106 protein-coding genes and 6 tRNA genes (2 of these 112 running past the window's edge) are annotated in these 115,343 nt (G+C 35.7%); 39 read left to right on the forward strand and 73 right to left on the reverse strand.

Annotated features, from left to right (window positions below; all coding sequences use genetic code 11):
• On the reverse strand, positions 1 to 223 hold the start of the coding sequence (locus IC610_RS07225) for an HD domain-containing protein (protein WP_191735885.1). 995 nt of this gene lie to the left of the window's left edge; only the first 223 of its 1,218 coding nucleotides appear in the window; it begins with the start codon at positions 221 to 223; its stop codon lies off the left edge, out of view.
• Positions 224 to 346: 123 nt separating this feature from the next.
• Between IC610_RS07225 and IC610_RS07230 the strand changes: the two genes are divergently transcribed.
• The 3 genes from IC610_RS07230 (at position 347) to IC610_RS07240 (ending at position 4,646) form a co-directional block, all read left to right on the forward strand.
• Positions 347 to 1,996 (forward strand): S41 family peptidase, encoded by a 1,650-nt coding sequence (locus IC610_RS07230; protein ID WP_191735886.1) that lies wholly within the window; start codon positions 347 to 349, stop codon positions 1,994 to 1,996.
• Between the two features lie 148 nt (positions 1,997 to 2,144).
• Positions 2,145 to 3,689, forward strand: coding sequence for a T9SS response regulator signal transducer PorX (gene porX, locus IC610_RS07235; protein WP_191735887.1), 1,545 nt, complete (start codon positions 2,145 to 2,147; stop codon positions 3,687 to 3,689).
• 192 nt (positions 3,690 to 3,881) lie between these two features.
• Positions 3,882 to 4,646, forward strand: coding sequence for an exodeoxyribonuclease III (locus IC610_RS07240; RefSeq protein WP_191735888.1), 765 nt, complete (start codon positions 3,882 to 3,884; stop codon positions 4,644 to 4,646).
• A gap of 125 nt (positions 4,647 to 4,771) precedes the next feature.
• Here the strand turns inward: IC610_RS07240 and IC610_RS07245 are convergent, their stop codons facing one another.
• The 8 genes from IC610_RS07245 to IC610_RS07280 all read right to left on the reverse strand — a co-directional run bounded on the left by IC610_RS07245 (position 4,772) and on the right by IC610_RS07280 (position 13,760).
• Positions 4,772 to 5,155 carry a septal ring lytic transglycosylase RlpA family protein gene (locus tag IC610_RS07245; RefSeq protein ID WP_056081742.1) on the reverse strand — a complete coding sequence of 128 codons (384 nt, stop codon included), beginning with the start codon at positions 5,153 to 5,155 and terminating at the stop codon, positions 4,772 to 4,774.
• 320 nt (positions 5,156 to 5,475) lie between these two features.
• Complete coding sequence (rimO, locus tag IC610_RS07250) at positions 5,476 to 6,777, reverse strand: 30S ribosomal protein S12 methylthiotransferase RimO (protein WP_191735889.1); 1,302 nt, start codon at positions 6,775 to 6,777, stop codon at positions 5,476 to 5,478.
• Positions 6,778 to 6,882: 105 nt separating this feature from the next.
• A complete protein-coding gene (gene rfbC, locus IC610_RS07255; RefSeq protein WP_191735890.1) occupies positions 6,883 to 7,428 on the reverse strand; it encodes a dTDP-4-dehydrorhamnose 3,5-epimerase in 546 nt (181 codons plus the stop codon).
• Positions 7,429 to 7,438: 10 nt separating this feature from the next.
• Positions 7,439 to 8,383, reverse strand: coding sequence for a sugar transferase (locus IC610_RS07260; RefSeq protein ID WP_191735891.1), 945 nt, complete (start codon positions 8,381 to 8,383; stop codon positions 7,439 to 7,441).
• Positions 8,380 to 9,441 carry a glycosyltransferase gene (locus IC610_RS07265; RefSeq protein ID WP_191735892.1) on the reverse strand — a complete coding sequence of 354 codons (1,062 nt, stop codon included), beginning with the start codon at positions 9,439 to 9,441 and terminating at the stop codon, positions 8,380 to 8,382. Before IC610_RS07265 ends, IC610_RS07260 begins: the two co-directional genes overlap by 4 nt.
• A 6-nt stretch (positions 9,442 to 9,447) precedes the next feature.
• Entirely contained in the window at positions 9,448 to 10,272 is an 825-nt protein-coding gene (locus tag IC610_RS07270) for a glycosyltransferase family 2 protein (RefSeq protein WP_191735894.1), read from the reverse strand.
• Positions 10,272 to 11,363 carry an EpsG family protein gene (locus IC610_RS07275; protein ID WP_191735896.1) on the reverse strand — a complete coding sequence of 364 codons (1,092 nt, stop codon included), beginning with the start codon at positions 11,361 to 11,363 and terminating at the stop codon, positions 10,272 to 10,274. Before IC610_RS07275 ends, IC610_RS07270 begins: the two co-directional genes overlap by 1 nt.
• 21 nt (positions 11,364 to 11,384) lie before the next feature.
• Complete coding sequence (locus tag IC610_RS07280) at positions 11,385 to 13,760, reverse strand: GumC family protein (RefSeq protein WP_191735898.1); 2,376 nt, start codon at positions 13,758 to 13,760, stop codon at positions 11,385 to 11,387.
• Positions 13,761 to 14,016: 256 nt separating this feature from the next.
• Here IC610_RS07280 and IC610_RS07285 point away from each other — a divergent pair, with 256 nt between their 5' ends.
• On the forward strand, positions 14,017 to 15,117 hold the full coding sequence (locus IC610_RS07285) for a glycosyltransferase (protein WP_191735900.1): 1,101 nt from the start codon (positions 14,017 to 14,019) through the stop codon (positions 15,115 to 15,117).
• Between the two features lie 5 nt (positions 15,118 to 15,122).
• Here IC610_RS07285 and IC610_RS07290 read toward each other — a convergent pair whose 3' ends face one another.
• Together IC610_RS07290 and IC610_RS07295 are read right to left on the reverse strand one after the other, a co-directional pair.
• The gene (locus IC610_RS07290) at positions 15,123 to 16,376 is read right to left on the reverse strand and encodes an O-antigen translocase (protein ID WP_191735902.1); all 1,254 of its coding nucleotides are present in this window, start codon (positions 16,374 to 16,376) and stop codon (positions 15,123 to 15,125) included.
• A gap of 110 nt (positions 16,377 to 16,486) precedes the next feature.
• Positions 16,487 to 17,041 carry a sugar transferase gene (locus tag IC610_RS07295; RefSeq protein ID WP_191736236.1) on the reverse strand — a complete coding sequence of 185 codons (555 nt, stop codon included), beginning with the start codon at positions 17,039 to 17,041 and terminating at the stop codon, positions 16,487 to 16,489.
• Positions 17,042 to 17,393: 352 nt separating this feature from the next.
• On the opposite strand from IC610_RS07295, the gene IC610_RS07300 reads away from it, so the two are divergent.
• A complete protein-coding gene (locus IC610_RS07300) occupies positions 17,394 to 18,239 on the forward strand; it encodes a prephenate dehydrogenase (RefSeq protein WP_191735904.1) in 846 nt (281 codons plus the stop codon).
• A gap of 70 nt (positions 18,240 to 18,309) precedes the next feature.
• Here the strand turns inward: IC610_RS07300 and IC610_RS07305 are convergent, their stop codons facing one another.
• Complete coding sequence (locus tag IC610_RS07305; RefSeq protein WP_191735906.1) at positions 18,310 to 18,978, reverse strand: hypothetical protein; 669 nt, start codon at positions 18,976 to 18,978, stop codon at positions 18,310 to 18,312.
• A 228-nt stretch (positions 18,979 to 19,206) separates the two neighbouring features.
• On the opposite strand from IC610_RS07305, the gene IC610_RS07310 reads away from it, so the two are divergent.
• Genes IC610_RS07310 through IC610_RS07320 form a run of 3 tightly spaced genes read left to right on the forward strand, consistent with a single transcriptional unit; the run spans position 19,207 to position 21,447 of the window.
• A complete protein-coding gene (locus IC610_RS07310; protein WP_191735908.1) occupies positions 19,207 to 19,473 on the forward strand; it encodes a DUF2089 family protein in 267 nt (88 codons plus the stop codon).
• 5 nt (positions 19,474 to 19,478) lie between these two features.
• Complete coding sequence (locus tag IC610_RS07315) at positions 19,479 to 20,048, forward strand: YIP1 family protein (protein ID WP_191735910.1); 570 nt, start codon at positions 19,479 to 19,481, stop codon at positions 20,046 to 20,048.
• Between the two features lie 7 nt (positions 20,049 to 20,055).
• On the forward strand, positions 20,056 to 21,447 hold the full coding sequence (locus tag IC610_RS07320) for a serine hydrolase domain-containing protein (protein ID WP_191735912.1): 1,392 nt from the start codon (positions 20,056 to 20,058) through the stop codon (positions 21,445 to 21,447).
• A gap of 123 nt (positions 21,448 to 21,570) precedes the next feature.
• Here the strand turns inward: IC610_RS07320 and IC610_RS07325 are convergent, their stop codons facing one another.
• From IC610_RS07325 to IC610_RS07355, 7 genes are all read right to left on the reverse strand, one after another.
• Complete coding sequence (locus IC610_RS07325) at positions 21,571 to 22,989, reverse strand: L-serine ammonia-lyase (RefSeq protein WP_191735913.1); 1,419 nt, start codon at positions 22,987 to 22,989, stop codon at positions 21,571 to 21,573.
• A 168-nt stretch (positions 22,990 to 23,157) separates the two neighbouring features.
• Complete coding sequence (locus IC610_RS07330; RefSeq protein ID WP_191735914.1) at positions 23,158 to 24,504, reverse strand: ammonium transporter; 1,347 nt, start codon at positions 24,502 to 24,504, stop codon at positions 23,158 to 23,160.
• A 93-nt stretch (positions 24,505 to 24,597) separates the two neighbouring features.
• Complete coding sequence (locus tag IC610_RS07335) at positions 24,598 to 25,239, reverse strand: alpha/beta hydrolase (protein WP_191735916.1); 642 nt, start codon at positions 25,237 to 25,239, stop codon at positions 24,598 to 24,600.
• A gap of 84 nt (positions 25,240 to 25,323) precedes the next feature.
• A complete protein-coding gene (locus IC610_RS07340) occupies positions 25,324 to 25,935 on the reverse strand; it encodes a YceI family protein (protein ID WP_056081784.1) in 612 nt (203 codons plus the stop codon).
• Between the two features lie 79 nt (positions 25,936 to 26,014).
• On the reverse strand, positions 26,015 to 26,581 hold the full coding sequence (locus tag IC610_RS07345) for a YceI family protein (RefSeq protein ID WP_191735918.1): 567 nt from the start codon (positions 26,579 to 26,581) through the stop codon (positions 26,015 to 26,017).
• A 142-nt stretch (positions 26,582 to 26,723) separates the two neighbouring features.
• Positions 26,724 to 27,773, reverse strand: a complete 1,050-nt coding sequence (locus IC610_RS07350; protein ID WP_191735920.1) for a glucokinase — start codon at positions 27,771 to 27,773, stop codon at positions 26,724 to 26,726.
• A gap of 112 nt (positions 27,774 to 27,885) precedes the next feature.
• Positions 27,886 to 28,449, reverse strand: coding sequence for a hypothetical protein (locus tag IC610_RS07355; protein WP_191735922.1), 564 nt, complete (start codon positions 28,447 to 28,449; stop codon positions 27,886 to 27,888).
• Between the two features lie 254 nt (positions 28,450 to 28,703).
• Here IC610_RS07355 and IC610_RS07360 point away from each other — a divergent pair, with 254 nt between their 5' ends.
• Positions 28,704 to 30,080 carry a DUF1800 domain-containing protein gene (locus IC610_RS07360; protein ID WP_191735924.1) on the forward strand — a complete coding sequence of 459 codons (1,377 nt, stop codon included), beginning with the start codon at positions 28,704 to 28,706 and terminating at the stop codon, positions 30,078 to 30,080.
• Between the two features lie 107 nt (positions 30,081 to 30,187).
• Entirely contained in the window at positions 30,188 to 31,375 is a 1,188-nt protein-coding gene (locus tag IC610_RS07365) for a DUF1501 domain-containing protein (protein ID WP_191735926.1), read from the forward strand.
• A gap of 36 nt (positions 31,376 to 31,411) precedes the next feature.
• Here the strand turns inward: IC610_RS07365 and IC610_RS07370 are convergent, their stop codons facing one another.
• Entirely contained in the window at positions 31,412 to 31,558 is a 147-nt protein-coding gene (locus tag IC610_RS07370) for a hypothetical protein (RefSeq protein ID WP_185113732.1), read from the reverse strand.
• A gap of 117 nt (positions 31,559 to 31,675) precedes the next feature.
• Between IC610_RS07370 and IC610_RS07375 the strand changes: the two genes are divergently transcribed.
• Positions 31,676 to 32,818 (forward strand): DEAD/DEAH box helicase, encoded by a 1,143-nt coding sequence (locus IC610_RS07375; RefSeq protein ID WP_191735928.1) that lies wholly within the window; start codon positions 31,676 to 31,678, stop codon positions 32,816 to 32,818.
• 4 nt (positions 32,819 to 32,822) lie between these two features.
• Here IC610_RS07375 and IC610_RS07380 read toward each other — a convergent pair whose 3' ends face one another.
• The 3 genes from IC610_RS07380 to IC610_RS07390 all read right to left on the reverse strand — a co-directional run bounded on the left by IC610_RS07380 (position 32,823) and on the right by IC610_RS07390 (position 34,884).
• Positions 32,823 to 33,842, reverse strand: coding sequence for a helix-turn-helix transcriptional regulator (locus tag IC610_RS07380; protein WP_191735931.1), 1,020 nt, complete (start codon positions 33,840 to 33,842; stop codon positions 32,823 to 32,825).
• A gap of 266 nt (positions 33,843 to 34,108) precedes the next feature.
• On the reverse strand, positions 34,109 to 34,441 hold the full coding sequence (locus IC610_RS07385) for a hypothetical protein (RefSeq protein WP_191735933.1): 333 nt from the start codon (positions 34,439 to 34,441) through the stop codon (positions 34,109 to 34,111).
• 110 nt (positions 34,442 to 34,551) lie between these two features.
• The gene (locus tag IC610_RS07390; protein ID WP_191735935.1) at positions 34,552 to 34,884 is read right to left on the reverse strand and encodes a HopJ type III effector protein; all 333 of its coding nucleotides are present in this window, start codon (positions 34,882 to 34,884) and stop codon (positions 34,552 to 34,554) included.
• Positions 34,885 to 35,466: 582 nt separating this feature from the next.
• Here IC610_RS07390 and IC610_RS07395 point away from each other — a divergent pair.
• Together IC610_RS07395 and IC610_RS07400 are read left to right on the forward strand one after the other, a co-directional pair.
• Positions 35,467 to 36,858, forward strand: coding sequence for an RtcB family protein (locus IC610_RS07395; protein ID WP_191735937.1), 1,392 nt, complete (start codon positions 35,467 to 35,469; stop codon positions 36,856 to 36,858).
• Positions 36,859 to 36,987: 129 nt separating this feature from the next.
• A complete protein-coding gene (locus tag IC610_RS07400) occupies positions 36,988 to 39,408 on the forward strand; it encodes a S8 family peptidase (RefSeq protein ID WP_191735939.1) in 2,421 nt (806 codons plus the stop codon).
• On the opposite strand, the gene IC610_RS07405 is transcribed toward IC610_RS07400, so the two are convergent.
• The gene (locus IC610_RS07405) at positions 39,405 to 40,430 is read right to left on the reverse strand and encodes an AAA family ATPase (protein WP_191735941.1); all 1,026 of its coding nucleotides are present in this window, start codon (positions 40,428 to 40,430) and stop codon (positions 39,405 to 39,407) included. The two genes, IC610_RS07400 and IC610_RS07405, sit on opposite strands and share 4 nt — an antisense overlap.
• A gap of 376 nt (positions 40,431 to 40,806) precedes the next feature.
• Here IC610_RS07405 and IC610_RS07410 point away from each other — a divergent pair, with 376 nt between their 5' ends.
• On the forward strand, positions 40,807 to 41,526 hold the full coding sequence (locus IC610_RS07410) for a hypothetical protein (protein ID WP_191735943.1): 720 nt from the start codon (positions 40,807 to 40,809) through the stop codon (positions 41,524 to 41,526).
• A 485-nt stretch (positions 41,527 to 42,011) separates the two neighbouring features.
• Here IC610_RS07410 and IC610_RS07415 read toward each other — a convergent pair whose 3' ends face one another.
• Positions 42,012 to 42,446 (reverse strand): cold-shock protein, encoded by a 435-nt coding sequence (locus tag IC610_RS07415; protein WP_056081845.1) that lies wholly within the window; start codon positions 42,444 to 42,446, stop codon positions 42,012 to 42,014.
• Positions 42,447 to 42,903: 457 nt separating this feature from the next.
• Between IC610_RS07415 and IC610_RS07420 the strand changes: the two genes are divergently transcribed.
• Entirely contained in the window at positions 42,904 to 43,311 is a 408-nt protein-coding gene (locus tag IC610_RS07420; RefSeq protein WP_191735945.1) for a 5-fold beta-flower protein, read from the forward strand.
• 151 nt (positions 43,312 to 43,462) lie between these two features.
• Here the strand turns inward: IC610_RS07420 and IC610_RS07425 are convergent, their stop codons facing one another.
• The 3 genes from IC610_RS07425 to rpsO form a co-directional block, all read right to left on the reverse strand.
• A complete protein-coding gene (locus IC610_RS07425) occupies positions 43,463 to 45,730 on the reverse strand; it encodes a polyribonucleotide nucleotidyltransferase (RefSeq protein ID WP_191735947.1) in 2,268 nt (755 codons plus the stop codon).
• A gap of 156 nt (positions 45,731 to 45,886) precedes the next feature.
• Positions 45,887 to 47,086 (reverse strand): acyloxyacyl hydrolase, encoded by a 1,200-nt coding sequence (locus IC610_RS07430; RefSeq protein ID WP_191735948.1) that lies wholly within the window; start codon positions 47,084 to 47,086, stop codon positions 45,887 to 45,889.
• A gap of 113 nt (positions 47,087 to 47,199) precedes the next feature.
• Positions 47,200 to 47,469, reverse strand: a complete 270-nt coding sequence (rpsO, locus tag IC610_RS07435) for a 30S ribosomal protein S15 (protein ID WP_056081861.1) — start codon at positions 47,467 to 47,469, stop codon at positions 47,200 to 47,202.
• 167 nt (positions 47,470 to 47,636) lie between these two features.
• On the opposite strand from rpsO, the gene IC610_RS07440 reads away from it, so the two are divergent.
• The 3 genes from IC610_RS07440 to IC610_RS07450 all read left to right on the forward strand — a co-directional run bounded on the left by IC610_RS07440 (position 47,637) and on the right by IC610_RS07450 (position 50,339).
• On the forward strand, positions 47,637 to 48,182 hold the full coding sequence (locus IC610_RS07440) for a pyruvate decarboxylase (RefSeq protein ID WP_191735950.1): 546 nt from the start codon (positions 47,637 to 47,639) through the stop codon (positions 48,180 to 48,182).
• Between the two features lie 82 nt (positions 48,183 to 48,264).
• The gene (mgtE, locus tag IC610_RS07445) at positions 48,265 to 49,587 is read left to right on the forward strand and encodes a magnesium transporter (RefSeq protein ID WP_056081866.1); all 1,323 of its coding nucleotides are present in this window, start codon (positions 48,265 to 48,267) and stop codon (positions 49,585 to 49,587) included.
• A 26-nt stretch (positions 49,588 to 49,613) separates the two neighbouring features.
• Positions 49,614 to 50,339, forward strand: coding sequence for an ABC transporter substrate-binding protein (locus tag IC610_RS07450; RefSeq protein WP_191735952.1), 726 nt, complete (start codon positions 49,614 to 49,616; stop codon positions 50,337 to 50,339).
• A 401-nt stretch (positions 50,340 to 50,740) separates the two neighbouring features.
• Here IC610_RS07450 and IC610_RS07455 read toward each other — a convergent pair whose 3' ends face one another.
• Positions 50,741 to 51,190, reverse strand: coding sequence for a GAF domain-containing protein (locus IC610_RS07455; RefSeq protein ID WP_056081872.1), 450 nt, complete (start codon positions 51,188 to 51,190; stop codon positions 50,741 to 50,743).
• Between the two features lie 11 nt (positions 51,191 to 51,201).
• Positions 51,202 to 52,629, reverse strand: coding sequence for a hypothetical protein (locus IC610_RS07460; RefSeq protein WP_056081874.1), 1,428 nt, complete (start codon positions 52,627 to 52,629; stop codon positions 51,202 to 51,204).
• 55 nt (positions 52,630 to 52,684) lie between these two features.
• On the opposite strand from IC610_RS07460, the gene IC610_RS07465 reads away from it, so the two are divergent.
• Both IC610_RS07465 and IC610_RS07470 read left to right on the forward strand, forming a co-directional pair.
• Positions 52,685 to 53,446 (forward strand): MBL fold metallo-hydrolase, encoded by a 762-nt coding sequence (locus IC610_RS07465; RefSeq protein ID WP_191735954.1) that lies wholly within the window; start codon positions 52,685 to 52,687, stop codon positions 53,444 to 53,446.
• 77 nt (positions 53,447 to 53,523) lie between these two features.
• Positions 53,524 to 53,603 (forward strand) — tRNA-Leu (locus IC610_RS07470).
• Positions 53,604 to 53,663: 60 nt separating this feature from the next.
• Here IC610_RS07470 and IC610_RS07475 read toward each other — a convergent pair.
• On the reverse strand, positions 53,664 to 54,170 hold the full coding sequence (locus IC610_RS07475; protein ID WP_228462860.1) for a metallophosphoesterase family protein: 507 nt from the start codon (positions 54,168 to 54,170) through the stop codon (positions 53,664 to 53,666).
• A 9-nt stretch (positions 54,171 to 54,179) separates the two neighbouring features.
• Positions 54,180 to 54,410, reverse strand: coding sequence for a metallophosphoesterase (locus tag IC610_RS19970; protein ID WP_228462861.1), 231 nt, complete (start codon positions 54,408 to 54,410; stop codon positions 54,180 to 54,182).
• A gap of 357 nt (positions 54,411 to 54,767) precedes the next feature.
• Between IC610_RS19970 and IC610_RS07480 the strand changes: the two genes are divergently transcribed.
• From IC610_RS07480 to metQ, 4 genes are all read left to right on the forward strand, one after another.
• Positions 54,768 to 55,766, forward strand: a complete 999-nt coding sequence (locus IC610_RS07480) for an EamA family transporter (protein WP_191735955.1) — start codon at positions 54,768 to 54,770, stop codon at positions 55,764 to 55,766.
• Between the two features lie 15 nt (positions 55,767 to 55,781).
• Positions 55,782 to 56,810 (forward strand): methionine ABC transporter ATP-binding protein, encoded by a 1,029-nt coding sequence (locus IC610_RS07485; protein WP_191735957.1) that lies wholly within the window; start codon positions 55,782 to 55,784, stop codon positions 56,808 to 56,810.
• Positions 56,803 to 57,459, forward strand: coding sequence for a methionine ABC transporter permease MetI (gene metI / locus IC610_RS07490; RefSeq protein ID WP_191735959.1), 657 nt, complete (start codon positions 56,803 to 56,805; stop codon positions 57,457 to 57,459). The genes IC610_RS07485 and metI overlap by 8 nt, the downstream gene beginning before the upstream one ends.
• Positions 57,460 to 57,696: 237 nt before the next feature.
• Positions 57,697 to 58,506 carry a methionine ABC transporter substrate-binding lipoprotein MetQ gene (gene metQ, locus IC610_RS07495; RefSeq protein WP_191735961.1) on the forward strand — a complete coding sequence of 270 codons (810 nt, stop codon included), beginning with the start codon at positions 57,697 to 57,699 and terminating at the stop codon, positions 58,504 to 58,506.
• An 83-nt stretch (positions 58,507 to 58,589) separates the two neighbouring features.
• Here metQ and IC610_RS07500 read toward each other — a convergent pair whose 3' ends face one another.
• Entirely contained in the window at positions 58,590 to 59,876 is a 1,287-nt protein-coding gene (locus tag IC610_RS07500; RefSeq protein ID WP_056081891.1) for an adenylosuccinate synthase, read from the reverse strand.
• Positions 59,877 to 60,033: 157 nt separating this feature from the next.
• Here IC610_RS07500 and IC610_RS07505 point away from each other — a divergent pair, with 157 nt between their 5' ends.
• The 5 genes from IC610_RS07505 (at position 60,034) to IC610_RS07525 (ending at position 64,589) form a co-directional block, all read left to right on the forward strand.
• Positions 60,034 to 61,197 carry a DUF4062 domain-containing protein gene (locus IC610_RS07505; RefSeq protein ID WP_191735963.1) on the forward strand — a complete coding sequence of 388 codons (1,164 nt, stop codon included), beginning with the start codon at positions 60,034 to 60,036 and terminating at the stop codon, positions 61,195 to 61,197.
• Positions 61,198 to 61,530: 333 nt separating this feature from the next.
• On the forward strand, positions 61,531 to 62,085 hold the full coding sequence (gene hpt, locus IC610_RS07510; RefSeq protein WP_191735965.1) for a hypoxanthine phosphoribosyltransferase: 555 nt from the start codon (positions 61,531 to 61,533) through the stop codon (positions 62,083 to 62,085).
• A 144-nt stretch (positions 62,086 to 62,229) separates the two neighbouring features.
• A complete protein-coding gene (locus tag IC610_RS07515; protein ID WP_191735967.1) occupies positions 62,230 to 62,808 on the forward strand; it encodes an adenylate kinase in 579 nt (192 codons plus the stop codon).
• A 71-nt stretch (positions 62,809 to 62,879) separates the two neighbouring features.
• A complete protein-coding gene (gene obgE / locus IC610_RS07520; RefSeq protein ID WP_191735969.1) occupies positions 62,880 to 63,863 on the forward strand; it encodes a GTPase ObgE in 984 nt (327 codons plus the stop codon).
• 81 nt (positions 63,864 to 63,944) lie between these two features.
• On the forward strand, positions 63,945 to 64,589 hold the full coding sequence (locus tag IC610_RS07525; protein WP_191735971.1) for a porin family protein: 645 nt from the start codon (positions 63,945 to 63,947) through the stop codon (positions 64,587 to 64,589).
• Between the two features lie 35 nt (positions 64,590 to 64,624).
• Here IC610_RS07525 and IC610_RS07530 read toward each other — a convergent pair whose 3' ends face one another.
• Positions 64,625 to 65,356, reverse strand: a complete 732-nt coding sequence (locus IC610_RS07530) for a class I SAM-dependent methyltransferase (protein WP_191735973.1) — start codon at positions 65,354 to 65,356, stop codon at positions 64,625 to 64,627.
• A 212-nt stretch (positions 65,357 to 65,568) separates the two neighbouring features.
• On the opposite strand from IC610_RS07530, the gene IC610_RS07535 reads away from it, so the two are divergent.
• Both IC610_RS07535 and IC610_RS07540 read left to right on the forward strand, forming a co-directional pair.
• Positions 65,569 to 66,057, forward strand: coding sequence for a DUF6438 domain-containing protein (locus IC610_RS07535; RefSeq protein WP_191735975.1), 489 nt, complete (start codon positions 65,569 to 65,571; stop codon positions 66,055 to 66,057).
• A 167-nt stretch (positions 66,058 to 66,224) separates the two neighbouring features.
• Entirely contained in the window at positions 66,225 to 67,487 is a 1,263-nt protein-coding gene (locus IC610_RS07540) for a DEAD/DEAH box helicase (RefSeq protein ID WP_191735977.1), read from the forward strand.
• A 13-nt stretch (positions 67,488 to 67,500) separates the two neighbouring features.
• On the opposite strand, the gene IC610_RS07545 is transcribed toward IC610_RS07540, so the two are convergent.
• The 8 genes from IC610_RS07545 to IC610_RS07580 all read right to left on the reverse strand — a co-directional run bounded on the left by IC610_RS07545 (position 67,501) and on the right by IC610_RS07580 (position 75,926).
• On the reverse strand, positions 67,501 to 68,556 hold the full coding sequence (locus tag IC610_RS07545) for an acyltransferase family protein (protein WP_191735979.1): 1,056 nt from the start codon (positions 68,554 to 68,556) through the stop codon (positions 67,501 to 67,503).
• A gap of 9 nt (positions 68,557 to 68,565) precedes the next feature.
• Positions 68,566 to 69,327, reverse strand: coding sequence for a TatD family hydrolase (locus tag IC610_RS07550; protein ID WP_191735981.1), 762 nt, complete (start codon positions 69,325 to 69,327; stop codon positions 68,566 to 68,568).
• Entirely contained in the window at positions 69,327 to 69,845 is a 519-nt protein-coding gene (locus IC610_RS07555; protein ID WP_191735983.1) for a DUF4269 domain-containing protein, read from the reverse strand. Before IC610_RS07555 ends, IC610_RS07550 begins: the two co-directional genes overlap by 1 nt.
• 20 nt (positions 69,846 to 69,865) lie before the next feature.
• Complete coding sequence (locus IC610_RS07560) at positions 69,866 to 70,822, reverse strand: GSCFA domain-containing protein (protein WP_191735985.1); 957 nt, start codon at positions 70,820 to 70,822, stop codon at positions 69,866 to 69,868.
• Between the two features lie 94 nt (positions 70,823 to 70,916).
• Positions 70,917 to 71,888: a polyprenyl synthetase family protein gene (locus IC610_RS07565; RefSeq protein ID WP_056081932.1), complete on the reverse strand. Its 972-nt coding sequence runs from the start codon at positions 71,886 to 71,888 to the stop codon at positions 70,917 to 70,919.
• 308 nt (positions 71,889 to 72,196) lie between these two features.
• A complete protein-coding gene (locus IC610_RS07570) occupies positions 72,197 to 73,336 on the reverse strand; it encodes an inorganic phosphate transporter (protein ID WP_191735987.1) in 1,140 nt (379 codons plus the stop codon).
• A gap of 16 nt (positions 73,337 to 73,352) precedes the next feature.
• Positions 73,353 to 73,991 (reverse strand): DUF47 domain-containing protein, encoded by a 639-nt coding sequence (locus tag IC610_RS07575; protein ID WP_056081940.1) that lies wholly within the window; start codon positions 73,989 to 73,991, stop codon positions 73,353 to 73,355.
• A gap of 231 nt (positions 73,992 to 74,222) precedes the next feature.
• Positions 74,223 to 75,926 (reverse strand): DEAD/DEAH box helicase, encoded by a 1,704-nt coding sequence (locus IC610_RS07580; protein ID WP_056081943.1) that lies wholly within the window; start codon positions 75,924 to 75,926, stop codon positions 74,223 to 74,225.
• A gap of 272 nt (positions 75,927 to 76,198) precedes the next feature.
• Between IC610_RS07580 and IC610_RS07585 the strand changes: the two genes are divergently transcribed.
• From IC610_RS07585 to IC610_RS07595, 3 genes are all read left to right on the forward strand, one after another.
• Positions 76,199 to 76,876, forward strand: coding sequence for a DUF2461 domain-containing protein (locus IC610_RS07585; protein WP_191735989.1), 678 nt, complete (start codon positions 76,199 to 76,201; stop codon positions 76,874 to 76,876).
• A gap of 104 nt (positions 76,877 to 76,980) precedes the next feature.
• Positions 76,981 to 77,775, forward strand: coding sequence for an FkbM family methyltransferase (locus tag IC610_RS07590; protein ID WP_191735991.1), 795 nt, complete (start codon positions 76,981 to 76,983; stop codon positions 77,773 to 77,775).
• A gap of 9 nt (positions 77,776 to 77,784) precedes the next feature.
• Positions 77,785 to 79,260 carry a lipopolysaccharide biosynthesis protein gene (locus tag IC610_RS07595; RefSeq protein WP_191735993.1) on the forward strand — a complete coding sequence of 492 codons (1,476 nt, stop codon included), beginning with the start codon at positions 77,785 to 77,787 and terminating at the stop codon, positions 79,258 to 79,260.
• On the opposite strand, the gene IC610_RS07600 is transcribed toward IC610_RS07595, so the two are convergent.
• The 3 genes from IC610_RS07600 to IC610_RS07610 all read right to left on the reverse strand — a co-directional run bounded on the left by IC610_RS07600 (position 79,253) and on the right by IC610_RS07610 (position 82,352).
• Complete coding sequence (locus IC610_RS07600) at positions 79,253 to 80,278, reverse strand: hypothetical protein (protein ID WP_191735995.1); 1,026 nt, start codon at positions 80,276 to 80,278, stop codon at positions 79,253 to 79,255. The two genes, IC610_RS07595 and IC610_RS07600, sit on opposite strands and share 8 nt — an antisense overlap.
• An 81-nt stretch (positions 80,279 to 80,359) precedes the next feature.
• Positions 80,360 to 81,214: a glycosyltransferase family 2 protein gene (locus tag IC610_RS07605; RefSeq protein WP_191735998.1), complete on the reverse strand. Its 855-nt coding sequence runs from the start codon at positions 81,212 to 81,214 to the stop codon at positions 80,360 to 80,362.
• A gap of 112 nt (positions 81,215 to 81,326) precedes the next feature.
• Entirely contained in the window at positions 81,327 to 82,352 is a 1,026-nt protein-coding gene (locus IC610_RS07610; RefSeq protein WP_191736000.1) for an N-acetylmuramoyl-L-alanine amidase, read from the reverse strand.
• 134 nt (positions 82,353 to 82,486) lie between these two features.
• Here IC610_RS07610 and IC610_RS07615 point away from each other — a divergent pair.
• The 3 genes from IC610_RS07615 to IC610_RS07625 all read left to right on the forward strand — a co-directional run bounded on the left by IC610_RS07615 (position 82,487) and on the right by IC610_RS07625 (position 82,768).
• Positions 82,487 to 82,573, forward strand: a tRNA-Ser gene (locus IC610_RS07615).
• Positions 82,574 to 82,587: 14 nt separating this feature from the next.
• Positions 82,588 to 82,662, forward strand: a tRNA-Pro gene (locus tag IC610_RS07620).
• Positions 82,663 to 82,694: 32 nt separating this feature from the next.
• Positions 82,695 to 82,768 (forward strand) — tRNA-Arg (locus IC610_RS07625).
• A gap of 61 nt (positions 82,769 to 82,829) precedes the next feature.
• Here IC610_RS07625 and IC610_RS07630 read toward each other — a convergent pair.
• The 19 genes from IC610_RS07630 to IC610_RS07720 form a co-directional block, all read right to left on the reverse strand.
• Positions 82,830 to 83,198 carry a hypothetical protein gene (locus tag IC610_RS07630; protein WP_191736002.1) on the reverse strand — a complete coding sequence of 123 codons (369 nt, stop codon included), beginning with the start codon at positions 83,196 to 83,198 and terminating at the stop codon, positions 82,830 to 82,832.
• Between the two features lie 70 nt (positions 83,199 to 83,268).
• The gene (locus IC610_RS07635) at positions 83,269 to 84,537 is read right to left on the reverse strand and encodes an ATP-binding protein (RefSeq protein WP_191736004.1); all 1,269 of its coding nucleotides are present in this window, start codon (positions 84,535 to 84,537) and stop codon (positions 83,269 to 83,271) included.
• Positions 84,521 to 86,665, reverse strand: coding sequence for an eCIS core domain-containing protein (locus tag IC610_RS07640; protein WP_191736006.1), 2,145 nt, complete (start codon positions 86,663 to 86,665; stop codon positions 84,521 to 84,523). The genes IC610_RS07635 and IC610_RS07640 overlap by 17 nt, the downstream gene beginning before the upstream one ends.
• A 36-nt stretch (positions 86,666 to 86,701) precedes the next feature.
• Positions 86,702 to 87,373 (reverse strand): chitosanase, encoded by a 672-nt coding sequence (locus tag IC610_RS07645; protein WP_191736008.1) that lies wholly within the window; start codon positions 87,371 to 87,373, stop codon positions 86,702 to 86,704.
• A gap of 16 nt (positions 87,374 to 87,389) precedes the next feature.
• Positions 87,390 to 88,211, reverse strand: coding sequence for a peptidoglycan-binding domain-containing protein (locus IC610_RS07650; protein ID WP_191736010.1), 822 nt, complete (start codon positions 88,209 to 88,211; stop codon positions 87,390 to 87,392).
• Positions 88,212 to 88,238: 27 nt separating this feature from the next.
• A complete protein-coding gene (locus IC610_RS07655; RefSeq protein ID WP_191736012.1) occupies positions 88,239 to 89,597 on the reverse strand; it encodes a contractile injection system tape measure protein in 1,359 nt (452 codons plus the stop codon).
• 4 nt (positions 89,598 to 89,601) lie between these two features.
• Positions 89,602 to 90,198: a hypothetical protein gene (locus IC610_RS07660; protein ID WP_191736014.1), complete on the reverse strand. Its 597-nt coding sequence runs from the start codon at positions 90,196 to 90,198 to the stop codon at positions 89,602 to 89,604.
• Between the two features lie 18 nt (positions 90,199 to 90,216).
• Positions 90,217 to 92,670 carry a hypothetical protein gene (locus IC610_RS07665; protein ID WP_191736016.1) on the reverse strand — a complete coding sequence of 818 codons (2,454 nt, stop codon included), beginning with the start codon at positions 92,668 to 92,670 and terminating at the stop codon, positions 90,217 to 90,219.
• Positions 92,671 to 92,680: 10 nt separating this feature from the next.
• Entirely contained in the window at positions 92,681 to 95,689 is a 3,009-nt protein-coding gene (locus tag IC610_RS07670; RefSeq protein ID WP_191736019.1) for a hypothetical protein, read from the reverse strand.
• A 10-nt stretch (positions 95,690 to 95,699) separates the two neighbouring features.
• The gene (locus IC610_RS07675; protein ID WP_191736021.1) at positions 95,700 to 98,831 is read right to left on the reverse strand and encodes a baseplate J/gp47 family protein; all 3,132 of its coding nucleotides are present in this window, start codon (positions 98,829 to 98,831) and stop codon (positions 95,700 to 95,702) included.
• Between the two features lie 9 nt (positions 98,832 to 98,840).
• The gene (locus IC610_RS07680) at positions 98,841 to 99,254 is read right to left on the reverse strand and encodes a GPW/gp25 family protein (RefSeq protein ID WP_191736023.1); all 414 of its coding nucleotides are present in this window, start codon (positions 99,252 to 99,254) and stop codon (positions 98,841 to 98,843) included.
• Positions 99,255 to 99,299: 45 nt separating this feature from the next.
• Complete coding sequence (locus tag IC610_RS07685; RefSeq protein ID WP_191736025.1) at positions 99,300 to 99,590, reverse strand: PAAR domain-containing protein; 291 nt, start codon at positions 99,588 to 99,590, stop codon at positions 99,300 to 99,302.
• 1 nt (position 99,591) lies between these two features.
• On the reverse strand, positions 99,592 to 101,271 hold the full coding sequence (locus IC610_RS07690) for a phage baseplate assembly protein V (protein WP_191736027.1): 1,680 nt from the start codon (positions 101,269 to 101,271) through the stop codon (positions 99,592 to 99,594).
• 7 nt (positions 101,272 to 101,278) lie between these two features.
• Positions 101,279 to 102,049 (reverse strand): CIS tube protein, encoded by a 771-nt coding sequence (locus tag IC610_RS07695; protein WP_191736028.1) that lies wholly within the window; start codon positions 102,047 to 102,049, stop codon positions 101,279 to 101,281.
• On the reverse strand, positions 102,046 to 102,225 hold the full coding sequence (locus IC610_RS07700; RefSeq protein ID WP_191736031.1) for a DUF5908 family protein: 180 nt from the start codon (positions 102,223 to 102,225) through the stop codon (positions 102,046 to 102,048). The genes IC610_RS07695 and IC610_RS07700 overlap by 4 nt, the downstream gene beginning before the upstream one ends.
• Before the next feature lie 3 nt (positions 102,226 to 102,228).
• Positions 102,229 to 102,687, reverse strand: coding sequence for a phage tail protein (locus IC610_RS07705; protein WP_191736033.1), 459 nt, complete (start codon positions 102,685 to 102,687; stop codon positions 102,229 to 102,231).
• A gap of 9 nt (positions 102,688 to 102,696) precedes the next feature.
• The gene (locus IC610_RS07710) at positions 102,697 to 103,134 is read right to left on the reverse strand and encodes a phage tail protein (protein ID WP_191736035.1); all 438 of its coding nucleotides are present in this window, start codon (positions 103,132 to 103,134) and stop codon (positions 102,697 to 102,699) included.
• Between the two features lie 27 nt (positions 103,135 to 103,161).
• Positions 103,162 to 105,090 (reverse strand): phage tail sheath family protein, encoded by a 1,929-nt coding sequence (locus IC610_RS07715; RefSeq protein ID WP_191736037.1) that lies wholly within the window; start codon positions 105,088 to 105,090, stop codon positions 103,162 to 103,164.
• Positions 105,091 to 105,111: 21 nt separating this feature from the next.
• Positions 105,112 to 105,777, reverse strand: a complete 666-nt coding sequence (locus tag IC610_RS07720; RefSeq protein WP_191736039.1) for a Pvc16 family protein — start codon at positions 105,775 to 105,777, stop codon at positions 105,112 to 105,114.
• A 403-nt stretch (positions 105,778 to 106,180) separates the two neighbouring features.
• Here IC610_RS07720 and IC610_RS07725 point away from each other — a divergent pair.
• Together IC610_RS07725 and IC610_RS07730 are read left to right on the forward strand one after the other, a co-directional pair.
• Positions 106,181 to 106,255 (forward strand) — tRNA-Pro (locus IC610_RS07725).
• Between the two features lie 32 nt (positions 106,256 to 106,287).
• A tRNA-Arg gene (locus IC610_RS07730) sits at positions 106,288 to 106,361 on the forward strand.
• Between the two features lie 446 nt (positions 106,362 to 106,807).
• On the opposite strand, the gene IC610_RS07735 is transcribed toward IC610_RS07730, so the two are convergent.
• The 9 genes in view from IC610_RS07735 to IC610_RS07775 are tightly spaced (at most 41 nt apart) and all read right to left on the reverse strand, a layout consistent with a single transcriptional unit that may run on beyond the window.
• Complete coding sequence (locus IC610_RS07735) at positions 106,808 to 107,701, reverse strand: NAD-dependent epimerase/dehydratase family protein (RefSeq protein ID WP_191736041.1); 894 nt, start codon at positions 107,699 to 107,701, stop codon at positions 106,808 to 106,810.
• Positions 107,698 to 108,909 (reverse strand): glycosyltransferase family 4 protein, encoded by a 1,212-nt coding sequence (locus IC610_RS07740; RefSeq protein WP_191736043.1) that lies wholly within the window; start codon positions 108,907 to 108,909, stop codon positions 107,698 to 107,700. Before IC610_RS07740 ends, IC610_RS07735 begins: the two co-directional genes overlap by 4 nt.
• Positions 108,909 to 109,769, reverse strand: coding sequence for a dTDP-4-dehydrorhamnose reductase family protein (locus IC610_RS07745; protein ID WP_191736045.1), 861 nt, complete (start codon positions 109,767 to 109,769; stop codon positions 108,909 to 108,911). Before IC610_RS07745 ends, IC610_RS07740 begins: the two co-directional genes overlap by 1 nt.
• Positions 109,754 to 110,875, reverse strand: coding sequence for a non-hydrolyzing UDP-N-acetylglucosamine 2-epimerase (gene wecB / locus IC610_RS07750; protein WP_191736047.1), 1,122 nt, complete (start codon positions 110,873 to 110,875; stop codon positions 109,754 to 109,756). Before wecB ends, IC610_RS07745 begins: the two co-directional genes overlap by 16 nt.
• 31 nt (positions 110,876 to 110,906) lie before the next feature.
• Positions 110,907 to 111,938, reverse strand: a complete 1,032-nt coding sequence (locus tag IC610_RS07755; protein ID WP_191736050.1) for a polysaccharide biosynthesis protein — start codon at positions 111,936 to 111,938, stop codon at positions 110,907 to 110,909.
• A 2-nt stretch (positions 111,939 to 111,940) separates the two neighbouring features.
• A complete protein-coding gene (locus tag IC610_RS07760) occupies positions 111,941 to 112,705 on the reverse strand; it encodes an AglZ/HisF2 family acetamidino modification protein (RefSeq protein WP_191736052.1) in 765 nt (254 codons plus the stop codon).
• A gap of 4 nt (positions 112,706 to 112,709) precedes the next feature.
• Positions 112,710 to 113,324, reverse strand: a complete 615-nt coding sequence (gene hisH / locus IC610_RS07765) for an imidazole glycerol phosphate synthase subunit HisH (RefSeq protein ID WP_191736053.1) — start codon at positions 113,322 to 113,324, stop codon at positions 112,710 to 112,712.
• Positions 113,321 to 114,457: an N-acetyl sugar amidotransferase gene (locus tag IC610_RS07770; RefSeq protein ID WP_191736055.1), complete on the reverse strand. Its 1,137-nt coding sequence runs from the start codon at positions 114,455 to 114,457 to the stop codon at positions 113,321 to 113,323. The genes hisH and IC610_RS07770 overlap by 4 nt, the downstream gene beginning before the upstream one ends.
• A 41-nt stretch (positions 114,458 to 114,498) precedes the next feature.
• A protein-coding gene (locus IC610_RS07775) for a glycosyltransferase (RefSeq protein ID WP_191736057.1) crosses the window boundary here: on the reverse strand, positions 114,499 to 115,343 show its 3' portion. The gene runs 163 nt beyond the window's last position; 845 of the gene's 1,008 nt are visible here — the last part of the coding sequence; its start codon lies beyond the right edge, outside the window; the stop codon is at positions 114,499 to 114,501.

Here is a 115,343-nt window from a genome sequence, read left to right on the forward strand (position 1 = left end):
TTAAAGTTTCCAAGGCAGTAAACATCAGATGCATTGCACCTAAAGCATGATGAAATCTTGTGTGTGTAGCTCCCGGAAATATTAAATTCAAAAGTCCCGTCTGCCCGATTCGTCTCAATCTCTGAAAATAAGGATGTTCTATAACATCAAAAAGAATTTCGTGGGGAATTTTTATAAAACCGTGAACGGGATCGTTGATGATTTTGAGCTTGTTGATGTTCATTTAGAAAGATGATTAATGCTACAAAATTAGATAAATTTAGTTTAACAGATTTTTAATTTTAATTGGGAAAAACTTTTGAAAATGTAAATCTACTTTTGAGGAATTAAAAAACTATTAATTGTAATGAAAAGATTTTTACTTCTTCTCGTGCTTGTTTTCGCAGGAACTCAACAAAATTTTGCTCAGGAAAAACTCTCAGAAACTCAAAAACTGGAAGCTTTGGCGAAAGTCTGGGGATTTTTGAAATATTATCATCCTGAAGTGGCTAAAGGCAGTTTTGACTGGGATAATGAACTGATCGAAAAGATCAACGCAGCTGAAAAAGCAGGTGACAAAGCTCAATTCAACAAAATGATTTCAGACTGGATTGACAGCCTGGGAAAAGTGGATGTCTGTAAAAAATGCAGCAAAAAAGATGATAAGAAATATTTCCTGAAAAATTTTGATTTAAGCTGGACAGATGACACCTGGATTTTCGACCAAAAAGTTATAGAAAAGTTAAATTTTATCGAGGAAAACAGAAACCAGGGAGATAACCACTACATCACAGTTGGCAGAAGTTCGGTGGCAAATTATAAGAATGAAAATACTTCGAATCCAGAATTTATATCCAAGGGAAACACCTTACTTGAACTTTTCAGATACTGGAATTTTGTAGAATATTTTTTTCCTTATAAATATCAAACCGACCAGAAATGGAGTGATGTTTTAACGGAAATGATTCCAAAATTTTCATCAGTAAAAAACACGCAGGAATTACACTTAAATGTCTTAGAACTTGTAACAAAAACAGATGACAGTCATTCTTATTTTTCAAGCAAGGAAACCAACTCTTTTTTCGGATTGAAAATGTTGCCGGTTCATTATAAATTTATTGACGGACAACTGATTATTGTTGAAATTGCCCGTGATTTTCATTCGCAGACACAGCTAAAGAAAAACGATATTATTTTAAAAATCAATAATCAAAAAGTTTCAGAGCTATTTAATCAGTCGAAAAAATATTTACCTGCATCCAACACATCTGTAAAAGAGCGGAATTTTGTTTATTATAAAATTCCTACCAGAAGCAATGATGAAAGTCTGAACGTACAGATTTTAAGAGACGGTAAAACAATTGATCTTGATGAAAAAACATATCCTTTTAACGATATCCGTTTTTCTCAAAACAAAAATAAACAGGAGTGGAAAATGCTTTCTGACCAAACAGCTTATGTTGATATGGGAATTCTTGAAAAAGACAATGTAGAAAAAATGTTTGCAGAAATTAAAGACAGCAAAGCCATTATTTTTGACATTAGAAATTATCCTAAGGGTACAATACCCAAAATATCATCCTATTTATTTACTAAAAGATTAGATGCAGTATCATTTACCTCTGCCAACTTTAATTATCCGGGAAAATATGATTATATGCAGACTGAAAAGTATGGACATAACAACAATTCATCTTACAAAGGAAAAATTGTCGTTTTAGTGAATGAAATCACACAAAGTCACGCAGAATACACAGCAATGATTCTTGATGCTTTAGAAAACACAACCATTATAGGATCGCAAACTTCCGGTGCAGACGGTAATATAAATGACTTTGAAATTCTTGGAAACCCAACTCGTTTTTCCTGCCTGGGCACTTTTTATCCGGACGGAACAGAAACTCAGAGAATCGGTATTGTTCCTGACATTATTATAAAACCAACAGGTGAAGGTATTAAAAATGATAAAGATGAAGTTCTGGAAAGGGCTTTAGAATTTATTGAGACCGGAAAATAAACTGAAAACTGGTATTTTCCGCTGTACTCATTTTATAAGAAATTGTGATAACTTTATGCAATTCTTAAGGATGTTTTGGCGTAATTTTGGGACTGATACCACAGTTCAAAAACTTTGAACTCTCAATTATAAACTTTGAATTTAATATATGTCAGATAAAATATTATGGATCGATGATGAAATAGATTTACTCAAACCTCATATCGTATTTTTAGAAAAAAAAGGCTACCAGGTGACGCCTGTAAACAATGTGAATGAGGCTTTGGAGCTGATGGATTCAGAGAAATTTGCGCTAACGCTTATTGACGAAAACATGCCGGGAATTTCCGGTCTGGAAGCAATTCCTATGATCAAGCTGAAAGACAGCAGTCTGAAAATCGTAATGGTAACCAAAAGTGAGGAAGAACACATCATGGAAGAAGCCATCGGATCGCAGATTGCAGATTATATTCTGAAACCTGTAAATCCGAATCAGATTTTGCTTTCTCTGAAGAAAAACCTTCAGGAGGATAATTTGGTAGAGCAAAAAACGATTTTACAGTATCAGCAGGAATTCAGAAATCTTTCGCTGGAACTTTCTTACCTGAGAACGTATCAGGACTGGGCGGAATACTATAAGAAAATCGTGAACTGGGAACTGAAATTTGATAAAGTTGCCGACAACGAATTTGCTGATTTGCTACAGTCTCAAAAAGAAGAAGCCAACATACAGTTTGCGAAATTTATCGAAAATAATTACGAAGACTGGTTGAACGACACCGAAAAACCGATGATGAGCCACACTTTATTTAAAGAAAAAGTGAAACCTGAGGTTGAAAAAGAAAAAGTACTTCTTCTGATGGTTGACAATTTGAGATATGACCAATGGAAAGTAATTGAACCTCTTTTTACTAAATTCTACAATAAAGTTTCGGAAGACTATTACTACAGCATTTTACCGACAGCGACTCAGTATGCGAGAAATTCATTTTTTGCAGGATTAATGCCTTCGGAAATTGAGAAAAGATTCCCGGATAAATGGTTTAATGATAATGAAGACGGTAATAAAAACGAGCACGAAAGAGAATTTCTGGAAGATCAAATGAAGAGAATTGGTTTGAGTTCAAAATCAATGAAATACCTGAAGATTTTGAATGCCGATTTTGAAAAGAAAATCTATGAAGATTTTAATCAGCATAAAAACAATGATCTATTGGTGATTGTGTACAACTTCATTGATATTCTATCACATGCAAAAACCGACAATCATATTGTGGATCAGTTAATCAGAGATGACAAAACTTTCAGATCTTTAACGTACAACTGGTTTGAAAATTCATCTTTAATTAAAATCATCAAACTGGCAGCCGAAAGTGGGTTTAAATTGGTGATTACAACAGATCACGGAACGGTTTATGTGAAAAAACCAAGCAGAGTTGTGGGCGACAGAGAAACGTCAACCAACATCAGATACAAAACCGGAAAGAGCCTAACCTATGAAAACAGTGATGTCTGGGCAGTTACGAATCCTGAAAAACTGTTTTTACCTAAAGGAAATTTAAGTTCGAAATATATTTTCGCGAAGAATAATATATTTTTAGCATATCCTAAAAATTACAATCACTTTGTAAATTATTACAAAGAAACATATCAGCACGGAGGAATTTCTCTGGAGGAATGTATTATTCCGATTAGTATTCTGGAGCCGAAATAGCGTATTACTGCTGGCTTTCGGCCGATTGCCTTTGGCTTATAATCTTGCGCAGATTTTACTTGAGTTTAGAAAATTTAATAATTAAAAATATTCAGGTCGGGGTGGAAAATAAAATTTTTCCGCCCCGACTTTTTTTGTGGATGCTGAAAGGCAAAATCGTTTTCCTTTTGTATTTTTGGAAAAAGAAAAATTTTGAGATTAATTACATACAACGTCAACGGCATCAGAGCCGCATTTACAAAGGATTTTTTAGGCTGGCTGAAAACAGCTGATCCGGATATCGTCTGTATTCAGGAAAGCAAAGCCGGAAACGATCAGATTGATATTGAAAGCCTTGAAAAGATTGGCTATAAAAGCTTCTGGCATTCAGCGCAGAAAAAAGGTTACAGCGGCGTGGGAATCGCATCTAAAACTCAACCGAAACATGTAGAATATGGTTGCGGAATTGAAAGCTATGACAATGAAGGCAGAGTGATAAGAGCCGATTTCGAAGATTTTTCTGTGATTTCAGTTTATGTTCCTTCCGCTTCAAATATTGAAAGGCTTGAATTTAAAATGCAGTTTTGTCACGATTTTTTGGCTTATATCAAAGAGCTTCGTAAAACTATTCCTAACCTCATTATTTCAGGTGATTTTAATATCTGTCATCACGCGATTGATATTCATAATCCGGTAGGTCTGAAGAACACTTCCGGCTTTCTGCCGATGGAAAGAGAGTGGATGACGGATTTTATTAACGAGTGCGAACTGATTGACAGTTTCAGGCAATTTAACAGTGAGCCCGACAATTATACGTGGTGGAGCTATCGACAGAACGCAAGAGCCAATAACAAAGGTTGGAGATTAGATTATAATTTTGCTTCATATCCGATGAAAGACAAACTTACCAGAGCCGTGATTTTAAAGGAAGCTGTGCATTCTGATCACTGCCCTGCGCTGTTAGAATTCAATATTTAAGATTTAAGATTCAAGGTTTAAAATTTAATATTCAAGGTTTAGATCTTAGATAATTAAACATGTCTCACAGACCATTCAATAAAAAAAGCCAGCTGAGTCAGCTGGCTTTACCTTTTTTTATGAGTCTATTCTTCTTCGACTTCTACAACTTCATATTCAATTGGAATTCTGCCGCTGGCAAGATTTCCGATTTCATCAAACGCTGCTTTAGAAAGGTCTAATGCTCTTGAAGAATGATAAGGACCTCTGTCGTTGATCTTTACAATTACTTCTTCTCCGTTGTTCAGATTGGTTACTTTTACCAAAGTTCCGAACGGAAGCGTTCTGTTTGCTGCGGTTAATTTGCTGTTATCAAATACTTCTCCGCTTGCTGTTTTTTTACCGTTAAATTTATCGTGGTAATACGACGCATAACTTGTTTTCTTTGCATCTGCAGTATTTTCCGTAAAAGAATAAACACCGAGAGCAGAAATCATCATTATGATTACAAGAATAAATCTTTTCATCATTTTGAAATTTTTTGGGTTAATGACTTGGCAAAAATAGAGTGCTGAAATAAAGTGACCTATTTTTTTTGTTAACAACTGTTAAAGAATCTAAAATGAAAAGTTAAATCAGGTCAAAAATCAACTCTTGAGAACGTTCGGAGCTAGATTGTTAAATTGAGTTAAAATTACGTTATAAATGTTAATTTAATTAACTGAGTATCGACAATAATCTTTAATACTAGCGAAAAATATGATTATTAATCAGTGTTTTAAGCTTTTTTGACCGTAAAAAAACCAATACTGAAAAGCATTGGTTTTGTATAATAAATTTTAATTTAATTCTAAACTAAATCTCCATAAAGGTCAAATTCTTCAGCTGAAGTAATTTTTACCTGAGCAAAATCCCCGATTGAAATGTATGTGTTTTCTGCAGAAACCAGAACGGTATTATCTACATCCGGAGAGTCAAATTCTGTTCTTCCAACGAAATAATTTCCTTCCTTACGGTCAAATACACATTTGAAAGTCATACCTATTTTCTCCTGATTTTTCTCCCATGAAATCTGCGACTGAAGTTCCATAATTTCTTCTACTCTCGCCTCCTTTACTTCCTGCGGAATATCATCTTCCAAAACATAAGCTCCTGTATTTTCTTCATGAGAATAAGTGAAACATCCTAAACGGTCGAATCTCTGCTCACGAACCCAAGATTTTAATTCCTGAAAAATTTCTTCAGTTTCTCCCGGATAACCTACGATTAAGGTAGTTCTGATCGCCATATCCGGCACTTTTTCTCTGAATTTGTCTAAAAGTGCATTGGTTTTTTCGTGGCTTGTCCCTCTTTTCATCGATTTCAAAAGCTCTGAATTGATGTGCTGTAAAGGAATATCGATGTAATTACAAACTTTAGGTTCTTCTCTGATGATATCCAAAACATCTTCTGGAAAACCGCTTGGAAATGCATAGTGAAGTCTGATCCATTCGATTCCTTCTACTTTCACGAGCTCTTTTAGAAGTTCGCCTAAAGCTCTCTTTTTGTAAATATCTAAACCGTAGTAAGTAAGATCCTGAGCGATAAGGATTAATTCTTTCGTACCTTTTTTGGCTAATTTTGAAGCTTCCAAAACCAGTTTTTCAATCGGTGTCGAAAGGTGTCCACCTCTCATCAACGGAATTGCACAAAACGAACAAGGTCTGTCGCAACCTTCTGAAATTTTAAGATATGCATAATGTTTTGGCGTTGTTGTTAATCTTTCTCCTACCAGCTCATGCTTGTAATCAGCTCCCAAATGCTTTAATAAAATCGGAAGATCTCTTGTCCCGAAATACTGGTCAACATCAGGAATTTCTCTGATCAGATCCGGCTTATATCTTTCTGAAAGGCAACCTGTAACAAAAACTTTTTCTACTTCGCCACGGTTTTTAGCTTCAACATAGTCTAAAATCGTGTTGATGGATTCTTCTTTAGCATTATCAATAAAACCACAAGTGTTGATTACCACAATGTCTCCACGGTCTTCATGTACCACTTCCTTTCCGTTTGCCTTAAGCTGACTCATCAGAACTTCTGAATCATAAACATTCTTGGAACACCCGAGAGTTACTACATTGATTTTTTTCTTACCTGTTGATTTTGTACGCATCTTTCTATTTTTCAGGGTGCAAAGATACAAAATTATAAAAAGCCCCAGCCATAAAAAGAAAACCACCTTAAAAAGATGGTTTTGAATATTTTATAAAAATAATAGTTAATAATTTTTTTCGCTGAATAACGGTGCAGTTTTGTCTTTCTCAGAAAGCACAGCTTCTTCAGTAGAAATTTTCCAGTCGATATCGAGTTCCGGATCGTCGAATTTTACGGCTCCTTCCGATTCTTTACTGTAAAAATTATCGCATTTGTATGAGAAAACTGCTGTTTCACTCAAAACAGAAAACCCATGACCAAAACCTCTCGGAACATATAACTGTAATTTATTTTCTGCCGTAAGCTCAATTCCGAACCATTTCCCGAAAGATGGCGAGTCTTCTCTCAAATCCACTGCAACATCCCAGACTTTTCCTTCAAGGCAGGAAACCAGTTTTGCCTGTGCGTGCTCGCCTTTCTGCAGATGCAGACCTCTTAAGACTCCGTAAGAAGACTTGGAAATATTGTCCTGTACAAAATGTCCGTTCATTCCTGTAAGCTCTTCAAATTTAGCCTCATTATATTTTTCAAAAAAATAACCGCGGTCATCTTCAAAAATGGTGGGTTCAATAATATAACAATCTTTAAGAGGCGTTTCTTTTATCTTCATTATGTTTAATTTAATGGCTGTTTAGTGTAAAAACAACTTTTATGGTTTTAAAAAATATTAAAAAATCTAATTTTAAATTGTAATTTTTGATGTAGTAGAGATCGTATTCAAGTTTTTTGAGATTTTCCTTTGGTGTTGCTTTTGGTAAATGCACCTGTGCCCAACCGCTGATTCCCGGTTTTACAAGATGTCTAAGGTCAAAATAAGCATTGTCCTTTATAGATTCTGTGACAAACTTTTCTCTTTCCGGTCTGGGGCCAATCAAACTCATGGAACCGTTGAGTACATTAAATATTTGTGGAAGCTCGTCTATTTTAGTTTTTCTGAGAAATTTTCCTACTTTTAAAAGACGATGATCATTTTTTGTGGTGAAAGTACCGTTGTGAAAGTTGGTCATTGTTCTCAGCTTAAAAATCTTAAACGGAACAGAATTTTTACCTACACGCACCTGAGAAAAGATAACATTTCCGGGAGAATTTACAAAAATCAATAAAGCACCAAACGCTATAAACGGCAAAGTTACTGGCAATAAAAGCAGACTGACAACGACGTCGAAAATACGCTTGAAGAAAATATCTTCTTCGTCTAAACCGATAGTGAAAACATTATCTGCAAGATATTCATTCGAAGAAAATTTAACTAATGGAATCCGTTTGCTAACAACTTCATAGAAATTTTGTGCATCATAAATCTTTACTCCTTTTATTTTAGATTCGATGATTTCGTTGGTCACTTTTTCGGAGATATGATTAACGTTTGTGGTGTCAATAATCACATTTTTGATTTTTAGTTTAACGATATAATCTGAAATGCTTCTGGTTTCAACATTGGTATCAAAAAAAATCACCTTATTGTCCTTCAGAAAATCTGTTTCTTTCATGATTTTGTAAGAAATGTCGCTGACGTTTACTATAAGATATCTTTTTGGAAAGTTGGTTAACTTAGAAACTTTCATTTTTTTGCTATAACAGAATACAATTCTTTATATTTATTATACATTACATCTACATTAAACTTGTCTTCAAATATATTTCTTGACTGTTCTGCAAATTTGTCATAAATATTTTGATTATTCAGCATAAAAGTAATGGTTTTTTGCATTTTGTGCAAATCATCATTCGCGGCAACTGCTCCGTTTCCGTCAATCAGTTCAGAAATGCCGCCCACATCTGATGCAACGATGGGTTTTGAAAAACACAATGCTTCTATCAGTGACATTGGAAGTCCCTCATAATTAGAAAATAACACAGCAATATCTGCATTTCTGTAATGCCTGAATGCATCTTTTTTCTCACCAAAAAGAATTACATTTTTCGGAATATTTTTTTCTGGAGTCTTATTGCCGATCCAAGCAAAAATCACATCTTGATCCAAAAATTTATCAGCAAGCTGACAGAAGATATCAAATCTTTTTGGAGGTGCCAGTCTAGCAATGCTTAATATTACTTTTGTATCCTCACTTTGTCTGAAATCTGCAAATAAATCTTCGTGTGTATCATCATTATCATGAGCAAAATCTTTTATTCCGTTTTGAATTTTGTGAATATTATTTACAATTCCTTCCGACTTCAGATTTTCAAGATCGTAATTACTCACTCCTACTATTGCCCTGCATCTCGATTTTAATATTTTCTCCAAAGGCAGAAACTTTCTGTAGCGGACTCTGATCGAATCGAAACCGTGAATAGTATAGATAATTTTTGATGAAGGAAAAACCAATCTGCCTAAAATCCCGATTTTTGAGGAATGAAGATGAACTACATCTGGTTTTAAACTTTTATAAATTGAATAAAGCTCTTTTAAAACAATAAAATCTGCTAAGCCTAATGAGTGTTTTAAACTTTTAATTTTAATCTGATAAACTTTCTCATGAAGCACATCCCACATTTCACCATGCTCTGAAGACGCTACAAAGACCTCATCGTTATCCTGTACAGATCTTTCTGTAAGGTTGATGACAACCGATTGTGCACCGCCAAGTTCGGCTAAAGTGATGACATGTAGAATTCTCATTCAGAATTATTCTCTGGGATTAATGTATTCGGTAAAATGCAGCTTCGGGAGTTTTACCTTATTTCGTTTTTCAATTAAAACGTATTCTTTTCCCAAAATATAGTACAACAAAAAAACAAAACTTGCCACAAAATACCGAAAGCAAAATTTTAAATAAACCCTGGAAAAAGGATTTTTTTTAATTAAGTAAATAATTCCAGGAAAACCCTGAAAATACTTTTTGTAATATTGGTTTCCTATTTCTCTGTAAAAAAAAAGCGGTTCGCCCATCGTTCTGAAAACATACTGACTTTTTGTGCGCATCCAAAGGTCTGAATCATCTACCCTCACAGCATTTTTGTCATAAGGATGATCTCTGAACCATAAAGTTTTTGCCATAACGGTGGGATGCATTACAGGACTTATATCTCCTAAAAAATTATTATCTACATTAAATCTTTTCCCTACAACATTCTCGTTTTCATCCATTGAATATAGATTGGTCGACAAGACATCAATTTCGGGATGATTTGAAAAAACAGCCAACTGTTTCTCAAGTTTTTGAGGATGCATGATATCATCATTATCCATTCTGCAAAGAAATTCTGTATTTACTTCATTTGCAATTTTGTTGAGACGTGTTGCAAGACCTAGGTTTTCACCATCAGCAAAAATTTTCACTCTGGAATCATGCGTATATTTTTGGGCAATTGCCATTGAAGAATCTTTGGAACCATCATCTACAAGCCACAATTCAAAATCATGAAAAGTCTGTGCAAGTACCGAAGTAATCGCTTTTTCCAAAAACCTTTCTGCATTGTAAACGGGTATTGCAACTGTAACTTTTGCCATTATTTTGGACTGTAATAGATTGAAAAGAAAACAAAAAGAAAGATCAGAAACGCAAGTGTTCCCATACTGAACTTTGCCGTTTTGTTAATACTGAACAAAGGTGCCAGCAAAAACGGAATCGTAATCCAGGACATCATTCCCCAACGGTCTGAAAACGGAATCTGAAACATCAGAAAAAATACCGAACTCATGACCATGTAGTATTTTAGCAAAATCTCGTAGCTTTCGTTTTCGTAATATAATATTTTAGCGTTAATAAAAGTAAAAATACCTAAGAATAATGTGCTAAATATAGCAAACTGAGTTTTAAAACCAACTTCATACCCCAGACCATTCTCATTATTGATGTAAAAATCTGCTCTCTGGCTGTCTACCAAAAAAAAGTAACTGAGCAAAGGCCCGAATGATAAAACACTTCCTCCAACAGCAGAAATAATCAGAACTAAAAAATATAAAGCATAATAATATGCTATTTTGAGCTTTTTAAAAAGGACTACGAGGCCGAAGACAAAAAGAACAATGATGGTTGTAATATGAAAACCTACCCCTAAAATTATGGGGATGATCCAGTACTTATATTTAGTTGGATTCTTAAAATACAGACTTACTGCCAAAAGAAAAAATACCAGCGAAACACCCTGACGTACAATGTTGATGCCTAATTGCTCAAAGAAATAAAAGCTTACAAAACTGAACGAAACCAAAAATATATTCAAATCAGTTCTTTTTGACAATACCAAAATTGAAGAAAAAATCAGTCCTGTAAAAATTAAACTCAGCACCAACAGAAAAATATGGTAATTATCTGTAAACTGGCTTACCACAACAATGAGCAAATCAAATACAAACTGAAAACCGAAATCTATTTTGTCGTGATATTCAAACTGTACTCTAACAATATCGGTGTCTGAACCCACATCCAGATTCCTCAGACCAAAAAGAAGGGCAACCACAAAAAACAATGCCAACGCAAAAACAGTTGAAATCGAATTGTAGTGTTTCTTTTTGATATCAACATACATGGAGAAAATAATCGCCACAACAGCAAAAACAAGGTAAATGGCGTAAAATTTCAGTTTAAACTCCTCCATCAGACTATAAAATCAAAAATATTATGACCGTCTGAACCACGATTTTACTGCACCAAAAAATCCGGTTTCTACATCATGATTATATCCATAACCCTTCTGATTTCCGTATCCGAAGTTCTGAGCTTTCACGTCATTGAGTACGATATTTACCTTATTGAGCTTGTTTTCATCAGCTGCATGATCTGCATATTCTATAAAACTCTTTTCCGTTTTTTCTGAACGCATAATGTAAAGGCTCACATCTGCAAGTTTTGCGATGATGTAGGTATCCGTAACAGGCATCAACGGTGCAGAATCAATCAGAATATAATCGTACAACTCCTTCGCGTTATCAATTAAAATCTTATATCTACCATTGTCTAAAAGTTCGACGGGATTGGGCGGAATAATTCCGGAATAAATAAAATCACAGTGCTCATTCATCTGACTCGGATGAATAATCTCCCTGATATCTGAAACTGTTCCGTACAGAAACTCTGTAAGTCCTTTGGCAGATTTCATTTCCGGCCTATACCTCTGCAATTGCGGATTTCTGATATCTGAACCAATCAGCAACACCTTTCTGCCTTTTTTAGCCAAACTCAAAGCGAGATTCATGGAAACCAGAGTTTTCCCTTCCCCTTTTACACTTGAAGTGATGAGGATAACATGATTTTTTTGGTCTAAAGGCAACTGAAGATTAATATTGGTAGCCAGAATTCTGAAAGATTCAGCCAGTTCCGAAACGTCATTCTGCTGAATTAGATTATTCTTTTGAGATTTAAGATGCGGAATTTCTGCCACGAAAGGAAGTGAGGTAAATTTTTCGATACTTTTCTTGTCGGAAATTTTCGTATTAAAAAAATTTCTGAGAAAAATAATTAAAAAGGGAATTCCGAAACCTAATAACAGAGCTGTGCCTAAAGAAATCATTTTTCGTGGTGCGACAGGCTTCTTCTTTTTATAGGCTACGTCTAAAACTCTTGCTTTATTGGAAGACATTGCAAGCATAATTGCTGTTTCTTCTCGCTTTTTCAGCAAAACAAGGTAAAGTTCTTCTTTAATCTGCTGTTGTCTTTCTATATTTCTGAAAAGACGCTCCTGAGCGGGCACTTTTCTCATCCCTGTATTCGATTTACCTTCCAAGGATGAAATACTGTTGATCATCGACTGAATGCTGGACCTGTTTTTATCCAGACTTTCTTTGATGGCGGTTCTCTGTTTCCTGATCTCGTCGTTCAGCGTTTTCACCATCGGATGTTCTGAGGTGGAGTTTTCCAGAAGTCTGTTTCGCTGCAAAACCAGTTGATTGTATGCAGAAATATTGCCTGAAGATTCAGAATCCTGATCTTCTCCAATCTTATTGGTAGGAAGTATTTCATTAAAACCTTTGCTGTTAATGTATCCGGAATACATATTATTAATTTCCAGCTGAGTATAAAGCTCCAGTTTTTTCTTTTCAGCTTCGGCATTGGTCTGCAGTTCCAAACCGGCCTGCGCACCGATATCGACAAGATCATTTGCAGTTTTGAAATCCTGTTTCTGCTTTTCCACATCACCAAGCTCGCGGGAGATCAGTGTAACACGGTCATCAATAAATTGTTTCGTCTTTTCAGATTCTGTATTTTTTTCATCGATGGCTTCAAGGTTGTACTGTACCACCAGAGTATTGAGAATATCTTTTGCTTTTGCAATATTGGGATGCTGCACGGATAGATCGATTACCGTTGCATCTTTATTGCTCAGTTTTACTTTTAAAAGTTCCTGTAATCCATCAATTAAGCTGACTTTATCTGTGTATGTAAAATATAACTGATTGACATTCAGGTTTTTTACCAAAACAGGATTGAATGATTCATTTTTCAGAAACATCAGATTAGCGTAAGGCAGACTAACCGTTTTATTAAACTGCGTTTTTAACGGAGCTGAAAACTCCTCTGAATTCAGCGTGATTTCATTTCCTTTGATGCTGATGTCAACCCGTTTTTTTGGAAGTTCTGAAAAAGGTTTTTCATTGATCACCTGAATTTTGACCGGCGATTCTGCTTTGTAAAGTTCTACATCGTGAAAATCTCCTTCTACGAAAACAGGGCACTGCAATGGCAATTCCTCAGCCAGCTGACCCAGCAGTTTTTTGGAAGCCAAAACCTCCATTTCGTTTTCAACGGTATTTGAGTTAAAACCGGATAAACCAGCCAATCCCTCCATTCCTGGAATAGCATCTGCCGGATTACCCGATTTTTTAGCATCTTTAATCAAAATTTTAGTGACAACTTCGTAGACGGGAGCTGTTTTTTTAATGTAAAAAAGAGCTAATAAAATCATCAGCAAAATACTGACAGCGAACCAATACCATTTTCGTTTGTACGGTTTTATAATTTCCAGCAAAGAGTCTTCTTTATTAAATTCAGTCTTCAAATTTTCCCCATTTATTTAGGTCAACGAATATAGAGATTTTGAGGGTAATATAAAAATGAGTCCAGGCGGAATTGTATTATGAGCAACATTTTAGAATATTTTTGCAATTCCATCAGAACTAAGCCACGTTTTAAATCAAATTCATAATTTATAAATTGAGAAAGAATTTTTGAACTTTAATAAAAATCAGAATCATTATATTTGTTCTTTGCGCATTAAAAAAATCCCACTAAAATTTAGCATCAGAACTTTGGTAATGAAAAGAATTCTTCACGTTGTAGGTAAAATGAATCGAGCCGGAGCAGAAACCATGATTATGAATATTTACAGAAATATTGATAAACAAAAAGTACAGTTTGATTTTCTTTATTTTACTCAGGAAAAAACTTCCTATGATGAAGAAATTATAAATTTAGGAGGACATATTTACAGACTGAATGGTTCAAATTTTATCTCAAATATTTTTCAATTAAGAAATCTGCTAAAAAGCGAGCCAAAAATCAAAGCCATTCATTGTCATACTGCACTCAGCAGTTCTGCTTACCTGTTTTCAGCATACATTTCGGGTGTGCGGCAAAGATTCATACATTCCCATAGTTCCAAAAGCAGGGATCAAAACAAATTCCTGTACACTATTTATGAGAAATCTGCAAAATGGCTGATCAATAAATACGCTACTGATTTTATCAGTTGTGGTAGACTTGCTTCAGAATATCTTTTCCCATATAAAGATGAATCGCAAATTTCTGTGATCAATAATGCAATTGATGTTGTAAAATTTGAGAGTAGTGCAAAGACTCATAAAAACTATCTGAGACAACAATATTCCCTTTCGGACAACTTTATTATTTTGCTTCAAATTGGAAGATTTTCATCCGTAAAAAATCATCAGTTTTCTGTACAGATTGCAAAACAATTATTGATCAACAGAGTATCTTTCAAAATATTTTTTGCAGGCATTGGTGAATTACAGAAAGAAGTTGAAGAAATGGTGAGATTGGAAGGGCTCGAAGATCATATTGTATTTTTAGGAGAACGTTCAGATATTGAAAATTTAATGGCTGGATCAGATATTATGCTGATGCCATCAATTCACGAAGGTTTTCCTATGGTTTTGGTAGAAGCACAGGCTTCAGGATTGCATTGTATTATTTCAGAAAATATATCGAAAGAAGTTGACCTCAATGTCGGTCTTTTGGAATTTAAAAAGCTGAATATTAATGATTGGGCAGTAAGTGTACAAAACTTTAAAAACTCAACAGAATTAAGCGACGGGGAACGTTTGGAAAGGATGATCAATCAAGGATTTGATATTAATCAATCTGCAGAAAAACTGCTGGAATTGTATGAGGCTTAAAATTATCAATCATTTCCTAATAAAGTTTTTCTGAAAGAGAAGACTAAGCTCACAAACAAAATTGCACAACTTATAAAAAAAGCAACCGAACTTCCCTCCAAGCCCATTAATCTTACAAAAAACACGCTCAAAATTACATAAGCCAATGCGGAAAATACTTCTGTAAAAATAAAGCCTTTCGTCATCACCTTCGAAATCATCAGATAAGAAAAAACCAACGACAGAACTTTAAAAAAATCTCCAGCCAGTTGCCAGAAAAACAAACTTTCCATGCTTGAAAAATCTTTGGTATACAGAATTTCTATGATGTAGAATCTTGTGAAATAAATGCCAGCACACATTGCCAGAAACAATGGAGCCAGAAATTTTAATCCTTCTAAAATTTCTTTTCTAATATCACTTTTACCATTTAAAGATGAAAGTTTTGGGAGAAAATAAGTTCCTAAAGTTATATTAATCATCAGAAGATAACCATCGGAAATTCTGATGAGTCCCTGCCAGATTCCCGCACTGTTGAGATCAATTTCTTTGGTGATAAAATTCCTGATGATAATCTGAGCCACAGGCATTGCTGAAGAACTCACCACCGCCATTACTGTAAAATGACTGAGGTTTTTTACAGTTTTAAAATCAGGTTTAAAAATTGATCTGCTGATGTTTTTGAAAATCCTTTTCCCGATCAAAAGTACCGCAACAAAAAACACCGCAAACTGCGTGATAACCAAAGCATACAAAGCACCTGAAATGTTGTAATAATAAATAAGCAAAATCGTCAGAAGCAGAGTGATTACACTACTGATTCCGTTGATGATGGTGAATTTTCTGATGTAACCCAAGCCGTTAAGAAACGCCAGCAGAATTGTGTTTAAAGAATAAAAAACAATACCTCCACCCAAAAGATAAATCACCGAAACATATTCCGTGCTGTGAAAAATACTTCTGCTCCAGTATTTTGCAAAAATTATCAGTCCTAAAAAAACTACCGCTGAACAGACCAGAGACACAAAAACTGAAGTATCATACAGAATTTTCGATTTCCTTCTGTCATTTTTAAATTCAGCGGTGTATTTTACAATTCCTGAAGTGACAGATCCGTTTGCCAGACTGAGTACAACTGCCATAAAATTGGTGAGTGAACCCACCAAAGCAACACCAGCCGGTCCGGAAAAAGAAGAAATGACTTTCGTTGCAACAAATCCTGCCGAAATTTTCACGAATGCCGTGATGCCCGAAAAAACTGTTGTACTCAGAAGTTTCATAGATAGATTCTATTGTTTTTAACGGTCATCCCGAATGGTCGGGACAGATTATAATATCGCCAGATCATCATTGGTATTTGCTGATTTTTTTTGCAGTGGCGATTTCATACTTATTTTCCGGATTTAAGATTAAAGAAAATTCCAAATGCTTTTAAAATAAGTTTCAGATCGTTTTTTAATGAGAGATTTCTGTAATATTCCAGATTCATTTTCACTTTATCCGGAAAAAGAACTTTATCATTGTATTCCAGAGGGTTTTTCTGCTGGGAAAGAATTCTGTCTTCGTTTTTATATTTAAATCCTGCTTCGCTGATTAGACCCGGTTTTAAATTTAAAACTTCACGGTCATCGCCTTCCAATGTATCGTAATATCCTTTGATATCTGGTCTTGGACCAATAAAAGACATTTCGCCTTTTAAAATATTAAACAATTGTGGAAGTTCATCCAGCTTGGTTCTCCGCATCCATTTTCCGAAAGAAGATTTCTGATGCGTGACAGAATGATACGTTTTAAATTTGTACACAGTAAACATATTCCCGAATCTCCCTACCCTTTCCTGAGTAAAAATCCCCGGAAAACCGGTATCTGCTGATGCCAGAATAAAAAGCACGAAAAAAAGCGGAAGAAAAACTACTGCGGCCACGAAAGAGATTCCGTAATCCATCACCGACTTCCAGACCGGATATTTTTTCACAAAGATGTTCTTATCGGGCAAAGATAACAAATTCTGTCATTGCGAGGAACTGCCTGTCCCGAGCCTTCGGGAAAGCAATCCGTTTAGACTATTTCGCTATTTCCAACAGATTGCTTCGCTTTGCTCGCAATGACTTTGACAGAAGCTTTGCATTCAGGTTTTTGCTCACTTAAAAAATTTTCAATACTTTAGCCTCATGAAAATAAACGCACAAAACTATTATTACTCATCTGAAAAGGTTTTCGGATAAGGATTTTGTGCTTCAGAAATAAGTAAAAACCCCGTCCGAAAGACGGGGTTTTTTGTTTTAAATAAATAAAATATGAAGATCAGCATTATAGGCGTAGGATTGATTGGAGGATCGATTGCTTTAAAATTAAAACAGAAAAACACCGCCGATTTCATTTACGGAATCGACAGCAATATAGATAATCTTGCAGATGCTTTACAGTTAAATATCATCAACGAAAAAGCAGATTTCAAAACAGGAATTGAGTCTGCAGACCTCATCATTATTGCTGTTCCCGTAGATTCAGCGGTGAAAATTCTGCCTCAGGTTTTAGATTTAATTTCAGACCATCAGACGGTGATGGATGTGGGTTCCACGAAATCAGGAATTGTAAAATCTGTGGAAAATCATCCTAAGAGATCGAGATTTGTGGCCTTTCACCCGATGTGGGGAACAGAAAATCACGGCCCGAAATCCGCAGTTGCCGCAAGTTTTTCAGGTAAAGCCGGTGTGATCTGTGACCGCGAAAAATCTGCAAAAGATGCACTGGAACTGGTAGAATCTGTTGTTCTGGATCTCGATATGCACATCATCCACATGTCTGCAGAAGATCACGATATTCATACGGCTTACATTTCTCATATTTCCCACATCACTTCCTACGCGCTGGCAAACACTGTTTTGGAAAAGGAAAAAGAGGAAGAAACTATTTTCCAGTTGGCAAGTTCAGGGTTCTCCAGCACCGTACGTCTGGCAAAATCCCATCCCGAAATGTGGCTTCCCATTTTTAAACAAAACAAAGAAAATGTTTTGGATGCTTTAAATGAACATATTTCTCAACTCAGAAAATTCAAATCTGCTCTGGAGAAAGATAATTTTGAATTTTTGGAAGAACTGATCACGAATGCCAATAAAATCAGAGGAATTTTAGACAAATAAGATACATAAAAGCGAAAGCTTCCACAGATGGGAGCTTTATATTGTCAACTAAATTATAATGAATTAAATTTTAAAATTTCATCATCAAACCCATTCCATTTCTGTTGTTCAGGGCATAAAAACTTGGCGTAAACTTTTTGGCATCTGCATTTTTATACTGATTGATGGCTGATTTCATTTGAGAATGACCTGTAAGTTTCAGTACAACACCCGCGCCTGCGCCTATTAAACCAATGATTAACGGCACCGGAGAACCTTTTGGCTCTTCGCCGTAAGCGTAGGTCTTGTTTGCCGAAGAAAGATTGGATATTCCACCAATGAAAAAAGCAGCTGCACCGCCAACTACCAAAGCAGTTCCTACGCTATTGATTGTTCTGCCGCTTTTGTACTGTGAATTGTTTTGCTGAAGAAGATATTGTTTGATTTCTTTTTTAGAACTCAGTTTTTGTACTTTATCACCATCTTTATTTTCCGGTAAACTGTAGGTATCTGCTTTTGCATTCAGAGAACCATCGATTTCCTTGATGCTTTTCACAGAATTGTCATACAGAAACTCCTGCTCATTATTATTTTTGTTAGTGTAAACCACCTTTCCATTTTCATACTTCAGATTTCTGTATTCAATGATTTCATCTGTTTTTGTGGTAATAATACCCTGACGCGAATTTTCGGGAATCGACACCTGTGAGTAAACCGATAATGACATTAAAAGTAGAGCTACAGAAATTATTTTTTTCATTTTTTAAAAGTTTTCCGCAAAAATATAGATTCCTTTTAATTATCCAAATTTTTATTCCTTTAAATGTGAATCGTTGCCATTTAATTCACGTTAAACCCTATTTCAAATCTGGTATCCATTTTCAAAGCAGTTTTCTATATAGTCAGATAAGCTTAATCAAAGTTTAACTTTATTAAAAAATATTTTAACTTTATTTAAATTAATATTATATTTGTGAAAATTAAGTCAATGAAACTTCCGATAATTTGTCCGAGTTGCGATCATACTCTGAATGTAAGCCAAATGAAATGTCCCGACTGTGGAACGAACGTAAACGGCGATTATGAGCTTCCCGTTTTTCTGAAACTCAGCAGGGACGAACAGGATTTTATAATGAATTTCTTTCTTTCCAGCGGAAGCATAAAAGAAATGGCAAAACAGGCCACTCTTTCATATCCCACAATGAGAAATAAGATGGACGACCTCATTCAAAAAATAGATCAATTAAAAAAATAAAAAATATGAACTGGAAAACTGTATTTAACCCATTTTTAAAGTTTGATGAAAAAAAACTTTTTATTACAGGCATTGTTTCCTCAATAATTATTTTTACAATCCTGTATTCGCTAAGATTCAGAACAGACAGCATATTTCATTATACTTATATTCAGTCGGTAGAGTCTTTAGGAGCTGTGATTCTTTCTACTATTGCAGTTTATGCGACTGCAATTGTTGTCTTCTTCATTTTCGGGAAAGCAATCAACAAAAAAACAAGAATAATCGATATTACCAACGCAGTTCTTATCTCACAAATCCCTGGTATTTTTGCGGCAGTTCCTAGTCAACTGAATTTTATACAGGATAGCGGAAAGCATTTTCTGGCAGGTTTGGAGTTAGGCTCGAAAATTGAACCTGTGGCCCTTATGACTGTTATCAGCTTCTCATTATATTCTCTCGCACTGTCAGCATACGGCATCACTCTTCTTTACAATGGTTTCAAAACTGCCACAAACCTGAAAGACTGGGTTTATATTGTAATTTTTGCCATTCTTCTGATTATCCTTGTTTTATTGGTGCAATTTTTAAACTAAAATAACGATGAAAATAAGATTTTTTTTTCTGCTCATTCATTTGGCCAGCATTTCACTATTGGCACAGCAGATCACCGGTTCGTGGAAGGGCGATTTGGAAGTTCAAGGAAACATACTTCCGTTAATAATTAATATTCAGAAGGACACAGACGGTTACAAATCCACTCTCGACAGCCCTTTACAGGGTGCGGAAGGAATTCCTCTGGAAAAAACTTTATTCGTCAACAATACATTGAGTTTTGAACAAACAGCAATGAATGCCAAATTCACAGGAACTCTGAAAGATTCTGAGATCACCGGTACTTTCAATCAAAACGGAATGACTTTACCTTTAAGATTAAAACCGTTCGACAAAACAAAAAATGAAGACAAAACACTTGAGATTCTGAAACTGTCCAATACCACTGAAAGTTTAAAAAAGATTAATGATTATATTTCATTTGTGGAGAAAAACAATGTTTTGGCGGGCGAAGTTTCGATCTTTAAAGAAGGGAAAGAAATCTACTCGAAGAATTTTGGTGAGAAAAACCTTCCCGATTTTAAAAACAGCAATCAGGTATTTCAGATTGGTTCCGTTTCCAAAACCATGACGGCGATTATAATTTTTAAACTGATAGAAAACAAACAGCTGAGTCTATCCGATCAACTTTCACAATTCTATCCACAAATTCCGGGTTCAGACAAGATTACTATTTCCCATCTTCTCAATCACAGTGCAGGATTAGGAGATTATGTACAGGGAAAAGACGATCCCAAATGGCTTGTAAAAAAGATCACAGATCAGCAGATTGTTGACAGAATTATTGATCAAGGCACGCTATTCGAACCGGGGAAAAATCAGCAGTATTCAAATTCCGGATATTACTTACTCACGAAGATTCTGGAAAAAGTTTCAAAAAAGTCCTACGCCGAAAATCTGAATGAATACATTATAAAACCTTTACAATTAAAGCAATTTTACACTGCAGGCAAAAAGCCGTCCAACGTTCATACATCATATTTTTATGACAAAAAATGGCTCCCGGTAACCGATTTTAATTTCAATAATATTGTGGGAGTCGGCGATATTGCGACGACTCCGTATAATTTAAATCTGATCATCAACGCAATTTTTGACCGCAAGATAGTTTCGGAAGAGTCGCTGAATTCGATTATGCCAGACACACAAAGATTCGGAAAGGGATTGGCAGTTGTTCCTTTTCACAGTAAAATTTTTGTAGGTCACAGTGGCGGAACTTACGGTACCAATTCTCTGATGATTTATAATGGCGAGGATGATATTTCTATCTCCTATTCCCTGAATGCAGACCGTATCGGCATTGCAGGTAATGAATTTGTGGTTGCCTTATTCAGTTTTCTGTACGGAGTTGACTATGAATTTCCGAAAATCAATAAATGAGTATTTTAAATAAAAAAGATGCGGATGTTCCACTTAAAACGTCCGCATCTTTTTACTAAAACGTCCGTATGTTTTGCGCAAAACATACGGACGTTTTTTTTTAGAACTCCAGTTAGTTGTATTTTAACATTCAGGAACATTCACGGCAATCGCCAATCCACCTTCAGAAGTTTCCTTAAAACGGTCATTCATCGACAACGCAGTTTCCCACATCGTCTGAATCACCTGATCTAAACTTACCTTGGCTTTTGTAGGATCACTTTCCAAAGCAATATTCGCTGCAGTGATGGCTTTTATGGCACCCATCGTATTTCTTTCGATACATGGAATCTGCACCAAACCTCTGATTGGGTCACAGGTTAAACCCAAATGATGCTCCATTGCAATTTCTGCTGCCATCAGGACCTGACCGACGCTTCCACCAAGAATTTCCGTTAAACCTGCCGCAGCCATCGCCGAAGAAACTCCAACTTCTGCCTGACAACCGCCCATTGCCGCAGAAATGGTCGCATTTTTCTTAAACAAAGTTCCGATTTCACCGGCTACCAGAATAAATCTTGCAATATCATCTTCAGTTTTAGCTTCTGTGAAAGCCTGCGAGTACATCAAAACTGCAGGAATTACGCCACTCGCTCCATTCGTGGGTGCAGTGATGATTCTGCCGAAACTTGCATTTTCCTCATTCACGGCAAGCGCAAAACAGGAAATCCATTTATTGATATTGGTGAAATTTTCTTCGGCGTCAACAACCTGCTGAAACCATTCGTCGATATTTCTGTACACCTTCTCGCCCAAAAGTTTGCGGTTGATTCCTGCTGCACGGCGCGTCACATTGAGACCTCCGGGAAGAATTCCTTCTTTGTTGACGCCTTTATAGACGCATTCTTTAATGTTTTTCCAGATATTTAAAGCTTCATCACGGGTTTCTTCCTGACTCCTCCAGCTTTCTTCATTGATTAAAATTAAATCTGAAATTTTATTAAATCCTAAATGCTCACAGTATTTCACAATATCCGAAGACTTGTGACAGGGATACAGCGTCCGAACACACTGCTTCTCAATAGAATTTTTCTCCTGACTCATGATGAAACCACCGCCTACGGAATAAAAATCCTGCATCAGTTCGGTGCCGTCTTCGAAAATAGCCCTGAAAATCATTCCGTTGGGATGATAATCGAGTGATTTAGACATATTTAAAACCAAATGATGTCCGTAAATGAAAGGAATTTCTTTTTCACCGCCCAGATTAATGATTTGAGATTCTTTGATTCTGTTGACTATCTCATCAATCTTCATGGTGTCTATGGTTTTAAAATCTTCTCCGTTTAAACCCAACATTCCGGCAATATCGGTTCCGTGGCCGATTCCTGTTTTGGCGAGTGATCCGAAAAATTCAAGAAAAACTTCTTTTACTTCAGCTACTGATCTTTCACGGTTTAAAATTCTGATAAACGCTGCAGCAGCATTCCAGGGACCCATTGTGTGCGAGCTGGAAGGTCCGATTCCCACTTTAATTATTTCAAATACAGATATTGACTCCATATATTTTTTTCAGTTTCATGAAAAGCAAATATACATTGAAAATATTTTAGATGGGAAGGAATTTGAGGTTAAGGTTGAGGCTTAGATTGAGATTAAGGCTAAGGTTAAGATAGAATCAAAAAAACAGCGGCCGGAAAAGACCACTGTTTAAGTTATATACCAAAAAAATTACCATTTTAAACTCTCACCATGCTGAGAACGGTCAAGACCCATTTCTTCTGATTCTTCTTTCACGCGGAGTGTAATCATCCGGTTTGTGATTTTATACAAAAGCAAAGACCCGAAAAATGTAAAGACCGAAACTAAAAGCAAAGCGATCATGTGATGGGCAAAAACGCCTATTCCACCATGCAGGAGACTTGCATTTTCGCCATGTGCAAAAATGGCGGTGAGAATCATTCCCATAATTCCGCCAACACCGTGGCAGGCAAAAACATCGAGCGTATCATCAATTCTCTTCAAAGCTTTCCAGTTGACCATTAAATTTGAAACGATTGCTGAAATAAAACCTATGAAAATACTTTCCTGAATAGAAACAAATCCACATCCCGGCGTAATGGCTACCAAACCAACCACTGCGCCGATACAAGCCCCCAAAGCGGAAACTGGCCGACAGTTTAAGCGGTCAAAAAAAATATACGTCATCATCGCTGAAGCTGATGCGATTGTAGTAGTTCCGAAAGCCACAGCCGCCGTTGCATTAGCCGATAGAGCCGAACCTGCATTAAAACCAAACCATCCAAACCACAACATTCCTGTTCCTAAGATCACATAAGGAATATTGGAAGGCTCATGATGAGGATTCTTACGGTTCCCCAAAACGATCGCTCCAGCAAGAGCAGCAAAACCGGCACTCATGTGAACGACTGTGCCGCCGGCAAAATCTTTAACTCCGAAGAATTTATTTAAAAGTCCCTCCGGATGCCAAACCATGTGACACAACGGAGTATAAATTAAAAGACTGAACAGAATCATAAAAAGCAGATAGGAAATAAACCGAACTCTTTCTGCAAACGAGCCGGTAATCAAAGCCGGAGTAATCACCGCAAATTTCATCTGAAACAGCGCAAAAAGAACAAAAGGAATCGTGGAAGCCATATCCTTGTGCGGATAAAGACTTACGTTGTTGAAAAACATATACGTAAAAGGATTTCCGATGATGCCATAATGTTCACCGTCTATCTCAAAACCGATGGAGTCACCAAATGACAGCGAAAAACCAACGACTATCCAAAGAATTGAAATTACACCCAGAGAAATAAAACTCTGCAGCATCGTGGAAATCACATTTTTTTTACCAACCATACCGCCGTAGAAAAAGGAAAGCCCGGGTGTCATTAAAAGTACCAGACCTGCAGCAGCGAGAATCCACGCGACGTCAGAACCTACCACTGCGGATTCACCTAAAAAATCTCCGGTATTGGGAGCTGTGAAATCAGGACGCCAGAAAAGTCCTCCGACTGCAACGAGTGAAATAATAATAAAGGAAACAATCCATTTTAAACCAACTTTCATACTAATTTTAATTTTACCCCTACAAAAATATAGATAATAAAATTAAAATTATATTATTTTTAAAGATAACCCCTAAAATTTTAGCGTAGGAACTTAAGTAAATATACTTTGCAAAAGCTGAGACACATCTTTATGCCGCGTTGCAGGAAAAAGATGCGTTCCGCCTTTGATAATATAATCTGGTTTTGAATTTTTAATTGGAAAAACGATATCTCTGTCACCTAAAATCTGAACAACATTGCTCTCGTGCTCAAATTTCCACTCTGTGATGCGCTGCATAGACCATTTAAGATAGTAGGGATCTGTAAATCTGAAATACTGTAGAACTTTCGGATTTTTAGGATCAAAGAACTTCCTGAAAACAGCATACGTTTCGAGAGTTTTCATATTAAAAAAACCTACAGGAAGATACTTCGGAATTCTGGTCAGCTGTCCTATTTTTATCAGCCTCGATTTTTCTTTATCTGATTTGATACTTCCAAGAATTACTGTTTTTACAGCCGACTTGAGTCTGTTGATTTCCTGTACCATAATTCCGCCGAAAGAATATCCCAGAAGATAAAACGGTTCGGTATCATCTACTTTTTCGGCCATCCGTTTTACATATTCACCAAAATCTTCATCCTGCTCAGGAACCAGCCAGTCAATAAAAACAACTTTATGCTGTGCAGGAAAAACCAGTTTCTCCAACACTTTATAATCTGCTCCGAGACCACTTACAACATAGATTTTCATACGTGGATTGTATTTACCGGCTAAAATAAAAAAAGGACGGCTTAATCTAAGCTGTCCTTTTTAATTTATAAGAATTTTAACCTTTTATCTTGGTCTTTCATTGTCTACTTTCACTGTGGAAAGCTTAAACTGAATTTCCATCTCATCCCTGATAAAATGATCTTTCAGAGAAGTCTGATAGAAAATTTTAAAATCTTTTCTGTTCAAAGCAAATTTTGAAGATTCAATTTCTACCGTAAACTGAGTAACGTGCGCATTTGCCGGGAAAGATATCGTTTTTCTGATTCCTTTAATCGTAATATCACCAACAATGGTAGAATTAAACTCTGCATTAGCAAGAGGAATAATTTTCTTCAAATGAAATTTCGCTGTCGGGAATTTTTTCACTTCAAAAAAGTTGGTTCCTTTAAGCTCATTTGTCAGTTTCACCTGATCCGGACCCGAAAGATCTGCCACTACGAGGCTTCTCATATCGATAACAAACTCACCGTCTACCAAAACTGTTTTATCGAAATTAAATTTTCCACTTTTCAGCTTCAGACTTCCAAAATGAGTTGTAGGTGCAGTTTTCACTACTTTGCTTCCCCACCATAAGATCTCAGAAGTGACAACTTTAGAAATTTTATCTCCTTTTTTCTGAGCAAAAACAAACGACATGCTGGCACACATCATAGCAAACAATAATAATCTTTTCATTCTTTTTTATTTACAATTCAACAAAAATAAAAAAAAGCACAGAACTTCTGCACTTTTCTCAATATTTTTTTAGATTAAATTACTTCGCACTTACTTTTACTGTCATATCAATTTCGTCATTGATAACAGAGTCTTTCATACCTGACTGATAAACGACATCAAATTTCTGTCTGTCGAAAGAAAATTTGTTTGATTCAATCGTAACTACACCATTTGCACTGGTAATTTTTGCAGGGAAAGAAATTGCGTTCGTTTTTCCTTTAACCGTAAGATTTCCGCCAACTACAGAAGGGTAAGCTGCGTCATTATTTTTCTTTACAGAAGTGATTTTAAAGCTTGCAGTTGGAAATTTTTCAACCTCAAAGAAGTCGCCGTTCTTTAAATGTCCGTTCAGTTTAGTCTGTCCTTCACCTGAAAGATCAGTTGCGTTGATGGATGTCATATCCAAAATGAAATTTCCTCCCACTACCTGATTTCCTTTCATCACGATGTCTCCTGATTTTACTTTAACTGTTCCGTCGTGCGAACTTGATTTAGATTTTACAACTTTATAACCCCACCAGTGAACATCTGAAGATACCACTTTTTTAGACTGTCCGAAAGCAAGACCGCTTGCCAAAACAGCAAGGAAGAATATTTTTTTCATGTTTAAATTTTAATAATTATTTTAATGCTGCAAATGTAAACAAGAGGTTTGACTTTCAGACTTACCATACGGTAAGTTATTGCAGATTTTTAATATGAATATTATCATAAAAAAACTCCGGCGCGATGCCGGAGTTTATATTTTAATCCTGATGATAAGCGGTGTAAAGCGCGACACCATTGATACTCGTACTGTTTGACTTTACGAGATAAATCGGGATATTCCTAAGCATGGCTTCCATTTTATCACTGATTTTAAATTTCTCGTAGAACTTGTCTTTATCAATATAGTTGCTGATCACCTGAGGAATATCTCCTGCGATTATTAAACCTCCGGTAGCTTTTAATTTTAATGTTAAACTGTTTGATTCTCTTGCCAAAAATTCAAGGAAAGTATCCAGAGCGATCTTGCAGATCATTATATCTTCTTCTGTTGCAGCTTTGTAAAGCACTTCAACGAAGTCGCCTTCATTTAACCTTTCGGAAAGTCCTTCCGGCTCCGGATGTCTTTTTACGTCTCTCAAAAATCTGTAGATATTGAACAGACCCGCTTTAGACAAAACGTTTTCCCAACTAACGATTCCGTAAAGATTATTTAAAAACTGATAAAACTCCACTTCAATTGTTGTACGCGGAGAGAATTCTGAGTGACCTCCTTCTGTTGCGAAAGGTCTTAAATACTTTCCGTCGAAGAAATAACCAGCCTCACCCAATCCGTTTCCAGGAGCGATAACGGCTACGTTTCCATTTTCTAGATGACCGCCTGAACGGATATCTTCAAGCTCAGAATCTTCTAAAAGACCAATGCCGTATGCAGCTGCTTCCTGATCATTAAGCATACACACTTCCTTAAATCCGAATTCGTTTTTAAATTCTTCCACATCAAGACTCCAGCCTAATCTTTCGGGATTACTTTTCCCGTTCAGTACAGGTCCCGGCACAGAGATTCCGAAACGGTCTATCTCTGTCAATGAATTTTCTGAAAAAAAATCCTGTACAATCGCATTGAGTGCAGGATAGTCTTTTGTAATGTATTTTTTCTGAATTTTAATATCCAGGCCTTCATGTCCCGAAACGTAGTAAGCAAGTACCGTTTCATCCTCACGAAGATTGGCTCCCAATATAGTCAAATTCTCATTTCTGGTATTTTTTACTCCCGGCAAATAGAGGGGAAATTTCGGATTTAAATTCATAATCACAAATTTTAGTAAATATAATAATTGTTTTGGTATTTCTAAAAGGATAAAAGAAAACCTTTTCAAAAATAAGAAAAGGCTTGTCTTTTAAATAGTTATTATCTGTAAATTAGTTTCCCAGTGGTATGTTGTAAGAAAATCCTGCTCCGATGCTTCCTACATTATAATCCTGTCCTGCAACATTTCCGTCGTTTCCGGTGAATACTTTCTGATATTGAAGGAAGAAATTCCAGTCTCTGTTGTGGTACCCGATTTCAGGTTTTAAATAGAAACCTCCGTCTGGCCTTACTGCCAAAGAATTGGTTGCAACATTATCATCACCTACCAAAAATCCGTAACCAAGGTCGGCTCCGAAGTAGAAACCAGTCTGTTTAGGATAAATTCTGATCAGTGCAGCCACTGGTACTACTCCAACATCGTTATTATTGTATCCGTTATTTTCTTTTCCGAAATAATGTGTATATCCAGTTGCGATACCCAGACCAAATCCAGGTGTAATTAAATTCTGGTAAGCAACATCTACTCCAACAGCCATAGAAGTATTGTCCTGTGGAACAGCAACACCTACAGTAGCTCCCACTTTAATCATGTTATTCATTGCCTTATCCTGTGCAGATACCAATCCGGCAGTCAGTACAGTTGCAGCGATCAGTGTTTGTTTCAACGTTTTCATAATAATGAATTTTTAAATTTTACTGGTGGTAAACTGTAAAAACTGTGCCAAAGAGAATTTTTGAATGTGAGAAGGTCTGTTTAAGGCTGAAAAACCGATGAATATCAATTGTTTAAAAAATTAAAATTTCTTTGCTATCTCCTGATGAAATGTTGAATCTAAAATATTAAAATAAAAACTTTAACCTTCCCTAACACATTGATGGTACAAATTTTTCTGCTTAAATACAGTCTCTTTTAAATCCTGAAATACTTATGAGTGATTTAAATTTCATAAATAATAAACATCTTCTGTGGCGGGCAGGCTTCGGCATCGGAATTTCTCAGGTTGCCGAAATACGGAAACTAAGACGTAAAGATTTACTCAAGGAGCTTTTCACTGAAGATTATTCTGAGACTATTGAATACACCACAGCAGATATTGAGCCCGTGGATTACGAAGCTTCAAAAGCAACCGCCGAAATGAGACATCAGATTCAGAAGGTTAATCAGAAGCAAAATCAGGAACTCAATTTGAATTTTCTTCAAAAAATGGTCAGTTCAAAGGCGCAGCTGCAGGAGAAAATGGCGTTTTTCTGGCATGGGCATTTCGCAACGAGAATCAACAATCCAAAATTTAATAAACATCAGCTGAACATTATCAGAAAAAATGCATTGGGTAATTTTAAAGATCTGCTTTTTGAAGTGAGCAAATCTCCGGCAATGCTGAACTTTCTGAACAATCAGCAAAACAAAAAAGGCCATCCCAACGAAAATTTCGCCCGCGAAGTCATGGAACTTTTCACGATGGGAATTGGAAATTACACCGAAACCGACATCCGTGAGGCCGCACGAGCATTTACCGGCTGGGGTTACGATAAACCTGGAAATTTTGTGGAAAGACCAAAACAGCATGACGACGGTACAAAAACTTTCCTCGGGAAAACGGGAAATTTTACCGGAGACGACGTTTTAAATATTATTTTAGAACAGAAAGCCTCAGCCAGATTTATCACCACCAAAATCTATAAATTTTTTGTGAATGAAAAAGCAGATCAGGATATCATTACCGGTCTGAGCGAAAATTTTTATCAGTCCGGGTACGATATTAAAAAGCTGATGACTGAGATTTTCAGCAGCGACTGGTTTTATGACCAAAAAAATATCGGCAACAGAATAAAATCTCCCACCGAACTGATGGTTGGAATGATGAGAATACTTCCGATGACCATTCAGAATCCTGAAAATCTTGTGGTTTATCAAAAACTTTTGGGGCAAACGCTTTTATCACCACCAAATGTTTCAGGCTGGCCAAGCGGAAAATCATGGATTGACAGTTCTACCCTGATGCTGAGACTGCAGATCCCACAAATATGGTCCGGACTGAGGCCATTGGACTTGTCACCCAAAGAAGATGACGATGTAGAAATGGGTATGAAATCACGGGAAGCCTTAAAGAAATCCTTCAAAACCCCCAATATCACCATTGATTGGGAAAAAGTTGAAAAAGTTTTCAGTAAAAAAGACTGTGAAGATTTTTTACTTTCAAAACCGGATCGGATGAATATGAATGCTGTACAGAATTTTTCAGACAAAAGCATTAAAATAAATATCATCAACCTCATGTCAACTCCGGAATATCAATTAATGTAGGGTGTTGGATGATGGATATTAGATGTTGGATGACGGATGAAAGAAAAAATCTCCACCTCAACCTTAACCTTAGCCTTAGCCTTAGCCTTAACCTAAATAAAAAAGTCATGATCATAAAAAGAAGAGAGTTTTTAAAGATAAGTTCATTGGCAGCCGCTTCGCTGCTGATGCCGAGTTTTCTGAAATCGATGACTCTGGATCATGCTTTGAATCCGGGTCAGAAAATACTCATCGTACTTCAGTTTACAGGCGGAAATGATGGTTTAAATACGGTAATTCCTACAAGAAACGATATCTATTTTAAAGAAAGAGGTGACATTTCCATTAAAGATTCCCTGGCTTTAAATGAGGAAACTGGAATCAATCCGGCGCTTTCTTATTTCAAAGAACTTCATGACAACGGTGAACTTTCAGTGTTAAACAATGTCGGTTATCCAGATCCCAACAAATCGCATTTCAGAAGCATGGACATCTGGCATTCTGCAAGTAAAAGCGATGAATTTCTGGAAACCGGCTGGCTCGGCAGATTTCTGGATGAGGAATGTTACAGTTGCGATCACCCCACTCAGGCTCTGGAAGTGGATCACATGCTTAGTTTAGCCCTGAAAGGCGACAACAACAAGGCTTTTGCCTTCAAAGATCCAAAAAGATTATACCAGACGAGTCAGGAAAAATATTTTAAATCACTGTACGACGACCATCATCACGATGATGAAACAGTTTCGTATTTATACCAGACTTTGGGCTCGACCATCAACAATGCAGAATATATTTTTGAGAAAAGTAAAGCTAAAAAGACTGACCAGACCTACCCCAATTCTCAGCTGGGAAAAGACTTCCGAACGGTAGCTTCTTTGATTAAATCTGACATCAATACTCAGGTGTATTACCTGTCAATAGGCAGTTTCGATACGCATGTGAATCAAAATGAAAGACAGCAGAAACTTTTCGGTGAAATTAACGAAGCCGTAAAATCTTTCGTTGCCGATATGAAAGCCAACGGAAAATTCAATGATATTTTACTGATAACTTTTTCAGAATTTGGACGCAGAGTTTCCCAGAATGCAAGTAAAGGCACCGATCACGGAACTGCAAATCAGATGTTTTTTATCAGCGGAGGATTAAAAAAGAAAGGAATTTTAAATCCGCTACCCGACCTTCAGAATCTGAACGAAGGCGATTTAATTTACACAGAAGATTTCAGAAAAGTTTACGCGACTGTTTTAAAAAACTGGCTGCAGGCAGATTCCTCAAAAGTTCTGGGCTGGAAAAATGGTGTTTATGACTTTATTTAAAATGAAAAAAGACTGCGAAATGCAGTCTCTTAATTTTTAACTGTGCCCAATCGGCTCCGGTGTTTGCGGTCTTGGCTTAGAAGCAGTTTTCTGATCTATTTTCTCCGACACTTTTTTAATGATAAATTCTATTACAATCGGTACCACAAGGGCAAGAGCGGCTTTTAAGATTCTTGATTTCATATTGTTTGATTTTCTTTAGCATTACAATTTCTTTGCCACTATTCTTCTTACCGATGCAAATTTCATGAATGCTGTTTACAATTTTCAATAGCTTATCTTTGCAGCAAATATCTATCTATGTCATTCGAATCTCTGGGATTATCACACAACATCATTAAATCTGTAAACAAACTGGGTTACCTGAAGCCGTTTCCAATTCAGGAGCAGGCTGTACCGGTCATTTTGCAGGGAAAAGATTTAATGGGAATTGCCCAGACCGGTTCAGGAAAAACCGCATGTTTTGTAATGCCTGTATTGGAAAAATTACAGAATGAAGACGTAAAAAAAGACAGAAATATTCAGGTTTTAATATTGGTTCCGACGCGTGAACTCGCCATTCAGATTGATGAAGTGTTCAGGGCATTTACAGAAAATCTGAAGCGTGAAGTCCGCACCATGGCGGTTTACGGCGGTGTTTCCATCAATCCGCAAATGAAAGGAATGTTTGGAGTGGAAGTTCTTATCGCAACGCCGGGACGTTTGCTGGATTTAATTGATCACAATGCACTGAGCATTTCCAGTATTAAACATTTAATCATCGACGAGGCCGATAAAATGTTTCAGCTTGGCTTTGGTGAGGAGATGAATAAACTTTTCGCCTTGATGCCTGTTGCAAAACAAACCACTTTGTTTTCAGCGACTTTAAATGATAAAGTTGAAGAAATGAAGAAGCGGTTATCTGCCAATCCGGTATTGATAGAAATTAAAAAAGAGGAAGTTGAAATTGAAAACATCGAGCAGCTCGCTTATCATGTTGCTCCCGAAAACAAAGGTCCATTCCTCCGTTACTTGATTAAAGAGAAAAAGGTTGAGAAAGCTCTGATTTTCGTTTCTTCCACAAGATCTGCCGACAATCTGGTTGAGAAACTGAAGAAAAATAAAATAAAAGCCGTTGCTATCCACAGTCAGAAATCTCAGGGTGCCAGACGGAATAATCTTGAGGAATTTAAAGTGAACGGAGCTCAGATTCTTGTGGCCACAGACCTAATCGGACGTGGAATTCACATCGAATCACTTCCCTGCGTCATCAATTACGAATTGCCAAGATCACCTCTGGATTACATTCACCGCATCGGAAGAACAGGTCGTGCCGGTGAAAAAGGAACAGCCATTAACATTCTTACAGATGATGAACTGCAGCATTTCAGAGTGATTCAGAAAAAAATGGGCAAAAAAGTAACGTTACAGAGAACAGAAGGCATCGACCTGCACGGATATTAAAAAACTATTCTGCTGTTTCATCCGGATTCGAATGGTAGTTTTTATAAGCTTTGCTGATGCTTTTGGAAATTCTCTGTTTTAATTTTCGGGGTGCCAGCACGGTCAGAAACTCCCCCATTCCCAGAATCATTCTTTCCAGCTCAAAATTCAGCTGCACACAGATTTTAAAAGTTGTCCCGTTTTCGTCTTCACTCACAATCTCCTGAGAATGATGAAACGGTTTGGTTTTCACGTAGGGTGCATGCTCGGAAGTGACCACAAAAATAACGTTCTGACCCCGCTGATTAGGAGAAACTGTTGCTCCGATAATTTCAGAAAAATACTGATCTGCATCAAGATCAATGTCGTGGTACGCAATTTTGTCTTCAACTATAATTTCTTCCATCCTGTCGAGCGCGAGATTCATCAGTTTCTGTTTGTGCCAGCACACCAAAAACCAACGGTTGTTATATTCCTTCAGCAGCTGTGGGTGAACAACATAATAATTGGATTCTCTGGCCCTGAAACTTTTATAACAGATTTTTAAAACCTTTTTATTTAAAATACTTTCATACAGAATGTCGATGTGCTCCAAACCCTTCAGATTTTCATTTTTATCTAAATGAATAATCGATTTCTGACTGGTAGAATGAATAGAATCTTCAAGTTTCTGAATCACGCCATTCATCTCCTTAAACATAGAAAAATCCTTAAACTGCTTTAAAATCTGCACCGCATTATTCATCGCCTTGAGATCATTTTCATTCACAGAAATCTCACGAATACTGTAATCAGGATCGCTGTATCGGTAATATCTCCTTTCATAAACCTCAATCGGCGCTTCATACCCGAACTTTTCACTCCGCATATTCTGCAGATCGAGCTGCACCGTCCGCTTACTCACAAAAGATTCTTTCCCTTCAAACTCAAACAGAGCTTCAGAACATTCGTCCATGAGATCTTCCAGCGTATATTTTTTATACTTATTCTTCAGACATTTATCTAAAGTTTTGTAACGGATAAGAGCGTTTTTATTGGATGACATGGTGTGAGGTTAAGGTTAAGGTTAAGGTTGAGGTTGAGGTTGAAAATAGATTTGAATTAAAGCTGAAGTTAAAATTACAATTAAGTTTAAAATTTAGATTAAAATAAAAGGCGTGACAATTCCCCTCCACTGGAAATCGAGGAACGAGATTCGCCGAATCATTTTAAAAATAAAAAATATTGAGGCACTGGTGGCGAAAAATCTCCGATTTTTTGACGGGGTGGTTATACTCGAATCATTCTACAAAATTATTTCCACACCATCCACTATTCCCACTCTTCCCCTGTAATCGTCGTGAAAAAAACATCCGTAGGATACGTTTCACCTTCATACACAAAGCTTTTCAAAAATGGATGTATTTCAACTTCATAATATTTCGAGCCATCCGGATAAATTCTGAACCTAATCTTCAAAACTTCTCCGTCAATCTCTTCAATAACATCAAGATTAAAAATTGTAATCACAGGAATAATTTCCTCACCCGTCACTGCGTTTTCCAGTCCGAAACCGTTAATCCATAATGACATTCTGAATTCATTTAAATCTGTAATAAGTTTAAAGTTCCCATTACAAACCATTTTTTTCTTTCTGTACTGCATTATTGGTTTTTTAGTTGACTCTGTGAAAAGATGCTAAATTTAAATCTACTTTCTTTTTTGTTATTCGCTCCTTTTGGCTTATGGTCTGTGAAAAGATGCTAAATTTAAATCTACTTTCTCTCCAACGCCTTCCCCTCAAAAGAAATCCCATCCCAGCCGTACTCAATAAAGTTTCTGATGTTCTGATGATCCGTTCCTTCAGGATTTTTTAAAACATCTTCCCTGTAAAAAGCGCCAAAAAGAGCAAGCGTATCTTCCTTCGGCAAATCATTTAGCTTTGCAAAACTGAACACTTTACACGATCCATTATTCTGCCCCGCCTCATTCACCGTATTTCCATTGGTGAATTTTGTCGGCGTAAAATCATAATGCTCATCAATAAAAGCAATCACATCATTAAACTGAATCTCCTCCGCCGATTTTTCTAACTGTTCGAATAACATATTTTTTATTTTTTAATATTATAATTAGTGAAACTTACAAAGTTATTTTTGTCACATTAGAATCCTGAAGTTAAATACTGTGAAAATATTTTAGATCACATCAGAAAAAAAATCAAAGATTTTTTTAAAACTTACATGGTGTTATATCCGTATAGTAGAAAATTAACAATTTCACCAAAAATTTAATAGTATTTCCCACCCATGTCATCCTGAGCCTGTCGAAGGAAGGGCTTGGCAAAGAAAAATTCTTTCAAATTTCATTACTGAACTTCTTGACATTCTTCGAAGCAAAGACACTTTTCAAATCTTTTTTGCTCTTATGACAAATTCTAATTACACCTTATAAAACACACCGCAAAACTTTTGTGACTTTTATGGTAAAAAATTATCAAAAAAAATCTTTGATTTTTAAAAACTCATGTGCTCTAAAAATATGCTCAATCATTTAAACTAAAAAACTCATGTGACTTATGTGTTAAAACTTTTGTGTTTAAAACATTTCAAAAATAATGAAAATAATTTCATCTACGCAAAAACATTGCGCAATTACCGAATTACTTTGCACTATCAAATAACAAACACATGAACACATTCAACACCATCAACGGAAACCACTTAATCGAATTAGGTTTCAGACCATCAAAATGGTTCAACGAAGCCATCCAGCATATTAATGAAAACCAACTTGGTGAAGAAGAGATGAAAATATATCTTGAACAGTTCAGAGCTCCGGATCCGATTCCTCTGCACGCTGAGCCGAAAGATTTTACCATCAACATCCGTCCTGAACATGAAAATGAAACCGACAATGTAGAAAAAGTCATCAACACGATGAAAGTGCTGATGAAAACGCCTACCCTAATCAGCGGAGCCATTATGCCCGATGCCTGCCCGACTGGTCCTGAAGGACATATTCCTGTTGGCGGAGTGGTCGTAGCAAAAAATGCCATTCATCCCGGATTTCACTCTGCAGATATCTGCTGTTCGGTGATGCTGACCGACTTCGGAAAGGCTGATCCCAAAGAAGTTTTGGATGCTGCCCATTCGATTACTCATTTCGGATACGGCGGTAGACCGAGAGGCGAACAGATGCCCGTGCCTAAGGAACTGATGGATGCTTTCAGAGAAAACTTCTTCTTAAATGACGAAAGACTCATCAGCATTGCCCGTTCGCACATGGGAACTCAGGGCGACGGAAACCATTTCCTTTTTGTAGGAACTTCCAAAAACACCGGAAACACAATGATGGTCACCCATCACGGTTCAAGAGCTCCGGGCGCCGCGCTGTACGATAAAGGGATGAAAGTGGCCAACCGTTTCAGAATGGAAATCTCCCCTGAAACCCTGAAAGAAAACGCATGGATTCCCTACGAAACCGAAGAAGGACAGTCCTATTGGGAAGCGTTGCAGCTGATCAGAGCATGGACAAAAGAAAATCACGAAGCCATTCATAATGCCGTGTTGGAGAAACTGAATACCGAAAAACAAAACAGATACTGGAACGAACATAACTTTGTATTCAGAGACGGAGATTTATTTTACCACGCAAAAGGAGCAACGCCTTTGGACGATAAATTTATGCCCGACATCACAGGACCAAGACTGATCCCGCTGAATATGGCAGAGCCTGTTTTAATCGTTCAGGGAAAAACCAATGAGAGAAACTTAGGTTTTGCACCCCACGGCGCCGGACGAAATTTCAGCAGAACCCAGCATAAAAAATCACTGGCCCACAAAACCATTGAAGAAGTTTTCGCTGAAGAAACCGCAGGTTTAGACATCCGTTTCTTCACGAACGACATCGACATCTCCGAGCTGCCAACCGCCTACAAAAGTGCCAAAAACGTAAGAGCCCAAATTGAAGAATACGGTCTGTGCGAAGTGCTGGATGAAGTGATGCCATATGGATGTATTATGGCTGGTGATGTGCAGAAGAATGCGCCGTGGAAGAGGAAGAAGAAGTTTAGAAAATAATTAGGAGATTACGGGGTGCCGTAATCTTTTTTCTTTTATTTTAAATATTTTTGAAATTCTAAAAATTAATGGGTCAAAATATCATTTTTAGACAAATAATATTTAAATTTCCAATAATAAACATAAACCATGAATAGACATATTTTTTTAAACAATGACAGATCTAGCCACCCAAAATTTAACAGACAGAGAAATGTAGGCGGCTCAAAAAAAAATGTAGAGGAAATTGAAGATAATGAGCCTAAAATAATTCAAGAATTTCAAAAGGAGAGACTAAGAGAATTTAATATATCATTTTATACTAAACAAAAAATAAGAAATAAAGCAAGAAGCATTGAGTTTGAACAATATATAGATTTAATTAAAATTAATTTTTACAATACTTTCAATTCTGATTTAAAACAAAAATTTTTATCAAAATATGGCTTGGCTCCTATTGAATATAAAGCATTTAATAAGACTGTAATTTTTGAAATTTATGATTTTGGTTTATTTGCAAATTTTAAAGAACATATAAAAAAAGTTGTTGATAGTCCTCATGGGACGTCATACAATAATAAAGATTATAATCTCTTAGCTTTAATTTATAAATTTGAATTCATTGACAGTAATGCAAGAATTTTTACTTACAACAAAAAGGGAGTTCTTCTAAATTTTATTGAGAACATAGATTCAAAATATGATATACAAAAGCATGCACTCTTTACTTTTCTAACAAATAATGAATTTAATTTTTCATATTCTGAAAGACACGAAAGTATTTTAGAAATTCAAGTAATTAAAAAAGAAGAAATTCAATTTATAGCTGATAATTTTGATATTGTAAGAGCAATCACAAGTTCTAGGACCCAGAAACTCAATCCTGGTTATAATGGTCCAATTAGAGATTATGAATTTGAAATTGATGTATTAGACAATATAACAACCGTAGGAATTATTGATACTGGAGTTGAAAAAATTCGACCGTTAAAATCTGTGATTTTAAATGAAAACATAGATCATACTGAGACTGGTGCATTTTGGGATGAAGTAGGACACGGAACTATGGTTGCAGGATTAACAGTTTTGGGAGATGACTTTTACAATATAATTAAAGACAGATACATAGCTAAAGCTAAAATTTTCGTCATAAAAGTTCTCCAGCAAGGCAATGATCCACTTGATATTCCAAGACTACTAAATGATATCAAATTTGCTAAAGACGAGTATGGAATTAGGATTTTTAATATGTCCTTAGTAATCCCTAATGCAAAAAAATATAATGAATCATTTAGTTCTTTTGCATTTGAACTTGATAAAATCGCATATGAGCAAGATGTATTAATTTTTATTTCAGTTGGTAATTTTAATTCAGATAGTTTAAAATCATTAGTAGATGACGAGTCTCATCCTGACCACGAATACCCAGACTTCTTTTATAAACTTGATTCAACTACAATTGTGCATACTTGCGAAGATACAAATATATGTGTCCCTTCTGAATCTTTAAATAATATTTCAATTGGAGCACTAGCAGGCAATTTTGAAAAAGATTATAATTCAGACATAACTCCAAATGAAATATATCCTGCTTACTATACTCGAAAATTTCATTATGACTATTCTCAAACAATCAATACTCAAGCTCTAAAGCAAAAGAATAAACATTTGAATAAACCAGATTTTGTATTCTTTGGGGGAGATCTATTTGATGAAAAATCAGGCTTAGAAATATTAAGATCTCCTTTAGCAACCAGTGATAAATTTTATGGAAGATCTTCAGGTACAAGTTTAGCAGCCCCACTAGTTACATCTTATGCTGCTGAAATCTTAAACGAATATCCTAATTTAAAAACTCAGACCGTTAAAGCCCTCTTAATCAATTCAGCAAAATATCCAAGTAAAAATGCCTTACCTCATTTCAAATATAAATCAGAATCTCTTTTGAAAAGTCTTATTGGTTTTGGTATCCCAAGAAAAGAAGCTCTTTTAATAAATGAAAATAATTCCATAACGTTTATTGTTGAAGATTCCATTAAAATAAATGAAATAATAAAAATACCGATTTTTCTTCCTGAATATTTAAAAAGAAGTGGGAATAAATTACAGTTTGACATTTCATTATGTTATAGCTTTATGCCAATAAAAGATAATCAGTTGGACTATTTACCGCTACACATCTCCTTTAATTTAATAAAAAACATAGAGGATATAACAATATTTGAGACAGCTAATCAAAGTGACTATTCAATTAAAAATAGTATATCTTGGAGCGAAGATCATTTTGGAATAGACAATCGACAATTTTCAAACAGCCAATTTATGTCATATAGAATTCAGCCTACTGACTTTAATATACTGAATGATATGACTTCAATTGTAGTTAGATGCTTAGCAAAAAACGAACATCTTGATTCATTGAACCACTCACATAATTTCTCATTAATAATCAAAATTACAGAAATATTATCTAATGAAAATACAGGAAATTTATATCTGGAAATGTTGGAGGTAAATGAATTTATCGAGATTCAAAACAATAACGACTTAGATTTGGAAGCAGAAAATTAAACCCCCATAGACTCTTTTTCAATATCAATTAATTTCTGCCATATTGATGTGTCAATTTTGGCAGAAATTATATTCTCTGGATTATTCATAGCAAACAAACTTCTCTTAATAGCTGTAACTAATGTTTTTTGAATACTGTAGTAAGATAATCCAATAGAATTTTTTATAACCTTATTAGCTTTTATTTTGCTATCAAATGAAAAATTACCATTTTTAAGAGTTAATATCACTAATTCCTTTATCTCTTTTTCTGTTGGTAAATTAAACCCTATAGAAAAATCAAATCTTCTAAGTAATGCCTCGTCCAACATTTCTTTTTGATTCGTAGCAGCAATAATAATACTATTTTGAGGTAGATAGTCAAATAATTGCAAGATAGTATTCACAACTCTTTTCATTTCACCATGATCTTGTGAATAGTCTCTAACTTTTCCTAAAGAATCAAATTCATCAATAAAAATAATACAGTCTTCAGAAGCTGCCTTTCTAAATATTTTAGATAAATTTTTACTTGTTTCTCCAAGTTTTGACGATACGATTGCACCTAAATTCACAACTACCATCATCTTATCTAATTCTCCTGCTACAACATATGATGCTAAAGTTTTACCACAACCAGAAGGTCCGTGCAATAATAATTTATTAGCAATAGGTAAGTCAAACTTTCTAAGTAATTCTGCTTTTTGATGTTCCTCAATAAAGTATTCTAAACTATTTATCACTGAATTATCGGCAACTATATTAGTAAGACGATAGCTAGAAGTTAATTTTTCCAATATTAATTCTCCTACTTCTCTATCCTCAATTCTGTTGAAATAAGATTCAGAACCAACTTTGGTCAGGGAATTATTCCTTTGCTGTTTAAGAGAATCTTTTAGAATTGATTGCAATTGTATAGCAAAGTTTAATTTCTTAGTATTTTTAGAATGCTCAATCAATTCGTTCAATACAGACATTAGTTTTTCTTGGTCGTTTTCAAGACCATATTTTGCTATATCTTTTATGTAATCGAATTGGCTCATTATATTTATAAATGCAAAAGTAAATTATTTAATCTAATCACAATTAATATTCCATATTAAACTTGACAAATTGTAATGTTACTTATAGAACTATTAAATTTCTAATTCAAAACAAATATGTAATTAATTTTCGTTATGATAAAAATTTAGATAACATTTACAGAAAGTTATATTATTCCATTTAACTAAATATACCGAATATAAAAATATTTACTGCAACAGCACTGCAGCCCCGAATCCTTTCGTGTGACTCTTTTTTACAACCAATCACTACCAATTTAACATAATCACCTCAAACCAAAAATATTTTAAACCAACATCCCCAAAATTCAAAATAATTTTTATATTTGAATTACAAATTTAAAACACAAATATTATGTCAAGTACTTCAGAAGTGGGGCACGCTAAAAATGTAGCGAACCTGCAAAAAATCACCCAACAAGTTTCTACCTACAGCCTGTACAATCCTCCCGTTGACAACATTTCGGTTGCCAGTCTTCAGGCTTTGTACACCGCTGCCAATGCAAAATTAACCGAGGTTGGTGACAAAAAAAACGCCAACAAAAACGCCATCGTTGCGCGTCAGTCGGCTTTTGAAGATTTAAAATCTACCTGTACGAGAATCATGAATCTCCTTGAGATTTTAGGCTTGCCACAAGGCACGCTGGATCAGGCAAAATCTTTAAACCGTTCCATTCAGGGCAGTTCAAAGAAAACCACTACTCTACCCGAAGACGGCAAAGAAGCTCCCAAATCATCATCCACTTCCCGCCAGTCTTTTACTCAGCAGGAAGACAATTTCGGACTGCTTGTTCAGTTACTGGGAACCATCCCAAACTACACGCCCAACGAGGAAGATTTAAAGTTAGCCAACCTCACCACCTACCACCAGTCGCTGGAGAGCGCCACAGAAACCGTCGACCAGACGGAAGCTCAGCTCAATACCAAAATGATCGAAAGAGACAAAATCCTTTATGATGAAGAAACCGGTCTTTACACTCTTGCCATGAACGTGAAAAAATATGTGAAAAGTCTCTACGGTGCTACATCACCCGAATACAATGACGTCTCCGCAATTAAATTCACAGAAAAATAAAAAAAGTCCAAGCAGGTGTATTGAGAAATATTTAATACTTCACTCGCAGCTTTCAAAATAACAATCTCACATCCTTGCAGAATATTCTGTAAGGATGTTTTTATATTCTCACTTCCCAAAGTCATATTCTTGCATCCCAAAACTATATTCTTGCATCCCAAAATTATATTCTCGCATCCCAAAACTATATTCTCGCATCCCAAAATTATATTCTTACATCCCAAAACTATATTCTTGCATCCCAAAATTATATTCTTGCATCCCAAAACTATATTCTCGCGTCCCAAAACAATATTCTCGCATCCCAAAACTATATTCTTACTTCCCAAAAGAATATTCTTGCATCCCAAAACTATATAGATACACCCAGAAAACACATTCGTTCATTCGTGGCTAATACTATTATGACAAAGCGGTGGCTTCTGTTAATTCCATAAAAAAAGAGCTTCAAAACTGAAGCTCTTTCTGTATGATAAATTGAAAGATTATTTCACGATTTTTATATCGATTGCTGAAAAACCTTTTGGCGATCTCTCTTTTTCGTAAGAAACTTTATTTCCTTTTTTCAAAATCTCGGTCGCGTTGTTGGAGTGGAAGAAAACATTTTCCTTGGATCGGTCTTCGGTAATAAAACCGTAACCTTTCTCACTGAAAAACGTTACAATTCCTGTCTTTCTAAGTTCCTCCTCCTCTATCGGAGCTGCCCCCAGCTGAATATCATCAAGACTGATCTCGATTTTTTCTCTGTTTTCAGGTGGTACAGAAGTAAGCTGACCGTTTTCGTCAACATACATCAACATATCGTCAAGAGTCTTCCCCTTGTCATTATTGTCCTTGCGGTCTTCACGACGAAGTGCTTTCTCTTTTAATTTTGCCTGTTTTTTCTTAAAGTTTTCTTTTTTTGAAAAAGAATCTGCCATATATATTTTTAAATTTATTTGTTACGAATGAGTTAAAGATAGAATTTTTTTCCGGATTCTATCGGGTTTCCGGCTAAATACTTTTCAGATTGCGTCAAAAAGGTATTTTACTGATTTCAGTAATGATAAAAGATGGCCTGCATCAATATTTTTTGGAATAAACCGGCATCTGAAATGTGAAACTGAGAAGAAAAAAATAAATGTCACGCTCTTTTATTTAGCAAAAGCTGAACACATTTATTAATTACTTTGCAAATATACAACAAATATTATTGGAAATTACGTCAGAAATAACTTTTTAATTTTCAATTACTTATCATTCAGATTTGAAAAATCAATAATTACCGGTGATTATTTCTGAAATGACAGTCAGTTTTCCCTTCTGTCAAGTACATAAAGATTCAGTGGAATAATTTAATTACCTTTAACTCTGAATATTTTTAAATTAAAATAAGCCATGGGAAAAATCCTCTTTACAATACTCCTTTTCAGCCTTTCCACGATAGGTGCGCAGACTATTGAATCATCAAGCCGAAATACAACAGGTTATATCAAAAGTGACGGAACAATCGAAAGCAGCAGCCGTTCGACGTTAGGTTACATTAAAAATGACGGCACCATTGAAAACAGCAGCCGAAGCACGATTGGATACATTAAAAGTGACGGAACTATCGAAAATAAAAACCGCTCAACTGTTGGTTACGTTAAAAAAGACGGAACGGTGGAAAACAGCAGTCACTCAACTATTGGTTACATCAAAGATGATGGAACCGTAGAAAACAGCAGCCGCAGCAAAATTGGCTATGCAAAAGGCATCAGAAAAGAATGGGCAGCAGTGGCATTTTTCTTTTTTAACTTTGATTAATCATCCGTTTCCTGGAAAAACTTCTTCTCGTTAAAACCTTCAGGGCTTTTGAAGCAGGATAGCGCGGATCCGATAGCGCGGATTTGCAATCCGTGCTTAATATTACACAAAAAAACCACCGAAATCCGGTGGTTTATTATTTATAAAATTATTAATCTTGTGGTTCGTTCAAAGGTTTGTGCTCGCCCGGCTGATCTCTTCCTTCAGGATTTAATTTTCCTTCCGGTCTTGCAGGTCTATCAGATCTGTTTTGACCTTCCGGTCTTGGAGCTCTCTGCTCACCTTCTTTTTTCTCCGGTCTTGGTGGTCTTGGCAATAAAACTTTTCTGGAAAGTTTCATTTTTTTACGGTCGTCGTAACCCATAAATTTCACCTCAACCTGATCTCCCTCATTGTAAGGAACTTTATCAAGTCTTGCCCATTCGATTTCAGAGATGTGAAGAAGACCTTCAGTACCTTTAGCAATCGCTACGAATGCTCCGAAATCCATTACTTTCACAACTCTTCCCTGGTAAACTTCACCTACAACAGGCACAAAAGTAATCTCGTTGATTTTTGCAATTGCCTCGTTGATTTTCTCTCTGCTAACACCGGAAATTTCGATTCTACCGATTTCGCCAACTTCTTCAATTGCGATCACAGTATCTGTATCTTTCTGCATTTGCTGAATGATTTTTCCTCCAGGTCCGATTACAGCACCAATGAAATCTTTAGAGATTTCCATCATCACCATTTTCGGAGCGTGAGGTTTCACGTCTTCTCTTGGTACAGAAATCGTTTCATTTAATTTATCAAGAATATGCAATCTTCCGTCTCTTGCCTGTAGAAGGGCTTTTTCCATGATTTCCATAGATAATCCCTGAACTTTGATGTCCATTTGGCAAGCCGTGATTCCGTCTGCTGTTCCTGTTACTTTAAAGTCCATATCTCCCAAGTGATCTTCATCACCCAAGATATCAGAAAGCACAGTGTATTTACCTGACTTCACATCAGTTACCAATCCCATTGCAATACCTGAAACCGGCTTCTTGATTTGAACACCCGCATCCATCAATGCTAAAGTTCCTGCACAGACAGTTGCCATAGAAGATGAACCGTTTGATTCTAAAATATCAGAAACGATACGGATTGTGTAAGGATTTTCTTCCGGGATCATGTTTGCCAAAGCTCTCTGAGCTAAGTTTCCGTGACCCACTTCTCTTCTTGAAGTTCCTCTCAAAGGACGTGCTTCACCAGTTGAGAATGGCGGGAAGTTATAATGTAAGAAGAATCTTTCGTCATAGTTTACCATTACGCTGTCTACCATGTTTGCATCTTTTACTGAACCTAAAGTTACAGCCGTTAAAGACTGAGTTTCACCTCTTGTAAAGATTGCAGAACCGTGAGCTCCCGGTAAATAATCGATTTCTGACCAGATCGGACGGATAGTCTGAGGATCACGACCGTCAAGACGGATTTTATCGTTGATAATCATCTGGCGCATCGCCTCTTTCTCCACATCGTGGAAATATACTTTAGCAAAAGGAGTTACTCTTTCAAGCTCTTCAGCATGTTCTACATACTGAGCTAAAAATTCAGCCAAAACAGCTTTGAATTTCTCACCTCTCTCCTCTTTTCCAGAAGGAATTTTTGCTACTTCGTATACTTTATCGTATGTTTCTTTCCACACTTTCTCACGGATTGCTTCGTCGTGATTTTCGTGGCTGTATTCTCTTTTTGGGAATGATTTGCCTACTTTTTCAGCCAGTCTCTCCTGAGCTTCAACCTGTTTTTTGATTTCTTCGTGAGCAAAAGTAATCGCTTCAAGCATTTCTGCTTCTGTGATTTCTTTCATTTCACCTTCCACCATTACGATAGAATCTTTGGTTGCACCAACCATGATGTCAAGGTCAGCCAGTTTAAGATCTTCATAATTAGGATTGATCGCCAGTTTCCCGTCGATTCTTACTACTCTTACTTCAGACATCGGTCCGTTGAAAGGAATATCGGTGATTGCAATTGCTGCAGACGCTGCCAAACCTGCTAAATCATCAGGAATTGACTGTCCGTCATAAGAAATTAATGAAATCATTACCTGTACTTCCGCATGGAAATCTTCAGGGAATAATGGTCTTAAAACTCTGTCCACCAAACGCATTGTCAGGATTTCCTGATCAGATGGTCTCGCTTCTCTTCTGAAAAAGTTACCGGGGATTTTTCCACCTGCGTAGAATTTTTCTCTGTAATCTACTGTCAATGGTAAGAAATCTACACCATCTTTTGCTTCTTTGCTGGCTACAACAGTTGCTAAAAGCATTGTTCCGCCGATTTTTACTACAACAGAACCGTCAGCCTGTTTTGCCAGTTTTCCTGTTTCTAAAGTGATCTCTCTGCCGTCTGCAAGAATGATCGTTTCTGTAATTGCTTGAGGTATACTCATAAATTGTTTTGTGTTGCACTCCGTATTGAGTGCTTTAATTATTATATTTCGTCTAAAATGTGGTGCAAATTTAAGGTATTATTTGTTATAATATCCTATTTTATAGATTTAAGGAGTAAATTGTAGATTTAAACAATTAAATCGTAAACATCTGCATTACTTTCTGTTTTTGTTTTTGATAATGGTGTAGCCTAACTTCCATTCAAGATAATTTGCAATATGAAAATTGTATGCATTAATACCAAAAGACGCAAACAGACGGTCTGTAATCTGATACTGTAATCCTATTTTCTGGAAAAAAATATCTTTGTCGTACTGCCTCGTTTTTTTAAAAGGATATACACCTGCCCCTATGTTCACGTACAGCTTTCCTATCATTAAACGGTAAGTAGGAATAATACTTAAAAGCATTCTGTCATTAGAAAATCTTTTTTTCTCATACAGTGTACTGTCCTGCACGTATGATGTATGATTATATTCGCCATCGTAGGTAATACCTACTCCTAACCCATAGGCAGATTTATCTGAATACTGATGCATGTAAAGCGCATCGGCACCAAAAACATTGTATTCATAGCCTTCATAGTATTTAAGATCGAATCGGTTTTCACCCTGATAAAATGAATCTTTTCTTCCTCCAAAAACTGAAAACTCCAACGTATTGTGTTTCTCCTTTGGCTGATAAACTGTATCAATATCGATTGGTTTAATTCTTTCGGGATAATAAATAAGGCTGAGTTGTCCGGCGGCCATATTCAGACCTTTGTTGGGGATTTTTGTGGCGCCGTTAGAAAGATGATTGAATTTTAAATTTAAACCAATATCAAAATGATCATCCAATTCATAAAACAGTCCGGTGGAAAGGCCGATGTACATATTCGTTTTAGAACCAACAGAAATATTATAATACTGATTATCGAAATCAAAATAATTAGAATTAAAAGAAATCCCGAAATTGATTCCATACATCCATTTCAGCCTGTTCCACTGATTTACTTTTGCATTATAAATTCCGTAAAATCCATATGGGCTTCCCATATCTTTACCCTTCAGAAAATCCAAAGCAAAAATTCCGATACCGATTTGTGGATAATTATAGAGCTTTTCCCAATTACGGCTACCATCAGTCTGTTTTAAAAACTGAAAATTACATCCTGAAAAAGCTTTATGTCTGTAGAAATTCAGTGATTCGTTGGTTGGTATTATTCCCCCGTATTCACCAGTCGCAGCAAAAACCCAACGCTTAGTTTTTAAGCTGTCGCTTTCCTGAGAAAAAAACACGGGATTTGATAATAAAAATATTAAAAGAATAAAAAATCTTCTGATCACGAACAGTTTATTTATTAAAAGTGGCAAATTTAGACATTCATTTTTGAAAATCTTCTAAACAAAACCTGATTTTAAATTTAAATCCATAAAAAAAGCAACCTCTTTCGAAGTTGCTTCTTTATTTTTGGAAATCGGATAGATTATTTTCTTAAACCAAGTTCAGCAATAATTGCTCTGTATCTTGTGATATCTTTTTTCTTAAGATAATCTAATAAGCTTTTTCTCTTACCTACTAATTTCACCAAAGATCTTTCAGTATTGAAATCGTGACGATTTGCCTTCAAATGCTGAGATAAGTGATTGATTCTGAAAGTAAATAGAGCTACCTGTCCTTCAGCGCTTCCTGTGTCTGTTGCAGATTTACCGTGCTTTGCGAAAATTTCTGCTTTTTTTTCTGTTGTTAAGTACATTCCAATATTGTTTAATGATTATTATGTAACGGGTGCAAAAGTACAACAATTTTCTGAATCAGAAAACTGTAAAACAATATTTTAGTATCTTCCTGGCGATAACTTTATTAAAATTATCAAAAAAATAAGTCTTATCTCATTAAAAGACAGTATTTTTGCATGTATAAATGAGAAAAGAATTATTATTTACCCTGATCCTGATTTTTGCCCTGAAAACCAACACAATTTCAGCACAGAAACATCATGATATTCAAAACATTCTCTACTTCAATCCCGAGGTGGAACCTGATGTTGAAGAGATCAAGGAACCAACAAATCTTGCCTTTTTCAGTGCCGTTTCAGATCATATCAGCACGCACAAAAAAAGAAAAATGCTGAAAACTGAAATTCAGCTGTCTTTTGAAACCGCCGATCCGAAGACCATTTCAGATTATGCCGTAAACAATGATGCCGATTTTGTAACGGTTTCTAAAGTTAAATACTTCAAAGTAGGCTTAGGAAAATACGTATTTTCGAATCAGGTGGTTGTGAGCATGAAACTTTTTGATAAGAGCGGAAATCTCATTACAGAATCTTCCTACGATACCTACAGAAAAAATATGCGGATGCTGGGTTCAGCAGAAAATTCCATTAAAATAGGAACTGCCGGAGCTCTGAAAACCATTTTCAAAAACCTGCGGAAACTGAAACCGATTACAGACAACGACATCTAAAGTTTAATAAATCCTTAAATTTAGGCGGTTCTTCGTATAGTTTTAAAATTTGATTTATTTTTGCATAGCTAAAATTTCTATCTTGAATCAATCTGACGAACTTATCTTCAACCCTGCCGACATCGCCGAAACACTCAGCGAATTACCCGCTGACGAAAGACTGTTGGCATTTCTGAAAGTTCCGAAAGAATACAAAGCTGACGTTTTTTCTCATCTTGACCCTGATTTCCAGGAAGAAACCATCCGAAGCATCACAAGTGCCGAGGTTTCTGAAATCCTGAATGCGATGACTCCGGATGACAGAACTTCCCTGTTTGAAGATTTTCCGGATGAACTTATCAAATATTCCATCAATCATCTTAATCCTCAGGAAAGAAGAATTGCCCTGAAACTTTTGGGTTACGATTCCGATTCTATTGCCCGTCTGATGACACCTTACTACATTCAGATCCGGAAGGAATGGACGATCAAAAGATGTCTTCAGCAGATTAAAAAAGTCGGCAGCAAGGTAGAAACGATGAATTACCTCTACGTAGTTGACGAAAGAAACCGACTGATTGACGATATTGCTTTGGGAAGTCTGCTTTTAGAGGAAGAAGAAACTCTCATTTCAGAAATTACAGACAATCATTTCGTCGCAATTACAACAACAACTTCAAAAGAAGATGCAGTTCAGTATTTTGAAAAGTACGACCGTGCTGCACTTCCCATCGTTACTGAAGCAGGAGTTTTGGTAGGAATTGTTACAATTGACGATATTTTAGATCAGATTGAATCTCAGAATACAGAAGATATTCAGAAATTCGGGGGTGTAGATGCGTTGGATGATCCTTATATTCAGACGCACTGGTGGGAAATGATTAAAAAAAGAGGTCTCTGGCTGATTGTACTTTTCTTCTTACAGCTGATTACCGCATCAGTAATGGGTTTTTATGAAAATGAAATTGAAAAAGCTGTAGTTTTAGCCCTGTTTATTCCTTTGATTATTTCGAGTGGCGGAAATTCAGGATCGCAGGCAGCAACATTGATCATCCGTGCTATGGCTTTACAGGAAATCACTATAAAAGATTGGTGGATCGTAATGAAAAAAGAGCTTCTTACCGGAATTATTCTGGGAACTTTTCTCGGAGTGATCGGGTTTTTCAGAATTATGATCTGGCACGAACTCGGCTGGTTTGATTATGGAGATTACTGGTTTTTCATCGGCATCAGCGCAGGGATTTCTCTGGCGATGATTGTACTTTGGGGAACAATTTCCGGTTCGATGGTTCCGTTTATCCTTAAAAAATTCGATCTTGATCCTGCAACCTCATCTGCACCATTCGTGGCAACACTGGTCGATGTAACCGGACTGATTATTTATTTTACAATTGCCGCAATGTTTTTAACCGGAAAACTTTTGTAATTTTAGACACCATCTAAAATTATTCAATGAAAGTAGTTTCTCTCGTACCCTCAATTACTGAGGCTTTATTTGATTTAGGTTTAACGGAAAATGAAATTGTCGGAAGGACAAAATTCTGCATTCACCCAAAAGAAAAAGTGAAAAATGTAGAAATCATCGGTGGGACAAAAAATCTTAAACTTGAGAAAATTAAAAGTTTACAACCAGACATTATTCTTGCCAATAAGGAAGAGAATGTGAAAGAACAGGTTGAGGATCTCATGAAAGATTTTAAAGTGATGGTGACCAATGTTGAAAATATTGAAGACAATTATTATCTCCTGAAAACCCTTGGAAACCTTTTTAATAAAGAAGAAAAAGCACAACAATATAATCTCAAAATATACGATGTCCTTCAAAATTCAAAAATAAATTCTCCTGTAAAAGCGGCATATCTGATCTGGAAAAATCCTTACATGACGGTTGGTTCAGATACTTTTATTGATAAAGTTTTAAAAGAAATCGGTTTCGAAAATCTGTTTAAAGATCAAAAACGTTATCCTGAAATTCAAGCTGAAGATCTGGCTGGTGCCGATGTTATTATGCTTTCGTCGGAGCCTTTTCCGTTTAAAGAAAAACATATTCTGGAACTAAAAGAGATTTATCCTGACAAGAAAATCATGATTGTGGACGGCGAGGCATTTTCTTGGTATGGGACGCATATTGCGAAGTGTGAGGATTATTTTAAAGAGTTGGTTTCGGAATTTAATTAAAATATTTTCGGTTATAGAATTTAAATATGATTTCGCCCTTACAGGGCTTGCTGTTAACTTTATCTAATTATTATAGGGCTGCACCCTATGCTATTGTTTTCGCCCTTTCAGGGCTCGTTTTACTTGTATACGATTTTAGATAAGACTTCAGCTTACGCCAATTTTTTCACCCTTTCAACCTGATTTATAACTTAACCTTATGCTAATTTTTCCGCCTTTCAGAACTTTTTAAATCCAGAACGATTTAATTATTTTCAAATAAATAATTCCAACAAAAGTTTCATTTATACTTTGGCTAAAGCACGGTATTCTAAAAAAATGAAAGCGGACTAAAGTCAGCTCCTGTTAATAAAAAAACTCAGACCGGAATCTGAGTTTTATGTTTTAAAATTTAAATAAGATTACAGAATCCTGGAAACTTCATTACAAAGCCATTCCAGTAATTCTAAATCTTCTTTTGTAAAAGGATCAATTGTATGGGAATCGATATCTATCTGACCAATATTTTCGCCGTTTTTAAAGATCGGAACAACGATTTCAGCTTTTGTATCGATGGAGCAGCTCAGATAGTTGTCCTGCAAATGCACGTCGGGAACGATGAAAGTTTCATTGGAAACAGCAACCTGTCCGCAAATTCCTTTTCCGTAAGGAATGATGATGTGATCTGTTTCTGCTCCTACGTAAGGACCAAGTTTCAACTCATCTTTATCTCCGTTTTTGAAGTAAAAACCCGTCCAGTTGAAGTAGGAAATTTCCTGATCCAACAGGTGACAAACCTTTTCAAGTTTCTCTTCTGTATTATGTTTCGGACTTTCAAGAATAGACGAAAGTCTCTTTTTTAATTCTGACATTATTTTATATTTTACGAGAATTGTTTCAGTGAAAGTTCTTTCTTGTAGCCAAACATGCTTCTTTCTTTAATCATATCTGCCACACCTTCAGGAATTTGATCTTCCCAACCGGCAATATTGCATGTAATCTTTCTGAGAATTTCTCTTGAATAAATCTCCAGGAATTCAGGGTTAAAGTTTTCAATATCTACAATTCTGTCGTTGGTTTTGAAATATTTGTAAAGTTCCTTCAGATTATCACCCACTTTCAGTGTTGTAGAATTTAGAAGCTCCTGTGTTTCAGGATCTTTGTAAGGATAAAGATATACCCGCATTCCGTTTCTGAAGAATTTACCGAATGCCTCAAGAATTCCTCCAGAAAGATTTTTGTAGTATTTCTCGTCAAATACCATCAACAGGTTGTTTACACCCATCGCAACACCGATATCGCCGGTAGTGTAAGCAGAGAAGTAATCGATCAGTCTGTAGTATTCTGAGAAATTTGAAATAATAACCGTGTAACCCAATTTTCCTAAAACATCCACTCTGTCGAGGAAATCTCTTTCGTCGATATCTCCGTCTGCACGCAGGTTTGAGATGGTAATTTCAATGAAAATTTCGGTCTGCTCCTGAGTACACTGAGAATCTTTCATAAACATTTCGATACCGCTTTCCAGCATGTCGATGTTAACCTTAGTTACAGGTCTGAAACTTCCTCTTACCGCAAAAATATTTTTCTTGTACAGAAGATCTGCGGGAAGCATATTGTTGCCTTCAGAATTGAAAACTACAGCGTCGGTCATTCCGTTTTTCACGAGCTGCAGCGACATGAGACGGTTGTCTACATAATCGAAAACAGGTCCGCTGAAATCTATCATATCGATTTCCAGATTGTCTTTTGCAATATCGTCGTAGAGAGATTCAATTAAATTTCTCGGATTATCTGAATATTTGTAAGCTCCGTAGATCAGGTTAACACCTAAATTACCAAGCGTTTCCTGCTGTAAAGTAGCGTCATTTTCTTTAAATTTAACGTGAATAACGATCTCATTGTACTGAGCATCGACTTCACTCTGAAAACGGATTCCTACCCAGCCGTGGCCTTTTAAAGTTTTGTCAAAATTAATCGTCGTAACGGTGTTGGCGTAAGAAAAATACTTTCTGTTGGGATGATTTTCCCGCGAGATACGTTCTTCTATCAATGCCACCTCATATCTGAGCATTTTGCGCAGACGGTTTTGGGTAACATATCTGTTTTTAACCTCTTTACCATAAATGGCATCACTGAAATCCTTATCGTAGGCTGACATAGCCTTTGCGATGGTAGACGACGCTCCTCCTGCTCTGAAAAAATGCCGAACGGTCTCCTGCCCTGCTCCAATTTCTGCGAAAGTACCATAAATAGTAGGATCTAGATTTATTGTCAATGCTTTTTGCTTGGGCGTAAGTTTCTGATACATTAGGACGTGTAATTTTTTCGTAAATTTACCAAAATTAAACCAACCTCGAAAGAAAATGAAGTTGAAATTTTTAGGCACCGGAACCTCACAGGGCGTTCCCGTTATTGGATGCGAATGCGAGGTTTGTAAGTCTGCCAATCCAAAAGATACACGATTCAGGTCTTCAGTGATGATTACCTCGGATGAAGGTAAAAAAATCCTCATCGACTGTGGCCCCGATTTCCGGCAGCAAATGCTTCTGAATAATGAGGGACATATTGACATCGTACTGATTACCCACGAGCACAATGACCATGTGATCGGACTTGATGATATGCGGCCTTTGATTTTCAAAACCGGAAAAAACATGCCAGTTTACTGCCTTGAAAGGGTGGGAAATGAGGTAAAAAACAGATTTCCGTATGCCTTTGCTGATGTTAGATATCCGGGAGCTCCGGCTTTTGACCTGCACTCAATTACCAACCGGAAATTTACTTTTGAAGATACAGAAATCGATCCTGTTGCAGTGAATCATCATACACTACCGATTTTAGGTTTTAAATTTAAAAAGCTGGCGTACATTACCGATGCAAGCTCGATATCTGATAAAGAAAAACTGAAAGATCTGGATGTACTGATTGTAAACTGCATCCGTAAATTTGATCCGCATCCTGCCCATTTTATTTTGCCTGATGTGATCAGACTGCAGGAAGAGTTTAAACCGAAAAAAATATTTCTGACCCATATCAGCCATCATTTTGGATTATATGATATTGAAGAAGAACAGCTTCCGGCCGGAATGCATCTTGCCTACGACGGTCTGGAAATAAATTTCTAAAATTTTATTTAAAATAATTTTTGAGTTTTAATAAAACTTTCTATATTTGCACACCGATTTACAGCAATGTAACACCAGCCCAGGTGGCGGAATTGGTAGACGCGCTGGTCTCAAACACCAGTTCTTAGGAGTACCGGTTCGATCCCGGTCCTGGGTACAGAAACCACTGATTATCAGTGGTTTTTTTTGTTTTTTCACTATATCTCATTCAAAACTTTTATATTTCTACTATCAGTTCCTTTTCAAAACCATTATATTTTTCAGTAACGTAACCATGCGGATTGCAGATGACTTCGGTTTCTCCTATTTTATATCTTGAAGGTGTGTGAATGTGGCCGTGAATCCAAAACAGCGGCTGATGCAGTTCAATAAAATCTTCTAAGTTGGAAGCGTATGCAGAAGTGACAGGATCAGTTTTAAAATGTTCAGGAACTGATTGGAGACTCGGCGCGTGATGTGTGACAACAATGTTTTTCAGTTCTTTAGAAGTTTCCAGACTTTCTTTTAGCCAGTGTTTTGAGATTTGATGTATTTTAAATGTATCAATACTTCTCATCTTCGAATAAGAGGGATCAAGTCTTATTAATTTATAATCATTCATTTCAGCCTGACAAAGACTTCCGTAAGCCATAGGACTTCCAAAAATAGAGAAGTCTGTCCATAAAGTTGCGCCATGAAATCTTACATCTTCAATATCCACAAAAGAATCTTCCAGCACAAACACATTAGAATTTTAAGCAGCTGCTTTGATTTTATTTAAAGTTTTCGGATATGATCCTTTGTAATATTCGTGATTTCCTAAAATGTAAATTACAGGTTTACCGGGAATTTTAGTTTTAATCCATTCGATTCCTTTTGTTCCTAAATTGATATCTCCTGCCAGCAAAACTACGTCTGCATTATCAAAAGATAAATCAGTAAAACCAAGTTCCTGATGTAAATCGCTGATGATTTGAATTTTCATGATTTAAAAATAATTTAATTTAAACTAAAAACTGCAAATAGATTTGATTTAAAAAATAAAAATCTAAAAATCAAGCGTTTAAATACGAATATTTAAAAAGTCTACTAAAAAAGTAGACTAATAAAAATATATGTTTTATATTTGCATCCGTAATCAGGTTTAACAATGAAAATGAAGACAAGATTCAGATACAATTCAATGAAGAAGATACGCATCAATTATATGATGATGCAGTGCTGTATGCCTTTGTACAGGAATTTTAGTGGATGAGCTTAAACTTTTATTATGACATTTTATAAAGGCTTTACCACGTTGTAGAGCCTTTTTTATTTGCAAAAACCAATAAACAAAAACAATATGAAAACAACTGATTTTAAAAACAAATGGCTTGTTCCCATAGCATTTGTCAACATTTACATCATCTGGGGAATCACATTCCTCGCCATCTCATTCGGATTAAATGGATTTCCACCCTTTATTCTTTCGGGACTGAGATTTTTCGCTGCCGGAATTTTATTGATTGGTTATTTAGTGGCGAAAGGAGAAAAAGCCGACTCATTAAAAAACTGGGGTAAAAATGCCGTAACCGGAATTCTGATTCTCACCGGAGGAACAGGGCTCGTTGCCTGGGGCGAACAATACGTCACAGCCTCTGAAGCCGCCATTACCATTGCAACAGGACCATTCTGGTTTATCGCCATTGATAAAAAGAACTGGAGCTATTATTTCTCAGATAAATTTATACCGATCGGACTGATATTGGGATTTGTAGGACTTATTTTATTCTTAAACGGAAGCGTCAACTCAAACACTGAAAATGTAAGTTCATCACTTCGAATTACGGCTTTTATTGTTTTGGCTTTGAGCTCTGTTGCGTGGGTTTTGGGATCTTTATATTCCAAGAAAAATCCCGCAGATCATTCAACTTTTATGAATATTTCTCAACAGTTAATCGTGGCTGGGTTAGCATCGTTTTTAGTTGCGTTTTTTAGAAGTGAATGGACTGGATTCTCTTTAGCAGCAGTTCCTACTTTGGCTTGGCTAGGTTTATTATTTCTGATTGTCTTCGGATCAATTATCGCCTATATTTCTTACATCTGGCTTTTATCGGTAAAACCTGCAGCCATCGTCAGTACACACACTTATATTAATCCAATTGTAACTGTTATTGCCGGATTTATCATTGCCAATCAGACCATTAACGGAAACCAACTGTACGGATTGGTCATCATATTAATCGGAGTTTTGTTAACCAATGTTACCAAATATTTTAAACTTTCAAAACGGTCAAAAGCTAAAATCAGAAGAATTGCGAGACATTTCGGAAGAATCAGCAGACCTTATCAACCCATGTAATTTTAAAAATCAGAAATGATAGAAATCAAAAATATATCCAAAACTTTTCATCAGAAGAAACAGTCTTTTAAAGCTTTGGAAAACGTAAATCTCAGTATTGAAAAAGGTGATATCGTAGGCATAATCGGATTTTCGGGAGCCGGAAAAAGTACTTTAATCAGAACAGTCAACCTTTTGGAGAGACCGGACGAGGGACAGATCATCATCAACGGAACCGACTTTACCCAATTAGGTTCAAAACAGTTGGCGAAGGAGCGTAAAAAGATCGGGATGATTTTTCAGCATTTTAATCTGCTTTCGTCAAGAACTGTTTTTGAAAATATTGCACTTCCACTCGAGCTGGACAATTTAAGTAAAGAAAAAATCCGTGATAAAGTCAACGAACTTTTAAAAATCGTCGGGCTGGAAGATAAAGCGAACGACTATCCGAAAAGCTTATCTGGCGGGCAAAAACAAAGGGTTGCGATTGCAAGAGCTTTGGCCAACGATCCTTACCTCCTGCTCTGCGACGAAGCGACCAGCGCGCTGGATCCGGCAACAACGCAATCTATTCTGCAGTTGCTGAGAGACATCAACCATCGTCTTGGAATCACCATTTTACTTATCACCCACGAAATGGAAGTCATCAAAGCGATCTGCAACCACGTTGCTGTTATCGATAAAGGACATTTAGCAATTAAAGGAACTCTGAGTGAAATTATATCCAACAGAGAAAATCCTATCATCAAACAATTTTTAAACTCGGGAGTTATGACTATACCACAGGAACTCAGCAAAAAACTACAGAAAGAGCCGCAAGACGGACTTTTTCCGCTGGTTGAAATTGAATTAAACGAAAAAATAAGTGTTGAAGAACTGCTTTCAATTATTTACGATCAGTATAAAATTCCATATAAACTTCTGAAAGCTGACGTGGAATATCTGGGCGATTCCAACTTTGGAAAACTTCTGCTGCATCTAAAAGGTGAAGGTGAAGAAAACCAGAAAGCGATCTATTATTTTAATCAGAATAACATTCAAAATACTTTAAAAGGATATGCTTAGTGACTCTGTAATTTCGCTTCTTTCAAAAGGAGTCTGGGAAACTGTTTACATGACTTTTGTGTCTGGATTTTTCGGTTTTGTGCTCGGTCTTCCGGTGGGAATTCTGCTTTTCGTTACCCGAAAAGGACAGCTGTTGGAAAATACCATTTACAACAGAATTCTGTCGGTTTTGGTGAATATTTTCAGGTCAATTCCTTTTATTATTCTGATTGTGTGGATGATTCCTTTCACGAGATCTTTGGTAGGAACTTCCATCGGAATGAATGCCGCATTAGTTCCATTAAGTATCGGGGCAGCTCCGTTTATTGCAAGATTGGTAGAAAACAGTCTTCTCGAAATTCCAAATGGACTAATTGAAACTGCGAGAGCTTTGGGAGCAAGTCCGTTTCAGATCATCAGAAAAGTTTTATTGCCTGAAGCTTTGCCTTCACTTATTAATAATGCAACGATTACTTTAATCACTTTAGTCGGCTATTCCGCAATGGGTGGTGCTGTCGGAGCCGGTGGATTGGGACAGATCGGTTATCAGTACGGATATATCGGTTACGATGCTTTAATTATGAATCTCGTCCTTGGATTGCTTGTCGCTTTGGTGTTTATCATTCAGTTTTCGGGAGACAGATTGGCGAAAAGGGTTGATCATAGATGAGTTGGAGAGTCTGAGAGTTTGAGGGTTTGAGTCTTGATGGTAAAACGCAGAGGCGCAAGAATTTTTTATCCTGTATAAGTTTTAAGGTACAAAGATTTATCAGAGATAAAATTGATTGAGAATAAGACTCAAGCAACCCATCTCGCATTCCAAACGCCACTTATCGAATCTCAAACCACGAAACCCACATCCCGCATCAAACATCCCTCACCCAACATTTAAAAAAAATAATTTACAATGAAAAAAATAAAAATTTTAAGTTTAGCAGCAGGACTGCTTTTGTTCGGAGCGTGTAATTCTCCAAAAAAAGATGATCCCAATTTCATCAAAGTAGGAATTACTTCCGGACCGGAACAGCAGATTGCCGAAACTGCAAGAAAAGTGGCGAAAGAAAAATATAACCTTGAAGTGGAACTGGTTTCATTTAATGATTACGTAGTTCCGAATGAGGCTTTGAACAATGGCGATATCGATGCGAATGCCTTTCAGCACGTTCCTTATCTTGATGAGCAGTCGAAACAGCGCGGTTATAAATTAGCGGTGATCGGAAATACTTTTGTCTACCCGATTGTCGCCTATTCAAAAAAGATAAAAAGCATCAGTGAACTTCAAAACGGAAGCACAATCGTTATTCCCAATGATCCAACCAACGGCGGCCGTTCGTTGCTTTTACTACAGAAAAACGGTTTATTAAAATTAAAAGACGGCATCGGTTTATTACCAAAAGTTACCGACATCGCTGAAAATCCAAAGCAACTGAAAATTCTCGAGATTGAAGCCCCCCAGCTTCCGAGAGTTCTGGATGATAAAGAAGTTGTGATTGCAGTTATCAACAATAATTTTGCAGCTCAGGCAGGTTTGGATGCCGATAAAAACGGAATTTTTAAAGAAGATAAAGATTCGCCCTACATGAATGTTGTTGTTTCAAGAGAAGACAATAAAAATACGGATAAAGTGAAAAATTTCCTCAAAGCCTATCAGTCGCAAGAAGTGGAAGACAAAGCTAAAGAAATCTTCAAAGGTGGGGCTGTGAAGGGATGGAAATGATTGAGTGAATTGTGAATTGTGAATTTACAAAAACAAAAAACCGCTTTCGAAAAAAGCGGTTTTTTATATTTTAAAAAAATTCCTTAGAATAATTCTTTTCTGATAATGTTCTGACTTCTTTCAGGACCTACAGAAACCAGATAAACATTGATTCCCAGATACTTTTCGATGAACTCGATGTATTTTTGAGCTGTATCCGGAAGTTCGTCGTAGCTTCTCACTTTCGTCAAATCTTCATTCCAACCCGGTAAATCCTGATAAATTGGCTCGTAGTTGTATAATTTTTCTGTTGATGAAGTGAAATAATCGATGATTTTTCCGTCTTCAGTTTTGTAATGCGTAACGATTTTCAGGTTTTCAATTCCTGTAAGAACGTCTAATTTAGTGATCACCAAATTGTTGATTCCATTAATCATACAGGCGTGTTTCAAAGAAACAAGGTCTAACCAACCTGTTCTTCTTGGTCTTCCTGTAGTCGCTCCAAACTCACCACCAATCTGTCTGATGCTTTCACCTAGCTCATTGTCCAGTTCAGAAGGGAAAGGTCCGTTTCCTACTCTTGTACAATATGCTTTGGCAACACCGATCAAATTCTGAAGTGAAGTTGGTGGAACACCAGCTCCTGTACAAACACCTCCGGTTGAAGGAGAAGATGAAGTTACGTACGGATACGTTCCGAAGTCGATATCCAACATCAACGCCTGAGCTCCTTCGAACAATACGTTTTTACCATCTCTGATCGCTTCATTCAGCTCTAATTCAGTATCAACGATTCTGTCCTGAAGCTGTTTTCCGATTTCTAGATATTCGTTGTAGATTTCTTCAACGTCTAAAGTCGGTTTGTCGTAATATTTTTCGAAAAGAGAATTCTTTATTTTTAAGTTTTTCTCGATTTTGTCTCTTAAAATTTCAGGATTCAGAAGGTCGATCATTCTGATTCCCACTCTTGCGATTTTATCTTCGTAGCAAGGTCCGATTCCTTTTTTGGTGGTACCGATCTGCGTTCCTCCGTGCTCTTCCTCACGGTAAGTATCCAAAAGAATGTGGTAAGGCATGATGACATGCGCTCTTCTGCTGATGAAAATGTGATCAGTTCTCAGGCCTTTGCTTTCGATCTGATTCACCTCCTTAATGAAAGATTTAGGATTTACCACTACACCGTTGGCAATGATACACTTCCCTTTGCACTGAAGAACTCCCGATGGAAGAAGGTGCAAAACAAATTTTTCATCGCCTACATAAACCGTATGACCAGCATTGTCGCCCCCCTGGAAACGTACAACGTAATCAGATTTTGCCGATAAAACATCCGTGATTTTTCCTTTACCTTCATCTCCATACTGAAGACCTACAACTACGTAAGTTGACATATTTTACTTTTATTTTAGATTCATGCAAAATTACTTTTAAAAAATTGGGTGGGCAAATTTGATGGGGATTTTATTTTTGGGTGGGTGGAAATTGTGGGATTTTCCTTAGTATTTATTATTTAAATTCAATATATTAGCAGTGAATTAAAAACAATAAATGCCAAAAAAATTTACTCAATACTCAATTCTTTTGAGTTCTCCTACAGATTTAGAATCTGAGAGAAATGAAATACCAAATCTCATAAATGAACTCAACAACACCTATGGCAAGTCAAATGATGTTCATTTTGATTTAATTAAATGGGAGACCCATTCTGGACCGGGAATTACGCACGAACATACACAACAAATTATTAATGAAGATATAGGGGACGAATACGATATTTTCCTTGGGATTATTTGGAAAAAATTTGGAACCCAAACTGCGGTGGCTGAATCTGGAACAGAAGAAGAATTTTTAAGAGCTCTAAAACGATTTGAAAATGGAGAAAATATTCAAATACTTTTTTACTTTAAATCTGAAGCAATTCCTGTAGATGAAATTATTCCAGAACAAATAACTAAAATTAAAAACTTTAAAGAAGGTTTACGACAAAATAATATTCTTTATTGGAATTTTAAAAATGTAGAAGAACTAATAAATCAATTAAGAATCCATCTCCCAAAAAGAACAGATAATCTATTATCTAATAATTCTATTAATAAAGTGTTAGAAGTTGATAAAGGTGTAAAAAATAGCATTGATGATATTGAAGAAATTGGGGTACTAGATTTCTTAATTCAATTTGAAGACTTTATGGCTAATGCTAATTTAGCCCTTACTAACATTACCGATGCGACAGCAATAATTGGTAATGAGTTTAGAAATAAAACAGATGAAATAAATAAAATAAAAAAACTTCCCAATTTTAATAAAAATTCACTTGCAGGAATTTTGACTAGAACAGCAAAAAATGTTGATGATTACACTAATAGATTGTTATTAGAAACACCAATATATAAAGAGAATTATGAAGCTGCAGTAAAAATAGGATCTATTTACATTAATAGTATTAATAAAGATAACATTGATGAAAATATCGAAGACTTAAATTCGTTTTTAGAATCAGTAAAAACACTAAAAACTAACATTCCCAAAGCGATTAATGGAATGGAAGGATTTTATAATGAAATTAGAAATTTACCAAATTTATATTCCGTTTTTAATAAAGCAAAAAATAAATTATTAAATCAACTTGATGTTTTACAATCTACACTGAAAGCTTCATATGATATAACGCATGAGTTTGAAGGAGAGCTGGAGTATAAGTTAAAACTATAAGTTAATAATTCTGTTTTCTCAAAACATTATAAGTGAAAAATAAATGTATAGTACATATGATTTTATTAAAACGTTATAATAAAACATTTTCAAAATATCATTTACTTTTTAGCTATAAAAAAAATCATCATTCCGCAAAACCTGTTACCAGCTTAGATTCCTCCGGAATGACAAAGCAATGTGAATTTTTGTCTTAAAAGTGAAAAACATTCATGGAAATTTGCATTTTAAATAGCAGGTAACAACCAAGCAAATCATCTTTTAATAAACTAAAAACAAACACCAAAACATTTTCATCAAAAATCCGTAACTTTGCCGCCTACTAAAAATTTTATGGAAAGTATTCAAGTTCACGACAAAACTTTTGTGCCTTATTTAGAGGATGCCGAGATTCAGGAGATTGTAAAAGCTACCGCTCTGAAAATTCATGAAGATTATAAGGATGAAGTTCCTGTTTTCATTGGTGTTTTGAATGGCGTAATCATGTTTTTTTCTGATCTTTTAAAACATTATCCGGGAGAATGCGAAATTGCATTTATCCAGATGAGCTCGTACGCAGGTACAGAATCTACCGGAATCGTTTACCAGAAAATGGAGCTTACAAAAGACGTTAAAGACCGTCACATCATCTTAGTAGAAGATATTGTAGACACAGGAAACACGGTTGAAAGTTTATTTAAGTATTTCAACGAAACACAACGTCCGAAATCTGTAAAAATCGCTTCATTCCTTTTAAAGCCTGAAGTGTACAAGAAAGATTTCAAACTTGATTATATCGGAAAAGAAATTCCTAACAAATTTGTTTTGGGTTACGGACTTGATTATGATGAATTGGGAAGAAATTTACCCAACTTATATCAACTCGCTGACGGACAAATCAACCATTAACGGCTGTTGGCTTTTAGCAGATAGCTTTTAGCCTTAATTTAGAAAAATAGAAAGAAATAAATTTTAATAATAACTAAAAATAGCTGAAAGCAAAAAGCAAACCGCCAAAAGCCAATTGCAAGCTGCCAACAGCGAAACCACATTATGATAAACATTGTTCTGTTCGGCCCTCCGGGAAGTGGAAAAGGTACACAAGCTCAAAACTTAATCGAGAAATTCAATTTAAAGCAAATCTCAACGGGTGATCTTTTCAGATTCAACATGAAAAATGATACCGAACTTGGGAAACTGGCTAAATCGTACATCGATATAGGTGAATTGGTTCCGGATCAGGTAACAACAGATATGCTGATTGACGAGATCAGAAAACCGACCGATGCTGCAGGATTTATTTTCGACGGTTACCCAAGAACCGCTGTACAGACAGAAGCTTTGGAAAAGATCGTAAAAGAAGAACTGAATGATGAGATCGATGTATGTCTTTCTCTGGTAGTGGCAGACGATATTTTACTGGAAAGACTTTTGAAAAGAGGCGAGACCAGCGGAAGAACCGACGACAGCAATGCCGAAATCATCGGAAGCAGAATAAAAGAATATTACGCAAAAACTGCAGAAGTTGCAGAATTATATAAGCAGCAGGGCAAATACGTTGAGATCAACGGTGTAGGAGAAATCAGTGAAATCTCTGAAATGCTTTTTGCTGAAGTAGAAAAAATAAAATAATAATTTGAGATTTGAAGTTTGAGATTTGAAATTTAATCTCAAACTTCAAATTTCAAATCTCAAATTAAAGTATGAGCAATTTTGTAGATTACGTTAAAATCCATTGTAAAAGCGGTCACGGTGGCGCAGGTTCTGCCCATCTCCGCCGTGAAAAATATATTCCCAAAGGTGGTCCTGACGGTGGTGACGGAGGTCGTGGCGGTCACGTGATCATGAGAGGAAATGCACACGAGTGGACTTTACTTCCGCTTCGTTATACGCGTCACGTAAAAGCGGAACGCGGACAGAACGGAGCCAAAAACCAGCTCACAGGAGCCTTCGGAGAAGATGTTTACATCGATGTTCCCATCGGAACCATTGCTAAAAACGAAGATGGTGAAGTTGTAGGGGAAATCCTGGAAGACGGTCAGGAAATCATCCTGATGGAAGGCGGAAAAGGTGGACGGGGAAATGAATTTTTCAAATCTTCTACCAACCAGACACCCCGTTTTGCCCAGCCGGGAATGGACGGACAGGAAGGATACATCATTTTCGAACTTAAAATCCTTGCCGATGTTGGTTTGGTAGGCTTCCCAAATGCCGGAAAATCTACACTTTTAGCCTCTGTTTCTGCTGCAAAACCGAAAATTGCCAATTACGCTTTCACCACATTGACTCCCAACTTAGGAATTGTAGATTACAGAAATTACAAGTCTTTTGTAATGGCTGATATCCCGGGAATTATTGAAGGTGCCGCGGAAGGTAAAGGTTTAGGACACAGATTCCTGAGACATATCGAAAGAAATTCAATTTTACTGTTTTTGATTCCTGCAGATTCTGAACAGCATTTTCAGGAGTTTAAAATTCTTGAAAATGAACTGAAGGAATACAATCCTGAACTTTTAGATAAAGATTTCATCATTTCTGTTTCAAAAGCAGATCTTCTGGATGATGAACTGAGAAAAGAAATTTCAGCTGAATTTCCCGAAAACAAGCAACCCCTGTTTTTCTCAGGCGTCACCGGTGAAGGCCTCATCGAACTGAAGGATGCCATCTGGAAACAACTTCACGGATAAAATAATAATTGTGCTGTAAATTCTCTTTACAGCACAATTTCTTTACAGGATCTCCGTTAGATTTAAAATTAAACTAAAAAAATGACTAAGAATTTTTTTTTGACCTTAGCGGTCACAATTTCGGGACTTATGAGTGCTCAGGAATCAGCATCAACACCGGATTTTGATTCAATATTTAAGTTTGGAGCAAAAGCAGGGTATTCATTATCAAGTATGAAAGTTTTTGATGATCAACTTGATTCAAAATCTTACTTTTATGCCGGGTTTGTCATAGAAAAGCCTGTTTCGTCAAAAGTGGGAATTCAGGCTGAAGTTTTGTACACTCAGTTGGGTGGTACAGATTCTCTTCCGCTGGTACAGCTCGTTGGCAACGAAATCGTTGAAATGGGAAATGTAGATTTTAATTATCAATTTACTCAGATTCAGATTCCAGTTTCGGTAAAATATTATTTTGTTCCGAAATTTTCCGCAGCAGCAGGAATGAATTTTGGTTTTAACCTTTCTGAAAAAATGAAAACCGATGTAATTGTAAACGGTACAGATTCTCAAAACCTGGTTGACTATAAAACGCTGAATCTTTTCCCTTTTTTAGGTGCAGAGTATAAAATAACTGATCAGTTTTTTATTGACGCAAGATACAATTTCAACTTTTTTGATACTCACAGGAAAGGTTTTAAAACAAAAATTGGTTTTCTGCAAGCCGGTGTAGGATATAGATTTAATTAAAATATTGAAAAGAGAAGCTGAAAAGTTTCTCTTTTTTATTTTCTGCAGACAATCACCACTTCATTTTTTGAAAATCCCTGATAGATATCTTCTTCAAAAATCTGAACATCGGTTTTGAAACCTGCACCATTTAATCGTTTTTCAAGTCCCGAAACTGAGTAAATTCTTACATGATCGTCCTGTCCGAAATACTTCAACCTTTCCTGAGGCGTTGTTTTACTGTAATCTTCATAGATTTCTCCATTTTTAAAAGGTGTCTGAATTAAAACTGAACCTCCCGGTTTTAAAACTCTGTACAATTCTTTCATTGCAATTTCATCTTTTACAATATGCTCTAAAATATGATAGCAGACAATCAGATCAAAAGTGTTTTCTTTTGCGTCTATTTTTGTGATGTCAAAACGGTAATCAGAAAGAAATTCATTTTCAAAATCAGTTGGGAAATAGGAAATATCTTTTCTTTTTTTCCATTTTTTGTACAGCATTCTTGAAGGTGAAAAATCAAGAAAAGCAGAATTTGGTTTTAAATAATGAGTTTCCAGAAGAAGATTAAGTCTTCTTGTTCGTGGCAAGCTTCCGCAAACCGGACAGATTAAATCACCATTTTCCAGTTTTACAAATTGTTTCAAATTCGTCTGGCAGATAGTACAAATGTGATTTTTCCCCTGATAAAAAGGTTTTAATAATTTCCGTAACTGATCTTCATTTTTAATCAGAATTTCTTTGGGAATAATATTTTTAACAACTGATTTAAGAAAATTGTACATACTGCTTTTATCAGACTTCAAAATAACAAAAATTTAGAGAAAAACTGGTGGCTTTACATTCAAAATTTTTTCAGATATTTCATTGGAATACTTATTGTACGACCCGACACATCATTTAAAAATTATTGAACCGCCAAAAGTTGATTGAAAACAAAAATCAATATTCATGGGCGTTTAACATATCATTTATTACTAAAATTAAAAACTTAAATATGAAATATCTTGTGGCAATCTTCGCCTCTATTCTTCTGTTGTCATGTGCTTCACAAAAAACAGGTTCAAAATATTCTCAGATAGAATACGAGGCCGGACCGTGCTTTGGCTCATGCCCAATGTTTAAAATTACCGTTAATCCTGACAGAACTGCGGTTTTTGAAGCCGAACATTTTAATTTTTCCAAAGGTTTCAACAAAAGCGACTTTGACAAACCGAGAGAAGGAACTTTTAAAGGAACCATCAAAGAAGAAGACTATAAAAAACTGACCGCCTTAATTGATGGTCTGAATGTGAAGTCAATGAATGATAAATACGGTAGCAGAAATATTACTGACATGGCAACCTCTTATTTAAGAATTAAATTTGCTGACGGAACTTCAAAAGAAGTTGAAGATTACGGCAAAAAAGGAACAGAAAAACTGGTAGAAGTTTACAAATTTTTTGAAGACCTGAGAACTAATCAGGACTGGAAAAAAGTAGATTAATTGTCTTAAAATAATTTAAACTATCTTTGCATTATATTTCGCGGCATTCTCAGCCAAATAGTAAATGATTTTACTTAAAAACTCTGTTAAAAATCCTTTAGCAGATCTGCTTAAAAATGATGAAGTATACTGCTTCGACCGCATTATTTTAATACGCAATAAATATTTTGTTATTCACAGACTTAAAACTCATTAAGCCCATTCTGGATGCGCTTCAAAATGAAGGTTACGAAAAACCAACCCCAATTCAGGAACAAGCGATTCCTTCTATTTTAGAACACAGAGACGTTCTTGGAACAGCACAGACAGGAACAGGTAAAACCGCAGCTTTTGCCATCCCAATTCTACAAAATCTTACAGAAAGAAAAGGCCCTAAAAACAATCACATAAAAGCATTAATCCTAACGCCAACGAGAGAACTGGCAATTCAGATCGAGGAAAGTTTCAATGCTTACGGCAGAAATTTACCTTTAAGAAAGCTCGTAGTTTTCGGAGGTGTAAAACAGGGAAGTCAGGAGCAGGCCTTGAGAAGAGGTGTTGATATCCTGGTTGCCACACCCGGAAGATTACTTGATTTTATCGCACAGGGAATTATATCTCTTAAAAATCTTGAAATTTTCGTTTTGGATGAAGCCGACAGAATGCTCGATATGGGTTTTGTACACGATGTAAAAAGAATAATTAAACTTTTACCTCAAAAAAGACAGACGCTGTTCTTCTCTGCAACAATGCCGACGGAAATTCAGAAACTTGCAGATTCTATTCTGAATACACCAATCAAAGTTTCAGTAACACCGATTTCTTCCACTGCGGAAACTATTAAGCAATCTGTTTATTTCGTTGATAAAGATAAAAAGCTGGATCTGCTTTCGCACATTCTTCAGGACAATATCAAAGAATCTGTTTTGGTTTTCTCAAGAACCAAGCACGGAGCCGACAAAATTGCAAGAAAGTTACAGGCTTCAAACATCACAGCAGAAGCGATTCACGGAAATAAGTCGCAAAATGCAAGGCAGAATGCTTTAAGTAATTTTAAATCAGGAAAAACACGCGTTTTGGTGGCTACAGATATTGCTGCAAGAGGAATTGATATTGACGAACTGAAATATGTGATCAACTTCGAACTTTCTGATGTAGCAGAAACTTATGTCCACAGAATCGGAAGAACAGGCCGTGCCGGAGCCGAAGGAAGTTCGCTTTCGTTTGTTGACGGTCTAGATTTATTGAATTTAAAAGACACCGAAAAGCTGATTGGAATGAAAATTCCTGTGGTAAAAGATCACCCTTTCCATACCGATAATCTGGTGATTGAAAAGAGAGATTCCAACAACAAGCCTTTCACGCCAAGACCGAAAGCTGCTGCAGGTCAGCAGAAATCGGATCACAGCAGAAAGCCTAAGAATAAAAGTAATTTTTTCAGAAAGAAATAGTTTATTTTAATTTCTATCTAAATTTTTTCTTCAAATTTATAAAGCTTTTTTCAAAATACTTATAGGAAAAATGGGCAGCTAAAATGGTTATAAAAATCGTTATTAAAAAGCCTGAGATAATTACAAGATAATTGTTTAATGAATTCTCAGGCAATAACTTGAGAAAAATAAAACCTACTAACTGTAGAGAAATGCTGTGGTACATGTAAATACCATAAGAGATTTTACCCAAACCAATCAGTTTTTTTTCTTCAAAAAAACTGATTGGTTTTTTTGTAAAGAAAACCAAAAAAAATCCGAACAAAACCATACTAAACAACTGATAAACAAAATCATCCATCACCGTTTGAAAAATATCAGTCATAAAATAGAGCGTGACGATAACAAAAGAAAGGACTGTTAAAATCTTAAAATTTTTGTTGTCATCAAATTTAATCAGTGAGCACCACCCTGCGAATGAGAAATAGAAAAACATCATTCTGTATTTTGAAATTACATCAAAAAATTGTGAATGATATAATGTGATATAGAAGAGACTGAAGCTTATTAAAAAAAATCTGAGGTATTTTGAAGATATAATCAAAATTAATGGTGCAACCAACAGATAAAATTGCTCCTCAACCCCAATAGACCATAGGATTTCAAGAATTCCACCCGGATTGAAAGTGGAAAAAATATTTGGAAAAAATGTGAAAAGCAAGATCGCACCTTCCCAAAAATTATAATTTCTGGCAAAATCAAATCCCATTTCTGGAAGTATAATGTTGTAGTATAATATTCCAATTACAGCAACCAAATAATACAAAGGAAAAATTCTTAGTATTCTCCTTACATAAAAATTTTTGAGATTAATCTTTCCTGTGGTGATTTTTTCGTTGAACAATTGCCTGATAATCAGAAATCCACTTAAAGAAAAAAACATGTAAACAGCCTCACTTCCCTTATTAAAAATTGGCAAGTCATAAAAAAATGGCAGACCTCTGTTTTGAAAAAACTGAGGAATATGGAAAATCATTACCAATAGGGCGAGAAAAAATCTTAGAGAGGTAATGTTGGGAAGTGTTTTCACAGATATTTACTATTTAAACATTCTTTTCGCATTCTCACTTGTAATTCTGTCGATTTCCGAGAAGTCGACTCCATAAATATCGACGAGTTTACCGGCAACAAGATCAAGATAGGAACTCTCATTTCTTTTGCCTCTGAACGGAACGGGTGCGAGATAAGGTGAATCTGTTTCCAGAACGATTTTGTCTAATGGAATTTCTTTTAAAAACTGATCAATCTTGCCATTTTTAAAGGTCACTACTCCACCGATTCCTAAAATGAAATTTAAATCTAAAGCATGTTTTGCCTGCTCAAGATTTCCTGAGAAACAATGGAAAATTCCACGAAGCTTTGGATGTTTTTTCCGATCTAAAACTTCAAATGTTTCATCGAAACTTTCTCTTGTGTGAATCACAATTGGCAAATCTTTTTCAATTGCCCAATCGATCTGCTGCTCAAAAGCTTTCACCTGAATATCCAAAGTAGATTTGTCCCAGTACAGATCAATCCCAATTTCTCCGATGGCCGGAAAATGTCTCTGATCAAGATAATTCTTAACAATTTCCAGTTCGTTTTCCCACGATTCCGGTTTAACATAACAAGGATGTAAACCCATCATTGAAAAAATCCGGTTGGGATATTCACTTTCCAGCTGAAGCATTTTACCGTGCGATTCTGAGTCGATTGCAGGTAGATAAAATTCTGTAATCCCTTTATTTACAGCTCTATCGATGGCTTCTTTTCTGTCTTCATCAAATTCTTCTGCGTATAAATGCGTATGTGTATCAATCATTATTTTAAAAAATTTAAAAGATCTTCATAAGGGTTTTTGAGATTCAGAAGCAGTCCGAAAGCGGGTTCTGTCTTGATTCCTTTTTTCTTAAGATCTATTATTTTCTGTTTAAATTCTTCTCCTTTTTCAGTCAGTATTTTATGTTCTGCGATCATGTGGAGGTAAGCGTTTTGCTGAGTTACCGGCCTGTTCTGTCCGAAAATTTCGATTGGAAATTCTTCTATTATAAAATTACAGACAACCGATTCAGTTCCGTTAATTACAAGGATTTCAATATTCAAATCAAATTCAGAAAATGTCTGAATTAAAAAGTTTTTAAACTCAAGCTGATCTTTAATCTCACAAATAATATCCAAATCACTTTCCTCAATATCAATCTCAATTGGAATTGTTCCTGCCAAAACAGGTGAATATTTCTGTAGTTTTTCAAAGATTTTATATTGATAAAGAATCTGAAAAGCTCTTTTCTGTTTTTCATTTCCTACTTTTAAATAATCAAGTTTCGTAAAGTCAATCATTTAATTTTAAATTTTAAACCTTAAATCCTGAATATTTTATGTTTCACTTTCAATCTCTGAACTTCAATTTTCTGATTCAGCTTTTCTTTAAATTCAATGTACTTCGGATCTTTTTCATCATCGGTTCTGTGTTCCAAAGCTTGATTGATTTTAAAATTTTCTTTGATAAAATCTTTCGTCTCATCTGAAAAATAAGCATTTCCAAACTTGTCGAAAATGTAATTGACCGCCTGCGAATTTGGATGTATCAAATCATCTTTATAAAATCTGTAATCGCGCAAATCGTCCATTAAAATTTCGTAAACCGGAAGATAATGGCATTTTTCAAACTGAGAAATGACTTCATGAACGGCTGTAATCAATTTAGATTTACTCAACTGGTTTTCAGTCATTCCGTCTTTAGTGTGACGGACCGGCGAAACAGTGAAGAGAATCTGAACATTTTCAGGGCAAATATCTTTCAGATTGATAACCGTATCGTAAATTGAATCTGTCAGTTCCTGATGCGTCAAAAGTCTTTTCTCAAAGAATTTCTGAGGAATTTTGTGGCAGTTCGCAACCAATTTTTTCTTGGGTTCAAATTCGTAGATAAACGACGTTCCGTAAGTGATAATGACCCAATTTGATTCCTGCAGAAACTGGTTTCCTTCAGTCAATTTTGTGTTGATCTTATCCAAAGTCTGATGAATAAACCTCGTGTCAAAACTTGTGTGGTGATCAAGCGAAATAAATTCGTCGTGATAGGTAATCAGTTCATCTTCATGATAAAATTCAGAATCATGAAGTCTTTTCACAGCATTATTAATCGAAAATGGATTAAAAACCGTCCCGAACGGATTATTGACCGTCTGAAGCTGCCCTTTCTGAAACAAATCAGACATTTCCGACGCAAAGCATGATCCTATTGAAAATATTTTATCTTCAATTCCGATTTTGTTTTCAGATTCTGCGATGTTTACTTCGGTACGGAATTTCATTTAAGTCAATTTGAAAATAAGTTAATTTGATAATTTGAAAATGAGAATTGAGTCGCTGACAATTTTCAAATTGATAAATTATCAAATTTTCAAATTAAGATTCTCTTCTTAAAAGATAGTTGGCCAATTCTGCGAAAGGTTTTTTCTTCTCATCGTCGATATCGATTTTCTGAAGGAAACTTTGACCTATCTCATTGTGTTTTTCGATCAGTCTTAAAGCTTTTTCATCTACTCCTGTGCGTCTGAAAATCTTTTCTACGCCGTAAACTTTATCGATATTATCTGTTTTCTTTGAGTACCAGAAATCAAGTTCTTTCAGTTCAGCCTCAGTGGCGTATTCTCTTGCCAAAAGATAAAGAACTGTTTTTTTGTTTTCGTAAATATCGCCTGCATGCTTCTTTCCAAACTGTGCCTGATCTCCGAAAACATCCAGATAATCATCCATGATCTGGAAAGCGATACCGATGTGTTTTCCAAAGTTGAAGATTGCTTTTGCATCTTTAAAATTGGCTTTTGCTATCATTGCTCCAATCTCGAAAGATGAAGCGCTTAAAACACCGGTTTTGTAGGTAATCATTCTGATATAATCATCGAAGGTTACGTCTTCCTTAGTTTCAAAATTGATGTCGTATTGCTGACCTTCACAAAGCAGCAATCCTGTGTGGGTGAAAATTCTGATACAGGCTTTAAAGATTTCAGGTTCAAGATCTTCAAAAAACTTATAAGCTTTAAGCATGAGTCCGTCTCCTGAAAGAATCCCTGTATTGATGCCGTGAAGGGTATGAATGGTTGGCTTATTTCTTCTTAAAGGCGCTTCATCCATAATATCATCATGAATCAGCGTAAAATTATGGAAAAACTCGATGGCCAGAGCCGGTTTAATCGCCTCTTTCATATCACCGCCAAAGAGATCGCAGGCCATCAGCACCATGATTGGGCGAAGACGCTTTCCGCCGTGGGAAATGATGTAATTCATCGGGTCGTAAAGCTCTGCCGGCTTGTCTTTGAAAGTATATTTGGTAATGGCATCAGCAACAATCTGTTGGTAGGTGTCTAAGAATTCCATAAAATGTAAATAGTTTGAACAAAAATACAATTTTCCGAGGGGTTTTGAAATAAAAAACTTTGGCTAACAGTACAAATTTCACTCTTGTCTGAATCTTTATTTTTATTTCAACGATACGAAAAATCAAATGCTCAGCAAGCAAAAATAAAACGCCCGCATGCTTTTTGAAAATGCAGACGTGCTTTTGTCTAAGTCCACGAATGCTTTTTATGAAATCCTCCCGATGACTTCAATGAGGCATTGTAAGAAAAGTAAAACGGACATTTTATCAAAAATGTCCGTCATATAAAAAAATGTAATATTCTTTTCTAAAAAGCTGTCACGATGAGATAAGTTATCGCCGCAACGATCGCTGAAATAGGAATCGTTAAAACCCATGCCCAAAGAAGGCTTACGGTAATTCCCCAACGTACTGCTGAAATCCTTTTCGTTAAACCTACCCCGATAATGGAACCTGTAATTGTGTGTGTTGTAGAAACAGGAATCCCGAAATGGTCTGTTAAAAACAAAGTAATTGCACCTGCAGTTTCTGCACTTACACCTTCCAGAGAGGTTACTTTTGTAATTTTGGTTCCCATTGTTTTGATGATCTTCCATCCTCCGCTCATGGTTCCCAATGCAATCGCTACGAAAGACACCAGAGGTACCCAAAGATAATCTTTGGCAAAGTGGTCAAAACGGTCTGCAGAAGCTATATTTATATATTCCGGATCTACAAGCATCTGAACGTGGTAGTAAATAACAGCCGCGCCAATGATTCCCATTACCTTCTGAGCATCATTAAGACCGTGACCCAGACTGAATAATGCAGAAGAAACCAGCTGTAATCTCTTGAAAGACTTGTCTGCCTTGTAAGGATTTGAATTTTTGTAAAGATGAACAATGATTAAAGTAATAATAATTGAAATAATCATCCCTACAATCGGTGCCATAAAGATAAATAGAAAAATAGGAATTACTTTCTCAAATTTCACAATATCCTGCGTACCCACTTTTAAGAGTGCTTGTTTAATCGTTTCAAAAGCTCCCGAATCAGGATGTGCAGCTACCACTTCTCTGTAATCCAGCATAAATGCATGCATTAACGCAGCACCTAAGAAACCACCAATCAGAGTGTGAGAAGAAGAAGACGGAATCCCAAACCACCATGTAAGCAGATTCCATGCAATAGCGGCCACAAGACCAGAGAAGATCACCTCAAGGGTGATAAAGTTCTCGTTAACTGTTTTGGCAATTGTATTACCAATTTTAAAATCTTTAATGATATAAGCGGCGATAAAGAAAGCCGCAAAATTCCAAAGTGCTGCCCAAAGTACTGCCTGAAAAGGCGTAAGTACCTTTGTAGAAACAATTGTCGCAATCGAGTTGGCTGCATCATGAAAACCATTAATGTAATCGAAGATAAGCGCCAAAGCAATGATCACTGTAAGTAAAATAGGAAATTCCATCTTTCAGATATCTTGTTTAAGCGTATTTAATCATGATGTTTTCAATCGTATTGGCTACATCTTCAGCTTTATCGGTTACGATTTCAAGATAGTTCAATACGGAAGAAACTTTGATAATATTGATGGCATCATTGGTTTCAAATAAATCAACCATAGAGTTTGAAAGCAGATCATCAGCAATATTCTCTATAGAATTTACTTTGATACATGCTTCTTTTACCTGCTCCATATTTTTGAAACCTTTAAGATTCTTCATCGCATTCTGAATTTCAATACATGCTTTGTGAATCAGTAAAGAGAAATCTGAATAAGCCTTCATCTCAGGAGACTTGTAAAGGAAAATATATTTTGTAGAAGCGTAAATGTAATCTGCGATATCATCAAGACCTGTTGCAAGAGTGTGAATATCTTCTCTATCGAAAGGAGTAATGAAGTTTTTCCCCAGTTCCACAAAAATCTCGTGAGTCAACTCATCGTTTTTGTGCTCGTAGTCGCTCATTTTTTTCAACATGGTATCGTCGTTTACGTCAAAATCTTTGATCCCGTTATTGAACTCTTCAGACATAGCCACAAGGTTGTCGGTTACTTTTTCAAAAAGTACGAAGAAGATTTTATCTTTTGGTTGAAAAGCGTGGAAAATATTACCAATTCCCATTGTAAAGTATTTATTATAATTCGTGTGCAAATTTCTAAAAAAAGCTTCTTAACAAAAAGCATCCAGCGTTAATTTTTGTTCATATTGGAAGAAACTTTTTAACAATAGAAATTAGAGCTTAATATGATTAGCCACCCCACTAAACAAACCTTACAAGTTGCTATTATTCAATGATTTAAATAAATAAAAGCCGACAAAAATGCCGGCTTAAATTATATGGTATGAATAAGATTAGTTAGCTTCTTCAGCTCTCATATCTTTTCCTTTAAACTTCATAGACTGAATATTTCCTAAAAGCTCACCTTTAAAAGATTTTTCAACCTCGAAGAATGAGAATTTTTCAAGGATCTCGATGTTACCGATTTCAGCTCTTTTGTTGCCTTTGCTTGAAGTAGCTTTGTTGATAATTTCAAGGACATCAATTTTTTTCAACTGGTCTTTTTTACCTAAATTAAAGAAAAATCTTGTCATATTTTCGTCACGCTGTCTTGGTTTTCCGCCACGGTCGCCTCTTCTTCCATCACGGTCATCTCTTGGCCCTCTATCGCGGTCTCTTCCTCTGTCTCTGTCTCTTCTGTCGCCTCTTCCTCCTCTGTCATCATCTCTTGTACTCATTTTCTGCTCCAGAATATCCTGCTTGTCTTTGTAATAAAGCGCAAGATCTTTTAACTGGAACTGAAGCAATTTGTGCACAAGTTCCTCTTTTGAAAATTCAGAAAGGTCAGGAATTAAAGAATCATCAAATTCGAAGAAATCTTCGTGTACTTCCAGAAGGTTTTCGAAAACCCCAGCTACCTGAGCTTTTACGATATCTTCACCTGTAGGAATTCTTGATTCAGTAATATCAATTTTGGTAACAGATTTTATCTGCTTCAGTTTTCTGCTTTCTTCAGGTTTAATCAAAGAAATAGAAATACCGTCTTTCCCTGCTCTACCCGTTCTACCACTTCTGTGAACAAATACTTCCGGATCATCCGGCAATGAGTAGTGTACAACGTGCGTAAGTGAATTTACATCCAAACCTCTCGCTGCCACATCTGTTGCTACCAGAATATCAATGTTTTTCAGTCTGAATTTCTTCATTACTGTATCTCTCTGCGCCTGAGAAAGATCACCGTGAAGAGCATCAGCTGCATAACCGTTCTGCATTAAGAAATCGGCAACTTCCTGAGTTTCCATTCTTGTACGGCAGAAAATAATTGAATATTGATTAGGGTTTGAATCGATTAATCTTTTCAAAGCCTCCTTTTTCTGACGGTAACCGGCTACATAATATTCGTGTTTGATGTTCTTCTTAACTTCATTAATAGAACCTACAGAAATTCTGTGTGGTTTGGTCAGATAATTTTTAGAAATTCTCTCAACTTCCTTGCTCATCGTTGCTGAGAAAAGGAAAGTCTGTTTTGTTTCAGGAGTTTCGCTCAAAATTGTTTCCAATTCGTCTTTGAAACCCATTGAAAGCATTTCATCTGCTTCGTCTAAAACCAACCAGTGAATTGCAGAAAAGTCTAATGCTTTTCTATTGATGAGGTCGATTACTCGTCCCGGAGTTCCCACAATGATCTGTGGTTTATCCTTTAGAGATCTCATCTGATCCATAATACTGCTTCCCCCGTAAACCGCTGTAGATTTAATGTTCGGCATGTACTTCGTGTAGTTTTTTATGTCTTTAGCAATCTGAAGACATAATTCCCGTGTCGGACAAAGCACCAAAAATTGGATTTTGCGACTCGTATCGTCAATCATATCCAAAATCGGAAGCGAAAACGCTGCTGTTTTGCCTGTCCCTGTCTGCGCAAGTGCGATCAAATCGCGAATATCTGAAAGAATGAAAGGGATAGTCTGTTTTTGGATTTCTGTCGGGCTTTCGTAACCCAGTTCGCCAATTGCCTTAAGTAAATCAGGTCTTAAATTGGACTCCGTAAATAAATTCATTAAATAATATAAAATTTTTGCAAAGGTACAATTATTATTTGGATAATCTCGCAACGTATATTACAGAATCAATAATTTAACATCTTAAATTTGATTCATTTTTTAAAATAATCAAAAAAAATCATCCTTTTTATTCAAAATTTTAAAAATATCATACCCTCGCAGTAATTTAGGACATTCTTTGTTTTAACAGTTAATTTTTATTAATACTTCAAAAATTCATTCTACAATAGATTTAAATTGATTAAATTTGGTTTAAAATCAATCATCGCATGTCTTCAACAATATCAAAAAATACTTTAAATTTTCTACAGAATCTCTCTCAAAACAATAACCGTGAGTGGTTTACGGAGAATAAAAAACAATATACCGATTCGCAAGAAAATATGATTTTATTCATAGAAGATCTTATAGCAGAAATGGGTGTTTTTGATGAAGACATTTTAAAGACAGACGCCAAAAAGACACTTTTCCGAATTTACCGCGACGTACGTTTTTCAAAAGATAAATCTCCCTATAAAACCAATATGGGAGCATCTTTAGGAATGGGAAAAGGCAGCCAGAAAGCAGGCTACTATCTTCATGTGGAACCTGGCAAATCTTTTCTCGCTTCCGGAATTTACATGCCGGACTCTGCAGCTTTAAAAACCATCCGTAAAGAAATTTCGCTGTATTCTGAAGATTTCCTGAAGATTGTTAATCAGAAAGATTTCAAAAAACTTTTTAAAGAGCTTGACCAGGACGACAAACTAAAGAAAATTCCGCAGGGTTTTGAAAAAGAAGACCCTATGGCCGAATATTTAAAACTGAAAAATTTTATTGTGGTCTATCCACTAAAAGACGAAGACCTCAAACATAAAGATGCTGCAAAAAAATTCTCTGAAATATTTAAAGCAGCAAAACCGCTGAATGATTTTTTAAATTCCGCAATATTAAATTCTACAAATTAGACAATAGACACATTGCTCTGAAAATGAACACATTATAATAAGTGCGATTTAATTAAAATTTAACATTTTTCACTACCTTTGCTGGTCATAAAAAAGAAAAACTAATGTCTTTATACCAGCAGCTCGCAGAAAATCTACAGTTTATAAGTCCTGGGTTTTACAAACAGAGGTATTTTAAAAATCTGAAAAACCTCACCAAAGAAAACTTTTCGGCGAGAAATGTAGAACCGGAATTGGTTTGGATAAAAGATTATTTACAGAACGATGCGGTAATTTTCGACATCGGCGCCAACGTGGGAACTTTTCTTTATCAGTTTGAAAACAAACTTAAACATCAGAATATTTTCGCTTTTGAACCCAATAAGAAGCTGAACGTAAGGCTGAAAAGACTTTTCCCGTCGATGAACATTTCTTCTGTGGCACTTTCTGATGAAAACACAACCGCTCAGTTTAAAGTTCCGATTATTAAAGGAAAAATGGTCGCTTCGAGAGGAACTTTAAATACTTCCTACAGAGAAAAAGACGAAGAAAATTCTTATACAGAAACAGTTGAAGTTGTTAAACTGGACGACTGGATAAACTCTGTAAAACTTCCGAAAATTGATTTTATTAAAATTGATGTAGAAGGAAATGAAATGAAAACCCTGCTTGGAGGAAAAAATACCATCCAAAAATACAAACCGGTTTTAATGGTTGAAATGGAACAGCGACATCACGAAACACCCATCTGGAACGAGATATCAGAAGTCGAAAGCTGGGGTTTTGAAGCAAAATACCTCAACAGAAAAACCTTTGAAACAGAAAAACTGACCGAAGAAATTCTGATTAAAAACACAGGCGACGAAAAAAATAAAACCAACTACATCAACAATATCATTTTCCTTCCTAAAAACTTTTAAAAACTGAGTATGAGTGTAGTTGCAAGGCAGGGATTTAAGTATTCTGTAATTGGTTATGTCGCGACATTGATCGGGATGTTTTCTATTTTTATTTTCACCAATAATCTGATTTTTTACGGAAAATTACGGTACATCATGTCTGCGGCAGAAATGCTGGTTCCGTTTGTGGTGTTGGGAATTTCCTATTCGAATGTAAAATTCTTCGGAAAGGCTCAGGAAGATGGTAAAAATCAAAACATGCTGTCGCTTTCTCTTGCGTTGATTTGCATCAATTTTCTCATTTTTCTGATTATCTTTTTTCTCATCCCTTACTTTTTCCCCCACTTTGCAGAAATGAAGATCTGGGAAAGTAAAAAATATATACTTCCATTAGTACTCACACTCTCGCTTTGTGCCGTTCTCAACAGATATATTTCTAATTATAAAAGGATTGTAGTTTCCAATATTTTCGATAATCTTTTACCTAAATTGGCTAATTTAGGTTCGTTCTGTCTGTTTTTTTATTTTCAGTTTTCAGAACAGATTGCATTGGCATTTTTCTTCGGGATGTTTGCTTTAATGCTTTCGGGATACATTTATTACACCAACAAACTCGAGAAGGTACAGCTTGATTTCAGCAGAGATTATTTTAAGAAAGATAATTTTTACAGAGAATTTGCAGCCTATAGTTTTTTCGGATTTCTAGGAACGTTTGGGAATCACATGGCGATCAACAATTATATGATTGGCGAATTTATTGGTGAAGAAGAAATTGCTGTATACAGCATTCTGCTTGCTTTAATCTCGCTTATTTCCATTCCGCAACTGGGTTTATTCAATATTTCCGCACCGATTATCAGAAAAAATCTGGCTGACGGCGATATGGAAGAACTTGACAGATTTCATAAGAAAACTTCGCTTACCATCTACTTTTTAGGAGCCGTTCTGTTCGGCTGCATCATGGTTGGATTTCCGTATTTAACGCACTTTATGCCCAAAAAGGGAGATTTACTGAGAATGTATGAGCCTGTGATTTGGATTTGGGGATCTGCAGTTTTATTGGATCTGGCGACAGGTTTTAACGGAAATATTATTTCGCTTTCAAAATACTACAAATTTAACATCATCGTTATGCTTTTACTGGCAGGACTAACGATTGGATTGAACTGGTACTTTATCAACAACACTGATTTATCTCTGATTGGAATTGCTTTGTCTACGGCTATTTCAGTGACGCTTTACAATATGATAAAGGTGATTTTTAATTATTTTGTGTTTAAAGTTTCTCCTTTTTCTATTGAAATGATTTTCGTGTCTATTATCTGTACTTTGGCAATTACTGTTGCGATTGTTTTGCCTGTTTTTGAGAATAATTTCATCAATTTGATTTATAAACCTGCTGTTGTTTTAATCTTGATTTTTATCGGAAATCATTTCACAAAAATATTTCCCGTTGAAGATTATATCAATATGAAATTCTTTAAAAGCATTTTGAAATTTAAGTAAGATCTGCCAAAAGATTTTCTAAATTTTTGAGAACAGCTTTTTTATTAAATGCCTTCTGAAAGTCGTATTTAAAGTTTTTCAAATCATAGAACTGTTGAATCACATCTTCTTTTTCCTGAACGATAAAATCCATTTTTGAAGAATAATTTTTCGGGAAAACGGCTATTTTTCCAAACTTGATGGCGTCGCCGATATTTCCGGTCATTTTGGTTTTTCCATAAATTTCTTTTTGGCTGAAAAACTCCGTTTCCTGCTGAATCGGACACCATAAAACATCAGCCTTTTTCATCCACATTTCAAATTCTTTCTGCGAAATTCTTTCTGTAAAATATCTTAAATCAAATTTCTCCGAAACTTTCCTGATGTTCATAAGCTCATCTCCTTTTGCCTTTCCAAGAAATACAAATTCAACATCTGCAGCTGACTTTGATTTTTCAATGGTATTTAAAACATGCCTGTAATCACGTCTTTTCTGGGAAACTCCACCTGGTATGACAACCATTAATTTTTCGTTTTCATCCTGAATAAATTCTTTGGTGTAAAAAAGAGGTAAAAACTGATATTCAGATGAAGAAAAACTTTTATCCAAAACAAGTTGAGATGCGTTCTGATAAACTTTGGATGAATTTGTCAATCCCTCTCTCCATAAAAGTTTTAAACGGTAAAAAAGATCTTCCCTGAAAATGTTTTTAATTAAATTAAATTTTGAAGCTTTGGGAAAATTCAGATTGTGAACGATTACAGCAGTCTTAAATTTTTGGGTAATGCTTAAAAATGTATTGAAATACCGATGAACCGTTCCAATAATTATTAAATCATATTTCTTCGATTTCAGCTGGCTTAAAATCACCGACTGATCCGATAGAAAGATGTTTTCAGAATTTTGTGGAATCTGATTTTTGATTTTTTCTGAAAAATAATAATCGACAGAAAATTCTTTGGAATCTTTCATTAAATCCAAAAAATCGGCAGCTATTTCTGCGTGGGTGTCGATTTCGATGTAGGCGATATTTTTCAAACTGATGATATTCTAAGTTTTGGCTAAAGCCAATGAAATATTCTTTTTATTTAAAACTGGCTGAGGCCTGTTCCTATTGAATTATATTTTAAACCATTTCTTTTTAAACATATCCCAGCGCTGCTGATTGATTACTTTCTGTTCATCTTTTGAAATCTTCAGTTCCAGATTTTGAGATTTACATTTTTCATACGAACTGATAATTTGAAACAGAAACGCAGGAGATTTTATTTTCATTGCTTCTTTAGCTGCAGCCACGTAAGTCAGAAATCGGTTTAAACCTAGAAAATAAAAATATCTTCCATAATAATCTGCTGGTTTTATGGTATAATCTGCTCCTTTTACTTTGATTAATTTCACATGTAATTCAGGAATTACAACTTCTTTCCATCCTGAATTCTGCAATAAAATAGCATCAATATTATCCCAACCCAAAGTCTCACGCAAACCACCCATTTGCAGAAAAGATTCCTTTCGGTAAGCTTTCATTGGGCCGCGGACATGGTGTTTATTTGAATTTCCTTCGTACACCCAGTCACCGTTTTTCTCTACATACAAAAGTCCGCCAACCAAACCATAGTCAGAGTTTTTGGCAAAAACATCAGCAACAGTCTGAAGATAATTTTCCTCTAAAATAATGTCAGAATCAAACTTACAGATGATATCAAAATCATTGATATTTTGAGTTTCCAGACCTTTTTTAAATGCTGCAACAACTTTGGAACCTGGCTGATGAGCTGATTTTTGAAGATTAATGGTTTCAAATCTGGAATCCTGATCAGTATATTTTCTGATGACCTCTGAAGTTCCGTCAGTAGAACCGTCATTGACCACGACGACTTTAAAATCCCTTAAACTCTGTTGCTGTAAAGATTCTAAAGTAAACGGTAAGTTGTTCTCCTCGTTGTGTGCAGGAATGATGATTAGAAATTTCAAAATGAAAATTTAGTTTTCAAATTTAGTTTAAATCCAGTAAAAAACCTTCTAATCATCTTTAAAAAGAGTGAAAAGAAGGTTGGATTTTCTGATATAAGAATCTGATCAAATATTATTTTGCAGGATATTTTTGTATTAAAGCCTGTAAAATTGCCCATGTTTCAGCATCCATAATTCCGTCGTAATTCTGCGGTCTGAAGTGATACTGAAGAGCTTCAATGGTTCTTTTAGTGGAATCATCCCACTTTTCGGAAAGGTCAATTCCGTAGCCGAACTTCTGAAGACTGGTTTTCACTAAAAACACAAATGAAGGATCGTTGTATTTTGTTGCAAAATCAGTTACTGCAAGATTATAAAAATTCTGTTTCGTCGCTTCGTCGTACCACATCCCGATCTGATATTCATCGTACAGTTTTTTCCATGGAAACAGAGGTCCCGGATCCTGTTTTCTGGTCGGTGCAATATCAGAATGTGCCAAAACATTGGTTGCAGGAATTTGGTATCTGTCAACAATATCTTTTGCCAACGCAGCCACTTTTTTTACCTGTCCATCGCTGTACGGGAGGAAAGTTTTCTTTCCTGTAGCATCTGCAGTATATCCTACATTAACAATTTCGATACCTATAGAATTATCATTCAAATTTTTATCTGATCTCCAGGTACTGATTCCGGCGTGATAAGCTCTTTTATTTTCGTCAACCAACTGATAAATTTCGTTATCACCAAGATTATTGACAAGGTAATGTGCACTCACCGACTTTTGTGTAAGAGCTGTAAGCGACCTGCTATCATCTAATGCTGTATAATGTAAAATCAAAAACCTCTGTCTAAAATTTTGCCCCATTGATGGAAAATAAGTCTTCACAACTTTATAACCCTGAGGTTTTGCAGATACGATCGAACCGTAACTTGTGGTATTGTCATTATTGGCGATATTGGCAATATTTTCTCTGTAGAATTCTACTCCGTTTTCAGTTTTGACCTGAGGTCTTCTGGCTGCTTCGCTGTCATTGTCGCCTGCAGTTTTGTTTGTGGTAGAAGCAATTTTGGGTCTGTAAGTTGCAGCAACTGTTTTTTTCTTTGCAGCACAGGAAAAAATTAAAGTACTTAATCCGATGATATATAATGTTTTACGCATCTGTGGGTTTTTATAGTCTATTATGAGGGTAAAAATACACATTTTTTTTGTTAAAAATATTTGCTTGGTAATGAAAACTACTCTATATTTGCACTCGCAATAACGGAATAGAGATCTTCAAAATATAAGATAAAGGAGAGTTGCCTGAGAGGCCGAAAGGACATGTTTGCTAAACATGCGTACTGGAAACGGTACCAAGGGTTCGAATCCCTTACTCTCCGCTTTTTATCTTTCTCGGGGCGTAGCGTAGTCCGGTCATCGCGCCTGGTTTGGGACCAGGAGGTCGCAGGTTCGAATCCTGCCGCCCCGACAGTTTTAGATAATTTTTACAAAATTACAAATGGGTGCGTAGCTCAGCTGGATAGAGCATCTGCCTTCTAAGCAGACGGTCTCAGGTTCGAATCCTGACGCGCTCACTAAAAAACTCATAACAGAAGTTGTGAGTTTTTTTGTTTAAAAACAATTTCAAAACATTTTTTATTTCCAGGCCTGAAATCCTTTAATACTGAACATCGATTCTGATGTATTATATTCAGTACTGACCCTTAAGTATTTTTCTTTGTTTTCAATAAAAACAGCCTTGTTTTGGAAAAAGAAAAAATAATCTTTTCTTACAGTTAGTTTACATTTATTAACATTCATCCGTAATAATTCCTGTTGGAGACTTAACCCAATATTTTCAATATAATTTTCTGAAAAATTTTTGTTGGAAACGTGCTCCAAATTTTGAATGCTTTTAGCGTTTATTTTAGAAAAAGCTGCCAAAAGTTTATTTTCAAGATAAAGAGTAAAGGTAAATGAAGCAATCAGCATCAAAAATATAAATATCCAAATTTTATTTTTCATCTAAACATCATTTTACAATGATTAATTATGTTACTCAACTAAAAATATTTTAGTGATAAAGAAACAATTATTAAATGCAACTGAAAGGTTTTTCCTCTTTATCAAATTCTTCCCTGATACCAGATAACAGATTTTCTTTAGACAAAGTTTTTTCATTTTTTTCAATAGCCAATAGAGAGGCGTGAAGAACAGCAGAAACAATCTGAGCACCTGTCAATTCATAATTTTTTGCGAGTTGAGAAATTAATTTTTCATCTGCGGAAACTTTCTTTGGGATTGCATTATGCCAAAGTTTCAAACGTTCTTCCGGAGTAGGTTTTTGAAATTTAATGATAGAATTAAATCTTCTTAAAAAAGCCTCGTCAATATTATTTTTAAAATTGGAAGTCAGAATGACCAAATCGTTAAACTGCTCTACTCTTTGCAATAAATAGCTCACTTCCTGATTGGCATATCGGTCATTAGAAGATTTTGTAGAAGTTCGTTTTCCAAACAAGGCGTCGGCTTCATCGAAAAGAAGAATCCAGTCTTTGTTTTCTGCCTGGGTGAAGATTTTTTCAAGATTTTTTTCAGTTTCTCCGATATACTTAGAAACAACTTGTGAAAGGTCGATTCTGTAAACAGGTCTGCCAAATTCTTTTGCCAAAAGCGATGCCGCCAACGTTTTTCCCGTTCCTGAAGGTCCATAAAATAACGTTCTGAAGCCTGGCAGCGACTGTTTTTTCATTCCCCAATCATTCAGTAGTGTTTGCTGATGTTTAATCCAGAGTTTTATATAATTGATCTGTTTCCGGATATTTTCGTTCATTACAAAATCTTCCCAGTTCATCATCGTTGTCACTTCTTTTGCAGGAAAACTGCTGCTGAATTTAGGTTTTAAATTTTCGCCAAAACAGAGAAGATGAACAGTTTCTTTAGACATAATTAATTTTCCGCTCATGATGGGCTCAGAATCTTTCACATCCTCTATTTTGACGATATTCTCTTTATTAAACCAATGATTACTGTTAAAATATTGCTGTACTTTCAACCGTTTTTCGATTTCATTTTTTGCTAAAATATACTGTACCGTTTCTCCTGTGGGAAACATTCCACGGTGATTTTCTGATCTTGAACCTCCCAATTCAGGAATATCGCCACCTTCGGGATAAACTTCTTTAATAATTTCATCAAAAAAAGACGGATAAACATGAGGCGTGAGTGCCATCAGCAAAATAAAACCTTCTTCGTGAGAAGTTGTTTTGCCCAAAACATCTGAAAAAGTACCTTCAAGAGAAATATCTTTTACAGATTCAGATTTTAAGGATTTTAAGATGAAATTTCTAAGTTGCTGGTTCATAAATTTGATTTATAAAATGGATGATGCCTTGAAAATTTCTTTGTCTGAATAAAATGGCAAATCGATTGACAACATTAATCTTTTCATCATCAGAAATCACCAAGGTATGTCTCAGAAAAGCAATAATTCTATGTTTTATCAAAGGCCAGTCTTTCGGAAATAAAGAAGATTGTCCCATTTGAGAGACCATCATAATCATTGTATTTAAAGTAAAATTGATAACTGCAGGCTTGAAACAATCTGGTAAAAATCTCCAGTAAGGCGATACCAAAATCAGCGGAATCATCCACGGATTATGAGCTAAAATATTGATACGATCCAAGATTGCATTGAAATTTGTGGCCATTCTATTTAGAATTCCAAGCACATTACTGAAAATTACGTTAAATCCTGAAAGACGTGAAATTGCTCTGGAAACGGTTTGAAAAACAAGCGAAGATATCGCCTGAACCACGTTTGTAAAAATGCTGAATATACCCGTCTGTACAACTCTGTTTGCGAGTTCCTGAAAAACCGATTGCAATCTGCCGAGCATCCCCTGCGTCCAATGTAAAGCTGTCGAAAAAACATTTCTGAAGATTTGAATACCTCTCAAGACCGGATTTAAGACCATCTGATTTAGCATATTTCTGGATTTAACCAAAATATTTGTACCCCATGAAGAAGTTACAAACTGCAAAGCTCCATAAAATGCAGCCACAGAATTTGCCACAACTTCCAATGGATTTAATGATGAAAATACCCTGATTGTATTTTCAATTATTGAAGTCGCAATTCTGATGGGATTAAAAGTTTCTCTTATTCTATTCCATATAGGTGTAATTCTGCCAATCAACCATGCCCAGATGGATTCTGTATTTTGCCAGCTGATATTGAAGTTTCGGGAAATCCAATTCCAAACTATCGCAACTCCATTTCTGATTGGAGAAATTAATCTCCAGGCAAGATTTACTTTATCAGTAAGGTATGCAAAAGCATCGCCCGCAAAATGACGGATTGCATCCATCGCCGGAAGGGCAAAATGAGTCCAGACTGAACCTAAAATCCTGTTAATATTATTGAAAGAACTTCTCAATCTGGCTAAAGCACCACCTTTCAGTTGTCTTACAAACTCTACTATTTTCTCTGCTCCCTGAGAAAAACTTCTACATGCATTGTCGGCACTTCCCTGAATGGTCTCAAAAATTCCGTCAACGAAATGATTCAGAATACCAAAAAGTCCTTCCTGCTGTAATCTGCTGAAAAGTCCGCCGGTAATTCTGTCCAACCCTCTTTCAATCATGATCCTAACTGGAGCAATAATATCGGTTCTTAAAAAATTGAGTAATCCGGGAGCCATTGAATTGATGATGGATTCTGCACGTTCTTCAGCCCAGTCGAAAGTTCTGCCGGCAAAATTGAGTAATACACCACCCGTTCTGTCCCAAACTGAAGAAGCAATTTCCCCGATTCTGTCTAAAATTCCTCTTTGAATTTTCGTCTCGTGAGTTGGTTTCACTGCTAGTTTTTTAATATTGCCTCCACTCTGCTGAAGCGTGTGAGTGAGCTCATGTGCAAGCAAAAACCTACCCGAATTTTGGGAAGGATTGTATTCTCCACTCTTAAAATAAATATCATTTCCGACCGTAAAAGCTCTTGCATTAAGTTCGTTACTCATTACATTTGCCCGTGAATCTGTATGAATTCTGACTGACGAAAAATCAACACCAAATCTGTTTTCCATAAAATTTTTGGTACTGCCATCCATCATTTGTCCACTTCCCTGCGAGTCGTGAATTTGATTTTCTATATGTGTCGGGGCAAAATTGGCGTTTAAATTAGATGAAATTGCGGTCGTCGGTTTTTTTCTCACTTTTTCTTCCTCTTCACAATGGGAGCACTTTCTCTGAACTGCATTCATTTTATTTAAAACCAAATCTCCCGCAGACTGAAGAATAGAAGATTTTTGTACAGAAACCTGAGATTGACTGACCACTTTTTCGGCAACAGAATCCGCCTCTGTCTCAAAGACATCATGAGCTGAGCCGATACTCAATTTTTTTTGAATAACAGCGGGAAAAAATGGTTTAGACTTGCTTGCTAAAGCATTTTTAGAATTTTGTTCGCTGATTTTCTGAGCCGCAAACATGGGTTAATTTTTAAAAATTAAATCAATTGATGAATATCACACGGTTGTTCCGTTGGCGTTAGTTGGTTTTGACAAATCCCAATTGTTAATCGCAATCTGTTCCAGAAAACACTTCGTTCTGTAGTTTGTTTTCCGCAGGAGCTGTTTAGAATGAGTTGTAAGCCAATTGTGTCTTGCTTCAGTATATTTTTTAATCCACTTTTTCTCATCTCCACCGTTTACAGGAACATTTTCAGCAAATTTTTCACGGATAAACGCCGGAACACTCCCTGAATGAATGTAGCTATCATAAATAACCAACAAGCTTAAAGCCTGTGTGAATTTATTTTTCTCAAAAAAATGAAAAGCCGGTTGATAATACAAAACTTCAAAAAAATCATCCTGAGATTTTCTCATTACCGGATCCTGTTTTGCAGCTTTTTTAAGCAAACTTTTAAACGCTGCATCGTCTACCAAAGGTATTTTCCCGATTTTTTGAAGATAAACTTTAAATTCTCCAGCATATGCGCCTTTGTTGGCAATATATTTTTCAATAAGCGCCTTCAGATTCCCCTGTTCGGTTGTCTGGCTTCGTCCGTAGGTTATTTGTCTTGAACCGTTTTTGCCATCCGGATAAGTTGCGATAAGATCATATTTCCCATCTTTTGTACCCGTTTCAAATACATTGATGATTTGAATGATTTTGCTTTTTTGTGAAGATGTAATCATGATTTTAAAATTTAAATTAAACCAGCCAATTGTTTAAACTGAACACATCAAGATAAGATTTTCTGAAGTTTCTGACCCGTTTGTAAACACCGTCGCCATTGCTCGAACCATCGTTATTGGTATTGCCTTCGATGGTAATAAATGTATCTCCTACCACATCAACAATTATAGCAGTGTGAATCCAGTCATTTTGAGATTTTCTCACCAAAAGAACATCACCTTTTTTCGCCAAAGCCGGATTGATTCTGATTCTCTCGTTTCGGATCAAGACATTTTTCTGAATTCCATGCGTCCCAACGGTATCGCAGCTGTAACTGATCGGCATCATTTCGGTAAAATTTCTACCATGCAAAGATGTTGCCTGATCAAGAACAGCCTGCACAAAACCCATGCACCAAAGCCAGTCTGAACCCTCGTTTCCACCCATGTAACTTCTTACCCAAGGTCCACAATTGGTTTGTTGTTTGATGACCAATTCAAAAGGAAAGCCTTTTAAATGATTGTGAGCCACTTCCGAAATGGTATCTCTTAAATTTGCTTTTATTGCAGCACCTTCAAAAGAATTTTTGAGGTTTGATGTCAATTTTGTAAAGAGCGATGCCGTCACAATTCCATCTGCCGGCAGGCCTAGAAATTTCTGATAATTTTTCACTGCAACTTCGGTCGCTGTACCGTAATCTCCGTCGATCCCTGTCATTGTACCGATTCCGCGGTGTTGTCTTTCCTGCAGACAGAGCCACGACTGTATTTTTTCAACGTCTGCTTTTTTGTTGGCCAAACCTCTTTTCACAACCGCAGTTGATAGGCTTAATTCTTTTAAATAATTAGTTTTTTTCATGGTTATTTAGTTTTATGATATTAGTTTTTAATGATTCCAATGACAGAACAGAATATGCTCCATCCACGGCGTTTTTATGGTCGAAATTCCCCATGGAATTTGATCCAAAAGAATGTCAACACCTTTTACCTCTATCCAAAGTTCAAGGTTTTCATTTTTAAATTCCAGTTTGCCGTTTCGTTGAAGAAATGTTTCCCGAAGTGCTTGGATTGATGATTTATTCATTACGCTCCAATGCTGAATAACTGCTTTTAATAGATCTTTACATGCCTCTTTTTCCTCATCATTTAAGGGAATATTTACATTAATAACCTCATCGGAAGGCAATCCGCAAAGATTTTTATTTAAAACCATCTTGTCTTCCTCAAAAATCTCATCTCCGTAGACTAAAAAATGCATCAGCAAAACAGCTTTGTGTGATTCAGTTTCACATTTCCATTCATTTTTATCAGTGAGATTGAGTTGCTCAAAAAGTGATGTAAAAAACGGATGAAGGATTGTGAGACCCGAATTTTCTACGTAAATAAATTCTTCTTTTTGAGTTTTATTTTCTTTAATTTCAAAATTTTTAGATTCAGATTCAAGATTGTTTTTCCATTTTTCTATGAAATTTAATTCTTTTTCGGTTAAAACTTGTTTTGAATTTAAAAACTCCAAAATCTCAGTTTTTTCTAAATTCCAGTATTTTTTTGCGGATTGATTTAAAAATTCAAAGACGTTTTCACTGATAATAATTTCGTTTAAAGAAATCAACATCATCAATTCAGAGAAACGTCTTTTTTCTTCATAATTATTAATTTTCAAAACGTTTTCAATATCTGAATATTTATTCTGAACATTCATAAATTGATACAATTCATTTCTAAAATCAATAGGAACTGAGTAAATCCAGCGAAGAATTGTTTGATTCTGATCTTTAAAAATTTCCAGAATTTTATAATAAAATATTTCAGATATTTTAATTTCAACAATCACTGAATTTATATCAGTAAATTTTGAATTTTCTACAATCCGCCCGCTTTTTAAAAATTCCATCAACAAATTTTCCGCATAATTTCCTATGGACAATTTGCCGGAATTTGATTTTTTATCAGAATTTTCAGACCTTGAATTTTCAAGTTTATTTAATCTTAAAAAATTTTCAATATGTTCAAGTGATTTATTTACAATCTCCTCTTTCCAGTATTTTTCTGAAATTTCTGAAATTTCGATTTCCAGATTATCAATCAGCCAAATTTGATTTTCTTCCGAATAACGATTTAAAATCATCTCTAATTTCGGATAGAATTCTTTCTCCAAAACAGACGACAGATTTGCATTCACTTCGTTACCGAACGATTCAGAAGAGCAATTCATATCGATGATATGTTGTCGTATCTGATGCATTTATTTAAACTTTTCCTAAATAAAAATTCGGATAGTGGAATGTAACTGAGCTTACAGAAAACCCTGTAGCAATACCCAATTCCACAGAATTTTTTGGGTAATAGGTATTATTAAAATCGAAAATAATTCCTTTTTCACTAAAAAATATGCTGGTACTTAAAGGATAATCGACTAACGTCTCACCGGTTGAAATCGTAAAGGGAATAAAAAACTTGACATTAGGCGAATTCAGCATTGCAATTTCCTTAAGATATTCCAACATTTTCAAATCCTGTTGCTGAAACGGAAATACAAAAACGTTATTCGACATATTATTGGTCGCATTGGTATTTGTTTTTCTTATTTCAATTCTGAAAGTAAAATTGATGTATTGACCTTTAATCCCTTTTATAGAATAGTACAAAGTATTCTGTAAATTATCAAAAACGGGATTCTTATCTGTCCAAAGATGAAAAAAATCTACTTTTTCAGTCGCCGGAAAAGGTACATTTTCTGTATAATTTAAAATCTCTGTGAGCACATCGCGTACTTCCTGCGCGGTGTTGTTGCCTTTATCTTGTATTGCAGCAATTTTAGCTTCTGCGGTTTGTCTTGTTGCCATGGTATTTTGTTTTTTGAGTTATCGGTTGGTATTAAAATCTTCACTGTCGAAATCCGGGTAATCAAAATCTCCGATTTTCGGTTCTGGTTCGGGAACTACTTCTTTCTCTTTTGCAAGTACAAAATTGATTGCATCGCCATCACCACAACAGATGTAAGGAATGTAAAAATCTGCAATCACAGTCTTGTCTGCAATCGTATCCTGAACGGGAAGCAGAATATTTGGATTAAAATAATAATGTAAATATTTATTGAGATCTATAGCCAATTCAGGATGGTAGTAACTGATGTAGTTTTGCATTTTCAATACTGAATTTTCTACAAAAGTGCTGTAATCCAGATTGGTCACTTGTGATTTCTTCGTTCCAATAACTGTAACCTCATCCAAAACAGTCGTTCTTTCTGCTACAGGTTCAATATTCCTTGCAGCTGTATCTGTAAATCTAACTGATCTTTTTTTGGCTGGTGGATTTTCCTTGTAAACCAAAATAAAAGTACCACCTCTCGGAACGCCGGCTTTGTGCTCTATTCCCGGATGTTTTTCTATAAATCTCTGAAGAGATAATCTTTTGCCAAGCTCTTTCCATTTTTCCTGAGCTGCTTGAAATAACGCTCTGAATTCACCTTTTTCGCAAACCATAGTCACCTCATCCAGATGATCGATCAGATCTTCATCAAATCTAAGATCTTCTTTTCTGGCATTCTGCACAGCCTCTCTAAAAGTGATTGAAAGCTCTTCAATTCTCTCATACACAGGAATAAACTGATGGTAAATTTTAAGAAAAGGAGTCAGAGATTCGTGCATGAAATTTCTTCCTTTTTTCAGATATCGAATGTACTGATCAAAGAATTTCAAATCTTTTATGTAACGATTTCCCCGTATAGATTCCTGATTAAATTCCAGCCATTCAATGATTTTGCCGATTACATTTTCCCAGTTCCGGCGCACCAGATCGTAATCGAGTTCCATGTGACCCCAATCTGTTTCGTCAGTGGCGAGACTGAGCGGAAGATTTTCAAACTGAACAGCATTGAGAGTAATCACCTTGAAAGGCAACTGATGGATTTGCTGAATTTTTAAGATATCCGTCAAAGCATCCTGATAATTTTTGCCGATATGACCTTCAATTCTGAAGAAATTATAAGGTTCCAATTCAAAAAGCAGCGGAGTTTTCACTTCATTTTTTGTTGTGTACAAATTGTGAAGAGAATGGTAAGACAATACAGAATCGCTTTGTTTTTTAAACCATAATTCAGGATTCCATTTGTCTCTTAAATTGAGAATATCGTCATAATAATAAGGTAAAGCTCTTTCAGAAAGCCTGAAGTCTCCGTATTTTGAAGGTGTAATTCTTATTGAAAGATTTTTTCCGACTTTAAAAGAGCTGATAATGTGAGCTAATTTTTCAAAGAGAAGTTTGATTTCGTCTTTATTTTTTCTGTTTTCAGAAGAGGAATTTCCTGTTGTAAAAAACGGTGTTCTGTATGATAAAGACTGTTCATTATTTCCTCCCAAAACCACATGAAAAGGGAATAAACCTTCATCTACACAACATAACGAAAAATCATTTTTCCTGTAGCATTTTATTTCATTATAAGCAGCAACAATATCAGAAATCCAATCCCAAAAATACTGTACGTTAATTGTGCCTTTATACAATTTCAGATTTTTCTCTATCGCAACTTTACATTCATTTAAAACACTTAAACTTTGATTGGTTAAACCTTTATATTCATTATAAATTTTAGAGACAGCATCTGAAATATTTTTTATAAATGTTGTATTGAAAGGCGTTGAGAAGTTTTCTAAAACTTTTTGAGGATTTAAAATATCATTAAACGGAACATTGTATCTCGGAAAAACCAAAGAATTAAAATTATAAGAAGGATATTTTGGAAACAATTCGTTTTTAAAATCAGCTTCCGAAATAGCAATCGGGCGCAGATTAAATTCCAGTCTTTTGCCTTTGTCGTCGCAATTGGTCGTAACACAGTTTTTTTCGTCAACCAGCGTAATTTCAAGTAGAAGAATAATCAGTTTTTCTTCAAAAAAATCTTCTGGAATCGCTTTTTTATTTTCATCTGAACTTTCGGCAGGAAGCAAATCATAGATCTTTTTTAAAGATTGGTAGTTTTTATTATGCTTAAAAATATTGTCCAGATAAGCTTCTTCTTTATAATCCGGAGCCAGAAAAAGATCAGAAAGCTGAGCTTCTTTGTAATGAGTCAACAGTTTTTCTTTCCAGTTGATTTGAAAACCTAAGGAAGTCACGGCAGTTCCACAGGAAATTCTAACCTGGTTTTTTGTGGGAAAAGAAAGTTCCAAACCGCAGGAAATCCCAATTCCTGTGAGATTTTTTCTTGTAATTCTGTCCTGCTCTTCCAGATGACTCACGACCAGATTGAGATCCTTCTGGCTGAGCACCTGATCAGCTTCGAAGACGGGATAAGATGAAGAATTATATGCTTTCATGGTGGTGTTTTTATAAGGTTCCTAATGATGTACTTCCGAGTATGAGAGGGTTTTTGGTTTCGCTGATGTCGCAGTCGTAAAGATTTCCTTCAGGATAAATGGTGTTGAGCTTTTTTAATACATTTACCAAATCGCCAAGCTTTTTCACATAAGCTTTTTGGTCTTCAGTTTTCAGCTTGTGACTGCAGTATTTCTTGCGGTAATCTCTGTATTCTTCGAGCCATTGTCTGTAGGTTTTCTGAAATTCCAACATATCTTCAGTATTAAGCCAACAAATTTTTAAAAGAACATGAGCCGGCGCTTCCTGACGGAAAACTTTCTCTGCAAACTTCCGAAAAGTGAGATTTTTAAACCTCGCCAAATATCCAGGAAGCACAATCGTTGCTTTAAATGAATAGGGATCATCGTTGGCTTCGCTGCTGCAATCGTCGTTCAGACAAACCGACAGCAATTCTTCATCTGTAAAATGAATTTCATTAAATGGCCGTAAAAGAATATGTTCCAGACAGAAAAAGTTTTCGTAATAATTATTCAGAATTGAGATGAGCAGAATAAGGTAATCATAAGCTTGTTGTTCGGTTTCAAATTTCTTCTCGAAACGGGCCATTTTGCGGGTGCCGTCTTTTAGATATAAATAATAATTTCCAGACAGAAAATCTGTTTTGTAAACATTTTGATCCAGAAAATTAAGCTGAGACCATTCCCATTTTACTTCCAGATCAGAGGTCGGATTTACAATTTTAAATAAAAAATTTCCGCTTTCCGTTTCTACAGTCCATTGTTTTTGCTGAGAATCTTCGGTCACGATATTTCGCAGACCAATATTATTGATGCCAAGCAATCCTGCGATTCTTTTTTCATAACCTCCACGATGATTGGTTTTCCAGAAAGGCTGGAAATCATTTTCATCATTGGTATTCCAATAATCTATTCCCAAACCTCTATTACTGCTGATTTCAGGATAATCTTTGAGAAAATTCTGCTTATCCTGAATAATATCTTTAAAATTAAAACTTAAATGAGACGAAGTATTTTGCGTAATCTGATACATCGTGAAAACATACTCATTGAAGCTCTCCGCAAATCTTGCCAAAAGATGATCCAGCGCTCTGTTTCGGCGGTTGCTGAATGAAGATTCCGTTTCGTAAAGTGTTTCTATTTCAGAACATGAAAAGTCTGTTTCAATGGCTTTTTTTCTGTCGGAACTGAAGATTTCATTTGAATAAAATTCTTTTCCTGTAAAATCATCAATTTCGAGCAAAGAAGGAAAATAAGTCTGATGAATAGTCTCTGTATCCAGCAAATTTCCCGCATTGTATAATTGACTAAAAAAGTCTGCCAAAATCTGCTCATAGAAATACAAATATCCCTGCAATTGCTTTGCCTGAGCCTTTCTCAACGGGGTTGCTTTTTCCGAAATTCTGTTTTTCCCTAAACCATAAGTTGCCGGAAAATCGTTTTGAATGCTGTAATATTTGTTGACTTCAAAATGTTCTCCGCTTTCAATTTCAAAATCAGTAGAAATTCCTTTGAGTTTTCTTTGTTGGATCTGGCTTTTATAAAACGTAAATTTCTGATCAACCATCATTTGCTGTGTTTCATTCAACACAAAAGGAATATTTTTCTGAAAAAGTAAAAGTTTAGATCTTTTCACATCAAAAATCGGTTTTTCTTCGCCAGAAAGTTTCAGGATCCATTTTTCGTTGGTTGAGCCTGAAACAGGTTTTCCGAGAAGATTGTAAGCCGTCATCATCAGATTTTTCACAGATACAACCTCCGGAATTTCCATTAAAACAGCAATGATGTCTGAAGCATAAATTTCTTTAATTAAATTTGCTTTTTCAAGTTCAGCATCTTTTATAAAACCATGCATCAGTTTTGGTCCGGTAAAAATATCTTCTGCATGCAATCCTTCTTCTACCAACTGATTTAAAGTGTAAAAATTAATTCTCGGATTAATAATTTTATCGATCGCCATTTGAATCTGACTCATTGCTTCCACCGCATCAGCAGAAGGCTGAAGCTCAATATCAGCACAAATTCCGATGTTTACTCTTTCAATAACTTCAAGACACAGATAATCCTCGCCAAGATTTCTGTTTTGATGTAATGTGGAATTTACTTTTGCAAAACTTTCCTGCACTTTTTTTCTTTTTTGTGCGAAAAGTGAAATGAATTCGCAGATTGGTTTTTCGGTATCGAAATGATTTAAAATTAAATCAACCTCCGTGCTGTCATCCGCAAAAATTCTGAAGTGAAGCTCCTGAGAAGGTTTTGTATATCTGTGAACTACGATAAACACAATGTCTCCGACTTTTTTTACGCTGTCAACTGAGATTTCTCCGGGTTTATCCATCGTACGGAAAAAATCTGATTTGAGATCGCTCCAATTTGTAAACTGAGGAACAATCTGGCAGGAAACCCAATGGTCTTTTTCCCAAAATGCAAAGTTGATCAACAGAGAATTTAAATCTCCAAAATCAGGATCTTCATCAAGCTCAATTTTAATTTTATTTAAACCCCGAACTTTCAGCTCAGAAATTTTTTTACCATTGGCATCAGTGTTTTTTAAACTTAATTTATCTTCCAGACGATTGATCAATATTTTTGATTCAGCATTATTGGGAAGCAAATATCCATTGGAATCTTTTATATTTTTTGTGGGAAGCAGCCATGCGTTTGAGATTCCGTCAATATCAATCAGAAGTTTTCTGTAGTCATTAACTGTAAGTGCTGCGTTGGTATAAATTTCGGCAGCTGTAAAGAAAGTTTTATTTTCAATTAACCCATTTTTCCCTGTCAGAAGGTCCTGAATATTGAAATCTGAGCGGTAACCCAACTCGGTAATCGCATAACAAAGAACTTCCAAAATGGTGATTCCGGGATCGTGGGTATTGTAATCAGTCCAGAATTTGCTTCCCAGTCGTTCCACATATTCCAATCCTAATCTGAACAGGAACTGGAAATCCTGTGACTGTGGAAGCTGTCGCTCTCTGCTGATGAAATTTTGTGTTTCCATGGTTTGTGTTTTAGATTTCCTGAATTTGATGCGTTTCTGTTGGGATAAACAAGCTGAAATCGGTTTGTGGAATCACTTTATTCAGATTTTTTACCGGATTTCCTTTCACTTCATAATCTTCATCTAAAATAAATTGCACAACAGAAAAATCTGTGATGTAATCTACATAATACTGATTGTCAATAAGTTTAATCAATGATGAAAATTCAATATTCTGAGCAAAATCGGCATTTTCAAGCTCAAAAGCCCAGGGAGAGAGAAATTCGTTGATTGTTTTCATCAATTCCTTTTTATAAACCGTGCTATCTGTCCCCGGATTTTTATGAAATTTAACTTTAAAATTCAGTTCAACTCTTTCAGCTCTCGGAGGTTTTACGATAATTTTTGCATGAGGCGAACTTATTTTTGTCAGAAACTCTTTGATCTGCTGCATTTTGTTGATACTTAAAAGCGGTTTCCAGTTGATATTTTCTGTTGCTGAAGATTTTGCCACAGGAATTATCGTCACAAAACCCGCGGAAACATTGGATAATTCTGAATCATATCTGTAGTGATTCAACGTTTTCACACGGTAGATTTCAGGAAATTGCTGGAGCAAAATGTGCTCGTAATCCCATGAAGTAACCGCACGGTTTTTATGTCTGAGCCTTTCACTGGTTCTTGTGTACAGCGTTTTGTCTTCCTCTTTCAACCTTCCTCCAAATGAAGAATAAGGCTGATTAATTTTCTTGATTCCGTTGATGACTTTAGAACTTTTGCTGATGGTTTCTTTAGGAGTAATTTCTGTAAAAACTGTTCCTTTATTTTCAAAATCTATCAAAACCGCTTTGAAAACCTGATGATGAACACCCAAAATTCTGCAGACCGCCCGAATATCTGAAACCGAAATTCTGATCCAAAATAAACCTTCGATAAGAACAGTATTTTTAGGATTAAATTCGGGAACTGTTATCGCAATAATTCCGCTTTGACTGAGAGTATAAGTTTCGTCTGCAAGGGAGTTTTCATTAAATTTCTCCCATTTATTTTCAGATAAAAATTCCCAATTAATTTTCGAAGGTGGCAACTGAGGATTTGCCGTACCTTCTTCAAGCTGAATTAGAAAACTTAGACTGTCTTTTGGAACTGCATTTTCAAAACCCAAGTAGATAAACCCTTCCAAATTAACGAGTTTTGTAAATTTCAAAACCTCATCAACAATTTTTCTATATCCAAATGGTTGTGTGATAAAAATTTCTGTTGACGAAGCAGAATTGGTTTTCAAATCAATAATTTCTTTTGCTGAATAATTGAAAGTCAAATTTTTAATTCTTGGTTTGTAAGGCAAAACAGCAGTTGCTCCAGCCGCAACTGTTTTGCTCGCCAAAACATAATCCTGCATGTATTTTTCTGCAGAATAATCGGAATGGTTTAATTCAATTCTCAACTTTTCAGAGCCTCCAATTTCTTTAAAATTATATTCTTTTGCCTCGAAATGATTGGTCGTCGCTGAAAAACTATCTGAATGATTTTCCCGCCCACTATCGTCCTGTTGGAAGATTATCACTTTATCGTTAAGCCAGACAAAAGCGTTGGAGTCTTTGTCGGTTTCGGCAATAAACTGAGCCACCGCGTTTTTTTTCATGAAAAACTCGTTCGAGCTGATGGTCATTCCATTTCCGTTTTTCGGAAATTCACTGAAGGGATAAAAAGGTTTTTTGGAACTGATGCTTCCAAAATCTGAATCTATATCAAAAGAAGTAAATTTTTCAACGCTTACTTCCAAATCAATCTCAGAAACAGAAGTGATTATATTTTTGTTTTTCGGGACAATTTTCAAAACAGGAAAAATAGTACTGACTTTTAAATCCTGATGAATTTTTTGATCGAAAGGCACGATTGAATTTTCGGTATCAGAAATCACAATTTTTATAAAAGTTTCAGTAGTATTAGTTGATTTCTTTTCAGTGTAAAGATCATTCAGCTGGATGATTTTTTTCTCGCCTGTGATGTAAAAATTAAAATCGTCATGCTTGAAATTTTGCTTATTGAAACGGAGAAATACCGTTCTTTCACCACTTTGTAAAAACAAAAGCGGACTCGCAATTAAAATTCCCTGTATGAATTCTTCACAGTCTGTCCGGAAAGCATCGAAACTTTTGCCAGCTCCATTAATTTTGATGAGATTTTCTGATCTATAAAATTTTTCATCTTCTAAATAATAAGATGAAAATTGATTTAATTTAATCTGGTTTAAAACCTGATCGTTGATTGAGGCGTAATATTTTTTTTCTCCCAAAGTATTTTTACCGGCAGGAAAAATGGTGTTTTTGGGTAATAGGAATTTCTGATTTTTTTGTGCTTCGACAGTCAGATAAACCGAATCAGGTTTAGCATTTTGATTTTCTGTCCGGATGACATCTTTGTAGTAGAAATCGAGATGTTTCTTAGTAAACTCATTCAATTTGTCTTTCGCAACATCCATCAGTTTTAAAAATGACAGGAAAAGTGCATAATGCGGATGATGGCTGTCATAATGATTCAACTGATTTTCAACCGCTGATTCTGCATATTTTTTCCAGCTTGAAAGAAGACCGAAAAACTGCTGAAGTTTTCTTGTATAAAACGGATTTTTCAGATAATTTTCAATTTCAAAATGAGGTTCAGCACTTTTAATATTGATCTCGTTGGTCAAATTCTGCAACTGATTGACAATAATTAACAGACTTCCGATTAAATTTTCTTTAATGCTGATTTCATTATCCAAACCATTCATTTTTTTTGAAATTTTGATTAGGTTTTCAGTAAAAACAATGAAATAATCTTTTAAGATCTGAAGCTGATTTGCAGGATTTGTACTTAAATAGATTTCTTTTTCTGCTTTTCTGTAATCGTTTTGAAGAACTTCAATATTCCATTTTGCAACGCTGATGATAACTGAAGTAGATTCGTTTTCAAAAAACGCTGTCCAATTGCCTTCTTCAATATTATTTTCATCATAAAATTTCACATATTCTGAAAGCTTCTGCACAAACAAAATGTAATCTTCTGCCGTTCTTTCATCAATAAGAAAAAAGTCCGGCAAAAGCACAGGGTTAAGCCTTTCGCCGTGCGTAGTGCCGTTTCCCTGATGAATTAAGATTGAAGATGAACAGTTTTCCATGATGCTGGTTTATGGTTTTACAAACGTACCTTCTTTGATGTAGTACGGAAATACAAAGTTCTTTCTGGAATTGGTTGCCCGAATTCTGTATGTAATTTCAATATTGATCTGTCCATCGTTATTATTTTCATTAAAAAAATCAACTTCCAGCAAATCAACTCGAGGCTCGTATTTCAGAATGGCGTTGGTAATAATTCCTTTTATTTTAGTCAGCAATGTGATGGTAATATTATCGTATAGCATTGACGTTAAATCACAACCGAAATCTGAATGCATCACTCTTTCTTTCAGCTCTGTAGAAAGCAGAATCTGCAGACTCTGGAAAATATCTTCTTCGTCTGAAACGGTTTTTACCGTACCCTGAATTTTGCTGAAAGTTGGCGGAAAAGACCATCCCACCCCAAGAAAAGTTTTTGGCTTCATGATTATCGTTTTTGAGCTAATAGTTTTTATTTTTCTGATGAAATATTATCCACCAATATTCACAGTTGGGCATCCTAAAATGACCACCCCACCGTGTGCTGTGCTGTCTCCTACTCTTACAGCTGATTTACCGCCGATCATTACCGTTGCTGAACCTTTAATCAGTGAATCTGGCGGGCCTGTGCAAATGCAACTATCCCCTACCACCGCAGCTGGTATCCCGCCGATCATTACTGTTAAATTCCCACCGGGAAGAATCGGACCGCCAACGTGTGGAACTGTTCCGCTGACCATCGGGCAGGTGTGCATGTCTGTTGCTCTGGCTGCTAATCCCATTTCAATTGATATTAATGACTGAACCTTTTAAATTCATCACTCCTGAAGCATTGGCTTCGACCTGAAGACCCTCGATTTTTATATTTCCGGTGGCTTTCAGATTTAAATCTTTACTACTCTCGATGGTAATTCCCTGATTATCCATCACGATTTTGTTGTTGTTTTCATCCTGCATTGTGATTCCTTTCAAGTCGTCGCTTATTGTAATTTTATTTCCCTTTTTTGTAGAAATTTCGATACTTTTTTTATCATCATCCAACTTTATTTTTGTGCCTTCTTTTGTCGTAAATCCTTTGATAAAATTATCCTGAGTAACCGCTTCGGGCATTGGTTTATTGCTGCTGTACAGACTTCCCAAAATCACCGGTGTGTCCGGATTATTTCCGATGCATCCTACGATAACCTCATCGCCAACATCGGGAATAAAAATACTTCCCATGTCTTTTGAAGCATTCAAAGTAGCCAGTCTGGCCCAAACTCCCTCGCCATTTTCTGATAACACTGGAATTCTGACTTTAATTCTGAATTGGCCGTCAGGATCTTCAATATCAGTAACAATGCCGATCTGCATTCCGTTGACAGAGTTTGATTGTCCCATTTCCGCCTGAACGTTATTAACTCCTGAAGTTGTATTTTGTGTAAATGATCTCTCATTTTCCAGCCCGAAAGTGAACTCAGTTTTCCAACACCCGTTTTCGATAATATGTTCTTCAGCCGTGATGAGCAGTTCTTTTTCATCAATTTCCGGATTCACCTTATTTAAAACCAGATAGTCTCCGATTTTGGCTTCAAGATTTCCGAAAGTATTTACTTTTCCGTTTATGGAAGCAATATGACTTTTGACGATGATCGCATCTGCAATCCTTTGAAGCGTTTCGGGACGAAGATTCGTTTCGCTGATTCTGATAGTATGCGGATTTTCTTCGGCATCCTGCTCAGATGAAACTTCACTTACTTCCTGATTATCGCTGTCCCAATGCTGAATCTTTACCGATGACCTTCTCACTTCGGGATCAACTTTACCGTTGAAAGCGAAAATATTAATTCCGTTTTCTGCTCTGTAACGAATTTCTTTTTCTCCGCTGTTGATATCAACACAGTTGAACTCAGCATTTCGTAAAACTACCGGCATTCCGACAGAATCTAAAAAACCAACGAGATAATCCCAAGGCGAAGTCGTTCTGTTGTGGGTAATGTGCTCGCGTCCCCAATTCTGTCCTGAAAGATTGCTGTCTAAAGATAAATTACTGGTATAATTTGTTAGCTTATCTTCAAAATTTTCGGTATCATTCTGGTCAGCATTTGAAGTCTGTAATAGATTGAGCGCAATATCTTTACATTCAATTTTCGCGACAACATTATTGTTCTGATGTTGAATATCCAATGATCTGATAACGCCTTTGAACAGCGTTTTCATTTCATTTTGCGAAGCAATTTTTACTTCTATTGACCTTGGTGTAGAGGTTCTCGGTCGGTTTAGCGTTTGCAGAGGTGAATTGCTTCCTTCTTTAAAATCTTCTTCTGCACAGAGAAATGTAAACTTGGCAAAAGGGATTTTATTCATTTCAAAATGCACTTTTCCTTCAGACAAAAAATTATCCAGTCCTTTATTTTCGCCATCAATAAAGAATTCAAGCTTGAGTAAGGTTTCATCGGGATAAAAAGGTCTGATGTCCGACATTTATACATTATTTTATGGGTGGAAATTCTATTTTCTGACCTAAATCCAGTTTTCTGAAAGTCAGCATTCTATTGTTTCGGGCGACGTCGATGTAATAATTCTCATTATGATAAATATCTTCTGCAAGCAAGGCAAGGCTGTCATTCATTTTTGCAGTTCGCAGATGTGTCAAGTCGGGAGAATTTTTATTTTCCTGAGCAATCATTATTTTGTAATCAACCGTTCCTTTAAAAACACATTTTACTTTGGCTCTGATAGGTCTTCCGTCTTTTCTGAAAAGTGTATATTCTATCTCCATACTCTTTAGACGACAATCTAAATTGTAACCGCCCCACAGAATTCTCAGAAATGCGGTTTGATGGGTTTCTCCGTTATAACCCATTAACAGTTTTCTGAACTCTTCCACTTCCTTTTCAACCGTTTTTACCTCGGCAAAAGGTTTAATCATCGCAGGTTTGATAGAATTTTCAACATCGGAAATGGTATCAAAAAGCGAAACTTCCCCTTTCCCATCTTTAATTTTGCCTGGCGGAATTACTCCGGAACTGTCAAATAAAAATTCAAAATTTACTTCCTCACCCTCAATTCTGTTGAATCTGAGGTCAGATCCGGATGTTCCGATGGCTTGTCCTTCACAAAAATCAACATTGTGTTTCAGCGAATACTTTTCAGGATTCAGCTGAACGTAAATCGTTTTTTGCGGCGGCTCGGTATATTCTTTGGTTGGAAAAACCTCAATCCGCATTTTATCGATAATACCTAATAAACCTGAAATCATCGCTGTGAATTTTCTTTAATTTTTTCGAGTACTTTCTGTATACATTCGTTTACAATTTCCTGTTTCATCTCCTTAAACTCAGTTGAATTTATTTTAGGAAGCTGATTGGAATTATTTCTGTTCTGCGGGTCGCTGATATTTATTTTTATTTTCAGCTCTTTTATTTCTATTGACATAATTTATAACCCCGGAACAGGTATTTCTTTGAAAAAATTGTATCTCAATGTCATGGTTTCAATCACGATCTTGCTTTCTTCAGCATTGAAATCAGCAATTTCATAACTCAACGGGATGGCATGCGAAACATACCACACTTTTACAGGATCTCCATTTTCGTTGAGTAATGAAACAGTAAGGTTTGCAGGAGAAAAAATAAAATCTTCCAATGCCTGTGAACACCACATTGATATTCCCGACAGATCTGAACCTAAGCCTCTTTTCAAAACCAAATCCTGATAGCCGGATCTTGTCGGAAGACTATGTTTAAATCTGTTCTGACCTCCTTCCACTACAGACTCCGTGTCCATCGTTACTTTTAATCCGGAAACGGACTGAAATTTAGTGTCCACAGAGAACTGCGGAACCAGCTCAAAGACCACCGAAAAATGAAAACCTAATATAAAATTGTTATCAGGCATGGCAAAATATTAGGTGTATTCTACACTGAAGCCGTGATTGGCAATTTCTACCGTATCGATTGCGGCTTCGTTGGCATCCGCTTTCATATCGGTGCATTTCAGCGAAACGATAAAGCAGTCTTTCACAAACCAAACCACTTTAGGCTCGTGATTTTCGTCTAAAAGTGAGATGGTAATCGACCTTCTTTCCACGGTATTCATTGCAACGGTATTATACCATTCATAAAACTCATTATCGCCTTCAAAAACGCCTCTTTTGAGCGTGATATTACTTAATTTCTGTAATCCAGGCATTTTCTTTTTAAAGAATTCGGGACTTGAGCCCACACGATGTTCAATGACATCCATTTCTTTGTTAAGGCCTGAAACTTCTGTAAATGCTATTTTGCTGCCGCCCCAGTCTACACTGAAATGAAACTTCGGAAGCGGAAAATCTCTGTTTGCCATAGCTGTAGTTTTTATGGTTATTTAGTTTTATGATCTTTGCTGCATTTGTTTAAACTCAAGAATAATAAATTCTGCAGGTCTTGACGGTGCATAGCCAATCTTTACAATCATCCTTCCTTCCAGAATATCCTGCGCAGACATGGTTTGATTTAAGCCAACAGAAACGAAAAACGCGTGTTCCGGTTTTCCACCTGCCAATGCACCGTCATTCCATAATGTGGTAAGATAATTATCAATCATACCTTTTACGCTGACCCAGGTTCGGGCAACATTCGGCTCAAAAACAAACTGCATACAGGCTTTTTTTACAGATTCTTCAATCATGATGGCCAATCTGCGAACATTGATGTACCGCCAGTCATTGCTATTACCAGCAAGCGTTCTTCCGCCCCAAACTATAAACCCTTTTCCTGTGAATTTGCGGATAGCGTTGACGGATTTTCCGGTTTCGTGGATGTTCATATCTTCCTGCTCAGCATCATTGATATCGTCAGAAAGACCTACAATACTGTTTAAACTTACATTTGCAGGAGCTTTCCACACTCCTCTCGCTGCATCTGTTCTGGAATAAATTCCTGCCATCGCACCAGAAGGCGGTATGGTATTCATCGATTGATTGAGCTTGTTGATTACGGAAGAATATAACGGTAACTGAGAGATTAGATCATTTTCAATCTTTAACTCGTATTCTGATGATTTCTGCAGCTGTGCGTTGATTGTATTGACAATCATCGTGTGCAATTTATCCAATTCTTTTCCTATTTTTCCATAGTGAGCTGCGTCGTCTGCTCCATCGGGGTTTGAGGTTAATTTTTTAGCATAAGGATTTACAGCCGATGCCGCGAAATCTGTTGCCGGAGCTTTCTTCCAATCGGCATCACTGAAGGTGTTATCGAGTGTAGCATCCATTACCGGAGTGTAGGTAATTGTACTTAAACCGTCAAATTTTGTTTCAAAATCGAAAAGATTCTGAGCTAACGGTTTAAGGCTGATTTTAACGCTGTCTGAAGTATAACTTTCAAAATCTGAATTTGTTAATACAGAAGGATTTTTAAGAACACCCAATAAATTCCAGCATTTTGAAACATAGGCATTCACGTCAGCTTCATTGGCGACTGCCGTTGCAGGTTTTGTTTTGTCTGTACTTAAAGCTTCCCAAGCTGTAGTTAAAGAATTAACGTCTGTAGTTAAGGCTTCAAAATTATTGATGTTGGTTAATGAACCCGGATACTGCATCTTAAAATCAATTCCATTACCCTGGATATCTGAAAATCTGAAATTTTTCGGAACACTTGAAATCAAATTCGGGTAGTAAGCCGCACCATATTTTAATGAAGAATTACCAATGGCATCTCTGAAATCTGCCAAATCAGTTGTCATGCCATCTTTTTGAATAACATCCAGAATCACAAAACGATCCATCAGCTTTTCGCATTGCATCATTGCCTGTTTCTGAATATTTCCCAAGCTTGTTTTTGGGTTGGAGCCTTCAACATTTACTGCATCCGGAAACAAAATCAGAGTGGGTTCATCAAAATTTTCCAGAAGCTGAATTCCTTTTTTGGGAGAATTTCCATAAAAATCGTTTTCAGAAATCGTGTTTACAGCTGCACCATTGTTATATTTTCCAACGGAAACGATGTAGCAAACGCCACCGCCATTTTCATAAAACAGTTTTAAACTATTATACAGCTGAAATTTGCTTTCCTCTGCTTTGGACTGGTCTGAAGGCATTCCGTTTTCATCTAAAACCACACTGATACTTTTAGGAGCAGGTGCACCGCCGAAAGTATGTTCAAATTCCATAAAAGACTGAATTCTCGTAGGAATCGCCGGACCTTTCTCTGTATAACCTAAAAATGCCGGTATCGCTGTAGCTACCTGAGCTACCGAAGGTGGGAATGCATCAATCTCATTGATATAGACTCCCGGTGTTTTGATAGAACTTAGATTCATGGTAGATTATTGTTTTTGTTTTTATTGTTGTCCCTGAAATTCTCCAGACTCAATTTCGCCTGACAGATTATTTTTATCATTTTCCCAAAGATTTATTCGTACTTTGGTAATTGTGTTTTCTTCGGAAACTGTAGATTCCTGTATCGTGCAAAGTCTCATTTTATAAAGCACAGACGGCATATATTTGGAGCCGAGATAAGACCACATCTGGTTGAGCTGTTCTGTACTTAAGCTTACCATTTCCATAGTAACTGTTTGATAATTTTCTTTTTCTGACTCACTTTTCTGACTAAAACTCTCTAAAGTAATGAGTTCGGTATCGTCATTTTTATAATGGAAAGAGTTGTGCTGCTGAAAATAGACTAAAATATTGTTGAGCTTATCGATTCCGTCGAGATATTTGTTCATTACTTTATTATAAGAAGCAAACATTAATGATAAGACGAAATATTGTGTTGGATTTTTAAATCTTGAAATTTGATCTGGATTTTCTGTATCCTTAAAATACACCGTTTGATTTTTCATCGTACGGTCTTCTTCGATATTGACTATGGACAGAATAATTGGCGAAGTGGTGTCAAAAAATTCATCGCCATCATTCAATGTTGAAATATTTACAGTTTCAATCATAGAGCCGACGGGATCTACTAATTTGCATAGTAATTCTATCAGTTTTCTGAGATTCATGGTTTTGTTTTATAAAGTAAAGTTACTCATTTTCTGATACATACCATCCGTAAAATCACTATTTTCGCTACCGTATTTTCACGGTCTCCAAAGTGTGAAATTATAAAATAACTGAAAACACTTTAGTAGAAAGGTTTTCAAAAGAAAATATATTTTTCAAAAAATTCACAAATATGTTTTAAAATATATCATGATAACAAAACATTAATGAAAATTGTTCAAAACTAGATTTTAAGGAAAGGCTGTAAGCATATTCAGATAAATGATGGCGCCAAATACGCGTGAAATCCCTTTTTTGCAATTAATTTAAAATTAATTGTCATTTTATTTTTAAATTAGAAAAAATATTCTATCTTTGCACCCACAAAAAACAAGGTAATTCTTGTTTTAGATGACCTTCAATCGGGGCGTAGCGTAGTCCGGTCATCGCGCCTGGTTTGGGACCAGGAGGTCGCAGGTTCGAATCCTGCCGCCCCGACTGTTTTAGATAATTTTCACAAAATTACAAATGGGTGCGTAGCTCAGCTGGATAGAGCATCTGCCTTCTAAGCAGACGGTCTCAGGTTCGAATCCTGACGCGCTCACTTCAGAGAAATCAGATATGATTTCTCTTTTTTTGTGGAAAATTGCCAAAAACTCAGCCGAATATAGCATCCCGATTTATCGGAACTGTTACAGGTCCGAATCCTGATGTGCAATATAATTTCTTCTCTTTTTTCGTGAAGTAAAAACTTAGAAACTCTAACCTGACAGAGATTTAATTAAAAAATCACATTCGAATATTGCTGAAAAACTTTAGAGAAATTAAAACATTTATCTTCCATTTAATCACCATTTACGTTGATCTTTTTGAATTTTACAGGTTTAAAAGACAGCATTTTTTCCCCTACTACAATTTGCTAAAAAAGCGGATGAACTATTCAAACCACTCGATAATATGGAGCATTAGAGAAATTGGCTATAAAATAGAAATCTTACATATTCGAACAGAAAGTCGAATAGACGCCATCTAACTCTATTTGAATATACTTTAATTTATAAAACTCTTGATTGTTTTTTCGAGACCATTTTCTGCTTTCAGCGGAAGATTTTTGATTCCTAAAGCAGATTTTATTTTCTTATTTGAAACTACATAAGATTCTGTAAGTTTTTTTAACCTTTCAGAATTCAAAGGTAATTTTAATTTATCACCTAATGATGCTGTTTTTTCTATCAGACTTTTGGAGATATTCCAAAGTTTCGGCTTCTTCCCAACCACTGAATTGATTACAGTAATCAGTTCGTTGGTTGAGAGACTTTCATCATCTGCAAAATTATAGATTCCTGAGGGAATATTTTTATTTTTAAGGATTTCAAGTATCAAATAATTTAAATTATCAATACTCAAAAATGATCTTTGGTTGTGAAAAGCCGCTAAGGGCCAGTGAATGCCTTTTTGTACAACTTTATACAGTAGATTAAGGTTGCCTTTGTTTCCCGGTCCGTGAATCATACAAGGGCGAATAATGAATAATCTTTTTCCTTCAGGTAAAGTCTGATATAGCAAATAATTTTCGGCTTCCAACTTAGATTTACCATAGGACGTTTTTGGATTTGAAATATGATTTTCATCTAAAATTCCATCAATTGTGTCAGCAGTTGCTTTCACAGAACTGAAATAGAAAAAATCTTCCGCATCAGACTTTAAAAACTGATCAAAAAGCTGAACCGTCAAATCTCTGTTGATTTTAAAATATTCGTTTTCTTCTGAAGTATTGGAAGTGTCGTGAGCTTTTCCTGCAAGATGAATAACAGCATCTGCGTCAACAGGGAAAGCCCAGCTGTTTCTGAGAGAAAGCCCTTTTACCTCAAAAGAGTTTTCCAATAAATATTTTGAAAGGTTTTGCCCTACAAATCCTGTAATTCCTGTGATGGTTATTTTCATACTGTGCCTTCTAAAATTAAAATAAGCTTATCTAAAAGCATTTCACGTTCAAATTCTTTCTTGTAGTAAGCCAAAGCATTTTTCCCCATTTCTTTTCTGTCACTTTCTGAAATACTGTATATTTTGATGGCATTTTCTGCCAGTTCTGCGGCATTTTCTGCAGATGAAGCATATCCAGCATTTGCTTTCTCTACAATACTTGCACCTTCGCCGTCCAGTGAAGCTAAAACAGGTTTACCACAGGCGAGATAAGACTGAATTTTTGAAGGAATGGTGAGCGAAAAAATTTTATCTTTTTTAAGACTGGAAATCAATACATCACTGGCAGCAAAAAAGCCCGGCATATCTGCTGACGGATGAGCTCCCAGAAAATTGACTGCATCCCCAAGATGATTATCATTTACAAACTGCTCAAGCTGATGGCGCTGTCTGCCATCACCCAGAAAAACCCATTTTATATCTGAAAAACCTCTTTCTTTCACTATGATCGCTGCCTTCAAAACGGTGAGAAGACTTTGTGCTTCTCCTAAGTTCCCTGCAAAGGTGATACAAAATCCTGATGGCATTTTATCTGTAAACTCCGGCGTTGGTGCTACAGGTCTGTAAAAACTCTCGGTAGAATTAGGATAAAATATAATCTTATCAGGATCGGTTTTTTGATTGATTATATAATTTTTAAAGCCTTGAGACTGCACTAATACCTTTTCAGCATTTTTATAAATGATCTGTGTAATTTTATGAAAAAAACCAAGAATATATTTATTGTTGATGCCACCCGCTGCGGTAAGACTTTCCGGCCACAAATCCTGTACCCAGAAATAATAAGGAATCTTAAGCTTTTTTGAAGCTATCATCGCAGGGATTCCTACCGTGATTGGTGATGGCATATAAACGAATATACAATCAAATTTGCCTTCAATTGACTTAGCTTTCAGACTTCCGAAAAAAACAAAGGAAAAATAGTTGATCATTAATCTGATTCCGCCATTACCCCTTGAAAAAATTTTGCTTCTGTGAATTTTAATATCATTCCAAACCTCGTCCTTTGTTCCTAAAAAAGAATAGCCTTCAAAAAATCTTCCTGTAGGATAATTGGGAATTGCAGTGAGAACTTCTATGTGATGTCCTCTCTCTTTAAGCCCCAGACATATATCATTAATCTTAAAATTCTCAGGCCAAAAATACTGAGAGATAACTAAAATCCTCATTAATAGCTGTATAAATTTCTGTGTTCCATCATCCATAAATACTGCTCCTGCAGCATTTTTTCGTAATCGGGTACACTGTATGGTAAAACTAAGGATTTTTTTAAGGATTTATCTACTTTTTTTTCGTCATAAGGCAAAATTACAGTATTATTTTTCTCCCAAATCACTTTAAATAATGAAATTAAATCATATTTATTGATTGGAATTCCATTGGTAAGATGTGCCAAACCACTCTGCTCATTCTGGATAAAGTACTCAACAGCTTTTGCCAGTTCTAAAGTGGTAACACCGCTCCAGATGGCGGATGTATAACCTTTTATCTCACCGGTTTGATTCATAAACCAATGAAAAAGACCAATTCCATTCTTGTTCAGTTCGGGGCCAATGATTGATGTACGCAAAGTGAGATCTTTTTTATTTTCTATTTCTCCCAAAGCTTTTGACTGGGCATAGAATCCTTCGCCATCTTTCACATCGTTTTCGGCGTAATTTCCTTTTTTTCCGTTAAAAACACAATCTGTGCTAATGTGAAAAATCCTGGTATCTGAATTTGCAGTAATCTGTTCTAAAAAATGTGGGAAATAACTGTTGTACCAGATGGCTTTTGCAGGATGGTCTTCAGCATCTTTATTTAAAATACCGATGCAGTTGATAACCACGTCAAAATTATTGTCTTTGATAATTTTCTCCAAATTCGTTGTATCTGAAACATCTAAAGCTATCAGATTTTTGTCTTCAGCAACATTTCTGGCAATTCCGAAGACTTCCAAACAGGAATTTTTTGTCAGATAATTGTAGATTACATGACCCGCCATTCCTTTAATGCCTAAAACAAGAATTTTTTTTATTTTTTGTTCCATATTACTTTATCAACAATGGAAGAATAGCTTTGTATAGCTTTTATTACACGATCTGATGTGTTGGTAACTTCATATTCGAAGGGAAGACTGATTTTAGGATCAAAAAGTCCTTTTGAAATTTCGATGGCATTGAGCATCTGGTCTTTTGAGATACCTCCTAAAACAATTGTACCTGCATCTATAGCTTCCGGTCTTTCGGTACTTGTGCGGATACTGATAGCAGGAAATCCCATCATCGCAGATTCTTCACTGATTGTTCCACTGTCTGAAAGCACAATAAACGATTTGCTCTGCAGTTTTACATAATCAAAAAAACCAAGCGGTGCTACATTTTTAACCAAAGGATGAAACTGAATTTTATTCTTTTCAATTCGGTTTTTAGTACGCGGATGCGTTGAAAAAATAACAGGCATCTGGTATTTTTCTGCCACAGCGTTGATAGATTCAGCCAATATTTCAAAATGATTGTCGAGATCAATATTTTCTTCGCGGTGTGCGCTTACTACGATAAACTTATCTTCGTTTAAAGATAACTGCTCTACGACATTGCTGTTTTCAATTTTATCTGCGTATTTGTTTAAAACTTCCTTTAATGGTGAACCCGTAACGAATACATGATCTTTCCTGAAACCTTCGCTCAGCAGATATCTTCTGCTGTTTTCTGTATAGGTAAGATTAATATCACTGATATGGTCTGATATTTTTCTGTTAGTTTCTTCCGGAACATTTTGATCAAAACACCTGTTTCCTGCTTCCATGTGGAAGATTGGGATTTTTAATCTTTTAGCGGCAATGGTACTTAAAACGCTGTTTGTATCGCCCAAAACCAAAAGTGCATCCGGTTTTTCCTGAGCTAAAATTTCGAAGGATTTTGAAATTACATTTCCAATCGTTTCGCCCAGATGGCTTCCTGCAACATTCAGAAAGTAGTCTGGTTTTCTTAATTCAAGATCTTCAAAAAATATTTCGTTGAGTTCGTAGTCATAATTTTGACCTGTGTGAATCAAAATGTGATCAAAATAAACATCACATTTTTTTATGCATTCTGCAAGACGAATGATTTCGGGTCTGGTTCCGAGAATCGTTGCTACTTTCAGTTTCTTCATTTGTTTTATTTTATGTTTCCCTTCTGCATTATCAGAACACTGATTTTTCAGAATTCTCCTGATTTTCCGTCTGAAAAAGCTCCAGTTTTTTCAATAATTTTTTTACACCCTCCACATCCTCTCTTTTCGTGTTGTGAGAATTATAGTCTTCCAACGGTATGTCTATCTTATTTCCTTCCGAAAAATACTTTGCATAATTCAAATCCCTATTATCGGACGGAATTCTGTAAAAATCGCCCATATCTTCGGCATTCATCATTTCTTCACGTGTACAGAGTGTTTCATAAAGTTTTTCACCATGTCTTGTTCCTATAATTTTAATTTTATTCTGTACATTCTTCAGTTCTAAAACTGCCTTGGCAAGATCCCCAATTGTCGCTGCAGGTGCTTTATTTACAAATAAGTCTCCGGCATTGCCGTGTTCAAATGCAAACAATACCAATTCTACAGCTTCATCCAAAGACATTAAAAACCGCGTCATATTCGGATCTGTAATCGTGATATCTTCATTTTTCTCAATTTGTGAAAGAAATAATGGAATGACAGAACCTCTTGAAGCCATTACATTTCCATATCTTGTTAAACAAACCACGGTATCTTTTAAATTTCTGGCTTCAGCGACAGCAACTTTTTCCATCATAGCTTTAGAAATACCCATAGCGTTGATCGGATAAGCAGCTTTATCGGTAGAGAGGCAGATTACTTTTTTTACTTTGTTGTAAGACGCTGCTCTGATGACGTTCTGAGTACCTTCTACATTGGTTTTAACTGCCTGCATCGGAAAAAACTCGCATGACGGAACTTGCTTCAAGGCTGCTGCATGAAAAACATAGTCTACATCTTTCATTGCATAATCTACACTACTGAAATCTCTTACATCACCAATAAAATACTTGATTTTCTCATTTCTATAGAAATTCCGCATGTCATCCTGCTTTTTTTCATCTCTTGAAAAAATACGGATCTCTCTGAAATGATCAGTTGATAAAAACCTATCGAGAACCGCAGTTCCAAATGAGCCTGTACCACCGGTTATCAGCAATATTTTATTATTAATTTGCATGTTTAGTATTTGAATAATTTATTTTTTTCTTCTTTTGAAGGATAGGTAATGAGTACTGCTTTTTTACTGTCACAATACACAAATAGACTGCCAGCAGCCACTCCCACATTTCCGTGTTTTTTTATAACTTTTTTTATATCGTTCAAGCTTCCTGCTCCTCCAAGAAAACTTAGAGGTAAAGACGTTGCATTGCGTACTTTTTCGAGTAAAGCAAAGTCATAACCTTCCATTGTACCATCTCTATCAATTGAGTTAATGATAATCTCTCCTATTCCAGTTTCTTCAGCTTTTGAAATGATGGAGAAAAGATTTTCTTTAATTTCAACAGTACCGTTATGAATATAAACTGTGTACTGATTTTCATTATTTTTTTTGACATCTAAAACCAAAACAACACTCTGAGATCCCAGTTTCCTGACCATTCCTGAAACGACTTTCAAATTCTCAAAAAAGAGAGATGAGAGCGCTATTTTTTCTACTCCCAGTTCCAGTATTTTTTGTGCTGCTGCTTCTGATTTTACACCTCCTCCATAACATAAAGGCATTCTGGACTGTCTTGCTATTTTCTCAATCAGATTAAAATCCGGTTCGTTATTTTTTACAGATGCATCTATGTCAAATATTACGATTTCGTCGACTTCTTTGTCATTAAAAATACGTGTTGCGTTGAGCGGATCACCAATATATTTTTCGTTTTTGAAATTGACTGTTTTTACCAGACCTTTATCTCGTATCAGTAAACTCGGAATTATTCTTGGTCTTATCATTCAACTATAATTTAGCAAAGTTAAACAATAATTTTTCTCCATTAGAATGACTTTTTTCAGGATGAAACTGTGTTCCGTAAATATTGCCTGTATTCACTGCTGATGCAAAACTTCCGGCAAATTCTGATATTCCTAAAATCTCGTTATCTTCATGACAGTCTATATAATAAGAATGCAGAAAATAAAAGAGACTGTTTTTTTCCAAACCATTCAACAGGGCATTTTCTTTAACAAAACGAACTTCATTCCAGCCCATGTGTGGTAATTTGCTTTGATGAGGAACTTTCTCAGTATCAATTTTCTTCACCTTACCTTTTATCCACCCAAGACCTTCACAGGAGCCTTCTTCGCTGCTTTCAGCCATCAGCTGCATGCCGAGACAAACGCCTAATACAGGAATTTCCGCTTCAAGCACCAGTTGATTCAACGTTTGTTTCATTCCTGATTCTTCAAGATTTTTCATTGCAAAATCAAAACTGCCAACTCCCGGTAAAATCAGTTTTTCGGCGTTCTGTAAATCCTGTATATTGCTGGCAACTTTTACCGGAATGTGCAGTCTTTCATATATATTAATAAAAGCCCTGGTATTCCCGATGCCGTAATCAATCACTGTAATCATCTGAAAAGTCTCTTTTCTAAACCTAAGCCTTTAAGGATTTTAGCTCCCAGACCTATCCAATTTCTTTTATTTTTATAATCTCTGAATGTCTTATTTTCACCATCAAAAATATTCTGTAATTCCTCGACTGTTAAATCTAATTTGTGGGCAACATATTCAAATTCATTGGCAATATCTTCCTCTGTCATTTCAGGAAGTTTTAATCTTTCAAGTGCCTCGTTGCGTGTCATTTGTCCGGTCAGAATTAAACTTGAAAAATGAACTTTACGCCTGTCAAAACCAAATTTTTTCGGAAGCCAGAAGTCTTCAAAAAATCTTGTAAATACAGATTCATGATGTTTATGTCCGAATTTTTTCCAACCAAATTTAGTTCCTAAAGTATTTTCGGCATCTTCTTTCAAAAATCTGATATGATTGAGCGGATTAAATATATGCATTCCCACAAAATATTTGTAAAATATCTTATACTCAAAAATATCTATGACGGGGAATTTTTTAAGTTCTTTCTTTCCGAATTTCCTGTGAATATCGGTGATCAATCTCTTATCTATTCCTGCATAAGCTCCCCAATCTTCAGGCTCTTTACAGCATTCTGTAGAGAAATTGGCGCCCGTTAAAATATATTTAATTTTATTTTTTCTTGCGTATCTGTACAGTGCAGAAAAAAATGCGATGTCCTGAGGAAGATCCTGATCGGGAATTTGTGATTTTAAGAATGCAAGCTGCAGATCTTTCATTTCTTCCCAATCTATAACCTCAGTGTACAGATCTATTCCCAAACCTTTGACTAATTTTTCGATATTGGAAACTGCCTGACTTGTATTCCAGCCTGCATCTACATGAAATGCCAAAGGTCTCAACCCCATCACTTCTTTGGCGATGTAAAGCATATAAGAGCTGTCGAGCCCACCGCTGATTCCTATAATACAGTCGTAGCTATTATTTTTTCTGCTCTTCTTTATTTTCTCTGCTACCTTTAATATGTAACCAGAAACGTCGTTGCCATATTTCCAAGATGGTAGAATATTTTCATTAAAATTGGTTACATAATCACTTTCACCTTTTTCGTTGAAAACAATTTTAGGATCTGTATCATCCATTACCGTCAGGGAACATATTTTGGGACTGTACATCAATGGTCTTTCTTTATAATCTCAATTTAAATTTATTTCTTCTAAAGTGTTTTTAATAAGGCTTCTATTTCATTGTTTGCTTTACTCAAAGATGGTTGCAGATTGCCTTTGAGCGATAAAGATAATGTTTTTGAAATAGAATTTTCATCGAATGGATCAAATATTAAAGAAGGTTCACACACGGCATATAAATATGGCAAATCTGCGCCTATCACCTTACATCCGCAGTCCATTGCCTCAAGTATTGCAAGACCAAAACTTTCTGCCAGTGAAGGGTAAACCAGATATTCTGCAGATCTGTATACTTCTGCGAGTTTTTCTCTTTCAATGAAGCCGATATTTACAATAGGATATCCCTGTTTCTGCTTTTCTTCGATTAAATGAATCAAATGCTGATAAAAAGAATCTACTGTTATGGTAAGCTTCCCTCTTTTCTCCTGATCATAAAATTTGCAAAATGCATTGATGAGCCTTATGTGATTCTTATGAGGTACTGCGTTGCTGACAAAAACAAAACTGTCTCTTTCTCTCTTGATTTCACCAGGTTTTGTAAGCGGCGGATAAAATGGCAGTAACAGTGTTTTCTTTTCGGAAATTTTGAACTTATTCCGGAAATTTTCAGAGATTGTTTCTGTCTGTAACATCCAGAAATCACTGTTTTTTAAGAGAAATCTTAAAACAGATCTTTTCAGGAAGAATATTGATTTGTACTTCAATGTAGAATCCTGAGGAACTCTAATGTATAATTCTGAATGAAAATAGGTATAAACTTTTACTTTGAGCTTTACACTTGGCGGTAAATCTCCGAAACATAATACTGAACCAATTCTGCGCTTATGCTTTAAATAAAAAAGATGCCTCTTGTACAACGAACCTTCTAAAAAAT

Source organism: Chryseobacterium caseinilyticum (assembly GCF_014837145.1).
In the GTDB taxonomy this organism is placed as follows: Bacteria; Bacteroidota; Bacteroidia; order Flavobacteriales; family Weeksellaceae; genus Chryseobacterium; species Chryseobacterium caseinilyticum.

Excerpts from the sequence above, each read along its gene's own strand:
- IC610_RS07230 (WP_191735886.1), top strand. The coding sequence starts at position 347 with ATGAAAAGATTTTTACTTCTTCTCGTGCTTGTTTTCGCAGGAACTCAA.
- porX (WP_191735887.1), top strand. The coding sequence starts at position 2,145 with ATGTCAGATAAAATATTATGGATCGATGATGAAATAGATTTACTCAAA.
- IC610_RS07245 (WP_056081742.1), bottom strand. The coding sequence starts at position 5,155 with ATGATGAAAAGATTTATTCTTGTAATCATAATGATGATTTCTGCTCTC.
- rimO (WP_191735889.1), bottom strand. The coding sequence starts at position 6,777 with ATGCGTACAAAATCAACAGGTAAGAAAAAAATCAATGTAGTAACTCTC.
- rfbC (WP_191735890.1), bottom strand. The coding sequence starts at position 7,428 with ATGAAGATAAAAGAAACGCCTCTTAAAGATTGTTATATTATTGAACCC.
- IC610_RS07260 (WP_191735891.1), bottom strand. The coding sequence starts at position 8,383 with ATGAAAGTTTCTAAGTTAACCAACTTTCCAAAAAGATATCTTATAGTA.
- IC610_RS07265 (WP_191735892.1), bottom strand. The coding sequence starts at position 9,441 with ATGAGAATTCTACATGTCATCACTTTAGCCGAACTTGGCGGTGCACAA.
- IC610_RS07270 (WP_191735894.1), bottom strand. The coding sequence starts at position 10,272 with ATGGCAAAAGTTACAGTTGCAATACCCGTTTACAATGCAGAAAGGTTT.
- IC610_RS07275 (WP_191735896.1), bottom strand. The coding sequence starts at position 11,363 with ATGGAGGAGTTTAAACTGAAATTTTACGCCATTTACCTTGTTTTTGCT.
- IC610_RS07285 (WP_191735900.1), top strand. The coding sequence starts at position 14,017 with ATGAAAAGAATTCTTCACGTTGTAGGTAAAATGAATCGAGCCGGAGCA.
- IC610_RS07290 (WP_191735902.1), bottom strand. The coding sequence starts at position 16,376 with ATGAAACTTCTGAGTACAACAGTTTTTTCGGGCATCACGGCATTCGTG.
- IC610_RS07295 (WP_191736236.1), bottom strand. The coding sequence starts at position 17,041 with ATGGATTACGGAATCTCTTTCGTGGCCGCAGTAGTTTTTCTTCCGCTT.
- IC610_RS07300 (WP_191735904.1), top strand. The coding sequence starts at position 17,394 with ATGAAGATCAGCATTATAGGCGTAGGATTGATTGGAGGATCGATTGCT.
- IC610_RS07305 (WP_191735906.1), bottom strand. The coding sequence starts at position 18,978 with ATGAAAAAAATAATTTCTGTAGCTCTACTTTTAATGTCATTATCGGTT.
- IC610_RS07310 (WP_191735908.1), top strand. The coding sequence starts at position 19,207 with ATGAAACTTCCGATAATTTGTCCGAGTTGCGATCATACTCTGAATGTA.
- IC610_RS07315 (WP_191735910.1), top strand. The coding sequence starts at position 19,479 with ATGAACTGGAAAACTGTATTTAACCCATTTTTAAAGTTTGATGAAAAA.
- IC610_RS07320 (WP_191735912.1), top strand. The coding sequence starts at position 20,056 with ATGAAAATAAGATTTTTTTTTCTGCTCATTCATTTGGCCAGCATTTCA.
- IC610_RS07325 (WP_191735913.1), bottom strand. The coding sequence starts at position 22,989 with ATGGAGTCAATATCTGTATTTGAAATAATTAAAGTGGGAATCGGACCT.
- IC610_RS07330 (WP_191735914.1), bottom strand. The coding sequence starts at position 24,504 with ATGAAAGTTGGTTTAAAATGGATTGTTTCCTTTATTATTATTTCACTC.
- IC610_RS07335 (WP_191735916.1), bottom strand. The coding sequence starts at position 25,239 with ATGAAAATCTATGTTGTAAGTGGTCTCGGAGCAGATTATAAAGTGTTG.
- IC610_RS07340 (WP_056081784.1), bottom strand. The coding sequence starts at position 25,935 with ATGAAAAGATTATTATTGTTTGCTATGATGTGTGCCAGCATGTCGTTT.
- IC610_RS07345 (WP_191735918.1), bottom strand. The coding sequence starts at position 26,581 with ATGAAAAAAATATTCTTCCTTGCTGTTTTGGCAAGCGGTCTTGCTTTC.
- IC610_RS07350 (WP_191735920.1), bottom strand. The coding sequence starts at position 27,773 with ATGAATTTAAATCCGAAATTTCCCCTCTATTTGCCGGGAGTAAAAAAT.
- IC610_RS07355 (WP_191735922.1), bottom strand. The coding sequence starts at position 28,449 with ATGAAAACGTTGAAACAAACACTGATCGCTGCAACTGTACTGACTGCC.
- IC610_RS07360 (WP_191735924.1), top strand. The coding sequence starts at position 28,704 with ATGAGTGATTTAAATTTCATAAATAATAAACATCTTCTGTGGCGGGCA.
- IC610_RS07365 (WP_191735926.1), top strand. The coding sequence starts at position 30,188 with ATGATCATAAAAAGAAGAGAGTTTTTAAAGATAAGTTCATTGGCAGCC.
- IC610_RS07370 (WP_185113732.1), bottom strand. The coding sequence starts at position 31,558 with ATGAAATCAAGAATCTTAAAAGCCGCTCTTGCCCTTGTGGTACCGATT.
- IC610_RS07375 (WP_191735928.1), top strand. The coding sequence starts at position 31,676 with ATGTCATTCGAATCTCTGGGATTATCACACAACATCATTAAATCTGTA.
- IC610_RS07380 (WP_191735931.1), bottom strand. The coding sequence starts at position 33,842 with ATGTCATCCAATAAAAACGCTCTTATCCGTTACAAAACTTTAGATAAA.
- IC610_RS07385 (WP_191735933.1), bottom strand. The coding sequence starts at position 34,441 with ATGCAGTACAGAAAGAAAAAAATGGTTTGTAATGGGAACTTTAAACTT.
- IC610_RS07390 (WP_191735935.1), bottom strand. The coding sequence starts at position 34,884 with ATGTTATTCGAACAGTTAGAAAAATCGGCGGAGGAGATTCAGTTTAAT.
- IC610_RS07395 (WP_191735937.1), top strand. The coding sequence starts at position 35,467 with ATGAACACATTCAACACCATCAACGGAAACCACTTAATCGAATTAGGT.
- IC610_RS07400 (WP_191735939.1), top strand. The coding sequence starts at position 36,988 with ATGAATAGACATATTTTTTTAAACAATGACAGATCTAGCCACCCAAAA.
- IC610_RS07405 (WP_191735941.1), bottom strand. The coding sequence starts at position 40,430 with ATGAGCCAATTCGATTACATAAAAGATATAGCAAAATATGGTCTTGAA.
- IC610_RS07410 (WP_191735943.1), top strand. The coding sequence starts at position 40,807 with ATGTCAAGTACTTCAGAAGTGGGGCACGCTAAAAATGTAGCGAACCTG.
- IC610_RS07415 (WP_056081845.1), bottom strand. The coding sequence starts at position 42,446 with ATGGCAGATTCTTTTTCAAAAAAAGAAAACTTTAAGAAAAAACAGGCA.
- IC610_RS07420 (WP_191735945.1), top strand. The coding sequence starts at position 42,904 with ATGGGAAAAATCCTCTTTACAATACTCCTTTTCAGCCTTTCCACGATA.
- IC610_RS07425 (WP_191735947.1), bottom strand. The coding sequence starts at position 45,730 with ATGAGTATACCTCAAGCAATTACAGAAACGATCATTCTTGCAGACGGC.
- rpsO (WP_056081861.1), bottom strand. The coding sequence starts at position 47,469 with ATGTACTTAACAACAGAAAAAAAAGCAGAAATTTTCGCAAAGCACGGT.
- IC610_RS07440 (WP_191735950.1), top strand. The coding sequence starts at position 47,637 with ATGAGAAAAGAATTATTATTTACCCTGATCCTGATTTTTGCCCTGAAA.
- IC610_RS07450 (WP_191735952.1), top strand. The coding sequence starts at position 49,614 with ATGAAAGTAGTTTCTCTCGTACCCTCAATTACTGAGGCTTTATTTGAT.
- IC610_RS07455 (WP_056081872.1), bottom strand. The coding sequence starts at position 51,190 with ATGTCAGAATTAAAAAAGAGACTTTCGTCTATTCTTGAAAGTCCGAAA.
- IC610_RS07460 (WP_056081874.1), bottom strand. The coding sequence starts at position 52,629 with ATGTATCAGAAACTTACGCCCAAGCAAAAAGCATTGACAATAAATCTA.
- IC610_RS07465 (WP_191735954.1), top strand. The coding sequence starts at position 52,685 with ATGAAGTTGAAATTTTTAGGCACCGGAACCTCACAGGGCGTTCCCGTT.
- IC610_RS19970 (WP_228462861.1), bottom strand. The coding sequence starts at position 54,410 with ATGAAAATTCAAATCATCAGCGATTTACATCAGGAACTTGGTTTTACT.
- IC610_RS07480 (WP_191735955.1), top strand. The coding sequence starts at position 54,768 with ATGAAAACAACTGATTTTAAAAACAAATGGCTTGTTCCCATAGCATTT.
- IC610_RS07485 (WP_191735957.1), top strand. The coding sequence starts at position 55,782 with ATGATAGAAATCAAAAATATATCCAAAACTTTTCATCAGAAGAAACAG.
- metI (WP_191735959.1), top strand. The coding sequence starts at position 56,803 with ATGCTTAGTGACTCTGTAATTTCGCTTCTTTCAAAAGGAGTCTGGGAA.
- metQ (WP_191735961.1), top strand. The coding sequence starts at position 57,697 with ATGAAAAAAATAAAAATTTTAAGTTTAGCAGCAGGACTGCTTTTGTTC.
- IC610_RS07500 (WP_056081891.1), bottom strand. The coding sequence starts at position 59,876 with ATGTCAACTTACGTAGTTGTAGGTCTTCAGTATGGAGATGAAGGTAAA.
- IC610_RS07505 (WP_191735963.1), top strand. The coding sequence starts at position 60,034 with ATGCCAAAAAAATTTACTCAATACTCAATTCTTTTGAGTTCTCCTACA.
- hpt (WP_191735965.1), top strand. The coding sequence starts at position 61,531 with ATGGAAAGTATTCAAGTTCACGACAAAACTTTTGTGCCTTATTTAGAG.
- IC610_RS07515 (WP_191735967.1), top strand. The coding sequence starts at position 62,230 with ATGATAAACATTGTTCTGTTCGGCCCTCCGGGAAGTGGAAAAGGTACA.
- obgE (WP_191735969.1), top strand. The coding sequence starts at position 62,880 with ATGAGCAATTTTGTAGATTACGTTAAAATCCATTGTAAAAGCGGTCAC.
- IC610_RS07525 (WP_191735971.1), top strand. The coding sequence starts at position 63,945 with ATGACTAAGAATTTTTTTTTGACCTTAGCGGTCACAATTTCGGGACTT.
- IC610_RS07530 (WP_191735973.1), bottom strand. The coding sequence starts at position 65,356 with ATGTACAATTTTCTTAAATCAGTTGTTAAAAATATTATTCCCAAAGAA.
- IC610_RS07535 (WP_191735975.1), top strand. The coding sequence starts at position 65,569 with ATGAAATATCTTGTGGCAATCTTCGCCTCTATTCTTCTGTTGTCATGT.
- IC610_RS07550 (WP_191735981.1), bottom strand. The coding sequence starts at position 69,327 with ATGATTGATACACATACGCATTTATACGCAGAAGAATTTGATGAAGAC.
- IC610_RS07555 (WP_191735983.1), bottom strand. The coding sequence starts at position 69,845 with ATGATTGACTTTACGAAACTTGATTATTTAAAAGTAGGAAATGAAAAA.
- IC610_RS07560 (WP_191735985.1), bottom strand. The coding sequence starts at position 70,822 with ATGAAATTCCGTACCGAAGTAAACATCGCAGAATCTGAAAACAAAATC.
- IC610_RS07565 (WP_056081932.1), bottom strand. The coding sequence starts at position 71,888 with ATGGAATTCTTAGACACCTACCAACAGATTGTTGCTGATGCCATTACC.
- IC610_RS07570 (WP_191735987.1), bottom strand. The coding sequence starts at position 73,336 with ATGGAATTTCCTATTTTACTTACAGTGATCATTGCTTTGGCGCTTATC.
- IC610_RS07575 (WP_056081940.1), bottom strand. The coding sequence starts at position 73,991 with ATGGGAATTGGTAATATTTTCCACGCTTTTCAACCAAAAGATAAAATC.
- IC610_RS07580 (WP_056081943.1), bottom strand. The coding sequence starts at position 75,926 with ATGAATTTATTTACGGAGTCCAATTTAAGACCTGATTTACTTAAGGCA.
- IC610_RS07585 (WP_191735989.1), top strand. The coding sequence starts at position 76,199 with ATGTCTTCAACAATATCAAAAAATACTTTAAATTTTCTACAGAATCTC.
- IC610_RS07590 (WP_191735991.1), top strand. The coding sequence starts at position 76,981 with ATGTCTTTATACCAGCAGCTCGCAGAAAATCTACAGTTTATAAGTCCT.
- IC610_RS07595 (WP_191735993.1), top strand. The coding sequence starts at position 77,785 with ATGAGTGTAGTTGCAAGGCAGGGATTTAAGTATTCTGTAATTGGTTAT.
- IC610_RS07610 (WP_191736000.1), bottom strand. The coding sequence starts at position 82,352 with ATGCGTAAAACATTATATATCATCGGATTAAGTACTTTAATTTTTTCC.
- IC610_RS07630 (WP_191736002.1), bottom strand. The coding sequence starts at position 83,198 with ATGAAAAATAAAATTTGGATATTTATATTTTTGATGCTGATTGCTTCA.
- IC610_RS07635 (WP_191736004.1), bottom strand. The coding sequence starts at position 84,537 with ATGAACCAGCAACTTAGAAATTTCATCTTAAAATCCTTAAAATCTGAA.
- IC610_RS07640 (WP_191736006.1), bottom strand. The coding sequence starts at position 86,665 with ATGTTTGCGGCTCAGAAAATCAGCGAACAAAATTCTAAAAATGCTTTA.
- IC610_RS07645 (WP_191736008.1), bottom strand. The coding sequence starts at position 87,373 with ATGATTACATCTTCACAAAAAAGCAAAATCATTCAAATCATCAATGTA.
- IC610_RS07650 (WP_191736010.1), bottom strand. The coding sequence starts at position 88,211 with ATGAAAAAAACTAATTATTTAAAAGAATTAAGCCTATCAACTGCGGTT.
- IC610_RS07655 (WP_191736012.1), bottom strand. The coding sequence starts at position 89,597 with ATGCATCAGATACGACAACATATCATCGATATGAATTGCTCTTCTGAA.
- IC610_RS07660 (WP_191736014.1), bottom strand. The coding sequence starts at position 90,198 with ATGGCAACAAGACAAACCGCAGAAGCTAAAATTGCTGCAATACAAGAT.
- IC610_RS07665 (WP_191736016.1), bottom strand. The coding sequence starts at position 92,670 with ATGAAAGCATATAATTCTTCATCTTATCCCGTCTTCGAAGCTGATCAG.
- IC610_RS07670 (WP_191736019.1), bottom strand. The coding sequence starts at position 95,689 with ATGGAAACACAAAATTTCATCAGCAGAGAGCGACAGCTTCCACAGTCA.
- IC610_RS07675 (WP_191736021.1), bottom strand. The coding sequence starts at position 98,831 with ATGGAAAACTGTTCATCTTCAATCTTAATTCATCAGGGAAACGGCACT.
- IC610_RS07680 (WP_191736023.1), bottom strand. The coding sequence starts at position 99,254 with ATGAAGCCAAAAACTTTTCTTGGGGTGGGATGGTCTTTTCCGCCAACT.
- IC610_RS07685 (WP_191736025.1), bottom strand. The coding sequence starts at position 99,590 with ATGGGATTAGCAGCCAGAGCAACAGACATGCACACCTGCCCGATGGTC.
- IC610_RS07690 (WP_191736027.1), bottom strand. The coding sequence starts at position 101,271 with ATGTCGGACATCAGACCTTTTTATCCCGATGAAACCTTACTCAAGCTT.
- IC610_RS07695 (WP_191736028.1), bottom strand. The coding sequence starts at position 102,049 with ATGATTTCAGGTTTATTAGGTATTATCGATAAAATGCGGATTGAGGTT.
- IC610_RS07700 (WP_191736031.1), bottom strand. The coding sequence starts at position 102,225 with ATGTCAATAGAAATAAAAGAGCTGAAAATAAAAATAAATATCAGCGAC.
- IC610_RS07705 (WP_191736033.1), bottom strand. The coding sequence starts at position 102,687 with ATGCCTGATAACAATTTTATATTAGGTTTTCATTTTTCGGTGGTCTTT.
- IC610_RS07710 (WP_191736035.1), bottom strand. The coding sequence starts at position 103,134 with ATGGCAAACAGAGATTTTCCGCTTCCGAAGTTTCATTTCAGTGTAGAC.
- IC610_RS07715 (WP_191736037.1), bottom strand. The coding sequence starts at position 105,090 with ATGAATCTAAGTTCTATCAAAACACCGGGAGTCTATATCAATGAGATT.
- IC610_RS07720 (WP_191736039.1), bottom strand. The coding sequence starts at position 105,777 with ATGAATCTCAGAAAACTGATAGAATTACTATGCAAATTAGTAGATCCC.
- IC610_RS07735 (WP_191736041.1), bottom strand. The coding sequence starts at position 107,701 with ATGAAAATAACCATCACAGGAATTACAGGATTTGTAGGGCAAAACCTT.
- IC610_RS07740 (WP_191736043.1), bottom strand. The coding sequence starts at position 108,909 with ATGAGGATTTTAGTTATCTCTCAGTATTTTTGGCCTGAGAATTTTAAG.
- IC610_RS07745 (WP_191736045.1), bottom strand. The coding sequence starts at position 109,769 with ATGGAACAAAAAATAAAAAAAATTCTTGTTTTAGGCATTAAAGGAATG.
- wecB (WP_191736047.1), bottom strand. The coding sequence starts at position 110,875 with ATGAAGAAACTGAAAGTAGCAACGATTCTCGGAACCAGACCCGAAATC.
- IC610_RS07755 (WP_191736050.1), bottom strand. The coding sequence starts at position 111,938 with ATGCAAATTAATAATAAAATATTGCTGATAACCGGTGGTACAGGCTCA.
- IC610_RS07760 (WP_191736052.1), bottom strand. The coding sequence starts at position 112,705 with ATGATAAGACCAAGAATAATTCCGAGTTTACTGATACGAGATAAAGGT.
- hisH (WP_191736053.1), bottom strand. The coding sequence starts at position 113,324 with ATGATTACAGTGATTGATTACGGCATCGGGAATACCAGGGCTTTTATT.
- IC610_RS07770 (WP_191736055.1), bottom strand. The coding sequence starts at position 114,457 with ATGTACAGTCCCAAAATATGTTCCCTGACGGTAATGGATGATACAGAT.